Annotated in this window: 58 protein-coding genes, 2 pseudogenes and 1 riboswitch; of the genes and pseudogenes, 33 read left to right on the top strand and 27 right to left on the bottom strand. The window is 73.8% G+C overall.

Annotated elements, in window-relative coordinates; all coding sequences use genetic code 11:
• The coding region (locus ACYVG5_RS15020; protein WP_460683304.1) for a DUF3427 domain-containing protein at positions 1–2,994 on the bottom strand (2,994 nt) is incomplete at its 3' end.
• A gap of 199 nt (positions 2,995–3,193) precedes the next feature.
• Here ACYVG5_RS15020 and ACYVG5_RS15025 point away from each other — a divergent pair.
• Genes ACYVG5_RS15025 through ACYVG5_RS15035 form a run of 3 tightly spaced genes read left to right on the top strand, consistent with a single transcriptional unit; the run spans position 3,194 to position 12,135 of the window.
• On the top strand, positions 3,194–4,315 hold the full coding sequence (locus tag ACYVG5_RS15025) for a PD-(D/E)XK nuclease family protein (protein ID WP_222050588.1): 1,122 nt from the start codon (positions 3,194–3,196) through the stop codon (positions 4,313–4,315).
• 9 nt (positions 4,316–4,324) lie between these two features.
• Positions 4,325–7,615, top strand: coding sequence for a TM0106 family RecB-like putative nuclease (locus ACYVG5_RS15030; RefSeq protein ID WP_222050589.1), 3,291 nt, complete (start codon positions 4,325–4,327; stop codon positions 7,613–7,615).
• 11 nt (positions 7,616–7,626) lie between these two features.
• Positions 7,627–12,135, top strand: coding sequence for a sacsin N-terminal ATP-binding-like domain-containing protein (locus ACYVG5_RS15035; RefSeq protein WP_460683305.1), 4,509 nt, complete (start codon positions 7,627–7,629; stop codon positions 12,133–12,135).
• Between the two features lie 61 nt (positions 12,136–12,196).
• On the opposite strand, the gene ACYVG5_RS15040 is transcribed toward ACYVG5_RS15035, so the two are convergent.
• The gene (locus ACYVG5_RS15040) at positions 12,197–13,063 is read right to left on the bottom strand and encodes an ARPP-1 family domain-containing protein (protein WP_222050591.1); all 867 of its coding nucleotides are present in this window, start codon (positions 13,061–13,063) and stop codon (positions 12,197–12,199) included.
• A gap of 74 nt (positions 13,064–13,137) precedes the next feature.
• On the opposite strand from ACYVG5_RS15040, the gene ACYVG5_RS15045 reads away from it, so the two are divergent.
• Positions 13,138–14,307: an NUDIX hydrolase gene (locus tag ACYVG5_RS15045; RefSeq protein ID WP_222050592.1), complete on the top strand. Its 1,170-nt coding sequence runs from the start codon at positions 13,138–13,140 to the stop codon at positions 14,305–14,307.
• A 124-nt stretch (positions 14,308–14,431) separates the two neighbouring features.
• Here the strand turns inward: ACYVG5_RS15045 and ACYVG5_RS15050 are convergent, their stop codons facing one another.
• The 4 genes from ACYVG5_RS15050 to ACYVG5_RS15065 form a co-directional block, all read right to left on the bottom strand.
• Positions 14,432–14,563 (bottom strand): hypothetical protein, encoded by a 132-nt coding sequence (locus tag ACYVG5_RS15050; RefSeq protein WP_460683306.1) that lies wholly within the window; start codon positions 14,561–14,563, stop codon positions 14,432–14,434.
• A 112-nt stretch (positions 14,564–14,675) separates the two neighbouring features.
• A complete protein-coding gene (locus ACYVG5_RS15055) occupies positions 14,676–15,995 on the bottom strand; it encodes a helicase-associated domain-containing protein (protein ID WP_222050593.1) in 1,320 nt (439 codons plus the stop codon).
• Between the two features lie 68 nt (positions 15,996–16,063).
• On the bottom strand, positions 16,064–17,782 hold the full coding sequence (locus ACYVG5_RS15060) for an ATP-binding protein (RefSeq protein ID WP_222050594.1): 1,719 nt from the start codon (positions 17,780–17,782) through the stop codon (positions 16,064–16,066).
• Between the two features lie 155 nt (positions 17,783–17,937).
• Complete coding sequence (locus ACYVG5_RS15065; RefSeq protein WP_460683307.1) at positions 17,938–19,593, bottom strand: DUF6398 domain-containing protein; 1,656 nt, start codon at positions 19,591–19,593, stop codon at positions 17,938–17,940.
• A 227-nt stretch (positions 19,594–19,820) separates the two neighbouring features.
• Between ACYVG5_RS15065 and ACYVG5_RS15070 the strand changes: the two genes are divergently transcribed.
• Complete coding sequence (locus ACYVG5_RS15070) at positions 19,821–19,982, top strand: hypothetical protein (protein ID WP_222050596.1); 162 nt, start codon at positions 19,821–19,823, stop codon at positions 19,980–19,982.
• Between the two features lie 262 nt (positions 19,983–20,244).
• A complete protein-coding gene (locus ACYVG5_RS15075) occupies positions 20,245–21,852 on the top strand; it encodes a nuclease-related domain-containing DEAD/DEAH box helicase (RefSeq protein WP_460683308.1) in 1,608 nt (535 codons plus the stop codon).
• A 17-nt stretch (positions 21,853–21,869) separates the two neighbouring features.
• Here the strand turns inward: ACYVG5_RS15075 and ACYVG5_RS15080 are convergent.
• A pseudogene (locus ACYVG5_RS15080) lies at positions 21,870–22,128 on the bottom strand (phosphorothioated DNA-binding restriction endonuclease); the annotation flags it as partial.
• Between the two features lie 25 nt (positions 22,129–22,153).
• Positions 22,154–22,546: a hypothetical protein gene (locus ACYVG5_RS15085; RefSeq protein WP_222050598.1), complete on the bottom strand. Its 393-nt coding sequence runs from the start codon at positions 22,544–22,546 to the stop codon at positions 22,154–22,156.
• Between the two features lie 261 nt (positions 22,547–22,807).
• Here ACYVG5_RS15085 and ACYVG5_RS15090 point away from each other — a divergent pair, with 261 nt between their 5' ends.
• The 7 genes from ACYVG5_RS15090 to ACYVG5_RS15120 all read left to right on the top strand — a co-directional run bounded on the left by ACYVG5_RS15090 (position 22,808) and on the right by ACYVG5_RS15120 (position 31,637).
• Positions 22,808–23,101, top strand: coding sequence for a helix-turn-helix domain-containing protein (locus ACYVG5_RS15090; protein WP_222050599.1), 294 nt, complete (start codon positions 22,808–22,810; stop codon positions 23,099–23,101).
• Positions 23,102–23,123: 22 nt separating this feature from the next.
• Positions 23,124–24,362 (top strand): type II toxin-antitoxin system HipA family toxin, encoded by a 1,239-nt coding sequence (locus ACYVG5_RS15095; protein WP_460683309.1) that lies wholly within the window; start codon positions 23,124–23,126, stop codon positions 24,360–24,362.
• A 76-nt stretch (positions 24,363–24,438) separates the two neighbouring features.
• The gene (locus ACYVG5_RS15100; RefSeq protein WP_246631112.1) at positions 24,439–25,506 is read left to right on the top strand and encodes an aldo/keto reductase; all 1,068 of its coding nucleotides are present in this window, start codon (positions 24,439–24,441) and stop codon (positions 25,504–25,506) included.
• A 124-nt stretch (positions 25,507–25,630) separates the two neighbouring features.
• Positions 25,631–27,409, top strand: coding sequence for a bifunctional diguanylate cyclase/phosphodiesterase (locus tag ACYVG5_RS15105; protein ID WP_222050601.1), 1,779 nt, complete (start codon positions 25,631–25,633; stop codon positions 27,407–27,409).
• A 170-nt stretch (positions 27,410–27,579) separates the two neighbouring features.
• Complete coding sequence (locus ACYVG5_RS15110; RefSeq protein ID WP_246631113.1) at positions 27,580–29,178, top strand: GmrSD restriction endonuclease domain-containing protein; 1,599 nt, start codon at positions 27,580–27,582, stop codon at positions 29,176–29,178.
• Between the two features lie 103 nt (positions 29,179–29,281).
• Positions 29,282–30,292 carry a chitosanase gene (locus ACYVG5_RS15115; protein WP_460683310.1) on the top strand — a complete coding sequence of 337 codons (1,011 nt, stop codon included), beginning with the start codon at positions 29,282–29,284 and terminating at the stop codon, positions 30,290–30,292.
• Positions 30,293–30,437: 145 nt separating this feature from the next.
• Positions 30,438–31,637: an HNH endonuclease signature motif containing protein gene (locus ACYVG5_RS15120; protein WP_460683311.1), complete on the top strand. Its 1,200-nt coding sequence runs from the start codon at positions 30,438–30,440 to the stop codon at positions 31,635–31,637.
• A gap of 108 nt (positions 31,638–31,745) precedes the next feature.
• Here the strand turns inward: ACYVG5_RS15120 and ACYVG5_RS15125 are convergent, their stop codons facing one another.
• Entirely contained in the window at positions 31,746–32,816 is a 1,071-nt protein-coding gene (locus tag ACYVG5_RS15125; RefSeq protein WP_222050606.1) for an MsnO8 family LLM class oxidoreductase, read from the bottom strand.
• Positions 32,817–32,935: 119 nt separating this feature from the next.
• Between ACYVG5_RS15125 and ACYVG5_RS15130 the strand changes: the two genes are divergently transcribed.
• Positions 32,936–35,665, top strand: a complete 2,730-nt coding sequence (locus ACYVG5_RS15130; protein WP_222050607.1) for an MGH1-like glycoside hydrolase domain-containing protein — start codon at positions 32,936–32,938, stop codon at positions 35,663–35,665.
• Between the two features lie 5 nt (positions 35,666–35,670).
• Here the strand turns inward: ACYVG5_RS15130 and ACYVG5_RS15135 are convergent, their stop codons facing one another.
• Entirely contained in the window at positions 35,671–36,504 is an 834-nt protein-coding gene (locus ACYVG5_RS15135; RefSeq protein WP_222050608.1) for an alpha/beta fold hydrolase, read from the bottom strand.
• 196 nt (positions 36,505–36,700) lie between these two features.
• On the opposite strand from ACYVG5_RS15135, the gene ACYVG5_RS15140 reads away from it, so the two are divergent.
• Entirely contained in the window at positions 36,701–38,203 is a 1,503-nt protein-coding gene (locus ACYVG5_RS15140; RefSeq protein WP_222050609.1) for a flavin-containing monooxygenase, read from the top strand.
• Positions 38,204–38,267: 64 nt separating this feature from the next.
• Here ACYVG5_RS15140 and ACYVG5_RS15145 read toward each other — a convergent pair whose 3' ends face one another.
• Positions 38,268–38,708, bottom strand: a complete 441-nt coding sequence (locus tag ACYVG5_RS15145; protein WP_222050627.1) for a flavodoxin family protein — start codon at positions 38,706–38,708, stop codon at positions 38,268–38,270.
• Between the two features lie 155 nt (positions 38,709–38,863).
• Between ACYVG5_RS15145 and ACYVG5_RS15150 the strand changes: the two genes are divergently transcribed.
• Positions 38,864–39,511, top strand: a complete 648-nt coding sequence (locus ACYVG5_RS15150) for a DUF6308 family protein (protein WP_222050610.1) — start codon at positions 38,864–38,866, stop codon at positions 39,509–39,511.
• 10 nt (positions 39,512–39,521) lie between these two features.
• Here ACYVG5_RS15150 and ACYVG5_RS15155 read toward each other — a convergent pair whose 3' ends face one another.
• Both ACYVG5_RS15155 and ACYVG5_RS15160 read right to left on the bottom strand, forming a co-directional pair.
• On the bottom strand, positions 39,522–39,914 hold the full coding sequence (locus tag ACYVG5_RS15155) for a helix-turn-helix domain-containing protein (protein ID WP_222050611.1): 393 nt from the start codon (positions 39,912–39,914) through the stop codon (positions 39,522–39,524).
• Positions 39,865–40,476, bottom strand: coding sequence for an AraC-like ligand-binding domain-containing protein (locus ACYVG5_RS15160; RefSeq protein ID WP_222050612.1), 612 nt, complete (start codon positions 40,474–40,476; stop codon positions 39,865–39,867). Before ACYVG5_RS15160 ends, ACYVG5_RS15155 begins: the two co-directional genes overlap by 50 nt.
• Before the next feature lie 169 nt (positions 40,477–40,645).
• Here ACYVG5_RS15160 and ACYVG5_RS15165 point away from each other — a divergent pair.
• A pseudogene (locus ACYVG5_RS15165) lies at positions 40,646–40,993 on the top strand (alpha/beta hydrolase); the annotation flags it as partial.
• 8 nt (positions 40,994–41,001) lie between these two features.
• Positions 41,002–41,484: an alpha/beta fold hydrolase gene (locus ACYVG5_RS15170; RefSeq protein ID WP_222050613.1), complete on the top strand. Its 483-nt coding sequence runs from the start codon at positions 41,002–41,004 to the stop codon at positions 41,482–41,484.
• Between the two features lie 18 nt (positions 41,485–41,502).
• Here ACYVG5_RS15170 and ACYVG5_RS15175 read toward each other — a convergent pair whose 3' ends face one another.
• Positions 41,503–42,870, bottom strand: coding sequence for a GntP family permease (locus tag ACYVG5_RS15175; protein ID WP_222050614.1), 1,368 nt, complete (start codon positions 42,868–42,870; stop codon positions 41,503–41,505).
• 290 nt (positions 42,871–43,160) lie between these two features.
• Positions 43,161–49,082 (bottom strand): DUF4011 domain-containing protein, encoded by a 5,922-nt coding sequence (locus tag ACYVG5_RS15180; protein ID WP_222050615.1) that lies wholly within the window; start codon positions 49,080–49,082, stop codon positions 43,161–43,163.
• A 284-nt stretch (positions 49,083–49,366) separates the two neighbouring features.
• Here ACYVG5_RS15180 and ACYVG5_RS15185 point away from each other — a divergent pair, with 284 nt between their 5' ends.
• From ACYVG5_RS15185 to ACYVG5_RS15225, 9 genes are all read left to right on the top strand, one after another.
• Complete coding sequence (locus ACYVG5_RS15185; protein WP_246631121.1) at positions 49,367–50,014, top strand: DUF4352 domain-containing protein; 648 nt, start codon at positions 49,367–49,369, stop codon at positions 50,012–50,014.
• 243 nt (positions 50,015–50,257) lie between these two features.
• Positions 50,258–51,349, top strand: coding sequence for a DUF3048 domain-containing protein (locus ACYVG5_RS15190; protein ID WP_460683312.1), 1,092 nt, complete (start codon positions 50,258–50,260; stop codon positions 51,347–51,349).
• 211 nt (positions 51,350–51,560) lie between these two features.
• Positions 51,561–52,277 carry a hypothetical protein gene (locus ACYVG5_RS15195; RefSeq protein WP_222050617.1) on the top strand — a complete coding sequence of 239 codons (717 nt, stop codon included), beginning with the start codon at positions 51,561–51,563 and terminating at the stop codon, positions 52,275–52,277.
• Positions 52,274–53,614 (top strand): hypothetical protein, encoded by a 1,341-nt coding sequence (locus ACYVG5_RS15200; protein WP_222050618.1) that lies wholly within the window; start codon positions 52,274–52,276, stop codon positions 53,612–53,614. Before ACYVG5_RS15195 ends, ACYVG5_RS15200 begins: the two co-directional genes overlap by 4 nt.
• 47 nt (positions 53,615–53,661) lie before the next feature.
• Entirely contained in the window at positions 53,662–54,846 is a 1,185-nt protein-coding gene (locus ACYVG5_RS15205) for an OmpA family protein (RefSeq protein WP_460683313.1), read from the top strand.
• Positions 54,847–54,870: 24 nt separating this feature from the next.
• Positions 54,871–55,731: a hypothetical protein gene (locus tag ACYVG5_RS15210; RefSeq protein WP_222050620.1), complete on the top strand. Its 861-nt coding sequence runs from the start codon at positions 54,871–54,873 to the stop codon at positions 55,729–55,731.
• A gap of 76 nt (positions 55,732–55,807) precedes the next feature.
• Complete coding sequence (locus ACYVG5_RS15215) at positions 55,808–56,797, top strand: matrixin family metalloprotease (RefSeq protein WP_222050621.1); 990 nt, start codon at positions 55,808–55,810, stop codon at positions 56,795–56,797.
• Positions 56,798–56,938: 141 nt separating this feature from the next.
• Positions 56,939–57,391, top strand: coding sequence for a hypothetical protein (locus ACYVG5_RS15220; RefSeq protein WP_222050622.1), 453 nt, complete (start codon positions 56,939–56,941; stop codon positions 57,389–57,391).
• A 23-nt stretch (positions 57,392–57,414) separates the two neighbouring features.
• Positions 57,415–57,921 (top strand): NUDIX domain-containing protein, encoded by a 507-nt coding sequence (locus ACYVG5_RS15225; RefSeq protein WP_222050623.1) that lies wholly within the window; start codon positions 57,415–57,417, stop codon positions 57,919–57,921.
• Positions 57,922–57,925: 4 nt separating this feature from the next.
• Here ACYVG5_RS15225 and ACYVG5_RS15230 read toward each other — a convergent pair whose 3' ends face one another.
• Complete coding sequence (locus tag ACYVG5_RS15230) at positions 57,926–58,456, bottom strand: C40 family peptidase (protein WP_222050624.1); 531 nt, start codon at positions 58,454–58,456, stop codon at positions 57,926–57,928.
• A 16-nt stretch (positions 58,457–58,472) separates the two neighbouring features.
• A riboswitch (cyclic di-AMP (ydaO/yuaA leader) is annotated at positions 58,473–58,617 on the bottom strand.
• A 464-nt stretch (positions 58,618–59,081) separates the two neighbouring features.
• Between ACYVG5_RS15230 and ACYVG5_RS15235 the strand changes: the two genes are divergently transcribed.
• Both ACYVG5_RS15235 and ACYVG5_RS15240 read left to right on the top strand, forming a co-directional pair.
• The gene (locus tag ACYVG5_RS15235) at positions 59,082–59,822 is read left to right on the top strand and encodes a DUF222 domain-containing protein (protein WP_222050626.1); all 741 of its coding nucleotides are present in this window, start codon (positions 59,082–59,084) and stop codon (positions 59,820–59,822) included.
• On the top strand, positions 59,819–60,283 hold the full coding sequence (locus ACYVG5_RS15240; RefSeq protein WP_460683314.1) for an HNH endonuclease signature motif containing protein: 465 nt from the start codon (positions 59,819–59,821) through the stop codon (positions 60,281–60,283). Before ACYVG5_RS15235 ends, ACYVG5_RS15240 begins: the two co-directional genes overlap by 4 nt.
• 43 nt (positions 60,284–60,326) lie before the next feature.
• On the opposite strand, the gene ACYVG5_RS15245 is transcribed toward ACYVG5_RS15240, so the two are convergent.
• Together ACYVG5_RS15245 and ACYVG5_RS15250 are read right to left on the bottom strand one after the other, a co-directional pair.
• The gene (locus tag ACYVG5_RS15245; protein ID WP_222050668.1) at positions 60,327–60,647 is read right to left on the bottom strand and encodes a cold-shock protein; all 321 of its coding nucleotides are present in this window, start codon (positions 60,645–60,647) and stop codon (positions 60,327–60,329) included.
• A 35-nt stretch (positions 60,648–60,682) separates the two neighbouring features.
• A complete protein-coding gene (locus ACYVG5_RS15250; protein ID WP_222050667.1) occupies positions 60,683–66,274 on the bottom strand; it encodes an AAA domain-containing protein in 5,592 nt (1,863 codons plus the stop codon).
• A gap of 265 nt (positions 66,275–66,539) precedes the next feature.
• Here ACYVG5_RS15250 and ACYVG5_RS15255 point away from each other — a divergent pair, with 265 nt between their 5' ends.
• Positions 66,540–67,712, top strand: coding sequence for a ScyD/ScyE family protein (locus ACYVG5_RS15255; protein WP_222050666.1), 1,173 nt, complete (start codon positions 66,540–66,542; stop codon positions 67,710–67,712).
• A 78-nt stretch (positions 67,713–67,790) separates the two neighbouring features.
• Here ACYVG5_RS15255 and ACYVG5_RS15260 read toward each other — a convergent pair whose 3' ends face one another.
• The 4 genes from ACYVG5_RS15260 to ACYVG5_RS15275 all read right to left on the bottom strand — a co-directional run bounded on the left by ACYVG5_RS15260 (position 67,791) and on the right by ACYVG5_RS15275 (position 72,459).
• Positions 67,791–68,624, bottom strand: a complete 834-nt coding sequence (locus tag ACYVG5_RS15260) for a hypothetical protein (RefSeq protein WP_222050665.1) — start codon at positions 68,622–68,624, stop codon at positions 67,791–67,793.
• A 22-nt stretch (positions 68,625–68,646) separates the two neighbouring features.
• Entirely contained in the window at positions 68,647–70,050 is a 1,404-nt protein-coding gene (locus ACYVG5_RS15265; protein WP_460683315.1) for an ADP-ribosylglycohydrolase family protein, read from the bottom strand.
• Positions 70,051–70,282: 232 nt separating this feature from the next.
• Positions 70,283–71,443, bottom strand: coding sequence for an RtcB family protein (locus tag ACYVG5_RS15270; protein WP_222050664.1), 1,161 nt, complete (start codon positions 71,441–71,443; stop codon positions 70,283–70,285).
• A gap of 116 nt (positions 71,444–71,559) precedes the next feature.
• A complete protein-coding gene (locus ACYVG5_RS15275) occupies positions 71,560–72,459 on the bottom strand; it encodes an SMP-30/gluconolactonase/LRE family protein (protein WP_222050663.1) in 900 nt (299 codons plus the stop codon).
• A gap of 97 nt (positions 72,460–72,556) precedes the next feature.
• Here ACYVG5_RS15275 and ACYVG5_RS15280 point away from each other — a divergent pair, with 97 nt between their 5' ends.
• Both ACYVG5_RS15280 and ACYVG5_RS15285 read left to right on the top strand, forming a co-directional pair.
• Positions 72,557–73,213 (top strand): hypothetical protein, encoded by a 657-nt coding sequence (locus tag ACYVG5_RS15280; RefSeq protein WP_460683316.1) that lies wholly within the window; start codon positions 72,557–72,559, stop codon positions 73,211–73,213.
• A gap of 57 nt (positions 73,214–73,270) precedes the next feature.
• Positions 73,271–73,432, top strand: coding sequence for a hypothetical protein (locus ACYVG5_RS15285; protein ID WP_222050661.1), 162 nt, complete (start codon positions 73,271–73,273; stop codon positions 73,430–73,432).
• 58 nt (positions 73,433–73,490) lie between these two features.
• Here ACYVG5_RS15285 and ACYVG5_RS15290 read toward each other — a convergent pair whose 3' ends face one another.
• The 5 genes from ACYVG5_RS15290 to ACYVG5_RS15310 all read right to left on the bottom strand — a co-directional run bounded on the left by ACYVG5_RS15290 (position 73,491) and on the right by ACYVG5_RS15310 (position 82,558).
• Positions 73,491–79,589, bottom strand: a complete 6,099-nt coding sequence (locus ACYVG5_RS15290; protein WP_222050660.1) for a DUF4011 domain-containing protein — start codon at positions 79,587–79,589, stop codon at positions 73,491–73,493.
• A 112-nt stretch (positions 79,590–79,701) separates the two neighbouring features.
• Positions 79,702–79,941: a hypothetical protein gene (locus ACYVG5_RS15295; protein ID WP_222050659.1), complete on the bottom strand. Its 240-nt coding sequence runs from the start codon at positions 79,939–79,941 to the stop codon at positions 79,702–79,704.
• Positions 79,942–80,097: 156 nt separating this feature from the next.
• Positions 80,098–80,712, bottom strand: coding sequence for a hypothetical protein (locus ACYVG5_RS15300; protein WP_222050658.1), 615 nt, complete (start codon positions 80,710–80,712; stop codon positions 80,098–80,100).
• A 48-nt stretch (positions 80,713–80,760) separates the two neighbouring features.
• Positions 80,761–81,567, bottom strand: coding sequence for a DUF2382 domain-containing protein (locus tag ACYVG5_RS15305; RefSeq protein WP_222050657.1), 807 nt, complete (start codon positions 81,565–81,567; stop codon positions 80,761–80,763).
• 193 nt (positions 81,568–81,760) lie between these two features.
• Positions 81,761–82,558: a TetR/AcrR family transcriptional regulator gene (locus ACYVG5_RS15310; RefSeq protein WP_222050656.1), complete on the bottom strand. Its 798-nt coding sequence runs from the start codon at positions 82,556–82,558 to the stop codon at positions 81,761–81,763.
• 185 nt (positions 82,559–82,743) lie between these two features.
• On the opposite strand from ACYVG5_RS15310, the gene ACYVG5_RS15315 reads away from it, so the two are divergent.
• Positions 82,744–83,205: a hypothetical protein gene (locus ACYVG5_RS15315; RefSeq protein ID WP_222050655.1), complete on the top strand. Its 462-nt coding sequence runs from the start codon at positions 82,744–82,746 to the stop codon at positions 83,203–83,205.
• Positions 83,206–83,912: the final 707 nt, after the last annotated feature.

The following is an 83,912-nucleotide window of genomic DNA, read 5'->3' on the forward strand; positions in this document are numbered from 1 at the left end:
CAAGTACGGTGGCGTCCCGAGCGTTCCATCCGCCGTCTTTGTCTCGCGGACGAACAGGTGCACCGATGTCCCCAGGTCTCGGTGGTGGACATAGCGCTGACCCGTTGCCGACTTCTCGGCCGTTGCGTTCTGCGACTCCCACTGGAACAGCGTCGGCGAGATGGCGTGGTCGGCATACATAGTGGTGGGGGAGAAGTGCGCCTCGGTCTTGACCAGCGTCACGAAGAAGACGTCGGCCTGGTCACCCGGCACCCAACGAACGCCCGAGCCCCACGTGCCGTTCAGGTCGGCTCGCCCGAACGCCGCCAGCGCTTCGTCCCTGCTGTAGCGCGCGTGGACGTGCAACGGTCGGGGACCGGCCACCTCCAACGCTGGCGCCACGCGATGGATACGGTCCTGCAGCACGCCGGTCAACTCCGTCAACTCTTGCGAGCGCCCGGGATTGGCAAGCAGTCGCGACAGAGTCGCCTCGACACTGCTGAACGGCGTCCGTGCGCCGTAGAGCGAGAAGTGCAGCATCGCAGCCATCCGACGCACGCGTTCGGTCACCTCGACACCGCCTCGGGCGCTGTCGGCGAGGGCGCGGATGAACCGCAGCCGCTCCAGGTCGTCGATGTGCAGCATGCGCCCGAAGGCGAGTCCCAGCGCCTTGTCGTCCGGACCCGGCTCGCCGTCGTCCCAACCAGCCGCTCTCTTCAGGTCCAGCCAGGTGCGTCCGTTGCCGCGGTAGAGGTCCTCGACCTCGACGCCGGTCTCCTCCAGGAAGGCGGCCATGCTCGGTCCGTCCTGGGCCTTCGCCTCGCTGACCAGCCCCTTCCAGGAGACGGTGAGCGACTGCCTGATGTTGTCCAGCACGATGCGCTGAGCTACTCGGTCCAGCTCAATGTGACAGCCGGCTGGCAGCGTCGGGAACTCTTGCTCGACCTCCCGCTGGAGCCCCTTGCGCGACGCCCCGGTGATGGCGCGAAAGCGCAGATCGAAGCGGAACTCCTGGTGCTGGGCGCCGATGAAGTCGAGCACCGTCAGGCACGCCTTGCCCTCGGACAGGCGCAACCCCCGGCCGAGCTGCTGCAGGAACACCGTCGCGCTCTCGGTCGGCCGGAGGAACAGCACCGTGTCGACGGCGGGCAGGTCGATGCCCTCGTTGAACAGGTCGACGGTGAACAGGACGTTCACCGTGCCGTCGCGAAGCCCCGCCAGCGCCGCCGCCCGTTCCTCGCCCCCGGTCAGCGACGTGATGGCAAGGCTCGGGATGCCGGCTTCGGTGAACCGCTGGGCCATGAACTGGGCGTGCTGGATGCTCACGCAGAACCCCAGTGCACGCATGCGGCGCGGGTCGTCGATCTTGTCCGTGACGGCCTGCAGGATGAGCCGCACGCGGTGGTCATCACCGGTGTAGACGTTGCTGAGCTCGGTGAGGTCGTAGCCACGGCCGCGCTTCCACTGCAGCCGCTCCAGCGCGACGTCGTCGTGGATGCCGAAGTACTGGAACGGCGCCAGTAGGCCCTGGTCGAGCGCTTCCCAGAGTCGCAGTTCGACGGCCGTGCGGCCGTCGAACCAGCTCCGGACGTCAGCGCCATCGGTTCGTTCCGGGGTCGCCGTCAGGCCGAGGAGCACCTTGGGCTGCAAATGCTCCAGCAGCCGGCGGTACGTCGCGGCCATGGCGTGGTGGAACTCGTCGACGATGACCAGGTCGAAGCTCGTCGGATCGAGCTCCGCCAGGTTCAGTTGGGCTAGGGACTGGACCGAAGCGAAGACGTGCCGCCACTCGCGCGGGCGCTCGCCGTCCACCAAGAGTTCGCCAAAGTCGCCGCGCCGGAGCACGTGCCGGAAGGTTGACCGGCTCTGGATCAGCAGCTCTTTGCGATGCGCGACGAACAAGACCGTCTCAACGGTGCCGGCGGAGCGGAGGCGTCGATAGTCGAGCGCTGAGACGACCGTCTTGCCCGTCCCGGTGGCCATGACGACGAGGTTCCGCCAGCGGTCGTGGATGGTCCGCTCGGCGTCGAGCTCGTCGAGAATTTCCTGCTGGTAGCCGAACGGCCGGACGTCGAGCGTCGATATCTCGAGCGGCAGGTCCTTGCTGGTGCCCCGCTCCGCGCTCAGCGCCTGCCGCAGCCGGTCGCCGTCCCGGTCTGGGTCGTACGCCTCGAACGACGGGTCCTGCCAGTAGCTCTCGAACGTGTCGGAGAACGTCTCGAGCAAATGCGATTGCTCCACGTTCGAGAGCCGGACGTTCCATTCCAGCCCGTCGGTCAGGGCAGGAGCGGACAGGTTCGAGGAACCGACGTAGCCGGTCGACAGCCCGGTGGCGCGGTGGAAGAGCCACGCCTTGGCGTGCAGTCGCGTAGTCCTGGTCTCGTAGGAAATCTTCACCTCGGCTCCGAGTTCGGCGAGCCGGTCGAGGGCTCGTTGGTCGGTGGCGCCGATGTAGGTCGTCGTGATGACGCGGAGCTTGCCGCCGCGCCGGCGGAGGTCCGCGAGGCCCTTCTCCAAGATGCGCAAGCCCTGCCACTTGATGAACGCGCACAGCAGGTCGACCCGATCGGCCGACGCCAGCTCGCGGTTGACCTCATGGCCGATGCGTGGCTGGCCGCGGCCGTTGACCAACAAGGCGCTGGCGGACAGCGGCACCTCGGGTCGCTCGGGGAAGACGATCGGCCCCGGGACGGCGGGCCGATCGACCACCGCGAGCACGGATCGCCCAGGTTCGGCGACCCCGTCGTCGGCGGCAGCCGTGGGGGCGAGCGCGCCAACCGCCTTGATGATGCTGTTGGCGAGGTCGACTTGCCGGGCCACGCCAGCCTGATCGTCACCGCCGGCGATGCGCAGCGCGCGGCTGACCAGCCCCGTGACGTGTCGAGTAAGGGCCTCGTGTGCTTCACCCGGATCGAGCACCGCGAGCTGCACAAGCGATGCGTCGGTCGTCGCGAGCTGATCTGCGAATTCCGTCGTCACCAGGTGCTCGTAGATTCCCGTGCGCACATCCCCCATGTGCTGAACGTAGTCGGACCGTGACCGAACCCAGGTAAGCAACTCAGCTCGCAAACCCAACTGGCGACATTCCTAGCCCGCTGTGCAGCGCCCGTTCGAGTAGCTCCGCAGAGTGAAAGCGCGGCGTGGGTTCTCCATGTCACACCAGGGTCGTGCGACGGTCGTCGCGCGTCTGACGGCGCACCACCACGGGGGTCACATGTCGCATCCACTCTGGGCTCGAGTTGAGCCTGTCGTCACCGAACTCGGGGACAACCCGCTGTACCGCGCGTCCGGCATGGGCATGGAGCTGTTCCACAGCAACGTCCTTGCCTGGGCGTTGCGCACCCACGCGCGGGCGGCGGCACCACTCGCGGAGCTCTTCGGCTTTCCCGCGGTGGAGAAGTACGGCATCTGGCGCGAGTGGCGGCACCTGGACCTTGCAGTCGACTCCGGATCCGAGGGCGACGGGCTCATTCTCGAAAACAAGGTCACCGCGCTTCCCGACATGGCGCAGCTCAAGCGCTACTACGCCGATGTCCTCAAGCAGGAACCCCGGCGCGAGGGCCGGTCGAGCTTCGTTCTGCTCAGCCTGCTCCCGCCCGTTGCTTCGCTGCCCACGCCATGGCGGCGGGTGGACTACCGGCAACTCTCGGCCGCGCTGCGTGACGTCGCGGCCGCGCTGACGCGTGGGTTCGATGCCGACTTCATCAGCGAGTACGCGCGCTTGGCGTCGCTGCTGGCGGACCTCGTCGACGCTGCAGGACTACACGGACACGACGACGAGCCGTACTACGTCGACCCGGCGACCCAGCGGGAGCTGCGTCAGGCAGGTGTCCGCGACCTGGTGCTCAAGATCCGCAATATCGGGCTGGTGCAAAGTGCTGCCCAGCAGTCTCCCGGCGAGAAAGGGGGCTGGTTCGAGGCCGGCTGGACGAACGGGCAGCCCTTGGCGGCTCGCTTCACCGCGCCAAGCGACGTACCAGAACTCGGCTGCACCCACCTGGGGTGGCAGCTGCAGGGGCATCATTTGCGCCTCGTGGCACTGCTGGAGCATCCAGAACTGCGCGGAAAGGGCCCCGCGTTGAAGAAGGCCCGCGAGGATGCCGCCGACAAGCACCTGGGGGAGTGGTTTGGCTCGCACCGGCTGAGCGATGCGCTGCCCGACCACATCACGGCGTACACGGGCAAGAAGTCGTACAACCACTACGACCCGGACTTCATCTACAGGTACGGGTCGGTCACTCCCGACGTGTTGCCCGCAGAGTTGGTCCAGGCGCTCGCCATGCTCACCGCGGCCGCGGACGAGCAGTTGGCTGAGTTCACCGGCTCGGCCGGCTGAGGCGGCGACGTGCAGCGCATCGACGGGCGGCTCGTGCTCAGCCCCACCGACCTGACCCGGCACCAGGAGTGCCCGCACCTCACCCGGCTCGACCTCGACGTCGCCGACGGCCGGCTGGCCGCTCCGGCGGCGGGGCCCGACGAGGAACTCGAGCTGATCTTCGCCCTCGGCCGAGCACATGAAGACCACTACCTTGCGGCCCTGGAGGCCGCCGGGAAGTCGATCACCACCATCCCCACCGCGTTCGACGCCGAGGGGCGGCGCGCGGCCGAGGCGGCCACCGTCGCCGCCATGCGCTCCGGGGTGGACGTCGTCTACCAGGGCACCTTCTTCGACGGCGCGTGGGGCGGTCAGGCGGACTTCCTGCTCCGGGTCGAACAACCCTCCGCGCTGGGCAGCTGGTCCTACGAGATCGCCGACACCAAGCTCGCCCGCCGGATGAAGGTCGCCGCCCTCCTCCAGATGGCGACCTACGCCGACCGGCTCGAGACGCTGCAGGGCCGCGCACCGGAACGGATCTCCGTGGTCACCGGCGACGGCGCCGAGCGGCCGTGGCGGCTGGTCGACGTCAGCGCCTACGCTCGTCGGGCCCGGCGGCGCCTGCAGCGCTTCATCGACGCCGTCCCGGCCACCGCGCCAGTGCCCATCGCCCACTGCACCCAGTGCCGCTGGGCGGAGCGGTGCGATGACGAGCTCCGCGACGGCGACGACCTCTCGCTGGTCGCCGGGATGCGCCGAGACCACCGGGACGCCCTGCGCGACGCCGGCATCAGCACCGTCGAGCAGCTGGCCGGCGCAAGCCAGCACGCGTTGACGCAGTCCGGCATCGGTGCGGTGGCGCGCACCCGGCTGCACGAGCAGGCACAGGAACAGGTCAAGGAACGGCAGACCGGCGAGCCGTCCCGCACGCTGCTCGCTCCTGCCGAGGGCAAGGGCCTGCTGCGACTCCCACCTCCGAACCCGGGCGACCTGTACCTGGACTTCGAGGGCGACCCCTACTTCGGCGACGGCGAGAGCCTCGAGTACCTCGCCGGCATCCGCGACGTGGCCGGCACCTTCACCCCGCTATGGGCACACAGCCGCGGGGCGGAGAAGCAGCTCGTCGCCGACCTCGTCGACCGGCTCATCGACGCCTGGAAACAGCAACCCGGGATGCACGTCTACCACTACGCGCCCTACGAGGTGACCGCGCTCAAGAAGTTGACCGGCCGCTACGGCGTCCGCGAGGCGGAGCTCGACCAGCTGCTACGCGGGGAAAGGTTCGTCGACCTCTATCCCGTCGTCCGCCAGTCGATGCGGATCAGCAAGGAGTCGTACTCGATCAAGAAGGTCGAGGCCTTCTACGGCCGGGAGCACGACGGCACGGTCGCCGACGCGATGGGCAGCGTGCTGGCCTACGAGCGCTGGATCGTCAGTCGGGACCAGGCGCTCCTCGACTCGATCGAGTCGTACAACAAGGACGACGTCGACTCCACCTACGACCTCCACGTGTGGTTGGAGGAACAGCGCGACGACCTCGAGGCCGCCTTCGGACCTCAGCCGCGGCCGGAGGTGCCCGCTGATACCCCGGTCGGCACGGTCAGCGATGCGGAGGCCGTCGAGTTGGACCTCGTCTCGCGGCTGCAGGCCGCCGGCACGCCGGTCACCGGCATGCTCGCCGACCTGGTGCAGTGGCACCGCCGCGAGGCCCGCCCCACGTGGTGGGAGGTGTTCCGCCTCGAGGACCTCGAGGACGACGAACTGCTCGAGGACGCCAGCCCGCTCGGCGGGCTCTCCGAACCCGTCGACATGGGCCCGGAGAAGAGGAGCCGGCTGTACGAGTACACGTTCCCGCCGCAGGACACCCGGCTCAAGATCGACGGTGAGGCCCGGGACGTCGACAGCCACGACGTCGTCGGAACGGTCTTCGACCTGGACCCGGTCACCGGCCGCCTCGTCCTCAAGAGCACGAAGGTGCCGTCGCCGTCCCGCGGACTCGGGCCGGGAGGGCCGCTGGGCACCGAGGGCATCCGGCAGGCGATCCGCGACACGGGTGAAGACGCACTTGCGGGCAACGACTGCCTGGGCATCGCTCTGCTCGAGCGACGTGTCCCGGTAGGCACGGTGCTGCGCCACGGTGAGACCACGACGGAGGCGATCATCCGGCTCGGCCTCTCGCTGGACTGCGAGGTGCTCGCGGTCCAGGGGCCTCCGGGCAGTGGCAAGACCAGGGCCGGCGCTGAGCTGATCCGACGGCTCCTCGATGCGGGCAAGAAGGTCGGCGTCACCGCGAACTCCCACGCGGTCATCGGCAACCTCCTCGATGAGGTCGGCCGCCCCGCGCTGCACAAGTGCGAGGAGGACCAGCACTGCGGGGGGCCGCTGGTGCGCTGGTCCAAGAAGTCGAACGTCGTCGCTGACGCGTTGCGCACCGGCATGGACAACCTGGTCGGCGGTACCGCGTGGTTCTGGTCCCTGCCGGGTGTGGCGGAGGCCGTGGACGTCCTCGTCGTCGACGAGGCCGGACAGTTCTCCCTCGCCAACGCCGTCGCGGTGGCTCGGGGCGCCAAGGCGCTCGTGCTGCTCGGCGACCCGCAGCAGCTGGCGCAGCCGACCCAGGCAACGCACCCCGGCAGCTCCGGGGTGTCGGTGCTGGAACACCTGCTGGACGGCGCCGCGACGATCCCCGCCGACCGCGGGATCTTCCTCGACCGGACCTACCGGATGCACCCGGCGCTCACCGCATTCGTCTCCGACCTCGCCTACGAGGGCCGGTTGGCGTCAGCGGCCGGGCTGGAACGCGTCACGGTGCTCGAGGGGGGAGCCGTCAGCGGCAGCGGCCTCGCCGTGCGCTGCGTCGACCACCGGCGGGCCGCTGCCGCGCAGAGCCCGGAGGAGGCCGACGTCGTCGCCGACCTCTGGCGCTCGCTCCAAGGCGTCGGCTGGGTCGACCGCAGCGGAACGGTGCAGCCCATCGGCGTCGACGACGTCCTGGTCGTCGCCCCCTACAACAACCAGGTCGGTCTGATCCAGGACCGGTTGCCGGGCGGTGCGCGGATCGGAACCGTCGACAAGTTCCAGGGCCAGCAGGCGCCGGTGGTCATCTACTCGATGACGAGCACGAGCGCCGACGACGCGCCACGTGGGATCTCGTTCCTCTACGACCTGCACCGGCTCAACGTCGCCGTCTCCCGGGCGCAGGCGCTCACCGTCGTGGTGATGAGCCCGGAGCTGCTCGACGCGCCCGTGCGCCACCCCGAGCAGGTGCGCCGGGTGAACGCGCTGTGCCGGCTGGTCGAGATGGCCCGGGACGTGTCGTGACCGTCGATCAGTTGACGCAGTTCGCTGGGCGGGAGGCAGAGCCGCCCGCCGACCCGGATGCCCAGGCCGGGCAGCAGGCGGCGCGGGACGCCATGAACGCCCGGCCGGTGCGCGACCGGTACACGCCGGCCTTCGCGACCGCAGCCATCGCCGAACTCGGCCGGCTGATGGCGGACCTCCCGGCCAAGATCCGGGACAGCGTCTCCGGCGGCCGGGACGCCGCCGAGGCGCTGAACCCCGACCCGCTGCAGGGGCTGGCTGAAGTCGTCCAGAACGCCGACGACCAGCAGGCCTCGACCGTCCGCATCGGCCTGGTCGACGGGGTGTCCGCGCCGCGCCTGGTGGTCGTGCACGACGGGGGCCGCCTCCAGCTGGAACACCTGCTGGCCATGGTCCTGCCGTGGGTCTCCACCAAGCGGGACGACGCCCGGACCACCGGTCGCTTCGGCATCGGGCTCAGCACGCTGCGCAGCATCGGGGACTCCCTCGAGATCCACTGCGCGCCGTACCACGCGGAGCTCGTGAACGGCCGGCTCCGCCCCATCCCGGCCGCCGAGCCGCTGCCAGGTCTGTACGACGCCGACCCGGACCGACCCGCCACCATGGTGGTCGTTCCGGTGCGGCCCGGCGTCCAGCTGTCCTCCGCCACCATTCGCGACTGGCTGACCACCTGGGGCAGCGCTGCGCTGCTGTTCCTCGGGTCGGTCCGCGAGGTCCAGCTCATCGATCCATCAGGGGGCGACGAGCCGCTGGCCCTGTCCCTGGCCCGAACGGCCTCGCGCACGCGGTCGTTGACGGTCTCCGACGGCGAGCTCCCGGTGCTCGTCAGCGAGGTCAGCGACCCGGCCTCCGGCGCGCGCTGGATCCGCTACGACGCCGAGCTCCCCGTTCCGCGCAACGTCTTCCGGGCGCGGAAGAAGACCGGCGCCACCACGCCTCTCTCGCTGGCGGTTCCGCTCCACCCGTCGCCGGTCACCGGCCTCGTGCACGCCGGCCTGCCGCTGGTCGCCACCGGCCTGCCCTGGTCGATGAACGCCCAGCTCGATCCGGATGCCGCTCGCGGGCACGTCCGGAACACCGCCTGGAACCGGGCGGTCATCGACCTGCTGGCGCAGTTCTGGGCCGCCGTCGCCGACGATCTGCTGCGCACTCGACCGAGCACGGCGTGGCAGGCCGTCCCGCTGGAGGCGGAGGTCAGCTGTCCGGGAGACCCCTGGCTGGCGGACGCGTTGCACGACGCGCTGATCGTCCGCGGCCGGGCGGCCCTGACTTCCCGTTCCGCGGTCCGCGTCGCGGAGCGCCCGGTGCCCCTCGACCAGCTGGCCTATCCCGACCCGGCGTTGCAGGACCTGGTGAGTGACGACGACGTCCGCACGCTGGCGCCCGACCGGGTGGTGCTCGAGCGCGACGCCCGCTCGGCGGACGCCCGCTGGTGGAGCGTGCTCAGGGAGCTGCGCGTCGGCGCGGCCATCGAGATCCAGGCCGCGCTGCACCTCATGACCGGTACCGCGGTGGACCATCGGACGCCGCAGTGGTTCATCGACATGTCCGCCAGCGCCATCGCGGGCGGTGCGGCGGACGCACTGGCGGCCACGCCATGTGTCGTGCTGAGGGATGGTCGCTGCGTTCGGCCACCGTTGCCCGGCGACGACCCGAGGGTGCTGCTGGCCGCCGACGCGCCCGAGTCGCTGCTCGACCGGGCCGGCCTCGTCCACCGCGTCCACGCCGCCTACTCGGGTGATGGGGACGAAGCCCGGTCCGTCGTCCGCTGGCTCGAGGGGCTCGGCGCCTACGTCGCCGCGCCCGAGCCGGCAGCGCTGGCGATCAGCCGCGTCGCAAGGGCCCGCCCGGGATCGCTGCCGCTCGGTGATCCCGAGCTCGTGGCCTTCCGCGATCTCTACGCCACCCTCGCCATCGGCCAGCAGGAGGCGCACGGGCACGACATCGGTGCCGTCCTGGTCATCGACGCCGAGTCGTGGGACGAGGCCGAGCAGCCGGTCCGCGCGGCCCGCCCGGCGGGCAGCTGTTACCAACCGCGCTCGATCGACCGGGACCCCGACGGATGGCCGGTCGCGGCGCGGAAGACGCCGGACCTGTGGTGGGCGGCCAGCCGGTACGGGCAGGTGCTGCGCTCCGAGGCGGGCCGGTCCGGACTGGGCGCGCAACGCTTCTTCACGCTGCTCGGCGTCGAGCGGGTACCGCGGCTGGCGGATCACCCGGCGGGCGAGCGCAAGTACAACACCGACCGTCGCACGGGCGTCTCCGTCCACGCGTACGACGCGACCCCCACCCGTCGCGACGAGGTGCGCCACGTTCCCGGCGAGTGGACTCACGTGCTCGAGGACACCGTGAGTCCCGACCTGGACCGCGTGCTCGCCGCCATCAGCAGCGATCGGTCCTCGGAGCAGCGGCGGAGAAGGGCCGCGGCGCTGCTCGCCACCCTGCAGCGCGGCTGGGACCGGATGTACGCCCCACGGGCGCAGGCTCCCGTCGTCCTGGCTCACCACCAGTGGAACCCGGTGGGCGCCACCGTCACGTCCTGGTGGCTGGCGCGGCTCCGCGATGAGGCGTGGCTGCCCGACACGAAGGGACGGCCTCGGGCGCCCCGCGAGCTGGTGCTGCCCAGCCCGGCCAACCGGGTCGTCTACGGAAGCGACGGGCACTACGTCGATCGGGCGCTCGTCGCCGGGCTGCGGGAGGACGTCGTCGCCGCTCTGGGCATCACCGGGGACCCCCGGGTCAGTGACGTGGTCGACGTCCTGCGGTCGATCCGGGACACCGCGCCCGCCGTCACGGTCGAGGGCAGTGCCGAAGCCTGGGGCGAGGCCGCGGCGCAGGCCTATCCGATGTACCAGATCCTCGCCGACTGGCTCACGCCGAACCGGCGGCGGCGGATGGACGTCGCCACGACCGCGCTCCGGCGCACGTTCGCGGCGGGCGCCGGCCTGGTCCTGACCGACCAGGGGTGGCGGACCCCGGCCCAGGTCTTCTCCGGCCCCCCGGTCTTCGGCTCGTTCCGGTCGTTCGCGCCCTTCGATGCTTCGCTCGAACGGCTGTGGAAGGAGCTGGAGGTCCGCCGTCCGGCCGTGGAGGACTGCGCGGCCGTGTTACGGGAGATCGGCGGGCGGGTCCGGCGGCCGGGCGACGAGACGGTGGAGCTCGAGACCCTCCGGCTGCTGGACGGGCTGCTCGAGGGGGCTTCCGCCCCGACCGGCCTCCGGCGGCTGCCGGTGGCGACCTCCGGCGGTCGCTCGGGAAAGCGCCCCGTCTACGCGCTCGAGGACCCGATGCTCGCCGAGGCGCTCGCCGAGCACGCTGCCGTATGGGTGCCGGGCGGGGACGTCCGTCAGTTCAGCCACCTCTTCGAAGCACTGAACATCACCCGGGTGACGGCGAAGGCCTTCTCGGTCGCAGACGGTGACGCTGCGTCGGAGGACGCGACCGCGAGCGCCGTCGCCCGAGCGGCACTGTCCTTGCTGCTGGACGAGTTGGCCCGCGACGACCCGGCGCTGGCCGCGTCGGCAACCGACGCAGCGACCACGGTCGCGGACCTGCGGGTCGTGCGCCACGAGGACCTGCGCCTCCGGGTCCGTCTCCCCGCCGGGGAGGTCGTCCTGGGCGCTCGGTCGTACCTGGATGCCTCCTCCTGCCTGCTGCACGTGCACCAGGACGAAGACGTCGCCGACTGGGCCATCGGCGGCCGGGCCATCGCGTCGTTGTTCGACGGTGACCGCCGGAAGGTCGCGTACGCGTGGGCCGCGATGTGGTCGAGGGCCGAGGCCGGCGAGCGTCGACGGGCCATGGTCCTGGCCGAGCAGGAGGCGACCGTGCGGTCGGCGGCCTTGCTGCACCTGCGGGGTGACATCGAGAGCGAGCGGGGCGCGCCGGCGCAGGCTCGTCGCTCCCCGGGCCGCCAGAGCGGGGTCACCACCCGTGAGGTGAGCGCCCTCCCGCCGCGTGTCCTCATCGACCCGTCTGAGCTGTCGCCTGCTGTGCCGGCGGGCACGATCGTGAACCCGGACGGCCGTGCGGCGCCGGCGCGGGGGAAGGGCGGCAGCGTGCTGCGCGAGCCCTCGGCCGGCAAGCGGGGGACCGGCCGCGGAAAGGCGACCCCACCTGCGTCCTACACGGACAAGGACCGCGAGGACGTCGGCCTGGAGATCCTGCGGCGCTTGCTGGAGGGCGGCGGTGAAGAACTGCAGGACGTGCGTCAGCAGGTGCTGGTCGGAGCGGATGCCACCGACACGAGCCAGCGCTTCTACGAACTGAAGGTCCACGGCGGCCCGGCGCCGAACACGGTCTCGATGCAGGCGTCGGAGATCGATCGGGCCCGCGACCCGAACTTCTTCCTGGTCGTGGTCTCCAACGTGGAGGATGGCGCCGGCACTCCGGAGGTGCGGATCATCGCGGACCCACTCCACCGTCTCGCCGGCCTCGACGACGGCTCGGTGACGTTCAGCGGCGTGCACGAGGCCGAAGCGCTGGTCTACGAGCTCCCGCTGGAGGCGCCGGCGGAATGACCGCACCTGGTGCCGATCAGCGCGCCGGCGACGCGGTGGCCGCGGGGCATGGGCTGGGTCATCAGGCCTCCTGCAGGGAGTGGGTGAGGTCGACGGCGGACAGGTGCGCCGTGCGGTCGTGCCAGCGGACGGCGTCCAGCCGGATGCGGCCGCCGCCGTGCCAGCGGGCACCGAGGCCGGCGCTGCCGGTTCGGGCGAGAGGTGTCGACTCGACCCGCTCGGCGAAGGCGCGGGCCAGCGCGGCCGGCGTGCGCACCGCGGGCCGGCCGAGTGCGTCGAGGGTGGCGGCGTCCAGCAGGCCGGCCCAGTGCGCGGTGAGCGCCCGGCCGGAGCCGAACAGCTCCAGCCAGGCGGGGCGGCCCGCGATGCCGACCAGCAGGCCGCGCTGCCCGGCCAGCGGGCGGAGTCCGGCGGTCAGCCGGCGGCTCTCCGGGGAGGATGCGTCGAGCCGGTCGAGCAGCGACTCGGTCGCGGACGGCCCGGCGACGGCGCCGAAGCGGCTGACCCGGCGCCACACCTCCGACTGACCGCCGTCCCGCTCCAGGTGGGGGAGGAGTGACAGCGGCGCGCGGCGGTTGCGCCGCCGGTGCGCGACGTCGCCGTGCCAGCGCCCCTGCTCGACGCAGATCACCGGCAGCACCGTCGGCCGGTTCGGCGCGAGCAGCGTCGTGGCGGTCAGCGCCCGGTGCTGCATGCCGCCCTCGAGCAGTTCGCCGGCGAGCAGCAGCAGTGGCCGGTCGCCGCGGTTGGTGACCACGAGCTGGTCGACGGCGGGGGAGCCGGCCCGCTCGGCGACGTCGACCGGGGCGTCGGCGCCGGTCAGGTGGGCCGAGCCCAACGACGGCGCATCGGTCCAGACCGGGAAGACGGTCAGCGGACCGCGGGTGGTGCCCGAGCCGACGTGCAGCCGGGGAGTGGAGAGCGACATGCTGGCCTCCTGACTTCGCAGCACTTCTGCGACTAAGGAGACTAAACCGCAAACATGCCCGTACAGTCAACCGGGTGAGCGATCAACACGCCGAGCAACTCCACCGGGACCGGTCCGACCGGACGCTGGCGGACTACCCGCGCCCGTCCGTGGCGGTGGACACCGCCGTCCTGGTGGTCGACGTGCCGGACGCCGCGCTGGGCGTCCTGCAGCACCGGCGTCCCGCGGGCGGCGTGCACGGTGGGGAGTGGGCGCTGCCGGGCACGTTCCTGCACGAGGGGGAGACGCTGGCGGACGCCGTGCTCCGCTCGCTCCAGGAGAAGGTCGGTCTGCGCGGCACCCGGCCGCAGCAGCTGCACGTCTTCGACGACCCGGCGCGCGACGAGCGGGGGTGGGTGCTCTCCGTGGCGCACGTCGTCCTGCTGCTCGCCGACGACGTGGCCCCGGTGCTGGCCAGCCGGAATGACCTCCGGGTCGTGCCCGTGGCGGACGCGGGAGGGCAGCCGTTCGACCACGACGAGATCGTCCGGCGTGCGGTCGACCGGGTGCGGCAGGACTACGCGCTGCAGCCCGACCCGGTGGAGCTGCTCGGGGAGGCGTTCACGCTGAAGGGGCTCCAGGCGCTGCACGACGCGGTGGCGCCGCCGCCCGGACCGGGGGAGGCCCGCCCCTCCATCGACACCTTTCGGCGGTACATGGTCGGCAGGGGGCTGATCCGGCCCACCGGCGAGTTCGCCCGCCGGGAGCCTGGGTCAGGTGTCCTGGGCAAGCCGGCCGAGCTCTACTGTCGCGCCGCCGACAGCCGCGACCTGACCGAGGTGCTCGGCGTCCGCCCGGTTCGCAAGGACCGCAACCGGGCTGAGCGACCGGTGACCGATGCGGGGCCGGCCCGGACGTTCGGTGAGCTGACCGGCTCCAACGTGAACACGCACATCCAGAGCCTGGTGGACGACGTGGGCGCCTCCCGTCCGCTCACGCTGACGGTGATGCCGCACTACGTGGCGGTGCGCCCGGTCGGCACCGAGCGGGTCGCCGCGTACGCCAGGCCGCTGACCCTGTCTATCGGCCTCGACCCGGACGACGCGGTGGCGCTCACCGGGGACTTTCCGGACTTCCGCCTCGAGCGCACCTCCGCGGCGACCCACCACGTGCACGTGCCGATGCCCGCGCTGGCCGACCCGGCCGCGCGGCGGGCGGCGATGGAAGCGCTCGGGCGGGCACTCGTCAGAGTCGCCAGCGGCTGACGCCCTTGCTCACGTCCAGGTTGCGTGCCCGACGGGGTCGCGGCGAGCGCGAAGCGCTCGTCGCCGTCCACCAGCACCTGGTCGCGGGCCAGCGAGTGCAGCCGGTCTTCGCGGTCGAGATAGCTCACTGACCGAGGCGTTCGAGGGCCGCGGCGTAGTGGAGCAGCTCGTCGTCCAATGCCCGATCGAGAAGCTGGCGCTTGCTGGCGCCCTCGATGTAGTCACGAGCCGCCTGCCGGGCAACTTCCTGCATCATCGGCCCTCGAGCTCGGCCCTGCGCCGCAGGGCCTCGGACTCCTGCTCGTCGAGGCGGAGCATCATGACCACCTGTCAATGGTGGTACCGGGCCACCGTGCGCGCAGCCGCTCTCAGCCCGTCGCCGGGCCGAGGGGGTAGCCGAGCTTGAGCAGCGCGGCCCGGGCCTTGGCCTCGCCGGCGGCAGCGATCACCAGGTGCCGCTCGCCCACCCGTGTGCACAGGCCCCGCAGCGTCCGGTCCCCCGCCAGCAGGGTCGCCACCTGCGCGTCGGCGCACTCGACGACCCGGTGCATACCCAGGTCGCGGACCCGCCCGGCCCGGTTCTCGACGTCGGCGAGCAGCGTCCGGACGACCGGAGGCACGCCGTTCGCGGCACGCTCGGCCAGGAAGGCGGCCAGCTCGCCGGGCGCCCGGCCCGCATCGACGGCGGCCAGCAGGCTCGCCGTGGACAGCGTCCACACCCGGTCGGCCGTGCGGGTGGCGAAGGCGTCGAGGACCAGACGGTCGCCGGGCGGGAGATCGGCGAGGGCGACGACGTCCAGGTTCGCCAGCACCTGCAACCCGCGGTCGGGAACCGCCGGCGCAGCGGGGACGTACGTGGGTGCCAGCCCGGCGGCGTAGGCGCCGAGCGGGGTCAGCCGGACCGCCTGCAACCCGTCGTAGCGGCTCAGTGCCTCGACCCAGTCGGCACCCCACATCTCGCGGAAGTCGTCGCGGGCATGCGCCGGAGGCACGTACTCCACGTCGAGCAGGCCCAGCGTCGCGGCGTACTCGAACAGGACCGTGAGCACGTAGCGGCCCTCCAGGACCGGCCAGTCGTGGTACCCGGCATAGCCGAAGCTGCCGTACTCGGGATCGACGATGTAGAGCTTCCACAGCCCACGCTCCGACCGGGCGATGGTCAGCCGGGGCTCGGTGCGGCGCAGCACGGAGAAGAGTGCGTCCACCCCGATCCATTCGCCGGGCGGGCAGTGCTCCAGTGCGGCGACTGCAGCAGCCCGCCGCGGCCCGGCCGCGCTCAGCGCCGCAGCGGCCTTCTGCCCCTTGACCTGCTCCACCCGGCTGAACTCGTCGATCGGCGCGTGACGGGGCCAGCGCTCCCAGATGGCGCGCACCACCTCGGAGGCCGGCCGGCCGAGGGCCGATCGCCCCCGCGGTGTCAGGGTGAGCCGGGTGCCGTCCAGCCGCGCCAGCCCGCCGGCCTGCAGCAGCAGCGGCCAGGCGAAGGCGGCGATGGCATCGTCCGGGTAGAAGTCCCCGGCGATGAGGACGTCGGCGACGGCACGCACCGTAGCGGCCGACGGGCGGTGCGTGGTCGCACTGCACCTGACTTTCCCGGTCTGACAGAGCCGAAGGACGGCGGCGACGTTGGCGAGCGCCTCGGCCTCGGTGCACCGGACGGTGGACGGCTCGGCGTCCTCAGGCCCCATGGCCGCACGCTAGCGAGGACGCGCGTGGTCTACGAGCCGGCCACCTCGTCAGCGACCGGCGGGCCCGCTCAGTCGTCGGAGGGTTCCCGCTTCGCCCTCGCCCGTCGAGGGCGGGACGTGGGGAACAGCGGGCCAGGGCCGTAGGTTACGGACGGTCCGCGCTGTGCTTGGGACGTCTTGACGAGGATCTGCCGGTCGACCAGGTCGGCCAGGATGCGCGAGGCCGTTGGCGTGTCGACGTCCACGAGCGTGCGCACCATCCGGCCGTTGACTTGACCTGCCTCCCGGACGATCTCGGTGACCTTGCGGTCCGTGTCGTCGCCCACCCGCCGCCGGTAGGTGACCGCAGGCCCGAGGGCTGCGATGGCGTGGTCGCGCAGGCGGTACACGCCGGCACGGGCCTGCGCCGACTCACGGGTCCGCTCGATGAAGCCGATCGCCGGCGTCGTGAGCTCGAGGAGGATGGCCTCGACCTCGCCGTCGTCCTTCTGCAGCCTCGGCACCAATTCGGTTGCCGTGACATTGCGCTTTCCCAGCAGCGCGAGCATTACCAGCAGCGTGTCCGGGTCGGACCGCCGATCCTCCGGAAGAGTCGCCGCGAAGCGGGTCACCGCGGTGTTCGGTGCTCCTCCCTGCAGGGTGACGCTCACGCGGTGCTGGTCCCCCGAGAATGTGGGCGGCTGGTGACCGACCTTGACCATCTCGGCGTACATGCGATCCACGCCGACGCCGGCGGTCTCGGCGAGCCCGAGTTTGCGGATGACCGCTGCCAGCGCAGGATTCCTCGGTCGGGAGCTCACCGTGAGGATGTTCTCGGGTGTCACGCCCAGCACGAACGATCCGGGAGAGGTGACGGCGAGGCGCGTACTCGAATGCTCGATCTGCACCATTCCGGTGGCCTGGTAGTCACGATGCATGAACGCGTTGACGACAGCCTCGCGCACGGCGAGGTCGGGCAGGTCGGCGATGAAGAGCTGCTGTCCGGTGGGCAGGTTGACCGGTGTCCCGTTGACCCGGTTCTCGATGAGTTCGAAGGTTCGCAGCAGGGCGGTGAGGCCCGGAGCAGTGAGTTGCTGGTTCGTCGACAGCTCCCCAGAGCGGGCACGTCGATGGACGTACGACACCAGGGGGCGAGCCTCGTCCGCGACGAGGAGGAGATTGCCGGCGTTGGTCAGGCTGCCAGCGGGAGTCAGCAGTCCCAGCCGGCGCAGCAGGTCCCGTTCTGACAGTTCCGCCCAACGTCGCCGTTCCGCGTCGGCGGCCTCGGCGAGCAGGCCGCGCGCTTCGTCGACGGTTCGTGAAGCGATGGCGTTCCGGGGAATGCCAGAGTCGGCTGCGGACCAGTCATCGCCGCGCCGCTGGCCGACCACCGCGGCGATTCGCACGGCGGACATCGGCTCGCACGCGGTGCCGATGCGCTCGGTGGCCTTCCCCTTGATCTGATGCACTTCGGGGCTACGTGGCGCCGTGATGGCCAGGAGTCGCTGGCCGGCCCAGGGCAACTCCTCAACGGTCACGATCAGCGGAGGCGAGGTCACCTCGTAGATGCGGCGCTGCAGGCGGTCAGGATCCAGATCTGTTCCCACGAAGGCGGCGGGACCCGCCTTGCGATCCGCCACCCCAACGACGACGCAGCCGCCGGTAGCGTTGGCGAAGCAGGCTGCGGCCTCCGCCAAGTCGGTCGCGCTGTCAGTGCGGGACCGACCGACCGTCTTGAAGTCCAGCCTGGCCGATTCGAGCGAGGCAGCCGTGGCGCCGTCCTCCACTAACTGCAGCGCCTCGGCCACCCTTGGCTCAACGGTCACGAGTTTCCTCCGAGTTTTGCTGGGCCCTTAGCGCTCAGGGTAATGCAAAACTATGCGAAAACCAGCCAGGCCTCGGTCCACCCCCGTCGCGGCGGAAGCCGACGGACTTCCCCCGGCGCCGTCAGCCGAGCCGGTGCCTACCGCTGGTACCGGTCACGGACGGCGACCATGCGTGCCCGGTGGTCCCCGGTCAGGTAGTCCGGTGACCCGAGATGTCCGTCGCCGTAGGCGTAGCCGTCGGGGTCGACGCCGATCGCCTGCAGCAGCGCCTTGGCCGGTGCCGATGGCGATCCCGCGATGCCGAACCAGGCCGTCAGCTGCTTGACGGCGAGTCGTCGGTCGCGGAAGAGGTGGTTGGCCGTCGCGACGATCCAGCAGACCGCCGCGGCGGTGCCCTCGGCCCGGCTCCGGCGAAGAAAGAGCTCCGGATCTGTGGCAGCCACCCGAGCGAGCAGCCGCCGGGAGGCGGTCCGCAATTCGACGTCGAGCACCTCGGTGCAACAGCGGTCGACCAGGTCCAGCACCTTTCCCACTCGGTGCCGGATGTCCTCGGGAACAAGGTCCCAGTTGAACGGCTCGTCCGGCAGCGGATCGCCGTCGAGATCCTCGAGCGACCGATGGCCACCGACGGCCTCGGCCAGGTCCACGCGCGGGTCGTACGTCCCCAGCACGTCGTCCGCCGGCGGCCACGGGCCCTCCGGATCCAGCGCGCCCATGGCGGCGAGCAGCGCCGCCGGGCCCTGCGGTCGCGGCGTCCGGATCGTCGCCTGGTACTCCGGCTCGTACTCGTCGACCGCGGCCAGCGTCTCGTCGGTGAGCTCACCCCGGATCCCACGCTCCGCGTGGCTGAATCCGATGAACGCCCGCAGCAGGTCGGGTGCCTGCGCCAGGTACGGCACGTCGGCGACGATCTTGCGGGGGATCCAGTCGGCCAGCAGGATCTCGACGGCAACCGGGCTCCAGCGGAGCGGATCGCCGGGCCCGTAGTCGGTGCCGAACCACAACAGCGACTCCAGCAGCCCGCGCCGGTCGGCGTCGTCCAGGCCGGCCCCGAACGGCGAGGCGAAGAAGCGTTCGGTGAGCGCCTGCTTGTCGTCGTCCGTCCACTCCGGCCGTACGTACCCCGTGCCCCCGGCGGGCAGCAGCCCGACCGCCCATTCGACGAGGGGGCGGCAGGCCGGCCAGGTGTCGGTCTCGATCGGCGGGAACGTGATGGCGGTGAGCTCCAGCGCCTCGGTGATCCGCGCCCGGGCATCGGCCGGATCCAGGTCGGTCAGCGTCGTGTCCGGATCGTCGGCAGTGGTGCGCATCAGGTCGAGCAGCTCGGGCAGCCCACCCGGGACGACGTAGGCGTCCTTCACCAGGGTGCCCAGGTTGTGGTCGATGTAGACCGCCGCGCAGAACTCCCGCCCACCGGGCAGCCGGACGCCGATCGCGATGGTGTCGCCGTCACCCAGCACGTGCCGCATCTCGAACACACCGTCCGCCGGCTCGGCCTCGTCCAGCGCGAGCAGCCACCGGGGCAGGGCATGGCCCCGGGAGCCGATCTCCCGGCGCACCCGGTGGCGCAGCATGTCGTCACCGGCCAGCCCGGCGATCGCCGCCAGCAGAGCCGAGGTCTCCACCAGTGGCACGTCGAAGAAGGTCTGCACCACCTCGTTCCGCGGCGGCAGCGTGGGCTCGCTCGGTGGGCCCAGCGACGGACGGTCGTCGAACCCGGCCAGCAGCGCGCTCCCCATCCCCAGCAGGGGCAGCGGGTCGTCCGCGGCGAGCGCGGCTGCGATGGTGCCCATCAGGTCGGGCTCGTGCTGCCGCCGTGCCGAGGCGCGTGAACCTGACCCCTTCGGCGAGCGGCCGGGCTTCGAGCGCCCTGCCTTGGGGCGAGCGGCCTTCTTCGGACGGTGCGAGCGTTTCGACATCGGAAGCACGTTAGAGGTGCCGGGAGTGGATCTCGACCCGCTGGGGCACACCTTCGGAAGGCATGATCAGCACCAGACCGATTCGACAGAGGGAGACCACCATGGCAGGCATGATCCGGAAGCTCTTGGCGTCGGGCGTCGCGGCGAAGGTGATCCAGGAGGCCCGCAAGCCGCACAACCAGGCCAAGATCAAGAAGGCGATCGCGGACTTCACGAACAAGCGCGGCGGCGGCAGCCGCCCGGGCGGCAGCAACCGCTACTGAGCCCAGGCTCGCTGCCCGTCATCCGGCGGGCGGCAGCCCTGGCGGAGGCCCTCGTGTCGGTCATCGGTGTGCCGCTGCGGTTTGGCGCTCCACCCGAGCACGAGTGACCGATGGAGTGACTTCGGCACGACATCGCCCGGAATGGTCGTCCGGCGGTGCCATGCTGCGAGGAATCGGTGCCGGCTGCGCGGGGGAGTGAGATGGCGGACCACGAGACGGCCAGGGCGACCCGGTGACGGCACGCCGGTTTCCGGAGACGCCGGTGTTCGCGTCGCACGCGGAACGGCTGTTCGTCGAGACGCTCCAGGAGCACCTTCCGGACGACGCCGTCCTCTTCTGCGGCCAGCGGTTCAGCGACGGCAGGCAGGACCGCGAGGCCGACCTGATCGTCGCCTGGCCGGGCGTGGGCATCGCCGTCATCGAGGTCAAGGGCGGCAGCGTCCGCCTGCAGGCCGGCGAGTGGCGACAGGTCGGCGGCGGGCTCGACAAGGTCATCCACCCGGTCGACCAGGCGCGCACCTGCAAGTACCTGCTGCGGAACTACCTGGACAAGCATCCGCGCTGGACCGCCGGCAAGCCGCGCCTCGGCCATCTCGTGGCCCTGCCCACCACCACCCTCACCGCGGACTTCCGCGCTCCGGACCTGCCCCGCTGGATGGCGCTCGACGCGACCGACCTCGCCTACGCCGCGAACCGGATCGAGGCGGCGCTGGCCAAGCTCGACGACGCCCCCGACCCGCCGGACGTCGCCGACGTCGAGACCCTCGTCGACTGCCTGGCCGGAACCGCGATCCCGCAGCAGGACCTGGTCGCCGATCTCGCCGAGCGGGAGGCCGCCTGCGACCTGCTGACCCAGGACCAGGCATCCGTCCTGGACCGGCTGGAGCTGCTGGACCGGGTGGAGATCCGCGGCGGCGCGGGCTCCGGGAAGACCTGGCTGGCGGTGGAGAAAGCCCGTCGGCTGGCTCGCGACGGCCAACGCGTGGCGCTGATGTGCTACTCGCGGGGCCTCGCCGAGTTCCTCACCCGGCGGGTGGCCACGCTCCCGCGGAAGCAGCGGCCGGACTACGTCGGCACCTTCCACAACCTCGGCATCGACTGGGGCGTCCAGCCGGGGCGCGACGACGACAGCGGCTACTGGGAGGAGCTCCTGCCCGAGAAGATGGTGGCCATCGCCGGCCGGCTGCCCGCGGGGAAGCGGTTCGACGCGATCGTCATCGACGAGGCGCAGGACTTCGCCGAGAGCTGGTGGGACGCCGTCCTCGCTGCCCTGAAGGACCCGGCGAACGGCTGCCTGTACGTGTTCGCCGACGAGGGGCAGCGGGTGTTCGCCCGGCAGGGCCGGCCGACGGTCGACCTGCTGCCGATCCCGCTCAACGAGAACCTGCGGAACACCAAGCAGATCGCCGGCACCTTCTCCAGCCTCGCGCCGTCGCAGATGAGGATGCGGGGCGGCAGCGGGGTGCCCGTCCGCTTCGTCCAGTGCACCTCGGAGGAGGCCGTCGACGTCGCGGACGACGAGGCGGTCGCGCTGCTGGACGCCGACTGGCCGACCGGGGCCGTCGCCCTCCTGACCACCGGGAGCCGGCACACGGAGCAGGTGAACCGCCAGCGGCCGGGGCCGGAGGCCTACTGGGCGTCCTACTGGGACGACGACGACCTCTTCTACGGCCACGTCCTCGGCTTCAAGGGGCTGGAACGCCCGGCGGTCGTGCTCGCGGTCAACGGTTTCCGCAGCGAGGAGCGGGCGCGGGAGATGTTGTACGTCGGGTTGTCCCGGGCGCGGGACCTGCTGATCGTGTGCGGCGACCTGGAGCTGATCCGCCGGGTGGGTGGCGAGGCGGTGGCGCGCCGGTTGACGGGCGGCTGACGACCTGGCGAAGTGTCCCGCAGCCGGGTGAAGGGGGTAGGCCGCGCTCTGGGCGGGAGCGGTCTTGGACGGTGGGTCGAACTCGGCGATCAGCCCCGCGAGCTCTGTCTCGGCCACCGACCAGGGGATGCGACTCGACCCCGTGCTGGCCAGCCGTCCCAGTGTCAGGAGGACGAGCAGCGGCTTGTGCGGCGCTCGTCGTCCGTCCTGCTGGTACTGCCGCAACGAGGCGAGCCGCTGCAGGGGTGCCTCGGATGCCGTCGTAGGGTCGACTATGACCGCGGTGTCGGGCTCGAGCCGCTCAGCCGCGCCGCCTCGCGCCTAGGCCGAGGTGCGGCTGCTCGGTGAGTGCGGCCTGCTCCGCTGCCGGCGAGATGTTGGTCCAGTCGGAGTCGGTGGAGCCGACCAGCAGGGCCGGTCCCACGATCGATCCGCTCCGGGAGAACCCGCGGACGTACCGCTCGACGAACTGCGTCGCCCGGGTGTTCGTCGTGCCCTGGTGCGCCTTCCCCTTCGCGTCGCGTACCAGGGTCGTCCTCGGCAGCCCGGGCATGAGGATGTGGTCCAGGGACCACGCGTCCAGCGCCTGGCAGAGCCCCGCCGTCGAACCGTCGACCGAGACCGTCCGGACGCGTTCGGCCGGGTCGGTGGGGAAGAGGACCGACCGGATGGGGCGCGCTCCGGTGTTGGCCATGGCTGGTGCTCCTGCCGGTCGGATGGCTGGTGCTGCGTCTGCCCAGGTCATCGGCAGCCCGGTCCCACGGCTGCAGTGGAGATCGAGTCGGCGATCCGGACGTGAGCCTGTCGTCGCCATGGCAACGACAAGCCCGGAACCTGACCACAGCATCGTGTATAGAAGGCCTGTCGTCGCTATAGCAACGACAAAGACGTGCCGATCTCCTCTGCGAGCGAATCGAGCACCTATCGTCGACATCGCGACGACAAGGAGACGGACATGTCAGTACCCACAGGCCCACGACGTCGCCACAAGGAAGACCCGAGCGGCGTCGGCCGGCTGGTCGTCGAGCGGCGGCTGGCTCTGCAGCTCACCCAGGTCGAGCTGGCCGACCTGGCCGGCGTCGGTCTCTCCTCCGTCCGGACGCTCGAGGCAGGAGCCGACACCCTGACCCTGGCTGTCGCGATGGCGGTTCTCGATGCGCTCGGGCTCGCGCTGGCGGTCGGTCCGCGCCCCGCCCTCGACGCGGTGCCGGACGCCGTGGTGCTCCGCACCGGTGCCGGTACCCGGTGAGCGGGACCCGACAGTGAGCACGGTGCCCGTCGCGGGCCTGGTCCGGGTGGCGGAGGCCGACGTCTACAAGTCCGGCCGCCTGGCCGGCCGGTTGCGCCGGGACGGCGACGACGTCGAGTTCTCCTACGTCGAGGACTACCTCTCCGACGCCACGCTGCCCGCGGTCGCCGGAACGCTTCCCCGGAGAGCGGAACCGGTGCGCGCCTCGGCGGGCGCCGTGCCCCCGTTCTTCGCCGGCCTGCTCCCGGAAGGCGCTCGCCTCCAGGCGGTCACGGCCGGTGCCCGCACCTCGGTCGACGACCACCTGACCCTGCTGCTGGTGGTGGGCTCCGACGCGATCGGTGACGTGCAGGTGCTGCCGCACGGTGAGCTCCCCACCGATCCGCCTGCCCTGATCGACCCGGAGCGCGCGACCAGCGCTGACTTCACCGAGGTCTTCGCCCGCGCCACGTCCACCGATCCCGACCAACTCGACCGGGTGGCGCTGCCGGGAGTGCAGGTGAAGGTCTCCGCGGCCATGATTTCCACCCCGGTCGGGACGACGGCCGGCCCCGCCATCCTGAAACTCGACCCCGCCGGCTATCCGCACCTGGTGGAGAACGAGCACTTCTTCCTCGGCCTGGCCGGCGCCTGTGGCCTGCCGGTGCCGGACCATCGACTGCTGCCGGACCGAGCCGGCCGGCTCGGTCTGCTGGTGGAGCGCTTCGACCGGCAGGTCGTCCTCGGCGGCCCGGTGCGCCGGCTGGCACAGGAGGATGCCTGCCAGGTGCTCGGCCGGTACCCGGCAGCGAAGTACCGGCTCACCTTCCAGGAGGTGGCGGCCGGACTGGCCCGCGCCGTCGAGGCGGCCGGGGGATCGAGACCGCTGGCGCTGCGGCGGATCCTGGAGACGGCCGCGTTCAGCTACCTCATCGGCAACGGCGACCTGCACGGCAAGAACCTGTCCGTCCGCCAGGCCCCGTCCGGGTTGTGGGAGGTGACTCCCGCCTACGACCTGTTGTGCACCCAGCCGTACACGGGGTGGCGGGATCCCATGTCCCTCCCGATGTACGGCCGGGCGAACCGGCTCACCCGGCGGTGGTGGCTCGACGCGGCGCAGCGACTCGGTCTGGCGGAACGGGCTCTCTCCCGTGCGCTCGACCGGCTCGTCGCGGTCAGCCGGGCACACCTGGACCGGTTGGACGAAATCGGTTTCGACGAGCCGACGACGGACCGGCTCCGTGATCTGATCTCGACGCGGTGCGACGAGCTCGCCGGGTGACCCGCCGGCTCCGGGACGGCGGACGCGCAGCCGTGCCGGAGCCGGGGCGCTGAGGCGCCCCTCGGCTGCTCGCGGCATGCCGTTTGCCCTCCCCGTTGCCGAGGGCAACGACAACGGCATGGAGATGCGCACGCTCGGTCGCACCGGCGTCAAGGTCAGCCCGCTGTGCCTCGGGGCGATGATGTTCGGCGCCTGGGGCAATCCCGACCACGAGGAGTCGGTCCGGATCATCCATGCGGCGCTGGACGCGGGGATCAACTTCGTCGACACCGCGGACGTGTACTCGGCGGGGGAGTCGGAGGAGATCGTCGGCAAGGCACTGGCCGGCGCACGGCGGGACGGCGTCGTCCTCGCGACCAAGGCGCACGGCTCGATGGGGGAGGACCCCAACCAGCGTGGCAACAGTCGCCGCTGGCTCGTGCAGGAGGTGGAGCACAGCCTGCGCCGGCTGCAGACCGACCACATCGACCTCTACCAGATCCACCGCCCGTCCCCGGACACCGACGTCGAGGAGACCCTCGACGCGCTCACCGACCTGCAGCGCGCAGGCAAGATCCGCTACTTCGGCTCCTCGACCTTCCCGCCGTCCCAGATCGTGCAGGCCCAGTGGGCGGCGGAGAAGCGGCACAGCGGCCGCTTCGTCACCGAGCAGCCGCCCTACTCGATGCTGGTCCGTGCCATCGAGGCCGAAGTGCTGCCGGTCTGCCAGCAGTACGGCATGGGCACCCTCGTCTGGAGCCCGCTGGCCGGCGGCTGGCTGTCCGGCAAGTGGCGCAAGGGCCAGGACGCCCCCGAGAGCAGCCGGGCCGGGCGGATGGGTACCCGCTACGACCTGTCCGACCCGGTCAACCAGCGCAAGCTCGACGCCGCCGACGCGCTCGCCGAGCTGGCCGAGAGAAACGGCCTGAGCCTGGTGGAGCTGGCGATCGCGTTCACCCTCCGCCACCCCGGCGTCACCTCGGCGATCATCGGCCCGCGCACTCTGGACCAGCTGACCAGCCAGCTGCCCGCCGCCGACGTCGTCCTCTCAGACGAGGTGCTCGACGCCATCGACGCGATCGTTCCCCCGGGCACCAACGTCCGCGCGGACGACGCCGGCTACCAGCCGCCGTCGCTCACCGACGCGTCGCTGCGCCGCCGCTGATCAGTTCCCGCCGGCGGGGCTGCCGGCCGGCAGGCACGGCTGCCGTCACTCCGGGGGGTGAGCCGGGCGCCGGAGGGCAGCCGGTCTGGTCAAGCACCGTCCGCCAACGCCCGACGCTGTGCAGATGAGCTGGTCCACGGCACCGGCGGTGGCGACACCCCGGATGATGACGCGCATCCTCGCGACGTTCTACGTGTTCGCCGCGACCGCCGGGCTGCTCGCTGCCCTCAACCCGGGATTCGCCGGGCGCGTCCGCTGGGCCATGGTCGCGCTCTCGCTGGGCGCGCTCGCGTGTGCCGGCGTGGCCGTCCGGTGGGGACCGCGCTGGTCCCGACACGCCTTCCACGTTCCCGTCGCCTCGGCCGCCGGCCTCATCGTCACCGCTGTCCTGGTCAGTCCAGACCCGGCCACCGCGGTCGTGGCCGCGACCCTGATGTCCTTCATCGCCGTGGACGCCTGCTTCTTCTTCAGCCTCCCGCTGGCCGCCCTTCACCTGGTGCTGGCGGTGGGTGGGATGACGGGGGCACTGCTGCTGCAGGGTGACGTTCCCGCCTTCGTCGCCCTCGCCCTCGTGCCGATCGTCATCGCGTTGGGCACGGTCACCCGCGGGCTGGTGATCCGGGCCTCCGGTGCCAGCCGCGACCCGCTCACCGGGTTGGCCAACCGGCGCGGATTCGACGACGCGCTGCAGGAGCTGCTGACCGCTGCGGCGCGCTCGGGGGAGCCGCTATCCGCCGTCCTGCTCGACCTCGACCACTTCAAGCGGGTCAACGATGCCTCCGGTCACGAGGCCGGTGACCTGGTGCTGTGCCGGGTCGCCGACGTCTGGCAATCCGAGCTGCCGGCCGGCGCGGTGTTCGCCCGACAGGGCGGCGACGAGTTCGCGCTGCTGCTGCCGGGCCTCTCCGGTACTGACGGCCTGACGCTGGTGCGCCGGATCGCTGCCCTGCACCCCGAGGTCAGCCTGTCCTGCGGGGTGACCGAGCACCAGCGCGGAGAGACCGCCGCTCAGCTCATGCGCCGCGCTGACCGTGCGCTGTACAACGCCAAGGCCGCCGGACGGGGACGCTGCGAGCTCGACGGTGACATGGGCTCGCAGCTGGCCCGCGATCTCGCGGACGCGCTGTCCGCCGGTGACGTCCAGGTGCACTTCCAGCCGCTGGTCGACCTGGCGGACGGCGTCGTGGTCGGCGTCGAGGCGCTGGCCCGGTGGAACCACCCGGAGCTCGGGCCCGTGCCGCCGCCGGAGTTCGTCGCCGTGGCCGAGCAGAACGGGCTGATCGCCGCGCTGGACGAGCACGTGGTCCGCGTGGCGTGCACGCAGCTGGCCGGCGCGCGGACCGCCCGTGGCGATCAGGTGACCCTCGGGGTCAACGTCTCCGGTCGGGAGCTGTGCGAGCCGGGCTACCCGCGACGGCTGCAGGCGCTGCTCGCCGAGACGGGCTTCCCGGCCGAGCACCTGGTCCTGGAGGTGACCGAGACCGTGATCGAAGCGGACTCGTCGACCGCGGTGGCGGCCCTGCACGCGCTGCGCACGGTCGGACTCAAGGTGGCGATCGACGACTTCGGCACCGGCTACTCCTCGCTCAGCCGGCTGGACACGCTGCCCGCCGACATCATCAAGTTGGACCGGTCCTTCGTGGCGACCGTCGACTCCTCGCCGCGGCGCCAGCAGATGGTGGCAAGCCTGGCGTCGATGTGTTCCGCCCTCGGCCTGGATGTCATCGCCGAGGGCGTGGAGACCCAGGAGCAGAGCGAGGTGCTGCGCACCATCGGCTGCACCCACGCGCAGGGCTGGTTCCACGGTCGCCCGATGCCGTTCGGGCAACTGCTCGACGCCGTCGGGTTGCACCACGGCGAGTTCCGGCCCGGAGACCTGACCAGCGCCGTCCGCTCCGCCTGATTCGGCCCGGAGCCACCGCCGCACGGGAGCGAGCACGGTGCAGCGGTGACGCCGGAGGTGCGTGTGAGCGGTGGGACGACGGCGCCGGCCGGTCGGCCTGTCGCAGCCCGCCGGCAGCAGCCGCGAACCGAGGATGGCGTGGTTCGTCGCTCGTCCCCGGGGGTCCGCTCATGTCGTCGTCTCATCCGCCTGCCGTCGAGGCGCTCCTGACCCAGTGGGAGTCCCGCCACCCCGGAACACCGGTCCGCGGGGTCGTCGACCGGGCCGAGCAGCTCGGCTTCGCCGCCACCCCGCCCGGGGGTGCCGGCACCGCCGACTACCTGCGGTTGGTCGCGACCGAACCGACCGAGCGGCCGGTCACCCTCTACGTGAACGCGCTGCGGCTCACCGCCGCGGGATCGGCGGCCCGCAAGGTCGCCGCGACCCTGCCCGGCGCCGTCGTCCGCGCCAAGGACGTCCAGCTCCCGTTCGACTCGGCCGACCCCCTCGCCGCTCTCGAGACGTTCCGGCGCGTCGCCACCGGGGGGACCATCGCCCCGGCCCGGGAGGACACGGCACGGTTCCAGCTCCCACCGGCAGCGCCCGTGCGCCAGCAGGCCGCCGCCCCGACGCCGGAGCCGAGCAAGCGGCGCCCCGTTGTCCTGGCGCTCGTCGCCGCGGTCGTCCTGGTCCTCGTCGTCGCCGTCCTGACCGTCGGCGGTGTCCTGGCGCCGGCAGCGGAGCCGGCCGCGGCCATGTCAGCGCCCACGGCGACACCCACCGCCGACCTCGAGGCCGCCACCGCGGCCGCAGAGGCGGCGCTGCGCAAGGTCGAGACCGAGGAGGCCGCCACCGCGCCCACCGCGGCCGACCCCGCGACCGGACTGCTCAGCGACGCCGCCACCGACACGGCCGTCGAGAACGCCGAGAGCACCACCGCGCTGGCCGCGCTCGCCGCCGTCCCGGTGCAGGGCCGGGCGCCGCGCACCGGCTACGACCGCGGCCTGTTCGGCGCCGCGTGGAGCGACACCGACCGCAACGGCTGCGACACCCGCAACGACGTCCTCGCCCGCGACCTCACCGCGGAGACCTTCAGGCCCGGCACCCGCAACTGCGTCGTGCTCACCGGCGCCCTCGCCGACCCGTACTCCGGAACGGGCATCGCCTTCCAGCGCGGGCAGGACACCAGCGACGACGTCCAGATCGACCACGTCGTCGCGCTGTCCAACAGCTGGCAGACCGGCGCCCAGGGCTGGGACCCGGCCAAGCGCCTCGCCTTCGCCAACGACCAGCTGAACCTGCTCGCTGTCGACGGGCCGCTGAACATGCAGAAGGGTGACGGCGACGCCGCCACCTGGCTGCCGCCGAACAAGGGCTACCGCTGCGCCTACGTCGCCCGCCAGGTCGCGGTGAAGGTCGCCTACGGACTGTGGATGACCCAGGCCGAGCGCAACGCCATCGCCACCGTGCTCAGCGCCTGCCCCGCCGAGCCGCTGCCCGGCGGCGTCGTCACCACCGTCCCCGCACGGACGACGCCTGCCCCGGTCCCGGCCCCGCAGGCGACGGTCGCGCAGCGGCCCAGGGCCGACGTCGTCGTCCCGGCGCCGGTCCCGGTGCCCGTTCCGGCTCCCGCGCCGGCACCGCTCCCGGCCCCCGCACCGAGCGTCAGCGGTGCCTTCGCGAACTGCGCCGCGGCCAAGGCCGCCGGTGCCGCGCCGCTGTACCGGGGAGGCCCCGGCTACGCGCCGAAGCTCGACCGGGACGACGACGGCGTCGCCTGCGAGAGCTGAACCGGAACGACGACGGCCGATGGTCAGGTGGCGCGGGCCTACCATCAGCCGCACGGGGGCCGGCGCAGCTCTCCTGAGCGGCGGATCGACGGGGAGGGGACCGGTGGCACGGGCCGACGTCCTCGACGACCCTCGCGCGGACCAGGCGGAGGCCGGAGCCGCCAGCCGGACGTCCCATCGCCTGTGGCAGCAGCGACGGCACCTCGGGCTGGCCGTCGGTGTCTCCGCCGTCGTCATCGCGCTGGCCGCCCTCGGCACGGCGACGACCGGGTCGACCGACCCCGCGCCGTCGACCGCCCCGCCGGGGCAGGGTTCGCCCGTGAATCCGCCACCCGCCGAGCCGGAGACGCCGGCCACGCTCTTCGACGCCGACAAGCGCGACCTGGCCATGCAGCTCGTCTCCAGCGCCGAGAACTCCTCACTCGACTGGCGGGCGCAGTACGGCTACATCGAGTGGAACGTGGAAGGCGTCGCCGCCGAGAACCGCGGCTACACCGCCGGCCTGATCGGGTTCTGCAGCGCGTGCGGCGACATGACCGCCCTGCTCGAGCACTACTCGACCCTGGCGCCGGGCAACGTGCTCGAGCAGTACCTCCCCGCCGTGCGGCGGGAGCAGGAGCGCGGCATCGGCCGCGCCACCCAGAACGGCCTCGGCCGTGCGTTCGAGGCCGCCTGGTGGGCCGCCGCCACCGACCCGCTGTTCCGCCAGGCGCAGGACCACCGGATCGACGTCGGCTACTTCCGCCCGGCCGTCGAGCAGGCGATCGCCGACGGGCTCCCCGTGCTCGGCCAGTTCGCCTACTTCGACGCGATGGTCATGCACGGTCCCGGCGACTCCCCGTACAGCTTCGGCGGCATCCGGGCCACGGCGCTGCGTGCAGCCCCCGCCCCGGCCGCCGGCGGCGACACGGAGGCCTACCTCGACGCCTTCCTCGACGCCCGCGTGGCGGCGATGCGCACCGAGGTCGCTCATCGCGACACCAGCAGGGTGGACACGGCCCAGCGGCGCTTCCTCGAGCAGGGCAACCTCGCGCTGGACACGCCGCTGGCCTGGTCGGTCTACGGCGACCGCTACACGGTGCGCTCGCTCGGCGTCCGGCCGGTGGTGCGCTGAGCGGCTCGGGCTCCACCGTTTGCTGGTCGTGCGGTGACCGACTGATCGCTGACCGTGCGGGACGCTGACCTGCGCTTTCAGCTTGTGCATGGCCCTGCCTGGCGGTAGACTTCGAACATCAGTTCGAAGTGCTGCGGGAGGTGTCATGGGCGAGTTGACCTCGGCCCTGGACGCGCTGGCGGCCGATGACCTGAAGCCGATGTTCGGGCCGCAGCTGCTGGACCGGGCGTCGATGTTGCAGCAGGCGAGGAACCGGATCGATGCCGAGCTGGCCCGCACGGTGCGGGAGTGCGAGCTGACCCAGGCGCCCGAGCACGACGGGCTGAAGACGATGGCGTCCTGGGGGCGAGGTCACCTGCGGCTGTCCGCGCAGGCGGCGTCCCGGCTGGTGCACTCCGGCCGGGCGTTGGAGCACCTGCCCGCGGTCGCCGTGGCCTTCGCCGCGGGGGAGGTGACCGCCGAGGCGGTGGCGGTGATCGCCCCGATCACGACCGGGGAGCGGCTGGCCGCGGCGGCCGATCAGGGTGTGGACGTGGCCGAGGTGGATGCGGCGCTGGCGCTGGCCGCGGCGACCCAGCCCTACGACACGCTGCGGGGCTGCGTGCAGCGCTACTGCGCCGCCCTGGACCCCGACGGCCCCGAGCCCGACCCCACCGAGGGGCGGCGGCTGTCCATCGCGAAGCACGCCGATGGCAGCATCACCGGCCGGTTCGACCTCGATGCCGTCGGTGGGGAGAAACTGCAGGCCGCGCTGGAATCGATCGTGCAGGCCGCCCGGCCCCAAGGGGACACCCGCACCCGCGCCCAGCAGAACGCCGACGCCCTGGTCCAACTGTGCGACAACCAGCTGGCCTCGGGCCAGCTGCCGTTCCTGCGGACGGTGAAGCCGCACGTGGTCCTCAACCTCGACGTCGATGACTTCGCCGACCCGGCCACCGGTGCCGGCGCTGCATCCACCGGCTTCGGAGCGTGCATCTCCGCCGAGCGGGCCCGGTGGCTGGCCTGCGACGGCAGCATCTCCCGGATCGTGATGGGTCCCGACGGCGTCCCGCTGGACCTGGGCCGGGACCACCGCGTGGTCACCCCCGCCCTACGGAAAGCCGTCGAGCGGCGCGACAAGGCCTGCGTGTTCGCCGGCTGCAACGCACCGACCTGGTGGTGCGATGTGCACCACCTCATCCACTGGATCCACGGTGGCGAGACCAACCTGACGAACTCAGCGCTCCTCTGTGAACGCCACCATACGAAGGTCCACCACGGCTTCCGCGTCGAACGACCACCCGACGGCCGATGGCGCACCTACCGCCCCGACAACACCGAGATAATCATCGGACCCCGCTGGTAGCTGCCTGTCCACCGGCACGACCGACCCGCGGCGCTGCGGGGGAACTCGCACCGGCGGCCGCGCCGCGCGCCCGGCCAGCCGGCTGCGGCGGGCGGTTCACCGTCGGCGTCAGCCGGAACGCGGCCGCAGTCCGAACGCCTCCGCGAGCAGCTCGTGCGAGCGCCGCCGGTCGGCGGGGTCCGCGATCAGGTTCTGCACCATGAGCTCGTCGGCGCCGCTCTCCGCCACCATCTGCTCCAGCGCGGTCCGCACGTCGTCCGGGCCGCCGGCGAGGAAGCGTGGCCACCGGCCGTCGACGATCGTCGTCGGCTCGTCGGCCTGCGCGGTGGTCAGCTCCCGGGCTCCGTCGTCCGCCGAGGGGATGGTGGCGCCATCGCCCATGCGGCCCAGCCGGGCGTAGAACCCCTTGGCCGAGTTCGCCAGGTGCCGGCCGTCGGCAGGTGTGTCGCCGACGGTCACGTTCACGGCCAGGATCGCGCGCGGCTCGTCCAGCCCGAACCCCTGGGGCTGGAAGGTGGCCCGGTAGTTGCGCAGCGCCCGCGCCGCGCCGGCCGGGTTGATGAACCCGGCGAACGTGTAGCCGATGCCGAGCCCGGCAGCCAGGTTCGAGCCGCTCGGGCTGGAGCCGAGCAGCCAGGTCTGCGGAACGGCGCGGACCGTCGTCATCAACGGGTTCCCGGCAAAGGCGTGCCCCTCGGGGAACGCCTCGTACAGCCAGGCCAGGGTTTCCAGCACCACCTGCTGGTGGTCGGGCTGGGCCTGCTGGCGGCGGTCGGGCTGCAGCGCCAGGTCGATCACCGGTCCGGAGGTGGCCCGCCCCATGCCCAGGTCGATCCGGCCGGGTGCCATCGCCTCGAGCTGCTTGAACATCTCGGCGACCTTGAACGGGCTGTAGTGGTTCATCAGCACCGCGCCGGAGCCGAGGCGGATGCCCCGGGTCCCGGTGGCGGCCGCCGCGATCAGCAGCTCCGGGTGGTGCGAGGCACCCGACCGGCTCAGATGGTGCTCGGCGAACCAGATGCGGGAGAACCCCAGGTCATCGGCATGGCGGGCGACGGCGAGCGAGTCGGCCAGCGCCTCGACCTCGGTGGTCCCGGGCGCGACGGTGCCGAGATCGACGATGGACAGCTTCAGCAGAACTCCCGGGGTCGGAGGGGGGACGGTCGCCGCTGGGGGCACCGGACGACCCCGACCGTACGGAGGCGCCGGGCGGTGATGCTCATCGCTCCTGGCCCCGCGGACCCTCTCCTGTCACGCGCGACACGGCGGGCCCCGGAACGCGTGGCATCGTGGCCGGGGTGTCAGCCCCGCACGACGACCCTCGCTCCGTACCGCTCGCACCACCCGGCCCGCAGGACGCCACCGCGCCACGCAGCGCCGAGCACGCCCGGCTCGCCGAGTCCAGCGACATGTCGGCGCCCTGGCGGCTGTGGGGCCCGTACCTGGCCGGCCGGCAGTGGGGAACCGTCCGCGAGGACTACTCCGCCGACGGCGACGCCTGGGCCGGGTTCCCCTTCGACCACGCCGTCTCCCGCGCCTACCGCTGGGGGGAGGACGGGCTCGGCGGCATCTGCGACCGCTACGGCTTCCTCAACTTCTCCGTGGCGATGTGGAACGGCAAGGACCCGGTACTGAAGGAGCGGCTGTTCGGCCTGACCAACGACGAGGGCAACCACGGCGAGGACGCCAAGGAGCACTGGTGGGCCATTGACGGCACGCCGACCCACTCCTGGATGCAGTGGCTCTACCGCTACCCGCAGGCCGAGTACCCCTACGCACAGCTGCGCGCGGAGAACGCCCAGCGCACCCGGGACGAGCGCGAGTACGAGCTGTCCGACACCGGCGTGCTCGACGAGAACCGGTTCTTCGACGTCCAGATGACGTACGCGAAGGCATCGTCGGACGACGTCTGCATCACCGTCACAGCGACCAACCACGGCCCCGACCCCGCGCCGCTGCACCTGCTGCCGCAGGTCTGGTTCCGCAACACCTGGGCGTGGGGCGGCGACAAGCGCCAGGGCCTGCTGACCCAGCTGCTCGCGCCCACGCTCACCGTGAACGGGCTGGAGGCGGTCGAGGCCGAGCACGGGTTCCTCGGCCGCTACGTGCTCGCGGCCGAGGGAGCGCCCACCGTGCTGTGCTGCGACAACGAGACCAACGCCGTCGCGCTCTTCGGCGCCGAGCGGAACGCCAGCCGCTACCCGAAGGACGGCGTCGACCGCGCCGTCGTCCACGGCGACCGGACGGGGCTCAACCCGGCGGACTCCGGCACCAAGGCCGCGTTCTGGTACCGCTGGGACGCCGTCGCCCCGGGCGAGACGGTCACGGTCAAGCTGCGGCTGCGCCCGTCGGCCCCCGACGAGGCGATGTTCGGCGCGGAGTTCGATGCCGTGCTGGCCGGCCGCAAGGAGGAAGCCGACGACTTCTACGCCTCGGTGATCCACCCCGGCCTGTCGGCCGACGACCGGCATGTGGCCCGGCGCGCGTACGCCGGGCTGCTGTGGACCAAGCAGCTGTACCGCTTCGACGTCGCCCAGTGGCTGGACGGCGACCCCGACGTCCCGTCGCCGACGACGCGTGCCGCCCCGGGGAAACGGAACACGCACTGGCGGCACGTGGCGCTGGCCGACGTGATCTCCATGCCCGACGAGTGGGAGTACCCGTGGTTCGCCGCGTGGGACACCGCCTTCCACACCATCCCGCTGGCGCACGTCGACCCGGACTTCGCCAAGGAACAGCTGCTGCTGATGTGCCGCGAGTGGGCGATGCACCCCAACGGCCAGCTGCCGGCCTACGAGTGGGCGTTCGGCGACGTCAACCCGCCGGTGCACGCCTGGGCCGCGTGGCACGTGTACCGGATCGACGGCTACCGCGACCAGCAGTTCCTCATTCGGGTGTTCACCAAGCTGCTGCTGAACTTCTCGTGGTGGGTGAACCGCAAGGACGCCGACGGGTCGAACGTGTTCGAGGGCGGCTTCCTCGGGATGGACAACATCGCGCTGTTCGACCGGTCCGCGCCGCTGCCACCGGGGTACCGGCTGGAGCAGTCGGACGCGACCAGCTGGATGGCGTTCTACTGCCAGCAGATGCTCAAGATCGCCCTCGAGCTGTCGCGCTTCGACCAGGCGTGGGACGGCACCGCGACCAAGTTCTTCGAGCACTTCCTGGCCATCGCCGAGGCGATGAACTCCTTCGGCTCGCACGGCATGTCGCTGTGGAACGAGGACGACGGCTTCTTCTACGACGTCCTGGTCGCCCCGGACGGCGTGCCCGAGCCGCTGCGGGTGCGCTCGATGGTGGGGCTGCTGCCGATCCTGGGCGCCACCGAGGTGCCCGGCTGGGTCACCGCGGAGGTGCCGGACGTCGCCGAGCGGGTGCGCTGGCTGCAGCGCCGCCGGCCGGAGCTGATGGCGCCGCTGCGCAGCCGGTCGGCGCCGGAAGGCCGCAAGATGCTGCTCTCCCTGGTCGACAAGGACCGGCTGGAACGGATCCTGACCCGGATGTTCGACACCGAGGAGTTCCTCTCGCCCTACGGCATCCGGTCGCTGTCGAAGTCGACCGGGCAGCTCATCGCACGGGTCGGCGGGCGGGACGCCTCGATCGAGTACGAGCCGGGGGAGTCGCGGACGGGGCTGTTCGGCGGCAACTCGAACTGGCGCGGGCCGGTGTGGTTCCCGGTCAACGTGCTGCTCGCCGACAAGCTGCGCACCCTCGGGCGGCACTACGGCGACTCGTTCACCATCGAGCTGCCCACCGGCTCGGGCAACCGGTGCACCCTCGTCGACGCCGCCGACCTGATCGACAACAGCCTCACCCGGCTGTTCCGGCCGGTGAACGGCAAGCGCCCCGCCGACGGCGACCGGATCGAGGCCAGCGACTCACCGCTGTGGCGCGAGCACCCGACGTTCAGCGAGTTCTTCGACGGCGACACCGGCGAGGGGCTCGGCGCCACCCACCAGACCGGTTGGACGGCGCTGGTCGCGCACCTGCTCAACCCGCGGCTGCCGCCGGATCCGCGCTGGGCGTGAACGGGTCAGCGGATCGACTGCTCGCCGAGGAAGCCCGCCACCAGCGGCACGAACTCCTCGGCCCGCTCCACACCGAGAGCGTGGCTGGAGCCGGGCCCGGTGAACAGGTGGTGGCGCGCGCCGGGGATGGTGTCGGCGACCTGCCGGCCGTGCCACGGTGGGGTCAGTAGGTCCTGCTCGCCGGCGATCACCAGCGTGGGGGCGGTGATCCGGCCGAGACGGTCGAGCGTGTCGTGCGCGAGGTCGGCGTCCCATTGCTCGGCGGTGGTCCGGATCTGCCCCTCGGTGCTCGGGAACAGCGGCAGCAGCTCCTGGATCAGCTCACCGAAGGCCGGGTCGTCGAGCAGCTGCGGTGAGAACGCGACGCCGAGCGCGCCCAGCGCCGCCTCCAGGTCGCCGGTCCGCCACGGGTGGGCGAGGGCGGTGAGCATCGCCCGCTGGAATCCGTCCGTCCGCGCCCAGGTGCAGTACAGGACGAGCGAGGCGACCCGGTCAGGTGCGGCGAGCGCGAGCTCCTGCGCCACGGCGCTGCCGAGCGAGTAGCCGAGGACGTGTGCCCGCTCGATGTCGAGCGCCTGCAGGAGCCCCAGCGCGTCCGCGGCCAGGGAGGCCACGCTGATCTCGCCCGACCCCCGCTCGGACCCGCCCATGCCCCGCAGGTCGTAGGTGATCACCCGGTGCTGCCCGGCCCAGGCCGGCCCGAGGTCGGCCCAGAACCCCAGCGACTGGCTGGTGCCGTTGATGATGAGCAGCGGGTCACCCGCGCCGTACTCCTGGACGGCGACGGTCACGTCGCCGACCTGGACCGTGCGCGGCGCGGAGGTGGTCGGTGTGCTCAACGGAACTCCCGGTGTCGTCCAACGGTGTGACGCGCAGCACACCACAGCGCCGTACCGCGCCGGAAGACGTTCCTCCGGTTCCGTCGACCTCTTTGTGATGTGAACCACATCACGGCCTCTCGAAGTGGTAGGAACGGCGCACGGGGACGGTGCACGCTCGAGGTCCGCCGGCCCGACCAGGACTGGGGGATCGGCCATGACGATGACGCAGGCGTCCGGGACGGCAGTGCAGGAACGGGTCGAGCACGTCGACGTGCTGATCGTGGGGGCGGGCATCTCCGGGATCGGGGCCGCGTACCACCTGAGGGAGCAGTTCCCCGGGAAGAGCCTCGTCGTCCTCGACGCGCTGGAGAGCCACGGCGGCACGTGGTGGACCCACCGGTACCCCGGCGTGCGTTCCGACAGCGACCTGTTCACCTTCGGCTACCGCTTCAAGCCTTGGCGCGGGGCGTCCATCGCGACGTCGGAGGAGATCCTCCACTACCTCGACGAGGTCATCGCCGAGAACGGGCTCGACGCCCACATCCGCTACCAGCACCGCATCACCGCCGCGACCTGGTCAACCAATGACCGGCGCTGGACCGTGGCGGTGGCCCGCGGCGACACGGGGGAGGAGCTGACGTACACCACCGACTTCCTCTGGATGTGCCAGGGCTACTACCGCCACGCCCAGGGCTACACCCCCCAGTGGCCGGGCATCGACCAGTTCCAGGGCCAGGTGGTCCACCCGCAGACGTGGCCCGACGACCTGGACTACGCCGGCAAGCGCGTCGTCGTCATCGGGTCCGGGGCGACGGCGGCGACGCTGATCCCGGCCATCGCCGAGACCGCCGGGCACGTCACGATGCTGCAGCGGTCGCCGACCTTCTTCTACGCCCGCCCGAAGACCCACGAGTTGGCGACCACGCTGCGGGCGCTGGACATCCCGGAGGAATGGACGCACGAGATCCTCCGCCGGACCTACATCGCCGAGCTGAACGAGCTCACCCGGATCTCGGCCGAGTCGCCGGACGACGCGCGCACGTTCCTCATCGAGTCCATGCGCCCGCTGCTCCCGCCGGGCATCGACATCGACAAGCATTTCAACCCGACCTACCGGCCCTGGCAGCAGCGGATTGCCGTCCTGCCCGACGGGGACATGTTCGCGGCGCTGCGGGAGGGCAAGGCCTCGGTCGTCACCGACACGATCGAGACGTTCACGGAGAAGGGGATCCGCCTGGCCTCGGGTGCGGAGCTCGAGGCGGATGTCGTCGTCACCGCGACCGGCTTCGACCTCAGCGTGTTCGGCGACATCTCGTTCACCGTCGACGGGCAACCGGTCGACTGGGCGCAGACGGTGACCTACCGCGGCCTGATGTTCACCGGGCTGCCGAACCTGGCCTACGTGTTCGGCTACTTCCGGCACAGCTGGACGCTGCGCGCCGACCTGATCAGCGATTTCGTGTGCCGGCTGCTGAGGCGCATGGAGAAGCAGGGCGCGACGATGGTCGTCCCGGCGCTGCGGGACGAGGACGCCGGCATGCAACTGGGGCCGTGGGTGGATCCGGAGAACTTCAACCCGGGGTACCTGGCGCGGTCGATGCACCTGATGCCCAAGCAGGGCGACCGGGAGCCGTGGCGGCACCTGCACGAGTACGCGGAGGAGCGGGAGATGCTCCCGGCGGCGGATCTGGATGACGGCACGCTCGTCTACCGGTGACGTCCTGACGTGCCCGCTCCCACCGCCGCATCGCCCGCCGCGTCGATCGCGGCGTTCCCGGCGGCTACAAGCTGACCGCGACGGTCGCCGCGAGCTCGCGGCAACCCGCCAGGTCGTCCGTGCCGGGCGCGCCGGTGAGACTCAGCGGTGCGGCGACCTGCTTCCAGCGCAGCGCACCGGTGATGCGCTGGATGCTGGCCAGCGCGCCGGACGTGTCGTCGTTCCCGTGCACGTACACGCCGAAGGGCAGGCCGACGGTGGCATCGAGGCACGGGTAGTAGACGGTGTCGAAAAAGTGCTTGAGCGCGCCGGACATGTAACCGATGTTCGCCGGCGTCCCGAGCAGGATCCCGTCGGCGGCGAGGACGTCCGCAGCCCCCGCTGACAGAGCCGGTCGGACGACGAGCTCGACGCCCTCCACCAGCGCGACGCCCTCCCGCACCGTTTCCAGCACCGCCTGCAGCGCGGGGGAGGGCGTGTGGTGGACGACGAGCAGGCTCGGCATCCCGGCATCATCCGTGGTGACCGACGATCCTCTCAACCAGCCCGGATCGGTCGGCGTCGAGAACCGGCGGCGGCCGCCGAAGGCGCGCACGTCGCGACGTGGGCCAGGATGCGCACGATGAACGGTGGACGGCGAATCCCCATGGACGGTGGCCGATGAGCCCCCGGCGACGGACCCGTGTCCGGCGCTCGCTGGCGGAGCTGCAGGAGCGAGCGGCTGGTCACCTGGCCCGGTACACCGCGCCCGACGGGTACTACGGATTCGCCACCTATGACCAGAGCGCCGTCCACGACGGCCCGCTGACGCCTGCCGACGTCCTCATGGCCAACCTGCTCAGCCTGCGGCTGGACTGGCGGGACGTCGTGCCGCTGTTCGCCGCGGGCGGGACGCCGTACGGGCTGCTCCGCAGCGCGCTGGGCGACGCCCTGGCGGAGGCGCGCGCCCTGCCGCCGCTGGAGGACTGCACCGAGGAGCAGGCGCTCATGCCGGCGCTGTCGCGTGCCAACCAGGTGGCCTACGAGACGCCGCACTCCCCACGGCGCACCCGGCGGACGTGGGGCCCCGTCACGGTGTCCAAGGTGCTGCACCGGCTGGCGCCCACCGTGCCGCTCATCGACGCCTACGTCATGGGTTTCTACGCGGCCCGCTGGTCCCAGGACGCCCGGCTCGCGATCCGCGCGGACCTGATCGGGAACCGGGAGTGGCTCGAGCCGCTGGCCGCGGCACATCCCGTCCGCGGGGAGCCGATGCCGCTGACCCGGGTCGCCGACATCGCCATCTGGATGGAGGGCACGTCGAGTTGAGCCCGGCGGGTCAGCCGGTGGTCGCTGTCCGCTGCCACTCGCGCGGACTCATCCCGTAGGCGTCCTTGAACCGGCGCGTGAAGTGGCTCGGGTCGGCGAAGCCGTGGGCCCGCGCGGTGGCGGCGATCGACCGCCGGCGGCCGGCGGGTGAGATGAGCTGCGCCCGGGCGGCGGCGAGCCGCCGCTGGATGACCCACTGCTCGACGCCCGACCCGGCCTGCTCGAACGCCCGGTACAGCTGCCGTACCGACACGTTGTGCGCGGCGGCGATCGCGGCGGGGGTGAGCCCGGGATCGGTGAGGTGCTGCTGCACGTAGGCCCGGACCCGCACGAGCAACGTCTCCTCGAGCACGTCAGCGCGCCGGCGTTCGCCGCCGCCGGCAGAGACGACGAGCGCACGCACGAGCTGGGCGGTGGCCGTCCCCAACGCCGCGGCGCCGGGATCGGCTCGCAAGCTCGTCCGCCGAGGCGACCACCTGCCGCAGGTGGGCCAGCACGACGTCGCGCAGCGGGCTGGCGCGCAGCCGCGGCGTCGCCCGCCGGACGACGTCAGGAGGCAGGCCCAGCTGCTCGTACGGGAGCTGGAACGACCGTGCGCCGCCACCGACCGCGCAGCCGAAGGAGTAGGGCGCGCTGAGGTCGACCACCATCAGCTCGCTGCCGAGCACCAGCTGCTCGTGGCCGAGCTGGGTGTACTCGCCCCGGCCGCGCGCCTGGAACGACACCGCCAGCGCCCACTGGCCGCCGAGGCGCGCGTGCCGCGGTGTGCGCACCAGGCGGAACGGCGAGGCGTCGGTGGTGAACACCGCCCCGGGGCCCAGCGGCCACAGGTGCATCCGCGCATGCAGCTCGGCAGGTGGCGTGCGGAGCTCCACCCGGCAGGGCACCGACGCCTGCTGCATGGCGGCGCGGAACGCCTCGGCGCGGTCGGCCGGCGGGAGGTCGGTGGTGTCGAGGATCAGCATCGTGGCCCCTGCTCGCGGACGTCGGCCCGAGCCTTGCAGGGATGCACCCCGGGAGGAAGGCACCCAGGGGCCAGAGCCGGGCACGCACAGCCGATCCGCCGTCCCCGCCCGCTGCCAGGGTCCTGAGCGAGCGGGGCCACAGCCGCCCGGAGACCGCGAGGAGACCGCCATGACCACGCCACCGTCCGCCCCCCACACCATCGTGCTCATCCACGGCTTCTGGGTGACCCCCCGCAGCTGGGAGAACTGGGCGAGCCACTACGAGCGCCGCGGCTTCCGCGTGCTCACTCCCACCTATCCCGGTTTCGAGGTGGAGGTGGAGGCGCTCAACGCCGACCCGACCCCGATCGTGGAGGTCACGCTGCCGCAGATCGTCGACTCCATGGCAGAGGTCGTCGGCGCACTCCCGACCGCACCGATCCTCATCGGGCACTCCGCCGGCGGGGCGATCACCCAGCTCCTGCTCGACCGCGGCCACGGAGCAGTGGGCGTCGCCCTGAACTCCGCGCCGACCGAGGCGTCAGGGTGCTCCCGCTGTCGCAGCTGCGATCGACGTGGACGGCGTTCCGGAACCCGGCGAACCGGCACCGCGCCGTCCCGCTCACCGAGGAGCAGTGGCACTACGCCTTCACCAACACCTTCGACGCGGCGGAGTCGCGGCGGCTGTACCTGCGGTACCACATCCCCGCGTCGGGCCGGATCCTGTGGAGCTCCGTGCTGGCCAACTTCATGCCCGGCCCGCAGGATGCCGCCGTCGACTACGGCAACGACGCGCGGCCGCCGCTGCTGTTCGTCTCCGGCAGCGAGGACCACATCATGCCGCCGTCGGTGCAGCGGTCCAACGCCGACCACTACCGCGGCGACGCGGTCACCGAGCTGCGCGAGTACCCCGGCTACCCGCACCTGCTGCCGGCCGCGCCCGGCTGGGAGCAGATCGCCGACGACGTGCTGGACTGGGCGCTCGACCACGCGATGGGCGCGCGGCCCCGGGTGTCGGGGCCGTCGTGAGGCCGCCCTCGCCCGGGCTCAGACGGCCGCGGCCACCAGGCTGGCCACCAGCACCAGCGGCAGGGAGACGACGGCCCCCAGCGAGGTCGCCATCGTCAGGGTCTTCAGGCTGCCCTTGGTGGAGAGGTCGAGCAGCGTGCTGAACATCCAGAAGAAGTTGCTGTTGACGTGGAGCGCGAACATGGCGCCCGAGGCGATGGCCAGCGCGATGACGACGGGGTCGACCCCGAGCGAGCCGACGATCGGCGAGATGATGCCTGCGGCGGTGATCGCCCCGACCGACACCGACCCGATCGCGAAGTGCAGCACCGCGGCGATGAGCCAGGCGAGCAGGATGCTGAGGATCACCGGCGCGTTCTCGTCGGCGGAGAACAGGCCGATGAGCGTCTGGTCCATGCCGCTCTCGGCGATGACGGCGCCCAGGGACCCGCCGACGCCCGTGACGAGCAGGATCTCGCCGGTGGTGCGGAAGCCGGCCGTGAGGACCGTGCCGACCCCGTCCCCGCCCAGCGACGGCCGGACCATGCCGAAGGCGATCAGCAGCCCCACGAAGAGAGCGATGTTGGCGTCGCCGAGGAAGGTGAGCACCGGGTTCGAGACGTCCGCCAGGCCGGCGATCGCCCCGGTGGCGATCAGCACCAGCGGCACCAGGATCGGCAGCAGCCGCACCCACAAGGGCAACTGCGCGGCGCGCTCGGCCAGCGGCACGTCCTCCGTCTCGTCGTGCGGACGCCCCTCCTCGACGACCACGTCGGGGTCGAGGTCGGTCCGGTCGTTCCAGTAGCCCCGCCCCAGCAGCAGCCAGAACAGGAACGTCGTGACCAGGGCGGTCGTCAGCCCGATCGGCAGCCCGTACAGCAGGTAGGTCCCCAGCGGCACCTCCATGAGCCCGGCGATGGCGACCGCTGCGAGGCCGGGCACGACGAAGACGTACCCGGCGAAGATGCCGATGGCCATGGCCCCGGCCAGCCACGGCAGGCCGTGGCGGCGGTCGACGGCCGGCGCCGACTCCTTGGCCATCGGCGCCGCCAGGACGACCTGCACGTCGACGTAGATGGACGGGAAGATCGTGGAGAGCGTGGCGGCCATCGCGTACGGCAGACGACGCCCCATGCGGCGCGCGAGGATCTCCACCAGGTCGCTGAAGGTGCCCATCGCGTGCAGCAGTGCCCCGATCAGCACGCCGAAGCCGATGAGCAGGCCGACCTCGGCCATGATCTCGCCGAACCCGCCGGTGATCTGCGCGACGGTGCCCTCGGCGCCGAGCCCGGTGGCGAGCCCGAGGTACACGCAGGCGATCAGCAGGGAGATGACGGGGTCGACCTTGAACCGGATGATGAGCACGATCGCGCCCAGGATCGCGATGGCTGAGTGCAGGATCTCCATGAGGGAACTCCGATCTGGGCCACCGGTGGCGGCACCACGCTAGGGGACGCGGCCGGTGAGGAGCGATGCGAAGGGCCGAGTCCGTGCGCTGCGTCCCGTCGACATGGCCGAGGCGCCGGCCGGGGCTCCTGACCGACCACCCTCCCGGGATCTTGTGCTCTGCTTGCCCCCGGTACGCAGAGCACAAGATTCTGGAGGGGCCCACCCCTCGGCCAGCTCGCCCTGCTCTCGAGCTGAGTCGAGCTGGCGGAGCCTCCTTGCGTGAGCGCCCGCTGCGCTGCGTCGAGGGCTCACACCATGAGCAGCCCGGACGCCGATTCGCCGAGCCGCCCGGCGGTCAGCGTGAGTTGCAGCGCCGCCTCCAGGACGGCGACCTGCGCGGCCGTCCGCCGGCGGTAGCCGAACACCTCCAGCGTCTGGGCGAACAGCTCGTCCCGGGTCATCCCCGCGCTCGCCCGGCAGAGCGCGACCATGGCGTTGCCGATCTCCTCCGGCGCGATCTGTTCCATCGGGCGGTCGGCGGCCGGGTCGCGGCGGAAGCCGGTCCACGTCGCCCGGTCCAGCCCGTCCGGCCAGACGAAGTCGCCCACCCGCATCGCCGGCGGCACCAGCGCGCCGAGCGAGTCCAGCCGTGCCCGCAGCACCCGGCTCAGCCCGAACGCCCCGCCGGTCAGCCGGGCCAGCCGGTCGACATGCACCGGCCCCTCGGCCGCAACCCCGGTGAGCAGCACCTTGCGCACCTTCTCCGCGCCGCGCGGGTTGGCGATCCGGTCGAGCATCTCCTTGCCGCCGGCCGGCGCCGGCGTCCACGGCTCGAACGGCTCCTCGTCGTCGAGCGCCCGCGGCGGGGTGGGCGCCTGCGCCGGCAGCGGCGGCACCGGCCCCGAGGCCATCGGCCGCCGGGCAGGCGCCGCCGGAGCCGGAACCGGAGCCGGAGCCGGACCTGGAGCTGGAGCCTCGGCCGCCGGGTCCGCCTTCGCGGCCATGAAGGGGGGGAGCTGGGGAGCGGGGGCAGGGGGAGCAGCAGGAGCGGCGGCTTCCACCGCGGCGACCAGCCGGTCGAGCACCGCCTCGCGGTCGGCCAGCCACTCCGGCAGCCACACCCGCTGCACCGCCGGCCAGCGCAGCATCCCGCCGAGCACCTCGACCGGCAGCCCGTCGCGGTCGCCGACCGTCCGGCGCCGCGCCCACGCCGGGCCGTCCAGCAGCACCGCCATCACCGGGGCATCGGGCGCCGAGGGCCGGGCCACGGCCAGGTCGATCGTGAACTCCGAGAGCCCGACGTCGGTGCGCACCGCCAGCCCGCGGTCGCGCAGCGCGGCGGCGACCTCCTCGCGGTGCCGGTCGGGCACCGAGACGGGACGGGCGTCGCGCGGCAGCGCATCGGTGCCCAGCGCCGCCATGTCCAGGTACGCCCGCAGGTGCTTGACCCCGGTCGACGACGTCTCCTCCGCCCGCAGCATCGCCGGGTCGAAGGAGGAGAACACCACCACCTGCCGCCGGGCCCGGGTGATCGCCACATTCAGCCGGCGCTCGCCGCCGGACCTGTTCAGCGGCCCGAAGTTCAGCGGCAGCGCACCCCGCTCGTTGACGCTGAAGGCGGTGGAGAAGAACACCACGTCCCGCTCGTCGCCCTGCACGTTCTCCAGGTTCTTGACGAACATGCCCTCGCCGTCGGTGCGGTCGAGCGCCTCGACCAGCCGCTCGTCGCCGGCGTCCCGCAGCAGCGACTCGATCAGCGACCGTTGCGGGGCGTTGAACGTGACCACGCCCAACGAGGGCAGCTCGGCAGGAGAGGCGGCGAACCGGCGGCGGATCTCCGTCACGATCGCCTCGGCCTCGATCGGGTTGGTGCGCAGCAACCCGCCGCCGCCCGAGCGGTGGAAGACGCCGTCGACCCGCACCAGCGAGACGCCGAAGCCGTCCGGGCCGGATGAGGCGGGGCCGTGCACCGGCGCCGGGAACGACGACAGCCGGTTCTCGTAGTACTGGCCGTTGCTGAACGCGATCAGCGACTCGTCCTGGCTGCGGTAGTGCCAGGACAGCCAGTGCCGCGGCACCCGGGCCTGCACGCACTCGGAGAGGATCGACTCCTCGTCCTCCACCGCCGTCGCGAGGTCGTCGTCCAGCACGTCGTCGTCGGCGCCGGACGACGGTTCGGCGAACGACGTCGGCGGCATCTGCTTGCTGTCCCCGACGACGACGGCGGCCCTCGCCCGGCCCAGCGCGCCGACCGCGTCGGCGACCCGGATCTGCGAGGCCTCGTCGAACACCACCAGGTCGAACTGCCCGGCCACGGCGGGGAAGAAGCGGGCCACCGAGTCGGGGCTGACCAGCACGCACGGCATCACCGCGGTGATCAGGTCGCCGTACTCGGCGAGCAGCCCGCGCACGCCCAGCCCGCCGCGCTGGCGGTTCAGCTCCCGCTGCAGCGCGCCGATCCGGCCGCCCCGAGCGGCGACGTCGAAGGAGCGCGACCCGAGCACCTCCGCCGGCAGCGCGGCGGTGAGGTGGGCGCGGACCGCCCGCGACGCGGCGGTGAACCGGGCGATGGCCTTCTCGTGCACCGGGGCGTCGAAGACCGCCAGCCCGGTCGCCGCCTCGCGCTCGGTCACCGAGGCCAGCGACAGACCACGGTCGAACGACCGCACCGCGTCGTCGGCCGGGACCGCTCCGGTCAGCAGCGCGGCCCGGGCCTCGAGCAGGCCGGCCCCGCGCAGCGGCTCCAGCGCGGCGATCAGGTCCAGCCACCGGCGCAGCGACGGCAGCCCCGGCGCCGACGTCGCCCGCTCCACCCGGGTGAGCGCCCACTGCACGGTGATCCCGGTGTTCCCGGTCCACGCCGCGAGCGCCGCCGGAGTGCTGCGGCAGGCGGCGATCAGCCGGCGGGCGGCGTCCCGGATGCCGGCGACCCGCTCGGCCGCGGCGGGTTCGGTCACCGGCCCGTCGGCGAGCAGCTGGCGCAGCGCCCCCGGGAATCCGTCGGTGCCGTGCACGGCCGCGCCCACCCGGCGCAGCCAGGCGGCCTGGCCGGCGACCAGCCCGGGATCGGTCAGCGGGTTCCAGGCCGGCGGCACCTGCAGCCCGGGCACCTCCCCGGCCCGGCGGCCGAGGTCGCGGGCGGTCTCCTGCAGCCGCAGCAGGGCGGCGGTCAGCGTGGGCACCTGCTTGGGCTCGATCTCGACGCCGGGGCGGAGCGCGCCGGCCAGCTGGTCACGGACCGCGATCAGCCGCTTCTTGCGCCCGAACCAGCTCGACTGCGCGGCCTCCTGCGCGGCCGCGTGCACGGTGGCCAGCGGCAGGTCCAGCGCGGCGGGGGTGGCGACGTCCAGCCCCGGGTGCTGGGCGGCGGCGAACGCGGTCACCTCCGCGGCGATGGCGCTCGCGGCGGCTGCCCAGCGGGGCGTGCGGGCCTGGTCGAGCACGTCGAGCCCGACGGGCAGGCCGGTGAGCAGGGCGGCGAGCGCGTCGAGGTCGTCCGGCGTCCGGGCGGTCTTCAGCGCGGGGACGACGCGGGGGTCGACCGGGTCGGGTCCGATGGCGTTGTTCAGGTCGAGGGCGGCTCGCTGCACCGCGTCGACGTCGACGTCCGCGGTGTCGACGAACGCCCACGGGTGGTCGGGGCGCGGCCGGGCCAGGTCGGCGACGTCGGGCAGGCCGGCCAGCGCGCGGCGGACCGCAGCGGTCGACTCCGCGCCCAGCCCGGCGACGGCGGACGCGTCGACCGGCAGCGGCGGCACCGCGTCGCCGGCGGCGAGCACACCGGTGTGCGCGCTGTACAGCGACAGCCCGGCGGGGTTGGGCTCGTGCAGCCGGGCGGCGTACCGGGCCAGCGCGCGGCGGGCGGAGCGGAGGTCCTCGCCGTCGGCGCTGAAACCCTGCTCGTCGACCTCGACGGCGTGCTCGAGCGCGGCCCGGACCTGGGTGCGGACGGCGGCGGGCCGGCTGCCCTTGTCGTGCAGGTCGAGGGCGAACGGGCCCATCCCGACGGCCTCGAGCCGGCGGGCGACGACGTCGAGGGCGGCGCGCTTCTCGGCGACGAACAGCACCCGCTTGCCGTCGGCGACGGCGCGGGTGAGCAGGTTGGTGATGGTCTGGGACTTACCGGTGCCGGGCGGGCCCTCCAGCACGAAGGTCTGCCCGGCGGCGGCCGCGGCCACGGCCTGCAGCTGGGAGGCGTCGGCCGGCACCGGCACCGCCGCGGCCAGCTCGTCGAGGTCGGGCGCGACGGGTGCGCTCACCGGGTCGGGGAAGGGCTCGGTGGGGGAGCGCGTCAGGTGCGCGACCAGCGGGTTCCCGGTCAGGTCGGCCCAGTGCTCGTCGAGGTCCTTCCACAGCCGGAACTTCGCGAACGCCAGGATCGCCAGGTCGGCGGTCGGCTCCACCCGGTAGGGCAGCCCCCGCTCGGCGACCGCGAGCCGCATCGCCTGCAGCGCGGCGTCCAGGTCGATGCCCGCGCCGTCGACGGCGGGCTCGGCCAGCCCGGGCACGGTGAGCCCGTGCAGCTGGCGCAGCTTCTCCAGCAGGCAGTAGTTGGGCGTGCTGGTGCCCGACTCGTCGAGGCTCAGCCGGTACGCGCCGTTGCGCGAGGCGGGCTTGAGGACGACGGGCAGCAGCACCAGCGGCGAGCGCAGCGGCCGCCCGTCGAGCTCCCAGGCGAGGCTGCCCAGCGCCAGGTGCAGGTTGTTGGCGCCGGTCTCCTCGACGACGGTCTTCGCCTTGTAGGCCAGCGCCCGCATCCGCGGCACGTAGGAGGCCTCGGGGACGTCGACGTAGAGGCCGCGCCGGTCGAGCAACAGGCTCGCCAACTGCTCCTGGGGCAGCTCGCGCGCCGAGCGCAGCCCCCGCTCGCGCGCGACGGCGGCGAGCTGGTCGCTGGGCAGCAGGGTGAGCACCGATCCGCCGTTGACCATGTTCTCCAGGTCGGCCAGGTGCGCGTCGGGCACGGTGAGCGCCAGCCCGGAGCGGGGCGTGTAGTTGATCAGCCGGTTGCGCAGGCTGAGGTCGAGCAGTGCGTTCTTCCACTGGGCGATGCGCGGCGGGGCGGTCTCGCGGGGTGCGCCGGGCGCCGCCGGCCCGGCGTCCCGCGTCCGGGCCGGCGTGCTGTGCACCGCCGGCCGGTACTCGACGACCTGCACGGTGCCGTCGGCGTCGCGGGTGCGGGCCGGCAGCGGGAGGACGCCGTCGCGGCGGGCGCGGTGCACGTCGGTGACGCCGATGACCCGATCGAGGTCGCCGGTGAGCCAGGCGGCGTAGGCCGGCCGGTGCAGCTCGTCGAAGGCCGCGGGCTCGGCGCGGGCGGTGAGCAGCGTCGACTCGATCAGCCGGATCAGGCCGAGGTCGACGAGGTTGACCAGACCGGCGACGTCGGTGGTCGCGGCGCTCTGCGCGGACATCTCCTCGCGCCAGTAGCCGAGGAACGCGTGGCCCTCGACCAGCCACAGCAGCGGCCGGATGCCGGCCTGCTCGAGCGCCGCGGCGAGCACGACGACCAGGTCCAGGCAGGTGCCGACCGCGCCGTCGAGCACCTCGCCGGGGGTGCGGACCTTCTGGCCGGCGTCGGCCCAGCTGGCCGGCGGCTCGCTGTACCGGACGTCGCGCCGCTGCACCGCCGCGCAGACCGCGGCGACGATCTGGTCGACCCGCTCGGGGCCGGCCTGGTAGCCCTGCACCGACGGGCTGCCGGTCTCCGCCCGGAGCAGCTCGGCGGCCTCGCCCAGGAGCGCGGGAACCGCCGGGTGGTTGGGCAGCACGTGCGCGGCCAGCATCTCCATGGCCAGCGACAGCGGAGTGGCCAGCCATTGGGCAGCGGCCAGCACGACGACGGGGACGCGCGCCGAGCCGAGCACCGCGCCGTCCTGCTCGACGGAGACGGTGAGCCAGCCGGGACGACGCTCCTCGACCTGCAGCATCGCCGCCGGGTCGAGCCGGAGCCCGACGTCGGTGAGCACGGTGGTGCGGCCCGGGTCGACGTCGGCCAGCAGCTCGACCGGCGTGCCGATCGCGCCCTGGCTGTCCCGGACGCCGACGTGCACGCTCGCGTTCCGGAGCGGGGCCCCGCTGCCGGTGAGGGTCAGCTGCGACACCACCGGGACGCCGTTGGAGGCCAGCGCGTAGCTGAGCACCGGCACGGAGGTGACGTCGACGGACACCCGGGTCGCCCGCACCGGCACGTCGGTCGGCTCGAGCTGGAGGTCCGTGCTGTCGCCCATGCCCCTCTGTGTACCGGTCGCCGGTGACAGAGCCGGGGACGTCCGGCCAGCGCCGTGACGGGTGGGACGAGAGGCGGATCGAGCGGACCAGGCTGCCGGTTCGCGGGGGCTACCGGGGCCCGCGGGACGTCTGGGGCGGGTGACGCGCGGATCGTCGCAAAGTGCCAGGGACACGCGGTCGCATTGGCAGTCGTGGCCATCAGATGACGTTCGCGTTCCGCATAGTTTCGTTCCCGACAGTTCACTTCAACGGGGAGATCCACACCGTGACGCAAGCCCCTGCAATGCCCCAGCTGCCCGAGCAGCCCCAGGTCGAGACCAAGAAGCCGCTGTACAAGCGCAAGTGGTTCGTGATCCTCGCCGCGATCATCGTGATCGCCATCTTCGCGAACATCGGTGGCGGGGGCGACGACACCACGGCGCCCGCGGCCGCGGATGCCGCCACCGGTGGCCAGCCGGTCGTCGAACAGCCGGTCGTCGAGCAGCCGGTCGCCGAGGAGCCGGTCGCCGAGGAGGTGGAGGCTCCGGCTCCGACCAATCCGGGGATCGGCCAGCCCGCGGCTGACGGCAAGTTCCAGTTCGTCGTTAACGGTGTCGACTGCAGTGCCACGGAGCTGGGCAGCGAGTACTTCAGCACCACGGCTCAGGGCCAGTTCTGCATGGTGGACCTGACGATCACCAACGTCGGGGACAAGCCGCAGAGCTTCTTCGGCGACAACGCCAAGCTCTTCAACGCCCAGGGCCAGGAGTTCTCGGCGGACAGCGAGGCCGCCATCTACCTGGAGGACTCGGCGTCGCTGTACGAGGAGATCAACCCCGGCAACGCGCTGAACAGCAAGGTCGTCTTCGACGTCCCGGCCGGCACGGCGCCGACTTCCATCGAGCTGCACGACTCGATGTTCTCCGGCGGGGTCACCGTCAACCTGCAGTGATCTGAGCTCTGCCTCTGCGGGGCGCATCGCCATCCGGCGGTGCGCCCCGCGGTCGTTTCCACGGTGTCCCCAGTGGCGCCCAAGCCGCCGGCTGGGGCGCCGGGGGACCGGTGGGGCTGCCGGGACAGCCGCCGGGACAGCGGCCGGTGCGGCGCAACGAGTCCGGCCCGGAGCGTGCCTACCGTGACCGGGCAGCCCGCCGTCCGGCGCGGCTGCTTCCCACCCGACGCAGGAGCGTGCCCCGTGGACCACCCCTCCGTCGCCTCGACGTCACCCGGCACCGCCCGCCTGTCCCGCCGCCGCTTCGGCGCGGTGCTCGCGCTCGGCGCCGTCCTCGCCGGCTCGGCCGCCTGCGGCTCGTCGCCGGTGCAGCCGACCGCCGCCAGCGCGCCCACCACGACGACCCCGCCGCCGCCTCCGCCGCCGCCGCCGGTGCTGTGGCCGCTGACCGGGCTGGAGAGCGGCCCCGTCCCGCCCCGGCCGGCCCTCGCGGTGAAGATCGAGAACTCGGTCGACGCCCGGCCGCAGACTGGCCTGAACGCCGCGGACGTGGTCTGGGAGGAGGTCGTCGAGGGCGGCATCACCCGCTACGTCGCGGTCTACCACTCCGCCGTGCCGCCGGAGATCGGCCCGGTCCGCTCGATCCGGCCGATGGATCCGGCGATCGCCGCACCGCTGCGCGGCCTGTTCGCCTTCTCCGGTGGTCAGCGGCCCTACGTCGACGCGGTGGCCGCCGCCGGGCTCCAGGTCATCAGCCACGACGCCGGCGCGGCCGGCTTCCACCGGATCAGCTCCCGGCGGGCGCCGCACAACGTGTACGCCGACCCGGCGGCGCTGTGGGCCCAGGCCGACCCCGGGCACTTCGCCCCGCCCGCTCCGCAGTTCGACTACGCCGAGGCCGGCGCGCAGCCGACCGCGGTCACCGGCGGCGCGCCCGCCGCCGCGGTCCAGCTCATGCTCTCCCGGTCCAGTCGCCCGGTGTGGACGTGGAGCGCGCCGGACGCCCGCTGGGTGCGGGCCGAGGGCGCCACCCCGGCCGTCGAGGCGGACGGCACCCCGCTGCGCGCCGCGAACGTCGTCGTTCTGCGGGTCGACATCGTCAGCACCGCGGCCACGGACCCGGCCGGCAACCCGGTGCCGGAGACGGTCCTGGTCGGCTCGGGCGAGGCGCTCGTCGCGACCGGTGGCAGCACGATCCCGGGCCGGTGGACCAAGCACGCCGTCGGCGAGCGGTTGTTCCTCACCGGCCCGGACGGCAACCCCGTCCGGCTGGCCGCGGGCAACACCTGGGTGGAACTGGTGCCCAACGGGACGGGTGCGGTCGCCGTCGGCTGACCGGCCCGGCGCGGACGACGTCCGCCGTTCGGGTGCCGCCGTCTCACTCTTTCGGCGGGATGTTCACTCACAGTCACCACACGCCCGTTCCTGACTGCTTACATCCGGTTCTCCTGCTGTTGTGACCCGGCGCCGTTCCGCATCGGTTCCCACGCGCAGGAGGGCGACGGAACCTCCGCCGCCCGACGTCCGGAGCGCAGCGGGGGAGCCAGTGACGACCAGGTCTGCACGGGACGGGGTGGGTGCGCGCTACCGCGCGCTGCCCGTCCACTGGCCCACCCGCATCCGGCTGCGCCTGCACGCCCGCGCCGACCGCCGGGCCGGGCTGCCCCTCGGCATGGACGCCGGCACGACACCGGTGCTCCAGGACCTCCTGGCCCGGCACGGCGACGCCTGCGAGCGCGAGCGCACCCGCTACCTCGCCGACGTCGAGCCCCTCACCGTCGAGCTCGGCCGCCTCGAGGCCGAGCTGACCCGGGCGCGGACCACCGTCGCGACGGGCCGGCTCGAGCACGCCCGCACGGCGGTTCCGCCGACCGAGGCGCAGCTGGCCCGCCGCCTCGCCGGCGAGCAGGGCCTCCCCGAGGCCCTGGTCCGGCAGCGGCGGCAGACCGAGCACGACCGCCGGGTGGCCGCCGCCCAGACGGCCGTCGACGAGGCGCAGCAGGCGGTGGACGCTGCCCTCGCCCGCCGCGCCCAGCTCGAGGCGCGCCGCCGGCACCGCGCCGAGATCGCCCGCTCCCGGGTCCTGCGCTACGGCGAATTCATCCGCCGCCAGGCCGCCATCTACCGCCGCGCGCTCGCCCGCCGGCACCCCGATCACGAGGCGCTGGTTCACCAGTGGCGGGACGACCTCTTCCCGCCGCCCGCGTGGGCCGGCACCGACGTCCTCGTCCCGTCCTCCCGAGAAGCCGGAGTCGCCGCGTGAACCGGCAGCCCGAGAAGCCCGCCACCACCCCGCTGCCCGCCGATGCCACCCGGCTCCGCCGGCCCGTGCACCCCGAGCTGCCGCCGCGGCTGTCGGCCGGCGCCGCCCGCGACGCCGTGCACAAGGCCGTCACCGAGCTGCACGCGACCGGCGCGCTCGACGCGGGCAACGCCGACGTCCTCGACGGCTGGCTGGACTCGCTGCGCCCCCAGTGGCACGCGCACGCCGCGATGGCGGCCACCGAGCAGGCCGCGGTGGCGCAGCAGGTGCTCGGCGAGTCGGACGCCGCCGCGGTGGCCGCCCGGGAACGCGCCGAGGCCGCGAAGGCGGAGCTCGGCCACACCGAACGCCTGGTGACGGCGTACGAGCAGGCGCTGCTGCCCGGCGACGGCCCCGACCAGGCCGACCGGCGGAACCGTCGCCCGGACCTGGAGCGACTCGAGGGGCTGACCAGCAGCCGGTGGACCAGCCGGGCACTCCTGCTGCTGCTCCCGGTGGTGGCCGCCGGTGACTTCGTCACCTTCTACATGACCCTGGCCGGGCTGCTCCGTGAGGACGCCGTCCTGACCTGGATCCTGGTCGGCTCGTTCACGTTCGCCTCCGTCGCCGTTCTGCACGCTGCCGGGCACACGGCGAAGAACATCCGCGAGGGCCAGGGCGGCCTCGGCAAGGTCTGGGTCGGGCTGATGGCCCTGGCCTGGGCCGCGCTCGGCGGCATCGCCTTCTACGTGCGCACCCAGTACGTGCCGACGACGGCCGCCGGCGCGGGCGCCGGCTTCGGCGCCGACGCGGCCACCGTGGTGCCCACCGGCCCCGACCCGCTGCTCTCCGCGCTGCTCCTCGGCGGGCTCTACCTCGCCTCCGGCGTCCTGGCGTTCTGGATCGGCTTCTCCGGTCACCGCCCACGGATGACGAGCTACCAGAAGCTGCGCGCCGACCTGGTGCGCCGGCGAACCGCGTCCGCCACGGCGGAGCGGGCGCTGGTGGCGGCCGAGCGGCTGCTGGAGAACGCCCGGGCCGAGCAGGCGCGGGTCGCCCAGCGCACCGCCGACGCGGCGCTCAGCATCGACGCCGAGATCACCGAGCTCAAGGAGCTCGCCCGGATCCACCTGGCCGGGCTGCTCGGCCAGCCGGCCGCCACCAACGCCGTGACCACCGGGCGCGGTCTCGACCCGGCCGCGCCGGCGGCCACCGGGCCGGAGCCCGCGGCGCCGGTGGCTGGCAGCGGATTTCCCGACGTGGCCACGCCCGCCGGTCCCCGGCACGCCGCGGACGGGCTGTGGGGGTCCGTCCCGATCAAGGTCAACGGCCACGCCCGGCCGGCGGCGGCCCGGTGACCCACGTCCGGCACCGCCACCCCCGGCACACCCCCGAAGGGACCCTCGTGCACAGCTCCTCCGTCCTGCGCCGCCTCGCGGCGGGTGCCGGCAGCATCGCCCTCGTCGCGGGCCTGGCCGGCTGTACCCAGCCGGTCGAGGCCGCGGAACCGGCAGGCGCGCTGGCGCTGGTCATCGGCGCCCACGGCAACATGCCGGTACCGACCGCGGACGGCGCGGCCGCCGCCGCCCTCGTGGCGGCGATGGACGCGCAGTCGTACCTGTCCGTGTTCGTCGCCGACGGGGACCCGTTCGAGCTGGACGCGTGGTCGCTTGCGGTCAGCGACGCGAACGACCAGGCGGCCGAGGCGGACCGGGCCGCGCACCGGCAGCGGATCAACGCCGACCTGGCGGGCGCCGCGGCGCAGACGCCGGAGGTCGACCTGCTCGGCGCCATCGACGAGGCGGCGCGTTCGATCACATCGAGGAGCGGGCAGCACACGATCGTCGTCGTCGACTCCGGGCTCTCGACCGTGGCGCCGCTCGACTTCACCCAGCCCGGGATGCTCGACGCCGACCCGGCCGAGATCGCGACCAGCCTGGCCGCGGCGGGCGAGCTGCCGGAGCTGGCCGGTGCCGACGTCGTCCTCCAGGGGCTCGGCGACACCGCCGACCCGCAGCCGGCGATCGGCCGGGCGCAGCAAGCGAACCTCATCGGCATCTGGACGGCGATCGCCGAGGCCGCCGGCGCGCGGGACGTGCAGGTGGAGCAGGCGCCGCTGACCGGATCGGCTGCTCCCGGCCTGCCCGACGTCTCGATCGTCCCGACGGGCAGCAGCGTCCGGTGCTCGGCCGGCACGGTGACCCTCACCGGCGGGGACGTCGCCTTCCGGCCCGACAGCGCCGACTTCGCCGACCCCGACGCCGCGCGGGCGACGCTGGGGCCGATCGCCGAGCAGTTGGTCGACGCGTCGTCGACCGCCACGGTCACCGGCACGACCGCCCGGGTGGGCGACCTCGACGGGCAACGGAGCCTGAGCCGGGAGCGCGCGCAGGCCGTGTCCGGCTTGCTCGCCGACCTCGGGGTGCCGACCGCCTCGATGACCGTCCTCGGGCTCGGCAGCGAGTTCCCGGGCTACGTCGTCGACCACGACGCGGCGGGCAACCTGATCCCGGCTGCGGCCGCCGCCAACCGCACCGTCGTCATCGACCTGGCCGGCGCGCCGGCCGGCGTCACCTGCGCCTCGGCGTGAGGCACGCACGGGCGGGAGGGACCGATGACGACCGGTGACGCGTCGCGGCGGGCGCTGTGGCCCTCGCGGTGCCTCACCGGCGGCCGCCTCGTGATCACCCGCGAGGACGTGCCGAACCGGGTGCTCCGCGAGGACGGCTGGGTGCAGCGCCGCGGGGACGACTGGCGGCGGCTGCCGGGCTGGCAGCAGTGGGCGATCGCTGCGCTGGTCTTCGTGCTGCTGCAGAGCATCGTGTCGCCCTGGGGCGTCGTGGTCCTCCTCGCCCACGTCGTCTTCCTGGCCCTGACCGGCGTGCCGGAGGCGACACCCGGCGCGGTCACCACCCCGCCGGCCGAGGCGCAGCTGGCCGCGCTGAGCACTGTCGAGGCCCGGGTCGCGGGCGCCGCCTGCCGGGCGTGGGCGGAGACGATCGACGAGCCGGCCTGGCAGTCGCCCTACCTGAGGGAGAGCCGGGCCGCGTTCGACATGCGGGCGGAGGTCGACCGGATCGTCGACCTCGCCCTGCGCATCCACGCGACCCGCCGGCAGCTCGGCCCCCGCCCCCAGGGCGCGCTGGCCGACTACTGGGAGCAGCAGTGGGCCGCGCTCGACCGGGCCGGGGTCCAGCTGGGGCACCGGGCGGACGCGCTGATCCGCTACCGGGACCAGGCCGCCGACCTGTCGGTCGAGCTGCGGCACCTGGCCGACCTGGAGCGTCTCGAGCGGAGCGCGGCGGAGATCGACGGCCTCACCGTCGAGACGGCCCGGTCGGGGCCGGTCGGCCTCGGCGGGATGGACGGTGTCGAGGCGCAGCTCATCGGCGTGCGGCAGGCCATGACCGACCTGCTCGACCTGATGACCCGGACCAGGGCGCCGCTGCTGACCCCGCCCGACGCCGGCGGCTGAGATCGCGCGGACGTCACCGGGGACGGGGTGCGCCCGGACGGGTCCACCATCAGCGGAACAGCGGCAAGGAGGCGGAGTGCACGAGCAGGACGGCGCGGGGCCCCGTCTGCCCGCCGGCCTGCCCAGGTCCGCAACCGGACGCGTTCCCCAGTGGGTGATCGACGAGGCCGCCGGACCACCGCCGTCGCCGGTGCCGCCGGAGCCGCCGGTGCCGCCGGTGCCGCCGGAGCCGTGGCGGGCGGGGGCGTCGGCCGCGCAACCACCGCGCCGCCGACGCCTCCGCTCTCGTGGGCCGGCGGCGGTGGTGCTGGTGATCGGGCTCGCCCTCGGCGCCGCGCACCTCGCCGGCCCGGATCCCACGATGCCCGGTTCCGCCACGGTCCAGCAGGCGCTGCCGTACCCGACCCCGGGGATCGGGGCGTCGGCGGAACCGCTGGGTACCCCGCTGCCGGCACCGCCGGCCGGTGGCGTCCACGGGTTCGTCGCCCTGCAGGAGGACGGGGTGACCCCGGTCGGCTACGACCCCTGCCGGCCCGTCCACTACGTCGTCCGGCCGGACAACGCCCCGGTGGGCGGTGAGCAGGTCGTCCGGGACGCGGTCGCGCGGATCTCCGAGGTCACCGGCCTGCAGTTCGTCTACGACGGGCCGACCGACGAGGCGTCGTCCGACGCCCGGGCGCTGTACCAGCCCGACCGGTACGGCGACCGGTGGGCGCCGGTGCTCATCTCGTGGCAGACGGAGGACGAGAACCCGGTGTTCGGCACCGACACCGTCGGCGAGGCGGGCAGCGCCGCGGTGGCCATCACCGGAGAACCGAAGGTGTACGTCACCGGCGTGGTCGACCTGGACGCCGGCGCGTTCGCGGACTTCGTCGCCCGGCCGGGCGGCGTCGCGCTCGCCCGCGCCGTCGTCCTGCACGAGCTGGGCCACCTCGTCGGCCTCGACCACGTGTCGGATCCCAGCCAGCTCATGTACCCGGAGACCCACGACGCCGTCGACTTCGGCGCCGGTGACCTCACCGGGCTGGCCAGGCTGGGCGCAGGGGAGTGCGTGCCCCAGCTGTGAGCGGTCGCCCGGCTGGCGGTCTGCTGTGAACTGCGCCGTCCGGCCCCGCGCCGGGCGTCCGGCGCCGAACGCTGTGGCACTGTCGGAGGTCGGCCGCATCGCGCCGTTCTCCACCCCGGACCAGGACGAGGCACCTTCCAGATGAGCACCGACGGCACCACCCCCACCGGCACCGGCGCGACCGGGTCGACGACGGCGGGATCCCCGGCCCCGACGACGACCGGGCCGGGCACGCCCGACCTGATCGCGTCCCACCCCGGCGATCCGGCCGGCCCCGTGTCCGTCGAGGACGCCGAGCCCGGCTGGATCACCCGGCACACCACGTTGCTCATCACGCTGCTGACCGCCGTCATCGTCGCTGCCGTGGCGGTCACCGGGCTCGTCTACTTCCGCGCGGCGCAGGACGACCGCAACGCCGACACCGAGGCCGCCTTCGCCGAGACGGTCGCCGCGCAGGGAGCCGCCCTGGAGACCGTCGAGTGCGACGGAGACACCTGCGCCGCGATCGTCGGCGGGCAGGCCTACACCGTGCTCGTCCAGGAGGACGAGAACGGCGAGCAGCACTTCGGCGTCAGCGCCTACGTCGGCGACTGATCGCCACCGTCGAAGATGCAGTCGTGCCTGCCAGGACGAGTGCCGGGATCCTGCTCTACCGGCTGAGCCCCGGCTCGGGGTGCGAGGTCCTGCTCGGGCACATGGGTGGGCCGTTCTGGGCCCGCAAGGACGAGGGTTCGTGGTCGATCCCGAAGGGCGAGCACGGCCCGGACGACGAACCCCTCGACGTGGCCCGCCGCGAGTTCGAGGAGGAGCTCGGCTCGCCGGTCCCGGCCACCGACCTGGTGCCCCTCGGCCAGGTGCGCGTGACCAGCGGCAAGCTGCTCACCGTGTGGGCGGCGGCGGGCGACCTCGACGCAGCCGCCTCCCGGAGCAACACGTTCACGATCGAGTGGCCGCCCCGCTCCGGGCGGCTGCAGGAGTTCCCGGAGATCGACCGGTCGGCCTGGTTCCCGGTGGACGAGGCGCGGCGCCGGCTCGTCCGGGGCCAGGTGCCCTTCCTCGACCGGCTGCTCGAGCACCTGCCCGGCTCCGGCGCCCCCGCGGGGACGCCGGAGCCGGGCAGGTGAGGAGTCAGACCAGGCGACGGGCGGTGGTGTAGCCCCACATCGCGTCGACGCTGGTGGTCCGGACGACGTCCCCACTGGTCGGTGCGTGCACCATCAGGCCGTTGCCGATGTACATCCCGACGTGGCCGACCGGGCTGTAGAAGAAGATCAGGTCACCGGGCTGCAGGTCGGCCCGCGCGACCGGGGTCCCCATCGTCGACTGCATCCGGGACGAGTGCGGCAGGTCGATGCCGGCGGCCCGGAAGGCGAACTGGGTCAGGCCCGAGCAGTCGTAGACGTTCGGGCCCGCGCCGGCCCACACGTAGGCCTTGCCCTGCTGGGCGAGCGCGGTGTCGACGGCCACCTGGGCCGCGTGGTTCGGTGCGGCGACCGGCGCCGCCTGGACGGTCGCCGCCGGGGCGGCTGCCGGCGCTCCGGCGGCGGCCTGGGCGGTCAGCGGGGTGAGCACCACCCCGGCACTGGCGAGCAGGGTGATGGCCGCGCGACGGGCGGGACGGGTGGAACGACGAGCAGGGGACGTGCGCATGGTCGTCATGGACGACGGTTTCTCCTTGTTCTCCGCAAACCGCCTACCGAGTTAGCTGACGGGTTCGGGCGGGGAACTCGCCCGGCACGGCGGCACCTGCGTGCCGGTCGCGCTTCACCCCAGTACTGCGGTGGGTCCCCGGTCCGGGGTCAGCTCGGAACTGCTGCTGACGCCCGGTTCGGCGGTGTCCGGCGGGTTGTCGCCACGGACGGCGACGGCTGGGGACCCGACGGACGCGACGACGTTAGGTGACCGGTCGCCCCGGTGAACGGGCACGCAGAGTGACTGATTCGTGGCTTCGAGCGATCTGCTGCCCGGTCCGTTCGACGACTCGCCGGGGCCGACCTCGGGTGATCCCGTGACGCCCGTGACCTGGCAGTCGAAGGTTGCGGAACGGAAGTTGCACGGTGCATCTCGGCGGGTGAGGCGTGCCCAAGCCCGCCGTCACCGGTCGGTCGCAGAACGTGGTCGGTCCGCGATGATCGCTCGTGGCCTGGCGGCGGGGTGGTCGTGGGTGCCTGAGTGATCGGCTGGCGGCTGACAGTAGTACCGTTGTGAGCTGGGCTTTCGTCTTGTGGCGGCACAACCCTCGCGATAGACTTCGAACATCAGTTCGAACGCTGCGGGAGGTGTCATGGGTGAGTTGACCTCGGCCCTGGACGCGCTGGCGGCCGATGATCTGAAGTCGATGTTCGGGCCGCAGCTGCTGGACCGGGCGTCGATGTTGCAGCAGGTGAGGAACCGGATCGATGCCGAGCTGGCGCGCACGGTGCGGGAGTGCGAGCTGACCCAGGCGCCCGAGCACGACGGGCTGAAGACGATGGCGTCCTGGGGGCGAGGTCACCTGCGGCTGTCCTCGCAGGCGGCGTCCCGGCTGGTGCACTCGGGTCGGGTGTTGGAGCAGCTGCCGGCGGTGGCGGCGGCGTTCGCCGCGGGTGAGGTGACCGCCGAGGCGGTGGCGGTGATCGCCCCGGTCGCCACGTGCGAGCGGTTGGCGGAGGCCGCTGATCAGGGTGTGGATGTGGCGGAGGTGGATGCGGCGCTGGCGCTGGCGGCGGCGACCCAGCCCTTCGACACGCTGCGGGGGTGCGTGCAGCGCTACTGCGCCGCCCTCGACCCCGACGGCCCCGAGCCCGACCCCACCGAGGGCCGCCGGCTGGCCATCGCCAAGCACGCCGACGGCAGCATCACCGGCCGGTTCTACCTGGATGCCGTCGGTGGGGAGAAGTCGAAGGACCGCCCCCTCCCCACGCCTCGCAAGCTCGGCGCGGGCCCCTGGGGGTGGCCGTTGCAGTGGCCCGGCGGCAGGGGCCCGGCGCGAGCTTGCGAGCGGTGGGGGGCGGCCGGGTCCTTTCAGCGTTCCTGCGGAGGGTGAAGCCGCACGTGGTCCTCAACCTCGACGTCGATGACTTCGCCGACCCGGCCACCGGTGCCGGCGCTGCGTCCACCGGCTTCGGAGCGTGCATCTCCGCCGAGCGGGCCCGGTGGCTGGCCTGCGACGGCAGCATCTCCCGGATCGTGATGGGTCCCGACGGCGTTCCGCTGGACCTGGGCCGGGACCACCGCGTGGTCACCCCCGCCCTACGGAAGGCCGTCGAGCGGCGCGACAAGGCCTGCGTGTTCGCCGGCTGCAACGCACCGACCTGGTGGTGCGATGTGCACCACCTCATCCACTGGGTCCACGGTGGCGAAACCAACCTGACGAACTCAGCGCTCCTCTGTGAACGCCACCACACCAAGGTCCACCACGGCTTCCGCGTCGAACGACCACCCGACGGCCGATGGCGCACCTACCGCCCCGACAACACCGAGATCATCATCGGACCACGCCGGTAGCTGAGCCGGCGCGCGCCCCGCTACGGATGCGTGGGTAACTCGGTCAGAGCGTGCGATTCTCGTCTTCGATTCCGCGGGTGAGGGTCGGTGTCGAGTGGTAGGCAGGGGATGGTCCCGGCACCTCGTTGTGGCTTCGGACCGGCGTCCGGTCAGCAGGCCACACGTCGACGGCCCGGAACGAGTAGCCGTCCTGCTCGGCGGCCTCGAAGGTGAACTCAACGGGCCCGCCGGCATCGAGAGTCCTGTACCCGGAGACGAGGACGGCCGAGAAGTGGGCCCAGCAGCCGCCCGGAGTGTCCGCGGAGTCGAGAACTCCCCATCCCTTCTCGGCATGCCACACGCGGACCTTCGCCCGTGACGTCATGCGGCCCAGTATCGCGGGCGGCTCGCTCCGAACGGTCAGGCAGCGCTGATCAACCGGCCCGCCGGCTCCCGGGTGACCCGGCTGGCCCGCACGGCGTGCGCCAGCGCCACTTCCAGGTACGGCAGCAGCACCGGGTGGCGCCGTCCGTGGCCGAACACCGCCAGCGTCCGCGCGAACAGCTCGTCGCGGGTCATCCCGTTCCCGCCCCGGCACAGCGCGACCATCGCGTTGCCGATCTCGTCCGGATGCACGTGCTCCAGCGGCCGCTCGGCGCTGGACGACTGGCGGCGGAACCAGGTCCACGTCGCCGGGTCCAGCCCCGTCGGCCAGCGGAACTCCGCCGCCGGGTCCGGCAGCAGCGCCAGGATCGACTCCCGCCGCGCCTCGTTCACCCGGGCCACCCCGAACGCCCCCGCGGTCAGCCGGGCCAGCCGGTCGCGGTGGATCGGGCCCTCCGCCGCGATGCCGGCGGCCAGCACCCGACGAACCTGCCGCGCCACGTCCGGGTCGGTCAGCCGGCGGAACGCCCGCGGCGCCCCGGCCGGCGCCGGTGTCCACGGCACGAACGGACGCTCGCCGGCCAGCATCGCCGGCGGGACCGCCGGCCGGGCGGTCACCCGCACCGGCACCGCCGCCGACGGATCCCCGTCCGAACCGGCCGCGGCGGGGAAGACCCGGGCCGCCGGCGGCTCGACCACCAGGGGAGTGGCGGCCGCCGCCGGCAGCGGCGGCAGCGGCGCCGCCGGCGCCGGGGAGACGGCGCTCTCGACCGCCGCGACCAGCCGGTCGAGCACCGCCTCCCGGTCCGCCAGCCACGACGGCAGCCACACCCGCTCGACCGCCGGCCAGCCCCGCCGCCGCAACGCGTCGACCGGCGTTCCGACGCGGTCGGTCACCGTCGACCGGACGGCCTCCGCCGGGCCGTCGAGCAGCACCGCCAGCACCGGGGCAGCCGGCGCCGCCGGACGGGCCACGGTGAGGTCGAGGCGGAAGTCCGACCGGCCGACGTCGGTGCGCACCACCAGCCCGCGCTCCCGCAGCGCGGCCGCGACGTCGTCCCGGTGGGCGTCGGGCCGACCAGACCGGGGCGCGTCGTCGGCACCCGACGCCGCCAGGTCGAGGTAGGCCCGCAACTGCCGGACGCCGAGCGCCGACGTCTCCTCCGGCCGCAGCTGCTCCGGGTCGAACGACGCGTAGACCACCACCTGCTGCCGCGCCCGGGTAGCGGCGACGTTGAGCCACCGCTCGCCGCCGGCGCGCGCCAGCGGGCCGAGGTCGCCGGGCACGCGGCCGCCCTCGGGTGCCGAGCAGCCCAGCGACAGCAGGACGACGTCCCGCACCAGGCCCGGCGCGCCCTCCACGTGCGCCACGACGAGCGCCGCCGAGTCCAGCGCCTCCGTCAGCCGGTCGTCGCCGGCGTCGCGCAGCAGCCGCTCGATCAGCCCCCGCTGCTGGCGGTGCAGGGTGACGACGCCGATCGAGGGCACCCCGTCGGGCTCGGCGTCGAACCGCCGCCGCACCTCCACGACCACGGCCCGGGCCTCGGCCGGATTGGTGCCGGGCAGCGTTCCGGACCGGTGGAACGTCCCGGGCACCCGCACCAGCGAGACCGCGCGTCCTCCGGCCGGTGACGGGACCGAGGAGATCCGGCCGCCGTAGTGCTGTGCGTCGCTGAACGCGACGAGCGCCTCGTCGGCGCCGCGGTGCTGCCAGGCCAGCTCCAGCACCGGTACCCCGGCGCGCAGGCACGCGTCGAGCAGCGTCTCCGCGGGGTCGGTGGCATCCGGCGGAACCGGTGGAGGCTGCCGGTCGTCCCCGGCCACCACGGCCGTCCTCGCCCGGCCGAGCGCACCGATCGTCTCGGCCACCCGCAGCCGGGACGCCCCGTCGAGCACCACGAGGTCGAACAGCCCGGCGGCCGCCGGAAGACAGCGGGCGACCGACTCGGGGTCGGCCAGCACGCAGGGGAACCCGTCCGGCCCCGGACCGGCCGGGGCGCCGGCAGGATCGGCGGCGCGGGCGGCCAGTGCCGCGACCACGGAGGACCGGGCGGCCGCGGAGGCGGCGGGGAACCGGCGGGCCGCCGCCTCCTGCGCCTCCGCGTCGGCCGCGCCCAGACCGGTCGCTGCCTGCCGTTCGGCGAGCGACGCCCCGGCCAGCCCGCGGTCGAACGCCGCGACCGCGTCGACGGCCGGCACCGTGCCGTGCAGCAGGTCGGTCCGTGCCGCGTCCAGACCGGCCGAGTGCAGCAGCCCCAGCCCGGTCAGCAGCTCCCGCCAGTGCCGCAGGGACGGCAGGCCGTAGGTGTCGATGGCCCGCCCGTCCCGGGTGGCGGCCCACCGCTCGACCAGCCCGTCCTCGCCGGCCCACGCACCCAGCTGTGCGGGGACGGCAGCGCAGGCGGCGGACAGCGCGGCGACCGCGTCCCGGGCGGCGGCGACCGCCGCGGCGGTGGTCACGTCGCACGACGGCGCGGCGGCCAGGAAGCGGCGCAGCGGGCCGGTGAACGGCGCTGCGCTCCCGGCGGCGGCGGCGGCGAGCCGGCGCACCCGGGCCACCTGGCGCTCGGCGAGAAACGGGTCGACGAGCGGGTTCCAGTCCGGCGGGACCTGGAGCCCGGGCAGGCGGGCCGCGCGGGCGGCCAGCGCACGGGCGGCCGTCCGGGCGGCGAGGAGCTGCCCGAGCAGCGCCGGCAGCTCGGCCGGCGCGACGCGCGCGCCGTCGGCCAGCGCCGGAGCCAGCTCGTCGAGCACCGCGGAGAGCCGTCTCGTCCGGCCGAGGAGCCCGGACGCCGCGGCGGCCCGGGCCGCGTCGGCCAGCTCGTCGAGCGGCAGGCCCAGCGCCGCCGGGACGGCGACGTCCAGGCCCGGGTGCCCGGCCGCCACGAAGGCGTTGACCGACCGGAGCAGGGCATCGGCGGGTGCTGCCCACTCGGCCCGGGCGACCTCGTCCAGCACGGCGAGCGGCACCGGCGGGCCGTCCACCAGGTCGGCCAGCACGGCGCCGAGGACGTCCAGCTCGTCCGCCGTCCGGACCGCGGCCAGCACCCCGGCCAGCGGCCCGGACGAGGGCAGCCCGTCCAGCGCCCGGTCCACTGCGACGACCGCCGACTGCACCTCGACCGGATCGACGTCGGGCCGGTCCAGGAAGCCCCACGGATGGGCCGGCCGCGGCCCGGCGGGAGCGGCGAGCCGGGGAAGGGCGGCGAGCACGTCCCGGATCGCCCGGACGGTGCGCACCGATGCGCTCCGGGCGAACGACGTCGGGACGGGCAGCACCGGGGCGTCCGGGTCGGCGGGCAGCATGCCGGTGCGGGCCGCGTACAGCGAGAGGCCCGCGGAGTTGGGCTCGTGCAGCCGCCGGGCGTACCCGGCCAGCCGGTGGCGCAGCTCGCGCAGCTCCCCGGCCGCGTCCGACCGGACGTCCGCGGCGGCCCCGGGCAATGCGGGCAAAGCGGGCAACGGTGCCCGCCCGGGCCGCAGGTCGGCGACCAGCGGTCCCAGCCCGGTCGCTGCCAGCCGCTCGGCGAGCACGTCCAGCTCGGCCCGGGGCGCGACGACGAGCACGCGCCGCCGGTCGGCGACCGACCGGGCGACCAGGTTCGCGAGGGTCTGCGAGGTGCCGGTGCCCGGGGCGCCCGCCAGCACCACGGTGTGCCCCGCGGTGGCCGCGGCGATCGCGCGCAGCTGGGTGGCGTCGGCGGGTAGCGGAAGGGTGGCGGCCAGCTCGTCCAGCTCGTCGTCGGCGGGCACGGTGGGCGCGGGCCCGGGGACCGGTCCGGGCCGGTCGTGCATCAGGTGGGCCACCAGCGGCACAGCGGTGAACTCCGCCCAGTGGGCGTCGAGGTCCGCCCACAGCGGCGTCGGCGCCGAGGGCAGCACCGCCAGCTCGGCGGTGGGCTCGACCCGCAGCGGGAGGTCCGCGGCGGCCAGCGCGTCACGCACGGCGGACAGGACGGCGCCGGCCGGCGCCCCCTCGTCGCTCAGTGCCGCCGGCCACGGCGGGCGCCCTCCCGAGCGCCGGCGCAGCGCGGCGAGCAGGCGCGGATCGAGCCGGCTCCGGTCGGTCGGGTCCAGCGTCAGCGCGTAGGCGCCGGTCGAGGGGATCGCGGTGAGGGCGGCGGGCAGCAGCAGCAGCGGCGCGCGCCGCGGGCGACCGTCGACGTCGGCGACCACGCTGCCCAGCACCAGGAACAGCCGGTCGCCGCCGGGCCCGGCCGGCGCGGCGGCGGCCAGGGACCTCAGCAGCTCCGGGTACGCGGCGCCCGCGACGTCGACGTGCACGCCGGCGTGGCCGGCCAGCAGCTCGGCCAGCTCCCCGGGCGGCAGCTCGGCGGCGTCGGCGTGGCCGCGCTCCCGCTGCAGCGCGCCCAGCTGGTCGGCGGGCAGCAGGGTGACCGCCGTGCCCCCGGAGATCCGGTCGCCCAGGGCCGCGAGCACGCCGCCGGGCACGGTGAGGGCCAGCCGCAGGACGGGCGCGGGGGCGGTGCGGGGATCGGCGTCGACCAGGTCGGCCTTCCACCGTTCCACCCGGGCGGGCGCCGCGGTGCGGCCGTCACGGTCCGCCTCGCGCCCGGGCCGCTGCTGGTCGGCCGGCCTGGCCGCTGCGTCGTCCCCGGGCCCACGGCCGGGCAGCGGCCGGACGCCGTCCAGCCGGGCTCGGTGCACGTCGACGACGCCGACGACCCGCGCCGCGTGCCCGGTCAACCAGGCGGCCTGCGGCGTCCGGTGCAGGTCGCCGAAGGTGGCCGGCTCGGCGTCCGCGGTGAGCATCGTGGGATCGACCAGCTGGACCGCCCCGGACTCGACCAGCTCCACCAGCCCGTCGACAGCGGTGATCGCCGTCGCCTCCGCGCACGTCGGCGTCCGCCAGTAACCGAGGAACGCGTGGTTCTCGGCCACCCACAGCAGGGGGCGGATACCGGCCTGCTCGAAGGCGGCCGCGACGACGACCGCGGTGTCCAGGCAGCTCCCCACCCGGTCGTCGAGCACCTCGGTGGGCGTGCGCACCCGCTGCGGGGTACCGGCCCAGTCGGCCGGACCGGGAGTGAGCCGGACGGCGCGCCGGCGCACCGCCTCCACGATCGCCGCGGCCCGCTCGTCGACCCGGTCCGGGCCGGACGGGGCGGCCGGCACCGCATGGTCGCCGGTGCGCCCCTCGAGCAGGTCGCTGGCCGCCCCGACGAGGGTGGCCAGGGCGGGGTCGGCCGGCCGGACGTATGCGGCGAGGATCTCCAGGGACAGCGGGGCCGGCGCCGCCAGCCAGTCGGTGGGGGCGAGCACCCGCACGCCCGCGATCCCGCGGCCGACCTCCCGGCCGTCGACGACGACGCGGGCCTCGATGGTCCCGGAGGAGGTCGGCACGGCGCCGGCCAGCACGTCGGGGTCCAGCCGCAGGGGCACGTCGGTCAGCACGGTGCGGCCCGGGCCGAGGTCGACGACCAGGTCGACCGGCTCGGCCAGCCGGGCTCCGGCGGTCTGCACCTCCACGTGAACGGCGGCGCCCTGCACGGGCGCGGCACCGGCCGGTCGGGTCAGCACGAGGCGCGAGACCGGCGGCACCCCGGCACGCGCCAGCGCCCAGCTGAGCACCGGGAGCGCCTCGACCTCGATCGGGAGCTCGCCCATGGTTCCTGTCTACCCCCGCCGGCGGGCCGGACCCGGGAGATCGGGGCCGGGCACGTGACACGTGGGGAGGGAGGTGCGGACCAGCCCGCCGGGGCGCTGCCGGGGCTGCCCGGACACACCCGGGGTGACTCTCGTCACACCGCACTCACAGCCGGCCACGCCGCGCGCCACCCCGCCAGGGAGTTCCTTGAAACCGTCGATAACGGGCCGTGACCTTCGCTAGCTTCGCCGCGTTCACGGGGGACCTCGACAGCAGGAGAGCGACATGCGACAGAGCAGGAAGGCGGCCATCGTGGCCGCAGCGGCGGCGCTGGTCGTGGCCTCACCCACGGCCGCACTCGCGGGCGGGGGCGGCGGTCACGGCGGTCACGGCGGTCACGGCGGTCACGGGGGCCATGGCGGCCATGGCGACCACGGCGACGGCCCGCCCGTCCGCACGGTGGCCGGCGGTCTGGACGGCCCGCGCCAGCTGAGCGACTACGAGGACGGGAACCTCGTCGTCGCCGAGTCCGACAGCGGCGAGGTCTCCTCGATCGACGTGCACAGCGGCGAGGTGACGACGCTGCTCAGCGGCCTCCCGCTCGCCCAGGGCGTCGACTACCGGCGGGGGCTGCTGTACGTCGCAGTCGGCGAGGCGCCCCCGCCCGAGCCCGGGGCGCCGGCCGCGCCGCCGCCGGCGGGCCCCGCGTCGGTGGTCATCGTGGCCGAGCCCGACGGTGACGTCCGGGCGACCTACGACCTGCTGCAGTACGAGCTGGACAACAACCCCGACGGTCAGACGCAGTTCGTCGACGGCGTGCCCGTCGACGCGCTGTCCAACCCGTTCTCGGTCCTCGCCCAGCGCAAGCGGATCCTGGTCGCCGATGCCGGGGCCAACGCCGTCCTGTCCATCGACCGGTGGAGCGGTGAGATCAGCACCTTCTTCGTGCCCCCCGTCGTCGACGACGTCGAAGGCTGCGCGGGCGCGGAGAACAACCCCGGCACCACCGGCTGCGACCCGGTGCCCACCGAGATCGCGGAGGGGCCGGACGGGCTCGTCTACGTCGGCACGCTCGGCGCCGAGGTGCCCGGTGCCGGCAAGGTCTACGTCCTCGACCACCACGGCGACGTGGTGCGCGTGATCGAGGGCCTCACCTCCGTCACCGGGGTCGCCGTCGACCGCAAGGGCACGGTGTACGTCTCCGACCTGCTCGAGGGAGCCCCGCCGATGGACGGGCCGCCGCCGGCGGACTTCGACCCGGCGACGGTGGGCGAGCTGACCCGGATCACCCGGCACGGCGAGATGTCCCACGCCCAGGTGACGATGCCGACCGGGCTGGAGATCCAGCACGGTGAGCTGTACGCGTCGGCGTGGAGCGTGGCCGCCTTCGTCGGCCTGCCCGCGGGCAGCGGTGAGGTGGTCGTGGTCGACGACGACGCCTGGGAGGCGCACCGCTGACCGGCCGGTGAGGGCCGCTGCGGCGACCGGCGGACCTCCGTCGGTCGCCGCAGTCGGGTCAGCCTCCGGTCACGCCGGTCAGGTCCGCGACATCGCCGGCTGGTTCTTCGCCCACAGGAGGAAGCGGGCCGCCTGCTGCAGGTCGGGGATGTCGTTGCCGACCAGCGAGCGCAGCAGGTCGTTGCTCCACAGGATCAGCCGGCCGACCGTCCAGGCGACCTTCTCCGCCGGCGGCAGGTCCAGGTCGAAGACCAGCTTGGCGATCTCCTTCTTGCCATCCGCTGCGGTCGAGTACTTCAGGATCGGCAGGAAGCGCCCGGGTTCGACGACGCACAGCACCTTGGTGAGCAGCGCCTCCTTGAACCCGGGGAAGCCCAGCCCCTTCTTGCCGTCGACGAGCTGGGTGAGCCGGTCCTCCAGGCGCAGGCTCTCCGGCCCGTACAGCAGGTACTCGATCGTCGCGCGCACCTGGTCGGCGGACCGGTCCGGGCCCTGCGTCTTCCACGCCCGGTTGAAGCCCGACACGTTGCCGGCGCCGGCGACGGTGTCGGAGTTGACGAAGTGGTGCAGCTGCTCGGGGGTGGCCGAGCGCAGCCGGTCCTGGCTGAACAGCTCGGCGTAGCGCGCCCGGTAGGGCTCGACGTCCGGGTCGGGCTCGGGCCGCTCCAGCTGGAACTCCGACTGGAGCAGCATGACCCGCTCGCGGACGTCGGGACGGACGTCGGCGGCGGTCGGGAACTCCGCCTGCAGCGAGTCGATCGACCGGACGGCGGGCCGGGTGGGGTCACGCCGGGTCTCGCCGCGCAGCCACTCGTAGCCGCAGCTGTCGCAGTGGATGAGCAGCCGGCCATCGGGCTGCGGCTTGCCGCTGATGTCCTCGGAGCTGCAGGTGGGGCAGGTGATCAGTGCCATGTGGGCCCCGTTCGTCGGTCGGTCAGTGCACGCGCTCGAGCGCGTGGGTGAAGCTCTCGTTCCACAGGCTCAGGTACGGCCAGCGGCGTCCGACGGCGTCGGTCGCCTCGGCCGCCGACAGCCCCGAGCTGCGCCGAAACCAGGCACGCAGCACCAGCCCCGTGCGGGACTGCCCGGCGAAGCAGTGCACGAGGACCCGCCGTCCGTCCGCCCGCAGCGCCTCGATGTCGTCGAGCACGTCGGACAGGACGGCGTCGAGCTCGCTGTTCGCGTCGTCGTCGGTCAGGTACGCGAAGCGTTGCACGTCGTGCTCGAAACGCGTCCCTGTCCGGCACAACGACACTACGGCGAAGTCGGCCGGACTGTGGCGTGCGCCGTCCAGGTCGGCCGCCCAGACCCCGTCGGCGACCTCCCGCGGCGCCAGCCGCCGGGTCTCCGGGGCCTCGTACGGCGGGGCCGTCGAGCCGTCCAGCGCCGCGGCCAGGTGGTGCAGGTCGGCCAGCCACCACACCCGGTCCGACCAGCCCGGCACGCGGCCGTGGACCACCGACGTCCAGCGCATCGGGATGCCCGCGATGCCGTGCACGGCGCCGGCCAGACCGCCCGCCACCGCGGCCACCGTGTCGGTGTCCCCGCCCTGGTCGATGACCAGCCGCAGCACCTCGGCGACGTCGCGGCCGTGCCGCAGCGCCCACACCGCCGTGCCGAGGGTCGGCCAGACCGCGCCGTTGCTCTCGGTCGCCCGGTCCGGCGTCCAGTCCGGCGCCAGCACCGTCGCCCACCGGGCCCGGTGCTCGCGCGCGACGAGCGCCAGGGTGGCCGGCAGCGCGACCAGCGGATCACCGCCGTCCAGGGCCACCCGCACCAGCTCGTGGAACACCGCACACCCCTCGCCGGCCGACGGGTCGCCGTGGGTGAGCGCGGACTGGCGGCGGGCGGCGCCCATCGTCGCGGCGGTGCCGGCGCGGGCGAAGCGGATCGCTGCGGGCGTCGTCCGCATCAGCGAGCCGTTGCCGGCCGCGTGCCCGTGGCGGGCGAAGTGCTCGGCGGCGGCGACGTCCCAGGGCCGGTCCGATCCGAGGACGGCGCGGGTCTGACTGCCGATGTCCGGCGGCTCCGCCCGCGCCCACCGCTGGAACCGGGCGAAGACGTCGGCCTCGTCCAGCCCGCCGCGCTCCAGCAGCGAGGTGGCCAGCAGCAGCGCCATCTGGGTGTCGTCGGTGAACTCCCCGGGCGCCCAGTGCAGCGCCCCTCCACCGCACATCTCGGTCTGCACTCCCCGGGCGGCGACCGGGAACCGGGCCGAGAACTGCCCGGGCGGCCCGAACTCGAACGGCGCGCCGAGCGCATCGCCGACCGCGGCGCCGATCAGCGCGCCGGCGACGCGGTGCGAGCGGGGCATGGACGGCAGCGGCGACAGGGCCACGGGCTCCTCCGATGGTGGGCAGGACCTCCGCCTACCCAGGTCAGCGGCCGGGTGAGCACCCGGCGGCGCAGGGCGGCCGCAGGAGGCGCCCGCGTGCGAGCACCGGCGCGTGGCCGCAACGCAGAGCACGACCGCCGACACCGACCGTCTCGCGATCCGCCAGGTCGTGGAGGACTGGGCCGTGTGGCGCGACGCCGGCGACTGGGACCGGTTCGCCACCGTGTGGCCCCGGTCAGTCGCCCTTGACGTTCACGATCTGGCGCAGCGTGTGCCGCACCTCCACCAGATCAGCGGCGTCCGACATGACCACGTCGATGTCCTTGTAGGCGTCGGGGTGCTCGTCGAGGAACGCGTTCGAGCGGCCCCACGCGATGCCCGTCATCCGCTGGTCCAGGTCCGCCCGGGTGAACAGCCTGCGGGCCGCCGTCCGTGAGTGGTTGCGGCCGGCGCCGTGCGGGCTGGACATCAGCGCCGGCACGTTCCCCTTGCCGACGACGACGTAGGACGCCGTTCCCATCGAGCCCGGGATCAGCCCCCACTGCCCCTTCCGCGCGGAGATCGCTCCCTTGCGGGACAGCCACACCTCCCGGCCGTAGTGCTCCTCGCGCTCGGTGTAGTTGTGGTGGCACTGCACCTGCTCGAGCCGCTCGACCCCGGTCTTCAGGAACCGGGACAGCTGGTCGACGACGCGGTCCATCATCTCCTCGCGGTTGAGCCAGGCGAACCGCTGCGCCCAGCGCAGCGCCTCGATGTAGGCGTCGAACTCCGGCGTCCCCTCCGGCAGGTAGGCGAGGTCGCGGTCGGCCAGCTCGATGCCCTGCGCCCGGCACCACTCCTGCGCCCGGCGGATGTGCACCGACGCCAGCTTGTTGCCCACCCCGCGCGAGCCCGAGTGCAGGAACAGCCAGACCCGGTCGGCCTCGTCGAGGGAGACCTCGATGAAGTGGTTGCCCGAGCCGAGGGAACCCAGCTGCAGCGGCCAGCTGCCGGCCACCCCGTCGGCCTGGTCGACGCCGGGCATCGCCCGCAGCTCCTCGACCCGCGGTGCGGCGCTGTCGCGCACGGACTTGTTGTACCGGCCGGCCGACAACGGGACGGCGCGTGCGATCTGCCCGTGCAGCACGTCCAGCGGGCCGCCGAGGTCGTCGGCCGAGAACTGGGTGCGCACGGCCATCATCCCGCAGCCGATGTCGACCCCGACCGCGGCCGGGATGATCGCGCCCTCGGTCGGGATGACCGACCCGACGGTCGCGCCCTTGCCCAGGTGCGCATCGGGCATCAGCGCCAGGTGCGGGTGGATGAACGGCATCGCCGCGGTGCGCTCGGCCTGCTCGCGGGTGGTGGGCTCCAGGATGGACGCCCAGTTGAGCAGGCGTCCGTTGATCTCCTCCATGGTCCTTTCGTCTCTTCGTCGTCGATCCCGTCCCGGGGGTGCCCGGAACGGGGCTGCGCAGCCGGTGCAGTCAACCCGCCGCTACACCCGCCCGCGCACCCGCTTTACCGCCCGGCTCAGGGCCGGCCGGCGTGCGGGACGTCGACCTGCGCGGTCACCAGCACGGCCTCGCGGACCGGCGCCCGGTTGTGCTCGGCGAAATCCGGCGCGCAGCACATCAGCAGCGTCCGGCCGTCGTCCCCGCCCAGCGCGCAGGCGAAGACGCCCTGGCCCGCCGGTGCCGCGATCTCGTCGACGAGGTCGCCGCCCGGCGCGACCCGGACCACCCGGTTGCCGACGGCGTCGGCGGCCCAGAGGTGGCCGTCGGCGTCCAGCGTGCAGCCGTCGGGCGCGACCACGAGCTGACCGAGCACCTCCGCGGTGGCCGACCCGGTGACCTCCGGCCCGAGCTGGGCCCACACCCGGCGGCCCGACAGCGATCCGTCCGGGGCGAGGTCGAAGGCGGTGAACCGGTTGCCGAGCGTCTCGCCGACGATCAGCGTGCCGCCGTCCGGGGTGATGACCGAGCCGTTCGGGAACTGCAGCCCCTCGGCGACGACGGTTATCGTGCCGTCCGGGTCGACGCGCTTCAGCGAGGCCGGCGCACCGTCCCCGCCGCCCATCAGGTCGAAGCCGAAGTCGCCGACGAACACGTGCCCGGCGGCGTCGACGACGCAGTCGTTGAGGTGCCCGCCGCAGTGCGGCGTCAGGTCGGCCAGGGTGGTGAGCTCGCCGTCGGCGAGGCGGAGCAGCCGGTGGTCCTTCATCGAGACGATCACCAGCGAGCCGTCGGGGAGCCAGCCGAGCCCGGAGGGCTGCTGGTCGACGGTCGCCACCACCGTCTCCGCACCCGCGGCGCTGACCCGGCGCACCTGGTGGGTGTAGAAGTCCGACACCCACCAGGTGCCGTCGTGCCAGCGCGGACCCTCGAAGTACGAGCCGCCGGTGGAGATCGTGGTCAGTTCCCGCATCGCCATGGCCGGACCCTAGGGGAGCCTGTGATCGGCGCCACAGCTCCGGCCGGCCACGTTCGCTCCCGGGCTCCGGACGATGCACCTGGCTAGCGTGGCGCAGGTGAGCAGGGAGGAGCGCTGGCGGCGCCGGCTGGCGCTGCCGGTGCTGGTGGCGGCGCTCGCCTCCATCCCGGCGATGTTCCTCACCTTCGCCGGCGGGGCACTGGGCACGGCCGGACAGGTCGTCGACGCGCTCAGCGGGCTGGTCCTGGTCGCCGAGACGGTGGTGCTACTGGCGCTGGCCGAGAGCAAGCGGGCGTGGCTCCGTGCGCACCTCGGGTTGCTGCTGATGACCGTAGGGGTCGTGGTCGCCGTCGTGCTGGCCGTCGGCCCGGTGCAGGTGCTGCGGCTGGTGCGCACGGTGGGTGCCCTGCGGGTCCTGCGCGCCGGGCGGATCGTGCGGGCCGGCCGGGCGATGACCGCACGGATGGGCCTCGCCGGGCGCGGGGCACACCTGTTCTCGGGCGTGGCCGGGGCGCTGGTCGCGGTGTTCGTCGGGGTCGCCCTGAGCGATCCGACGTCGCCGTCCCGCTCCCTGCTGACCGACGTGCTCGGCCCGATCGGCGCACCGGTCGTGGTGGGCTGCTCCGTCGCCGCCGGCCTGCTGCTCGGCGCGGCCACCTTCCTGCTCGCGCGGGAGAGCGACGACGGCCCGGCCGGGGAGACCGATGCCGACCGGCGCCCGGAGATCCGGGATCGGGACCCGGAGGCCGGTTGACGAGCGACGTCCGGGGGCATGGTCGAGAGATCGACCCCGACGGACCAGGAGGCGGTCATGGGACTGCTCAGCAAGATCACCAAGGGCGGACTGGCGAAGAAGGCCATCGACGAGGCCAGCAAGCCGCACAACAAGCGGAAGATCAAGCAGGCCCTGTCCTCGGTGACCAACCGGGGCAAGGGCAGCGGCACGACGGGCGGCACGACCGGCCGCCGCTGACGCGGATCGGATCGGCGCCGGCCGGGCACCGCGGGATGCGGGCCCGGCCGGCGGCCGGTCAGCCGGTGATCCGGCCGTCCGGCTGCTCGGTGAGCCGGCCGGCGGCTACGGACCGGGTCAGCGCCGCCTCGAGGTGGGGCAGCAGCGCGGGGGTGCGCCGGCGGGAGCCGAAGACGTCGAGGGTCCGGACGTAGAGGTCCGACCGGGTCAGCCCGCCGGCCGCCCGGCACAGCGCGGCCATGGCGTTGCCGATCTCCTCCGGGGCGACCTGGTCCAGCGGACGGTCCGCGCTGCTGGACTGCCGGCGGAACCGGTTCCAGGTCGCGGCGTCCACGCCGGCGGGCCAGACGAAGTCGCCCACGACGCTGCCCTCGGGCAGCAGCCCGAGCAGCGCGTCCCGCCGTGCCCCGGAGACCCGGCTCAGCCCGAATGCGGCGGCGGTGGCCCGGACCAGCCGGTCGCGGTGCACCGGCCCCTCGGTGCGCACTCCGGCGGCCAGCACCCGGCGGACCGCACGGGCCGCCTTCGCGTCGGCCAGCGAGTCCAGCACCTTCTTCTCGCCGGCCGGCTTCGGCGTCCACACGACGAAGGGCAGCTCCCCGTCCAGCGCGGCCGGCCGGGCGGCCCCGGCCCTGGCCGGTGTCCTGACCGGTGCCGGAGTCGGTGCCGGTGCCGGTGCCGGTGCCGCCGCGACCTCCACCGGCGCCGGCACCAGGGTGAGCCGCGGCGGGGTGGCGGGGACGTCGGCCGGCGCGGGCGCCACCGACACCGACGTGGCGGCCAGCGACACTGACCCCGAGGTCGACAGCGGTGCGGCGTGTCGGCCGGGGGCGGGCGTGCCCGCCGGGACGGCAGGGGCGCTGGGCACCACGGCAAGCTGCGCCTTGCCCGCGGGCACGGCCGGCTCGGCGCCGGCCTCGGGCGTGCGGCGGTACGGCGTCGGACGCCGGGCGGGGCGGTGCACCTCCGGCGCGCGCGGCGGCAGCGGCGTCGCCTCGACCGCGGCCACCAGCCGGTCGAGCACCGCGTCGGGATCGCCCAGCCAGGACGGCAGCCACACCCGCTCGACCGCCGGCCAGCCGAGCTGCCCGCGGAGCACGTCGACGGGCAGGCCGTCGCGGTCGCCGACCGTGCGGCGTCCCGCCCAGGCCGCGCCGTCCAGCAGCACGGCGAGCACCGGGACGTCGGGGGACGAGGCGCGGGCGACCGAGAGGTCGACCCGGAAGTCCGACAGCCCGACGTCGGTGCGCACCACGAGACCGCGGAACCGCAGCGCGGCGGCGATCTCCTCGCGGTGCCGGTCGGGGGCCGGCACCTGGTGCGGTGCGCGGGCCAGCCCGTCGGTGCCCATCGCGGCGAGGTCGAGGTAGGCGCGCAGGTGCTTGACGCCCACCGAGGCGGTGTCCTCCGCGCGCAGCTGCTCGGGGGCGAAGGAGCAGAACACCACGACCTGCCGCCGGGCCCGGGTGACCGCCACGTTGAGCCGCCGCTCGCCGCCGGTCCGGTTGAGCGGCCCGAAGTTCAGCGGCAGCTTGCCGCGGGCGTCGGGGCTGAAGCCGGTGGAGAAGAAGACGACGTCCCGCTCGTCGCCCTGCACGTTCTCCAGGTTCTTGACGAACAGGCCCTCGCCGTCGGTGCGGTCCAGGGCCTCCACCACGCGCTCGTCGCCGCAGTCGCGCAGCAGCTCCTCGATGTGCGTGCGCTGCTGGGCGTTGAAGGTGACCACGCCGATCGAGGGCAGCTGGTGCGGCGAGGCCTCGAACCGGCGCAGCACCTCCGACACCACGGCCGACGCCTCCACCGGGTTGGTCCGCAGCCGCCGCCCGGTACCCGACCGGTGGAACGTGCCGCCCACCTGCACCAGCGAGACCCCGAGCCCCTCCGCGCCGGCCGGCCCGGCACCGTGCACGGGCGCCGGGAAGGAGTTCAGCCGGCGCTCGTAGTACTCGGCGTTGCTGAAGGCGATCAGCGACTCGTCCTGGCTGCGGTAGTGCCAGGACAACCAGTGCCGCGGCACCCCGGCCTGCACGCACTGGGACAGGATCGACTCCTCGTCCTGCACCGCGCCGGCGTCCTCCACCAGGTCGACCTCGCCGGCGTCCGCGCCATCGGGGCCGGCCACGGGCTCGGCGACCGAGGTCGGCGGCATCTGCTTGCTGTCCCCGACGACGACGGCGGCCCTCGCCCGGCCCAGCGCGCCGACCGCGTCGGCGACCCGGATCTGCGAGGCCTCGTCGAACACCACCAGGTCGAACTGCCCGGCCACGGCGGGGAAGAAGCGGGCCACCGAGTCGGGGCTGACCAGCACGCACGGCAGGAGGCTGGTGATGAGGGCGCCGTGCTCGCCGAGCAGCCCGCGCACGCCCAGCCCACCGCGGGTGCGGTCCAGCTCCCGGCGCAGCGCACCCACCGGCCCGTCGGCGGACGTCGGGTCGAACGGCCGGGCGGCCAGCACGTCGGCGGGCAGCGCGGTCACCAGGTGCTCGCGCACCGCCCGGGACGCCGTGGCGAACCGGCTGATCATCCGCTCGTGCAGCTCGGCGTCGAACTCGCCCAGGCCGGTGGCCTGGCGGCGCTCGACGACCGACGCCTCGGCGAGCCCACGGTCCAGCGCGCGCACCGCGTCCTCGGCGCGGACCGAGCCGGTGAGCAGGGCGGTGCGCGCCGCGGTCAGCCCGGCGGCGCGCAGCGGCTCGAGGGTATCCAGCAGGCTGACCCACCGGCGCAGCGACATCGGGTGCGTGTACTCCACGCCGCGCTCGGGCCGGGTCATCGTCCAGCGCAGCACCAGCCCGTCGGCCCCGCTCCACGCGTCCAGCTGCGCGGAACCGGCCGAGCAGGCGCCCAGCAGCACCTGCAGCGCGTTCCGGACGCGGGCCACTGCCTCCACGGCGGCCGGGTCGACCGCCGGCCCGACGGCCAGGAACCGGCGGAGCGCGACCGTGAAGGCGTCGGTGCCCCCGACGGCGGCGGCGGCCCGGCGCAGCCAGACCACCTCGGCGTCGAGCAGGAACCGCCCGGTGTCCAGGAACGGGTTCCAGGTGGCCGGCACCCGCAGGCCCGGAACGCCGGAGGCGCGGGAGGCGATGCCCTGCACCGCGGTCTGCACCCGGAACAGCGACGCGGTCAGCTCCGGCACGTCCGCGCGCCGCACCCGGGCGCCGGGCTGCAGCACCGGCGCGAGCTGGGCACGGATCGCGCCCAGCTTGGTGCGGCGGCCCAGCCGGCCGGTGGCCGCGGCGGTCTGCGCCTCGACGAAGAGCTGGCCCAGTGGCAGCGCCAGGGCCTCCGGCGTCGCGACGTCCAGACCGGGGTGCGCCGTTCCGACCAGGGCCGCCACCTCGCCGGTGACCGCGGCGGCGGCCGCCACCCACCGCTCGGTGCGGACCTCGTCGAGCACGGCCAGCGGCATGGCCGGGCCGGCCAGCACGTGGACGAGGGTGTCCAGGTGCTCCGGCGTTCGGACCGCCCGCAGCAGTGCGGCCAGCGGGCCCTCGGCCGGCAGGGCGCGGATCGCCCGGTCCACCTCGACCGCCGACTGCTGCACGGCAGTGATGTCCAGGATGATCGTGTCGATGAACGCCCATGCGTGGCCGGCCGAGGGGCGGGCCAGGTCGGCGATGTCGGGCAGCAGGGCCAGTGCCCGGCGCACCGCGGTGAGCGTCTCGGTGGAGGCGCCGGCCACGAAGGCGGCCGGCACCGGCAGCGCCGGCACGTCGTCGCCGGCGGACAGCACGGCCGTGCGCGCCGAGTAGAACGACAGCCCGACGGCGTTGGGGGAGTGCAGCCGGTCGGCGTAGGAGTCCAGGCCGCGGCGGGCGGCGCGGAGCGCCTCGTCGTCGGCGGCCAGGGCGGCGGCGTCGACCTCGACGGCGTGCTCGAGCGCGGCCCGGACCTGGGCGCGGACGGCGGCGGGCCGGCTGCCCTTGTCGTGCAGGTCGAGGGCGAACGGGCCCATCCCGACGGCCTCGAGCCGGCGGGCGACGACGTCGAGGGCGGCGCGCTTCTCGGCGACGAACAGCACCCGCTTGCCGTCGGCGACGGCGCGGGTGAGCAGGTTGGTGATGGTCTGGGACTTGCCGGTGCCGGGCGGGCCCTCCAGCACGAAGGTCTGCCCGGCGGCGGCCGCGGCCACGGCCTGCAGCTGGGAGGCGTCGGCCGGTACCGGCAGGCGGGCGGCCAGCTCGTCCAGGTCGACGGGGTCGACGGGGTCCGGGACCGGGTCGGCGAACGGCGCGCCCGGCGCCTGCACCAGGTGGGCGACCAGCGGGTTGGCCGCGAGCTCCGCCCAGTGCTCGTCGAGGTCCTTCCACAGCCGGTACTTGGCGAACTGCAGGACGGCGAGGTCGGCGGTCGGCTCCACCCGGAAGGGCAGGCCGTGCCGGGCCAGCGCCGCCCGCAGCGCGGTGGATGCGGTGGTGACGTCGACGCCCCCGTCCGTGGCCGGGTCGCCCAGCCCCGGCACGGTCAGCCCGTGCACCTGCCGGAGCTTCTCCAGCAGGCACCAGTTGGGGGTGCTCACCCCGGCCTCGTCGAGGGTCAGCCGGTAGGCGCCGCCCCGGGACGCCGACGTCAGGACGACGGGCACCAGGACCAGCGGCGAGCGCAGCGCCCGGCCGTCGAGCTCCCAGGCCAGCGAGCCGAGCGCCAGGTACAGGTTGTTCGCGCCGGTCTCCTCGACCAGCGTCCTGGCCTTGTGGGCGAGGCCGCGCAGCCGGGGCAGGTAGCCGGACGCCGGGACGTCGGCGTGCACGGTGCCGCGGTCGCGCAGCAGCTCGATGAGCGTCTCGGCCGGCAGGGCGGTGGCCGGCAGCAGGGTGATCGCGGCGCCCCCGTGCAGCGCGTCCGCCAGCGTCGGCAGGGCGGGGGCGGGCACGGCGAGCGGCAGGCCGGCGCGCCCGGTGTAGTTGACCAGCCGGTTGCGCAGGCTGAGGTCGAGCAGCGCGTTCTTCCACTGCTGGACGCGGGCGGGCGCCGCCGCCCGGGCCGCGGTGTTGTCGGGGACGGCCGGCGGGGCAGCGGTGGCCGGCGCGGCCGGGACCGCCGGCCGGTACTCGACGACCCGGAGGCCGCCGTCGGCGTCCCGGGTGCGGGCCGGCAGCGGCAGCACGCCGTCGGTACGGGCGCGGTGCACGTCGGTGACGCCCAGCACCCGGCTCAGGTCACCGGTCAGCCAGGCGCCGGCGGCGGGGCCGTGCAGGTCGACCACCGGCCGCCGGCCGGCGGTGAGCAGGCTGGTCTCGACCAGCCGGATACGCCCGGCGGTGACCTGGTCGACCAGGCCCGCGACGTCGGTGGTGGCCACCGTCTCGGCGCTGCGCTCCTCGCGCCAGTAGCCGAGGAAGGCGTGCTCCCCGGCCGTGCCGCCGCCGGAGACCAGCCACAGCAGCGGCCGGAGGCCGGCCGCCTCGCAGGCCGCGGCGAGGACCAGGACGGTGTCCAGGCAGGTGGCGACGCCGCCGGCGAGGACCTCGTCGACCGGGCGGAGGTCCTGCCCCAGGTCGGTCCAGCTGGCCGGGGCCTCGCCGTAGCGGATGCCGCGGCGGTGCACCACCGCGGCCAGGGCGTCGACGATGTCGTCGACCCGCTCCGGGCCGACCTGGTACCCGTCCATCTGCGCGCTGCCGGTGCCGCCCTCGAGCACCTCGGCGGCCTCGGCGAGTAGCTCGGTGACCGCCGGGTGCTGCGGCTGCACGTGCGCGGCGAGCATCTCCAGCGCCAGCGGCAGCGGGGTGGCCAACCACTGGCCGGCGGGCAGCACGTGCACCGGCACCCGCCGCTGCGCCCGCAGCCGGCCGTCGACCTCGACCTCGACCCGGACCCAACCCGGGCGCCGCTCGGGAACCTGCAGCATCGCCGCGGGGTCCAGGGTGAGCCCGACGTCGCCGAGCACGGTGGTGCGGCCGGCCGTGAGGTCGACCAGCCGCTCGACCGGGGCGCCGATCGGACCCTCGGCGTCGGCGACGGTGAGCCGCACCAGGGCCGCCCGGAGGTCGCCTCCGGAGCTGCCGAGGGCCAGCCGGGAGACCACCGGCACGCCGGCGTGCGCCAGGGCGGAGCTGAGCACCGGGGTGGTGGTCAGTTCCACCGAGATCGCCGGTCCGGACGGGGTCGCCGTCGTCCCGGTGCTGAGCTGGAGATCAGCGGTGTCGCCCATGCTCCTTGTGTACCGGCTCGGACGGACCGTTCCCGTCAGGTACCGAGGAGTGGTGGTGCGCCTGTGACGGGACGGTCGGCCGGGACCTGCGGTTCCCGCGGGACGGGCGGGGTCAGAGCAGGGCGAGCTCGCGGCAGGTCGGGCAGAGCACGTCGCGCGGCTCCTCGGCGGGTGGCCAGGCGACCTGCTCGTCGCGGGCGACGTAGGCGCCGCACAGCGCCTTGCGGCCGGCGGTCGACACGCTGCTGATCGTCGCGTGGGCCGGGCCGATGAGCTGCGGGCGCAGCCCCCGGGGATCCGTCACCGACCCGACCATCATGACCGCGCGAGCGGTCCGGTACGTGAAGCCCATGGCCCCACGGTCCGCCAGCGGGCCGGGGGGTCGCGGCGCAACACGCGGCCCCCCGGCCATCCCGACGCCGCACCTCCCCCAGCAGCACCACCGGCCCCGGCCGACCCGTGCGGTGCTCGGATCGGCCGGGGCCGGTGGTGCCGACCGGGGGAGGGATCAGACGTCGAAGCCGGCCCGGTCGACCTTGCGGTGGAAGCGGTCGCCGAGCTTGCCACCCAGGATGGCGCCGAGCAGGGTGACCAGCAGGACGGCCACCAGCGCGACGATGCCGGCGGTGGTCGCGGTGCCCTCGTCGACCGGGATGCGCGGCAGGTCCAGCTGGGCCAGCACGTTGTACTCCGAGCCGAAGACCAGGCCGAGGACGGCCAGCAGGATGACTGCGAGCAGCCCGATCACCCACACGGCGATGCCCTGCTTCACGCCGTCGAAGCGGGCCATCCGGCCGGCCACGTACCCGCCGGCCAGGTAGGCCAGGAACAGCACGACGAGCAGGGCGATGCCGCCGCCGATGCCGATCCCGCCGGCGCTCGCGGTGGCCTCGTCGGCCGAAGGCACGCCCTGGGTCAGGCCGATGGCGACGCCGGCGGCCGAAACCAGCGCGATGAGCAGGACGGCCAGGCCGTTGGCCGACAGCCAACCGAAGAAGGCCGCGCCCCACTTGATCCCGCCGAAGCGGTCGTGCTGGGCGTCGACGGCATCGCGACCGGGCCCGCGGGAGGCGCGGGCGCCGTCGGTGGACGAGACGTCGTCGGAGGGGGTGGAGCTGGACATGGATGCCTCCTGGGCTGGGGGAGCGGCGTCCGCTGACGCCGCCGGGCGTCAGCGGCGGTCGGTGCCGGCGGTGCGATCGGTGGTCTCGACGCCGTCGGTGTCGATCTGCTCCTTGCGCACCTCGTCGGTGACGGTCTCCTGCTCGGTGACCGTGTCGACGTCGAGGCGGACGCGCTCGACCGGAACGGCCTCCTTGGCCACCACGGGGCGCTCGGCGTGCAGGACGACCTCGTGCTCCTCCTCGGAGATGGCCGGGCCGTCGAGGGCGTCGCCGGCGGTGGCGTCGGTGATCGGCTCGCGCTCGATCCGCACCTCCTCGTGGGAGACCGGCACCGTGGTGGTGACGTCCTCGGTCACGACGTACTTGCGCAGCCGGGCCTTGCCGGCCGCAACCTGCTCCGTGCCGACGCGCAGCTGCTCCTCCGAGCGGGTCATCGCGTCATCGGTGGTGGGGCCGGAGGTGTCGTGGCCGACGGTGCCCCGGGCGTTCGTGTCGGTGGTCGTGCTGTCGGTGCGCTCGGCGAAGCCACCGGTGTCGCCGGTGGCCACGCCGTAGTAGCGGTAGAGCTCCGACTCCTCCTGCGGGGACAGGTGGCCCTGGTCGGCGTCGATGCGGGGGGCGTCCTTCACCCGGGCCTTGTCGTAGGGCACCCGGAGGGTGTCGTCGGTGATCTCGGCCTGCGCCAGCGGCACGAAGGTCTCCGAGGTACCGAACATGCCGGTGCTGACGGTGGCCCACTCGGGGCGGCCGGTCTCGTCGTCGAGGTAGACCTGGCCGATCTTGCCGAGCTTGCTGCCGTCGTTGTCGACGGCGTTGGTGCCGATGATGCGGCTGATGTCCTGGGTGGTGATCACGCGGGGTACCTCCGGAAGTGGATCGGCTGGCGCGGCGGAGCTGTCTGCATCGCGCAGCCGCTCGCCGGACACTGGGGTGCCCGATCGGTTTACGTCGTAAACCGGCGCTCCGCCTCGATCGGTGCGCCACCGCCGGATCGCCGCGGCCGACGACTGGCCGACGACTGGCCGACGACTGGCCGACGACCCGGCGTCAGCGGTCCAGCACGGCGCCGTCCTCGGAGTTCCTCGCCTCGTGCAGCACCCGGGTCAGCCGGTCCAGCAGGTTCTCCAGCGACTCCTCGAACTCCACGGCCGACTCGTCCCGGGCCAGCAGCGGCTCCAGGTCGGTCAGGTGCGGGTACCGGCCGAGGTCGGTCGACCGCTGGGCGTCGGCGTCGCCCTCGGGCAGGTCCAGCAGGCTGACCTGGGCGCCGAGCTGGGTGACCTCCAGCAGCAGGTGCCCCAGCAGGAAGCTGGAGTACGCCCGGTAGGCGGCGACCGCGGCCTGGTCGGAGAAGCCGCCCTCCCGCATGCTCGCCAGGAACGACTCGACCATCCGCAGGCTGCGCAGCGGCGGCCGCACCCAGGGCGCGGCCGGCGGCCGGCTGGCCACCAGCGGGAACACCGCGGGGTGGGCCAGGGCGATCCGGCGGACCCCGTGCGCCAGTCGCACCAGGTAGTCCTGCCAGCCGCCGGCGTGCTCGAGGTGGATGTCGTCGGGCCGGCCATCGTCGTCGAACAGGCTCTCGACGACGGTGTCCACCACGCCATCGAGCAGGTCCTCCCGGCCCGGCACGTAGCGGTACAGGGCCATCGCTTCGACGCCGAGCTGGGCACCGAGGCGGCGCATGGTGAGCGCGGCCAGGCCGTGCGCGTCGATGTACGCGATGGCCGCCCGCAGGATGCGCTCCCGGTCCAGCCCTGCGGGTCGGGTCAGCCCGGCGGCCGCCGCCGGGCCCTCGGTGACCGCCACGACGTCGGCATCTCGCTTGTCATCCGTCCTCGCCACTGATGTTCTCCTCGCGTCGGTGCGCCCCCGGGGGCCACTGTCCTCCCCACCCGGCCCGCGGCAGCCGGCGCGGACGCCGGAACCGGGGACGCAGCGCAGTCGTCCGCGGTCGGTGGGTACACGGCGCGACGAGAGGAAGGTCACGAACCTGTTACGAACCGGCTACCGAGGGCATCCTCTCCGGCATGACCACCACTCCCGAGCTCGCGCCCAACACCCCCCAGGTGCTGGAGGAGTTCTCCCTGGTGACCGCGGTGACGCGGCTGGACTTCCTCGCCCGGCGTGACAACCACGTCGTCCCCGTCGATCACGACGCCACCGACGACGACGACCACTGGGGCGCCATCAAGGAGGCGACCACCTCCCTCGACGTCGAGGAGGCGCTGGAACTGCTCGCGCTCGGCGAGGTGGTGGCTCGCAAGGCGCACGCCAGCCGGCAGAAGGGCGTCCGCGCCGCACTGCGCGGTGGTGCGGGGTGGGCCGACATCGCCGCCGCTCTCGACGCCCCTCCGGCCGCGGCCTGGGACGAGCACGCCGCCTGGCTCGACGCGCAGGAGGCTGCCCGCGAGCGCGGCGAGGACGACGCCCTGGATGCCGCTGAGCTCACCCGGGCGCGCGAGCTCGCCGGCCCCCGCCCCCGCGGCTGAGCCCCGCGGTCGGTCACGGCCTGTCCAGGAGCCCGCACTCCAGGTCGGGGATGCAGCAGGAACGTCGCCTGACACCACACGAGCTGTGCCCGCTTGGACAACGTGCCGGCAGTTCGAGGACGGCCCGGTCGCCGTCGGCTGGTAGCGCGCCTCGCACCGTGAGCTTCACCTGGAGCGGGAGACCGATTACCTGCCGGTGGGGGAGAAGCTGCTCCTCGGGCGTCCAGGGCAGCGACGTGCTCCGGTACCCGGAGCCGCTGGCCTGCGCCCGGCACCAGGTGCCGGGGCGTCTTTGCCGCGTTCCTGGTGGAATGACCCGGTCCGGTGGGCGGTTGGCTCAGACAGGAAGAAAGCGGGAGTAGCCGCGGATCGTTCGACATGCAGGAATTCGCGGACGTCCTCGTCGCTCAGAGCGCTACATCCCACTAGTGTTGCCGCAGGACACGCCGGGGACGGGGACATCCCGGGCGCGCAGGAAAGGCCCGCGCGGCCGTGTCGCACGACGTCCCATCGTGATCCGGCACACCGTGACTTCCCCATCAGGACGCTTCCGTACCGCCGATCGACCGTGTGAGGACAGATGACTGCCACGCCGAACGTCAGCGCCGCCCCCGACGATGCTCCGCTCTCTGCCCCGGGTGGGTTGGTGAAGAGTGTGGTGGCCCTGGATCGGGTGGTGATCCGGTTGGCGGGTGATTCCGGTGATG

Source organism: Modestobacter lapidis, assembly GCF_054780755.1.

Bases quoted from the DNA above. Each gene is read 5' to 3' on its own strand.
- ACYVG5_RS15025 (WP_222050588.1), top strand. From the start codon at position 3,194: ATGTCGCATCCACTCTGGGCTCGAGTTGAGCCTGTCGTCACCGAACTC.
- ACYVG5_RS15040 (WP_222050591.1), bottom strand. From the start codon at position 13,063: ATGTCGCTCTCCACTCCCCGGCTGCACGTCGGCTCGGGCACCACCCGC.
- ACYVG5_RS15050 (WP_460683306.1), bottom strand. From the start codon at position 14,563: ATGATGCAGGAAGTTGCCCGGCAGGCGGCTCGTGACTACATCGAGGGC.
- ACYVG5_RS15055 (WP_222050593.1), bottom strand. From the start codon at position 15,995: ATGGGGCCTGAGGACGCCGAGCCGTCCACCGTCCGGTGCACCGAGGCC.
- ACYVG5_RS15065 (WP_460683307.1), bottom strand. From the start codon at position 19,593: ATGGGCACCATCGCAGCCGCGCTCGCCGCGGACGACCCGCTGCCCCTG.
- ACYVG5_RS15070 (WP_222050596.1), top strand. From the start codon at position 19,821: ATGGCAGGCATGATCCGGAAGCTCTTGGCGTCGGGCGTCGCGGCGAAG.
- ACYVG5_RS15085 (WP_222050598.1), bottom strand. From the start codon at position 22,546: ATGGCCAACACCGGAGCGCGCCCCATCCGGTCGGTCCTCTTCCCCACC.
- ACYVG5_RS15090 (WP_222050599.1), top strand. From the start codon at position 22,808: ATGTCAGTACCCACAGGCCCACGACGTCGCCACAAGGAAGACCCGAGC.
- ACYVG5_RS15100 (WP_246631112.1), top strand. From the start codon at position 24,439: ATGCCGTTTGCCCTCCCCGTTGCCGAGGGCAACGACAACGGCATGGAG.
- ACYVG5_RS15105 (WP_222050601.1), top strand. From the start codon at position 25,631: ATGAGCTGGTCCACGGCACCGGCGGTGGCGACACCCCGGATGATGACG.
- ACYVG5_RS15110 (WP_246631113.1), top strand. From the start codon at position 27,580: ATGTCGTCGTCTCATCCGCCTGCCGTCGAGGCGCTCCTGACCCAGTGG.
- ACYVG5_RS15120 (WP_460683311.1), top strand. From the start codon at position 30,438: ATGGGCGAGTTGACCTCGGCCCTGGACGCGCTGGCGGCCGATGACCTG.
- ACYVG5_RS15140 (WP_222050609.1), top strand. From the start codon at position 36,701: ATGACGATGACGCAGGCGTCCGGGACGGCAGTGCAGGAACGGGTCGAG.
- ACYVG5_RS15145 (WP_222050627.1), bottom strand. From the start codon at position 38,708: ATGCCGAGCCTGCTCGTCGTCCACCACACGCCCTCCCCCGCGCTGCAG.
- ACYVG5_RS15150 (WP_222050610.1), top strand. From the start codon at position 38,864: ATGAGCCCCCGGCGACGGACCCGTGTCCGGCGCTCGCTGGCGGAGCTG.
- ACYVG5_RS15160 (WP_222050612.1), bottom strand. From the start codon at position 40,476: ATGCTGATCCTCGACACCACCGACCTCCCGCCGGCCGACCGCGCCGAG.
- ACYVG5_RS15175 (WP_222050614.1), bottom strand. From the start codon at position 42,870: ATGGAGATCCTGCACTCAGCCATCGCGATCCTGGGCGCGATCGTGCTC.
- ACYVG5_RS15180 (WP_222050615.1), bottom strand. From the start codon at position 49,082: ATGGGCGACAGCACGGACCTCCAGCTCGAGCCGACCGACGTGCCGGTG.
- ACYVG5_RS15185 (WP_246631121.1), top strand. From the start codon at position 49,367: ATGCCCCAGCTGCCCGAGCAGCCCCAGGTCGAGACCAAGAAGCCGCTG.
- ACYVG5_RS15210 (WP_222050620.1), top strand. From the start codon at position 54,871: ATGACGACCGGTGACGCGTCGCGGCGGGCGCTGTGGCCCTCGCGGTGC.
- ACYVG5_RS15220 (WP_222050622.1), top strand. From the start codon at position 56,939: ATGAGCACCGACGGCACCACCCCCACCGGCACCGGCGCGACCGGGTCG.
- ACYVG5_RS15230 (WP_222050624.1), bottom strand. From the start codon at position 58,456: ATGACGACCATGCGCACGTCCCCTGCTCGTCGTTCCACCCGTCCCGCC.
- ACYVG5_RS15235 (WP_222050626.1), top strand. From the start codon at position 59,082: ATGGGTGAGTTGACCTCGGCCCTGGACGCGCTGGCGGCCGATGATCTG.
- ACYVG5_RS15245 (WP_222050668.1), bottom strand. From the start codon at position 60,647: ATGACGTCACGGGCGAAGGTCCGCGTGTGGCATGCCGAGAAGGGATGG.
- ACYVG5_RS15250 (WP_222050667.1), bottom strand. From the start codon at position 66,274: ATGGGCGAGCTCCCGATCGAGGTCGAGGCGCTCCCGGTGCTCAGCTGG.
- ACYVG5_RS15255 (WP_222050666.1), top strand. From the start codon at position 66,540: ATGCGACAGAGCAGGAAGGCGGCCATCGTGGCCGCAGCGGCGGCGCTG.
- ACYVG5_RS15260 (WP_222050665.1), bottom strand. From the start codon at position 68,624: ATGGCACTGATCACCTGCCCCACCTGCAGCTCCGAGGACATCAGCGGC.
- ACYVG5_RS15270 (WP_222050664.1), bottom strand. From the start codon at position 71,443: ATGGAGGAGATCAACGGACGCCTGCTCAACTGGGCGTCCATCCTGGAG.
- ACYVG5_RS15275 (WP_222050663.1), bottom strand. From the start codon at position 72,459: ATGGCGATGCGGGAACTGACCACGATCTCCACCGGCGGCTCGTACTTC.
- ACYVG5_RS15285 (WP_222050661.1), top strand. From the start codon at position 73,271: ATGGGACTGCTCAGCAAGATCACCAAGGGCGGACTGGCGAAGAAGGCC.
- ACYVG5_RS15290 (WP_222050660.1), bottom strand. From the start codon at position 79,589: ATGGGCGACACCGCTGATCTCCAGCTCAGCACCGGGACGACGGCGACC.
- ACYVG5_RS15295 (WP_222050659.1), bottom strand. From the start codon at position 79,941: ATGGGCTTCACGTACCGGACCGCTCGCGCGGTCATGATGGTCGGGTCG.
- ACYVG5_RS15300 (WP_222050658.1), bottom strand. From the start codon at position 80,712: ATGTCCAGCTCCACCCCCTCCGACGACGTCTCGTCCACCGACGGCGCC.
- ACYVG5_RS15315 (WP_222050655.1), top strand. From the start codon at position 82,744: ATGACCACCACTCCCGAGCTCGCGCCCAACACCCCCCAGGTGCTGGAG.